106 protein-coding genes and 3 tRNA genes (2 of these 109 running past the window's edge) are annotated in these 113,116 nt (G+C 63.8%); 51 read left to right on the top strand and 58 right to left on the bottom strand.

The features are described from left to right. Positions 1–747, bottom strand: partial view of a Fic family protein gene (locus tag SLT36_RS24480; RefSeq protein WP_006329252.1) — the 5' portion only. 441 nt of this gene lie to the left of the window's left edge; the window shows 747 of its 1,188 coding nt (coding positions 1–747); it begins with the start codon at positions 745–747; its stop codon lies beyond the left edge, outside the window. A gap of 254 nt (positions 748–1,001) precedes the next feature. Further along, complete coding sequence (locus SLT36_RS24475; protein WP_143977238.1) at positions 1,002–1,253, bottom strand: hypothetical protein; 252 nt, start codon at positions 1,251–1,253, stop codon at positions 1,002–1,004. Between the two features lie 354 nt (positions 1,254–1,607). Here SLT36_RS24475 and SLT36_RS24470 point away from each other — a divergent pair, with 354 nt between their 5' ends. Then, entirely contained in the window at positions 1,608–2,054 is a 447-nt protein-coding gene (locus tag SLT36_RS24470; RefSeq protein ID WP_143977237.1) for a DUF2971 domain-containing protein, read from the top strand. Between the two features lie 262 nt (positions 2,055–2,316). On the opposite strand, the gene SLT36_RS24465 is transcribed toward SLT36_RS24470, so the two are convergent. After that, positions 2,317–4,905, bottom strand: coding sequence for a DEAD/DEAH box helicase (locus SLT36_RS24465; protein WP_109670585.1), 2,589 nt, complete (start codon positions 4,903–4,905; stop codon positions 2,317–2,319). 426 nt (positions 4,906–5,331) lie between these two features. Here SLT36_RS24465 and SLT36_RS24460 point away from each other — a divergent pair, with 426 nt between their 5' ends. Then, positions 5,332–8,064 carry an SIR2 family protein gene (locus tag SLT36_RS24460; protein ID WP_208760332.1) on the top strand — a complete coding sequence of 911 codons (2,733 nt, stop codon included), beginning with the start codon at positions 5,332–5,334 and terminating at the stop codon, positions 8,062–8,064. After that, a complete protein-coding gene (locus SLT36_RS24455) occupies positions 8,054–9,553 on the top strand; it encodes a hypothetical protein (RefSeq protein WP_143972627.1) in 1,500 nt (499 codons plus the stop codon). Before SLT36_RS24460 ends, SLT36_RS24455 begins: the two co-directional genes overlap by 11 nt. Before the next feature lie 302 nt (positions 9,554–9,855). Here the strand turns inward: SLT36_RS24455 and SLT36_RS24450 are convergent, their stop codons facing one another. The 11 genes from SLT36_RS24450 to SLT36_RS24400 form a co-directional block, all read right to left on the bottom strand. Then, entirely contained in the window at positions 9,856–11,166 is a 1,311-nt protein-coding gene (locus SLT36_RS24450; RefSeq protein ID WP_143972626.1) for a tyrosine-type recombinase/integrase, read from the bottom strand. A gap of 212 nt (positions 11,167–11,378) precedes the next feature. Then, positions 11,379–11,454, bottom strand: a tRNA-Phe gene (locus SLT36_RS24445). Positions 11,455–11,624: 170 nt separating this feature from the next. Continuing rightward, positions 11,625–11,834 carry a DNA gyrase inhibitor YacG gene (gene yacG / locus SLT36_RS24440; protein WP_182574837.1) on the bottom strand — a complete coding sequence of 70 codons (210 nt, stop codon included), beginning with the start codon at positions 11,832–11,834 and terminating at the stop codon, positions 11,625–11,627. Next, positions 11,831–12,460, bottom strand: coding sequence for a Maf-like protein (locus tag SLT36_RS24435; protein ID WP_192318358.1), 630 nt, complete (start codon positions 12,458–12,460; stop codon positions 11,831–11,833). Before SLT36_RS24435 ends, yacG begins: the two co-directional genes overlap by 4 nt. 49 nt (positions 12,461–12,509) lie before the next feature. Further along, positions 12,510–12,728: a translation initiation factor IF-1 gene (gene infA / locus SLT36_RS24430; RefSeq protein ID WP_006200926.1), complete on the bottom strand. Its 219-nt coding sequence runs from the start codon at positions 12,726–12,728 to the stop codon at positions 12,510–12,512. A gap of 87 nt (positions 12,729–12,815) precedes the next feature. Further along, positions 12,816–13,274, bottom strand: coding sequence for a low molecular weight phosphatase family protein (locus SLT36_RS24425; RefSeq protein WP_432284814.1), 459 nt, complete (start codon positions 13,272–13,274; stop codon positions 12,816–12,818). 2 nt (positions 13,275–13,276) lie between these two features. Next, entirely contained in the window at positions 13,277–13,762 is a 486-nt protein-coding gene (locus tag SLT36_RS24420) for a UPF0262 family protein (protein WP_067965312.1), read from the bottom strand. Positions 13,763–13,768: 6 nt separating this feature from the next. Further along, on the bottom strand, positions 13,769–15,061 hold the full coding sequence (gene hisD, locus SLT36_RS24415) for a histidinol dehydrogenase (RefSeq protein ID WP_432284813.1): 1,293 nt from the start codon (positions 15,059–15,061) through the stop codon (positions 13,769–13,771). A 13-nt stretch (positions 15,062–15,074) separates the two neighbouring features. Further along, a complete protein-coding gene (locus tag SLT36_RS24410) occupies positions 15,075–15,509 on the bottom strand; it encodes a DUF2948 family protein (protein WP_432284812.1) in 435 nt (144 codons plus the stop codon). A 174-nt stretch (positions 15,510–15,683) separates the two neighbouring features. Further along, entirely contained in the window at positions 15,684–16,976 is a 1,293-nt protein-coding gene (gene murA, locus SLT36_RS24405; RefSeq protein ID WP_432284811.1) for a UDP-N-acetylglucosamine 1-carboxyvinyltransferase, read from the bottom strand. Between the two features lie 131 nt (positions 16,977–17,107). After that, on the bottom strand, positions 17,108–17,296 hold the full coding sequence (locus SLT36_RS24400) for a hypothetical protein (protein ID WP_067965304.1): 189 nt from the start codon (positions 17,294–17,296) through the stop codon (positions 17,108–17,110). A 159-nt stretch (positions 17,297–17,455) separates the two neighbouring features. On the opposite strand from SLT36_RS24400, the gene SLT36_RS24395 reads away from it, so the two are divergent. The 3 genes from SLT36_RS24395 to SLT36_RS24385 all read left to right on the top strand — a co-directional run bounded on the left by SLT36_RS24395 (position 17,456) and on the right by SLT36_RS24385 (position 19,364). Next, positions 17,456–17,530: transfer RNA gene (locus tag SLT36_RS24395), tRNA-Thr, on the top strand. 455 nt (positions 17,531–17,985) lie between these two features. After that, positions 17,986–18,744 carry a hypothetical protein gene (locus SLT36_RS24390; RefSeq protein ID WP_432284810.1) on the top strand — a complete coding sequence of 253 codons (759 nt, stop codon included), beginning with the start codon at positions 17,986–17,988 and terminating at the stop codon, positions 18,742–18,744. A 143-nt stretch (positions 18,745–18,887) separates the two neighbouring features. Further along, entirely contained in the window at positions 18,888–19,364 is a 477-nt protein-coding gene (locus SLT36_RS24385) for a hypothetical protein (RefSeq protein WP_432284809.1), read from the top strand. Here the strand turns inward: SLT36_RS24385 and SLT36_RS24380 are convergent. Together SLT36_RS24380 and SLT36_RS24375 are read right to left on the bottom strand one after the other, a co-directional pair. Next, positions 19,322–20,266 (bottom strand): DUF535 family protein, encoded by a 945-nt coding sequence (locus tag SLT36_RS24380; RefSeq protein WP_432288465.1) that lies wholly within the window; start codon positions 20,264–20,266, stop codon positions 19,322–19,324. The genes SLT36_RS24385 and SLT36_RS24380 overlap by 43 nt on opposite strands. 329 nt (positions 20,267–20,595) lie before the next feature. Continuing rightward, positions 20,596–22,146, bottom strand: coding sequence for a phospholipase D family protein (locus SLT36_RS24375; RefSeq protein WP_432284808.1), 1,551 nt, complete (start codon positions 22,144–22,146; stop codon positions 20,596–20,598). A 172-nt stretch (positions 22,147–22,318) separates the two neighbouring features. Here SLT36_RS24375 and SLT36_RS24370 point away from each other — a divergent pair, with 172 nt between their 5' ends. The 3 genes from SLT36_RS24370 (at position 22,319) to SLT36_RS24360 (ending at position 25,048) form a co-directional block, all read left to right on the top strand. After that, positions 22,319–23,155 (top strand): endonuclease/exonuclease/phosphatase family protein, encoded by an 837-nt coding sequence (locus SLT36_RS24370; RefSeq protein ID WP_432284807.1) that lies wholly within the window; start codon positions 22,319–22,321, stop codon positions 23,153–23,155. 226 nt (positions 23,156–23,381) lie between these two features. Further along, positions 23,382–24,239, top strand: coding sequence for a CoA transferase subunit A (locus SLT36_RS24365; protein WP_432284806.1), 858 nt, complete (start codon positions 23,382–23,384; stop codon positions 24,237–24,239). Continuing rightward, positions 24,236–25,048 (top strand): CoA-transferase subunit beta, encoded by an 813-nt coding sequence (locus SLT36_RS24360; RefSeq protein WP_432284805.1) that lies wholly within the window; start codon positions 24,236–24,238, stop codon positions 25,046–25,048. The genes SLT36_RS24365 and SLT36_RS24360 overlap by 4 nt, the downstream gene beginning before the upstream one ends. Before the next feature lie 55 nt (positions 25,049–25,103). On the opposite strand, the gene SLT36_RS24355 is transcribed toward SLT36_RS24360, so the two are convergent. Continuing rightward, complete coding sequence (locus SLT36_RS24355) at positions 25,104–25,955, bottom strand: sulfite exporter TauE/SafE family protein (protein WP_432284804.1); 852 nt, start codon at positions 25,953–25,955, stop codon at positions 25,104–25,106. A gap of 279 nt (positions 25,956–26,234) precedes the next feature. On the opposite strand from SLT36_RS24355, the gene modA reads away from it, so the two are divergent. From modA to SLT36_RS24335, 4 genes are all read left to right on the top strand, one after another. After that, complete coding sequence (gene modA / locus SLT36_RS24350) at positions 26,235–27,035, top strand: molybdate ABC transporter substrate-binding protein (protein WP_432284803.1); 801 nt, start codon at positions 26,235–26,237, stop codon at positions 27,033–27,035. 99 nt (positions 27,036–27,134) lie between these two features. Then, the gene (gene modB, locus SLT36_RS24345) at positions 27,135–27,830 is read left to right on the top strand and encodes a molybdate ABC transporter permease subunit (RefSeq protein WP_192318308.1); all 696 of its coding nucleotides are present in this window, start codon (positions 27,135–27,137) and stop codon (positions 27,828–27,830) included. Beyond that, positions 27,830–28,942, top strand: a complete 1,113-nt coding sequence (modC, locus tag SLT36_RS24340; RefSeq protein ID WP_432284802.1) for a molybdenum ABC transporter ATP-binding protein — start codon at positions 27,830–27,832, stop codon at positions 28,940–28,942. Before modB ends, modC begins: the two co-directional genes overlap by 1 nt. A gap of 13 nt (positions 28,943–28,955) precedes the next feature. Beyond that, positions 28,956–29,297, top strand: coding sequence for a winged helix-turn-helix domain-containing protein (locus SLT36_RS24335; protein ID WP_310327870.1), 342 nt, complete (start codon positions 28,956–28,958; stop codon positions 29,295–29,297). Here SLT36_RS24335 and proC read toward each other — a convergent pair whose 3' ends face one another. The 4 genes from proC to SLT36_RS24315 all read right to left on the bottom strand — a co-directional run bounded on the left by proC (position 29,298) and on the right by SLT36_RS24315 (position 33,619). Next, positions 29,298–30,113, bottom strand: a complete 816-nt coding sequence (gene proC, locus SLT36_RS24330; RefSeq protein ID WP_432284801.1) for a pyrroline-5-carboxylate reductase — start codon at positions 30,111–30,113, stop codon at positions 29,298–29,300. Between the two features lie 65 nt (positions 30,114–30,178). Continuing rightward, positions 30,179–31,267 (bottom strand): metallophosphoesterase, encoded by a 1,089-nt coding sequence (locus tag SLT36_RS24325; protein ID WP_432284800.1) that lies wholly within the window; start codon positions 31,265–31,267, stop codon positions 30,179–30,181. 71 nt (positions 31,268–31,338) lie between these two features. Next, positions 31,339–32,652 (bottom strand): O-antigen ligase family protein, encoded by a 1,314-nt coding sequence (locus SLT36_RS24320; RefSeq protein WP_432284799.1) that lies wholly within the window; start codon positions 32,650–32,652, stop codon positions 31,339–31,341. Then, positions 32,621–33,619 carry a glycosyltransferase family 2 protein gene (locus tag SLT36_RS24315; protein ID WP_432284798.1) on the bottom strand — a complete coding sequence of 333 codons (999 nt, stop codon included), beginning with the start codon at positions 33,617–33,619 and terminating at the stop codon, positions 32,621–32,623. Before SLT36_RS24315 ends, SLT36_RS24320 begins: the two co-directional genes overlap by 32 nt. Positions 33,620–33,786: 167 nt before the next feature. Here SLT36_RS24315 and SLT36_RS24310 point away from each other — a divergent pair, with 167 nt between their 5' ends. The 3 genes from SLT36_RS24310 to SLT36_RS24300 are packed head-to-tail and all read left to right on the top strand — an operon-like array spanning position 33,787 to position 36,616. Beyond that, positions 33,787–34,962, top strand: a complete 1,176-nt coding sequence (locus SLT36_RS24310; protein WP_432284797.1) for a glycosyltransferase — start codon at positions 33,787–33,789, stop codon at positions 34,960–34,962. A gap of 2 nt (positions 34,963–34,964) precedes the next feature. Continuing rightward, positions 34,965–35,729, top strand: a complete 765-nt coding sequence (locus SLT36_RS24305) for a WecB/TagA/CpsF family glycosyltransferase (protein WP_432284796.1) — start codon at positions 34,965–34,967, stop codon at positions 35,727–35,729. Between the two features lie 11 nt (positions 35,730–35,740). Beyond that, entirely contained in the window at positions 35,741–36,616 is an 876-nt protein-coding gene (locus SLT36_RS24300; protein ID WP_432288463.1) for a DUF6492 family protein, read from the top strand. Positions 36,617–36,833: 217 nt separating this feature from the next. Here the strand turns inward: SLT36_RS24300 and SLT36_RS24295 are convergent, their stop codons facing one another. Continuing rightward, a complete protein-coding gene (locus SLT36_RS24295) occupies positions 36,834–38,129 on the bottom strand; it encodes a lipopolysaccharide biosynthesis protein (RefSeq protein WP_432284795.1) in 1,296 nt (431 codons plus the stop codon). A 161-nt stretch (positions 38,130–38,290) separates the two neighbouring features. Between SLT36_RS24295 and SLT36_RS24290 the strand changes: the two genes are divergently transcribed. The 6 genes from SLT36_RS24290 (at position 38,291) to SLT36_RS24265 (ending at position 46,784) form a co-directional block, all read left to right on the top strand. Next, the gene (locus SLT36_RS24290) at positions 38,291–40,591 is read left to right on the top strand and encodes a GNVR domain-containing protein (RefSeq protein WP_432284794.1); all 2,301 of its coding nucleotides are present in this window, start codon (positions 38,291–38,293) and stop codon (positions 40,589–40,591) included. A 112-nt stretch (positions 40,592–40,703) separates the two neighbouring features. Beyond that, positions 40,704–41,600, top strand: coding sequence for a bifunctional methylenetetrahydrofolate dehydrogenase/methenyltetrahydrofolate cyclohydrolase FolD (folD, locus tag SLT36_RS24285; protein WP_432284793.1), 897 nt, complete (start codon positions 40,704–40,706; stop codon positions 41,598–41,600). Positions 41,601–41,671: 71 nt separating this feature from the next. Next, positions 41,672–42,634, top strand: a complete 963-nt coding sequence (locus tag SLT36_RS24280) for a GlxA family transcriptional regulator (protein ID WP_067967057.1) — start codon at positions 41,672–41,674, stop codon at positions 42,632–42,634. Positions 42,635–42,709: 75 nt separating this feature from the next. After that, positions 42,710–44,359 carry a vWA domain-containing protein gene (locus tag SLT36_RS24275; RefSeq protein WP_432284792.1) on the top strand — a complete coding sequence of 550 codons (1,650 nt, stop codon included), beginning with the start codon at positions 42,710–42,712 and terminating at the stop codon, positions 44,357–44,359. 455 nt (positions 44,360–44,814) lie between these two features. Beyond that, positions 44,815–46,344 (top strand): ABC-F family ATP-binding cassette domain-containing protein, encoded by a 1,530-nt coding sequence (locus SLT36_RS24270; RefSeq protein ID WP_432284791.1) that lies wholly within the window; start codon positions 44,815–44,817, stop codon positions 46,342–46,344. An 89-nt stretch (positions 46,345–46,433) separates the two neighbouring features. Next, positions 46,434–46,784 (top strand): MliC family protein, encoded by a 351-nt coding sequence (locus tag SLT36_RS24265; protein ID WP_432284790.1) that lies wholly within the window; start codon positions 46,434–46,436, stop codon positions 46,782–46,784. Between the two features lie 6 nt (positions 46,785–46,790). On the opposite strand, the gene SLT36_RS24260 is transcribed toward SLT36_RS24265, so the two are convergent. The 6 genes from SLT36_RS24260 to SLT36_RS24235 form a co-directional block, all read right to left on the bottom strand. After that, entirely contained in the window at positions 46,791–47,144 is a 354-nt protein-coding gene (locus SLT36_RS24260) for a type II toxin-antitoxin system VapC family toxin (RefSeq protein ID WP_432284789.1), read from the bottom strand. A gap of 41 nt (positions 47,145–47,185) precedes the next feature. After that, positions 47,186–47,437, bottom strand: coding sequence for an AbrB/MazE/SpoVT family DNA-binding domain-containing protein (locus SLT36_RS24255; RefSeq protein ID WP_432284788.1), 252 nt, complete (start codon positions 47,435–47,437; stop codon positions 47,186–47,188). A 54-nt stretch (positions 47,438–47,491) separates the two neighbouring features. Beyond that, positions 47,492–49,315, bottom strand: coding sequence for a phosphogluconate dehydratase (gene edd, locus SLT36_RS24250; protein WP_432284787.1), 1,824 nt, complete (start codon positions 49,313–49,315; stop codon positions 47,492–47,494). A 153-nt stretch (positions 49,316–49,468) separates the two neighbouring features. Continuing rightward, complete coding sequence (gene pgl / locus SLT36_RS24245; RefSeq protein WP_432288462.1) at positions 49,469–50,164, bottom strand: 6-phosphogluconolactonase; 696 nt, start codon at positions 50,162–50,164, stop codon at positions 49,469–49,471. A gap of 5 nt (positions 50,165–50,169) precedes the next feature. Beyond that, positions 50,170–51,639 carry a glucose-6-phosphate dehydrogenase gene (gene zwf / locus SLT36_RS24240; protein WP_432284786.1) on the bottom strand — a complete coding sequence of 490 codons (1,470 nt, stop codon included), beginning with the start codon at positions 51,637–51,639 and terminating at the stop codon, positions 50,170–50,172. Positions 51,640–51,883: 244 nt separating this feature from the next. Further along, the gene (locus SLT36_RS24235; protein ID WP_432284785.1) at positions 51,884–53,230 is read right to left on the bottom strand and encodes a hypothetical protein; all 1,347 of its coding nucleotides are present in this window, start codon (positions 53,228–53,230) and stop codon (positions 51,884–51,886) included. 159 nt (positions 53,231–53,389) lie between these two features. Between SLT36_RS24235 and SLT36_RS24230 the strand changes: the two genes are divergently transcribed. Further along, entirely contained in the window at positions 53,390–54,142 is a 753-nt protein-coding gene (locus SLT36_RS24230) for an SDR family oxidoreductase (RefSeq protein WP_432284784.1), read from the top strand. Between the two features lie 109 nt (positions 54,143–54,251). Continuing rightward, the gene (locus SLT36_RS24225) at positions 54,252–55,376 is read left to right on the top strand and encodes a beta-ketoacyl-ACP synthase III (protein WP_432284783.1); all 1,125 of its coding nucleotides are present in this window, start codon (positions 54,252–54,254) and stop codon (positions 55,374–55,376) included. On the opposite strand, the gene SLT36_RS24220 is transcribed toward SLT36_RS24225, so the two are convergent. The 4 genes from SLT36_RS24220 to SLT36_RS24205 all read right to left on the bottom strand — a co-directional run bounded on the left by SLT36_RS24220 (position 55,373) and on the right by SLT36_RS24205 (position 57,886). After that, on the bottom strand, positions 55,373–56,074 hold the full coding sequence (locus tag SLT36_RS24220; protein WP_432284782.1) for an RNA polymerase sigma factor: 702 nt from the start codon (positions 56,072–56,074) through the stop codon (positions 55,373–55,375). The two genes, SLT36_RS24225 and SLT36_RS24220, sit on opposite strands and share 4 nt — an antisense overlap. Before the next feature lie 29 nt (positions 56,075–56,103). Then, entirely contained in the window at positions 56,104–56,634 is a 531-nt protein-coding gene (locus SLT36_RS24215) for a plastocyanin/azurin family copper-binding protein (RefSeq protein ID WP_432284781.1), read from the bottom strand. Next, the gene (locus SLT36_RS24210; protein ID WP_432284780.1) at positions 56,631–57,053 is read right to left on the bottom strand and encodes a DUF5602 domain-containing protein; all 423 of its coding nucleotides are present in this window, start codon (positions 57,051–57,053) and stop codon (positions 56,631–56,633) included. Before SLT36_RS24210 ends, SLT36_RS24215 begins: the two co-directional genes overlap by 4 nt. 128 nt (positions 57,054–57,181) lie before the next feature. Continuing rightward, positions 57,182–57,886 (bottom strand): TonB-dependent receptor domain-containing protein, encoded by a 705-nt coding sequence (locus SLT36_RS24205; RefSeq protein ID WP_432284779.1) that lies wholly within the window; start codon positions 57,884–57,886, stop codon positions 57,182–57,184. A gap of 146 nt (positions 57,887–58,032) precedes the next feature. Between SLT36_RS24205 and SLT36_RS24200 the strand changes: the two genes are divergently transcribed. From SLT36_RS24200 to SLT36_RS24190, 3 genes are all read left to right on the top strand, one after another. After that, positions 58,033–58,416 (top strand): hypothetical protein, encoded by a 384-nt coding sequence (locus SLT36_RS24200; RefSeq protein ID WP_432284778.1) that lies wholly within the window; start codon positions 58,033–58,035, stop codon positions 58,414–58,416. Positions 58,417–58,502: 86 nt separating this feature from the next. After that, positions 58,503–59,177: a response regulator gene (locus tag SLT36_RS24195; protein ID WP_432284777.1), complete on the top strand. Its 675-nt coding sequence runs from the start codon at positions 58,503–58,505 to the stop codon at positions 59,175–59,177. Next, positions 59,174–60,649, top strand: coding sequence for a sensor histidine kinase (locus SLT36_RS24190; protein ID WP_432284776.1), 1,476 nt, complete (start codon positions 59,174–59,176; stop codon positions 60,647–60,649). Before SLT36_RS24195 ends, SLT36_RS24190 begins: the two co-directional genes overlap by 4 nt. Here the strand turns inward: SLT36_RS24190 and SLT36_RS24185 are convergent. The 3 genes from SLT36_RS24185 to SLT36_RS24175 form a co-directional block, all read right to left on the bottom strand. Next, positions 60,642–60,860: a hypothetical protein gene (locus SLT36_RS24185; RefSeq protein ID WP_432284775.1), complete on the bottom strand. Its 219-nt coding sequence runs from the start codon at positions 60,858–60,860 to the stop codon at positions 60,642–60,644. The genes SLT36_RS24190 and SLT36_RS24185 overlap by 8 nt on opposite strands. 3 nt (positions 60,861–60,863) lie before the next feature. After that, positions 60,864–62,150 carry an NAD(P)/FAD-dependent oxidoreductase gene (locus SLT36_RS24180; RefSeq protein ID WP_432284774.1) on the bottom strand — a complete coding sequence of 429 codons (1,287 nt, stop codon included), beginning with the start codon at positions 62,148–62,150 and terminating at the stop codon, positions 60,864–60,866. A gap of 117 nt (positions 62,151–62,267) precedes the next feature. Beyond that, positions 62,268–63,704, bottom strand: a complete 1,437-nt coding sequence (locus SLT36_RS24175) for a glutamine synthetase family protein (RefSeq protein ID WP_067965234.1) — start codon at positions 63,702–63,704, stop codon at positions 62,268–62,270. Positions 63,705–63,841: 137 nt separating this feature from the next. On the opposite strand from SLT36_RS24175, the gene SLT36_RS24170 reads away from it, so the two are divergent. Next, positions 63,842–64,552 (top strand): HAD family hydrolase, encoded by a 711-nt coding sequence (locus tag SLT36_RS24170; protein ID WP_432284773.1) that lies wholly within the window; start codon positions 63,842–63,844, stop codon positions 64,550–64,552. A 3-nt stretch (positions 64,553–64,555) separates the two neighbouring features. Here SLT36_RS24170 and SLT36_RS24165 read toward each other — a convergent pair whose 3' ends face one another. The 3 genes from SLT36_RS24165 to aceA form a co-directional block, all read right to left on the bottom strand. Then, the gene (locus SLT36_RS24165; protein ID WP_432284772.1) at positions 64,556–65,002 is read right to left on the bottom strand and encodes a response regulator; all 447 of its coding nucleotides are present in this window, start codon (positions 65,000–65,002) and stop codon (positions 64,556–64,558) included. 231 nt (positions 65,003–65,233) lie between these two features. Beyond that, positions 65,234–65,476 (bottom strand): SMc00767 family acetate metabolism repressor, encoded by a 243-nt coding sequence (locus SLT36_RS24160; protein WP_067965227.1) that lies wholly within the window; start codon positions 65,474–65,476, stop codon positions 65,234–65,236. A 93-nt stretch (positions 65,477–65,569) separates the two neighbouring features. Further along, positions 65,570–66,859, bottom strand: a complete 1,290-nt coding sequence (gene aceA, locus SLT36_RS24155; RefSeq protein ID WP_067965225.1) for an isocitrate lyase — start codon at positions 66,857–66,859, stop codon at positions 65,570–65,572. A 245-nt stretch (positions 66,860–67,104) separates the two neighbouring features. Between aceA and SLT36_RS24150 the strand changes: the two genes are divergently transcribed. After that, positions 67,105–68,547 (top strand): helix-turn-helix domain-containing protein, encoded by a 1,443-nt coding sequence (locus tag SLT36_RS24150; protein ID WP_154385328.1) that lies wholly within the window; start codon positions 67,105–67,107, stop codon positions 68,545–68,547. Between the two features lie 8 nt (positions 68,548–68,555). Here the strand turns inward: SLT36_RS24150 and SLT36_RS24145 are convergent, their stop codons facing one another. After that, on the bottom strand, positions 68,556–70,607 hold the full coding sequence (locus SLT36_RS24145; protein WP_432284771.1) for a putative bifunctional diguanylate cyclase/phosphodiesterase: 2,052 nt from the start codon (positions 70,605–70,607) through the stop codon (positions 68,556–68,558). Positions 70,608–70,828: 221 nt separating this feature from the next. On the opposite strand from SLT36_RS24145, the gene SLT36_RS24140 reads away from it, so the two are divergent. Next, a complete protein-coding gene (locus SLT36_RS24140) occupies positions 70,829–72,265 on the top strand; it encodes a hypothetical protein (RefSeq protein ID WP_432284770.1) in 1,437 nt (478 codons plus the stop codon). Between the two features lie 19 nt (positions 72,266–72,284). Here the strand turns inward: SLT36_RS24140 and SLT36_RS24135 are convergent, their stop codons facing one another. Continuing rightward, positions 72,285–73,526: an MFS transporter gene (locus SLT36_RS24135; protein ID WP_432284769.1), complete on the bottom strand. Its 1,242-nt coding sequence runs from the start codon at positions 73,524–73,526 to the stop codon at positions 72,285–72,287. After that, a complete protein-coding gene (locus tag SLT36_RS24130) occupies positions 73,523–74,071 on the bottom strand; it encodes an NADPH-dependent FMN reductase (RefSeq protein ID WP_154385332.1) in 549 nt (182 codons plus the stop codon). Before SLT36_RS24130 ends, SLT36_RS24135 begins: the two co-directional genes overlap by 4 nt. Positions 74,072–74,331: 260 nt before the next feature. Between SLT36_RS24130 and SLT36_RS24125 the strand changes: the two genes are divergently transcribed. From SLT36_RS24125 to SLT36_RS24100, 6 genes are all read left to right on the top strand, one after another. Beyond that, positions 74,332–75,288: a DMT family transporter gene (locus SLT36_RS24125; RefSeq protein WP_067967053.1), complete on the top strand. Its 957-nt coding sequence runs from the start codon at positions 74,332–74,334 to the stop codon at positions 75,286–75,288. A 241-nt stretch (positions 75,289–75,529) separates the two neighbouring features. After that, complete coding sequence (locus SLT36_RS24120) at positions 75,530–76,630, top strand: polyamine ABC transporter substrate-binding protein (RefSeq protein ID WP_432284768.1); 1,101 nt, start codon at positions 75,530–75,532, stop codon at positions 76,628–76,630. Positions 76,631–76,695: 65 nt separating this feature from the next. Next, positions 76,696–77,835 (top strand): ABC transporter ATP-binding protein, encoded by a 1,140-nt coding sequence (locus SLT36_RS24115; protein ID WP_432284767.1) that lies wholly within the window; start codon positions 76,696–76,698, stop codon positions 77,833–77,835. 8 nt (positions 77,836–77,843) lie between these two features. Next, positions 77,844–78,755: an ABC transporter permease subunit gene (locus SLT36_RS24110; protein WP_432284766.1), complete on the top strand. Its 912-nt coding sequence runs from the start codon at positions 77,844–77,846 to the stop codon at positions 78,753–78,755. A gap of 1 nt (position 78,756) precedes the next feature. Continuing rightward, complete coding sequence (locus SLT36_RS24105) at positions 78,757–79,575, top strand: ABC transporter permease (protein WP_310327764.1); 819 nt, start codon at positions 78,757–78,759, stop codon at positions 79,573–79,575. A 166-nt stretch (positions 79,576–79,741) separates the two neighbouring features. Beyond that, positions 79,742–80,053, top strand: a complete 312-nt coding sequence (locus tag SLT36_RS24100; RefSeq protein ID WP_067965203.1) for a hypothetical protein — start codon at positions 79,742–79,744, stop codon at positions 80,051–80,053. 135 nt (positions 80,054–80,188) lie between these two features. Here the strand turns inward: SLT36_RS24100 and SLT36_RS24095 are convergent, their stop codons facing one another. The 4 genes from SLT36_RS24095 to SLT36_RS24080 all read right to left on the bottom strand — a co-directional run bounded on the left by SLT36_RS24095 (position 80,189) and on the right by SLT36_RS24080 (position 81,711). Continuing rightward, on the bottom strand, positions 80,189–80,479 hold the full coding sequence (locus SLT36_RS24095; RefSeq protein ID WP_432284765.1) for a hypothetical protein: 291 nt from the start codon (positions 80,477–80,479) through the stop codon (positions 80,189–80,191). Positions 80,480–80,507: 28 nt separating this feature from the next. Beyond that, entirely contained in the window at positions 80,508–80,801 is a 294-nt protein-coding gene (locus SLT36_RS24090) for an I78 family peptidase inhibitor (protein WP_432284764.1), read from the bottom strand. Between the two features lie 114 nt (positions 80,802–80,915). Next, positions 80,916–80,992 (bottom strand) — tRNA-His (locus tag SLT36_RS24085). A gap of 260 nt (positions 80,993–81,252) precedes the next feature. Further along, positions 81,253–81,711, bottom strand: coding sequence for a phasin (locus SLT36_RS24080; RefSeq protein ID WP_432284763.1), 459 nt, complete (start codon positions 81,709–81,711; stop codon positions 81,253–81,255). A 241-nt stretch (positions 81,712–81,952) separates the two neighbouring features. Between SLT36_RS24080 and SLT36_RS24075 the strand changes: the two genes are divergently transcribed. From SLT36_RS24075 to SLT36_RS24065, 3 genes are all read left to right on the top strand, one after another. Next, positions 81,953–85,813, top strand: coding sequence for a PAS domain S-box protein (locus SLT36_RS24075; protein ID WP_432284762.1), 3,861 nt, complete (start codon positions 81,953–81,955; stop codon positions 85,811–85,813). A 248-nt stretch (positions 85,814–86,061) separates the two neighbouring features. After that, positions 86,062–87,108: a Fe(3+) ABC transporter substrate-binding protein gene (locus SLT36_RS24070; protein ID WP_432284761.1), complete on the top strand. Its 1,047-nt coding sequence runs from the start codon at positions 86,062–86,064 to the stop codon at positions 87,106–87,108. A gap of 418 nt (positions 87,109–87,526) precedes the next feature. Beyond that, on the top strand, positions 87,527–88,999 hold the full coding sequence (locus tag SLT36_RS24065; RefSeq protein WP_432288460.1) for an ABC transporter permease: 1,473 nt from the start codon (positions 87,527–87,529) through the stop codon (positions 88,997–88,999). A 256-nt stretch (positions 89,000–89,255) separates the two neighbouring features. Here SLT36_RS24065 and SLT36_RS24060 read toward each other — a convergent pair whose 3' ends face one another. After that, entirely contained in the window at positions 89,256–91,214 is a 1,959-nt protein-coding gene (locus SLT36_RS24060; protein WP_432284760.1) for an acetoacetate--CoA ligase, read from the bottom strand. 182 nt (positions 91,215–91,396) lie between these two features. On the opposite strand from SLT36_RS24060, the gene SLT36_RS24055 reads away from it, so the two are divergent. Continuing rightward, complete coding sequence (locus SLT36_RS24055) at positions 91,397–93,274, top strand: AsmA family protein (RefSeq protein WP_432284759.1); 1,878 nt, start codon at positions 91,397–91,399, stop codon at positions 93,272–93,274. A gap of 11 nt (positions 93,275–93,285) precedes the next feature. Here SLT36_RS24055 and xseA read toward each other — a convergent pair whose 3' ends face one another. Further along, entirely contained in the window at positions 93,286–94,872 is a 1,587-nt protein-coding gene (gene xseA, locus SLT36_RS24050) for an exodeoxyribonuclease VII large subunit (RefSeq protein ID WP_432284758.1), read from the bottom strand. Between the two features lie 56 nt (positions 94,873–94,928). Next, on the bottom strand, positions 94,929–95,885 hold the full coding sequence (locus SLT36_RS24045) for a LysR substrate-binding domain-containing protein (protein WP_067967050.1): 957 nt from the start codon (positions 95,883–95,885) through the stop codon (positions 94,929–94,931). 178 nt (positions 95,886–96,063) lie between these two features. On the opposite strand from SLT36_RS24045, the gene SLT36_RS24040 reads away from it, so the two are divergent. Then, complete coding sequence (locus SLT36_RS24040; RefSeq protein WP_432284757.1) at positions 96,064–96,354, top strand: DUF1127 domain-containing protein; 291 nt, start codon at positions 96,064–96,066, stop codon at positions 96,352–96,354. 137 nt (positions 96,355–96,491) lie between these two features. Here the strand turns inward: SLT36_RS24040 and SLT36_RS24035 are convergent, their stop codons facing one another. From SLT36_RS24035 to SLT36_RS24010, 6 genes are all read right to left on the bottom strand, one after another. Then, complete coding sequence (locus SLT36_RS24035; RefSeq protein WP_432284756.1) at positions 96,492–96,851, bottom strand: DoxX family protein; 360 nt, start codon at positions 96,849–96,851, stop codon at positions 96,492–96,494. 1 nt (position 96,852) lies between these two features. Next, positions 96,853–97,206 (bottom strand): VOC family protein, encoded by a 354-nt coding sequence (locus tag SLT36_RS24030; protein WP_432284755.1) that lies wholly within the window; start codon positions 97,204–97,206, stop codon positions 96,853–96,855. An 85-nt stretch (positions 97,207–97,291) separates the two neighbouring features. Continuing rightward, a complete protein-coding gene (locus tag SLT36_RS24025) occupies positions 97,292–98,014 on the bottom strand; it encodes a DUF6597 domain-containing transcriptional factor (protein WP_432284754.1) in 723 nt (240 codons plus the stop codon). 120 nt (positions 98,015–98,134) lie between these two features. Further along, the gene (locus SLT36_RS24020) at positions 98,135–99,043 is read right to left on the bottom strand and encodes a DUF937 domain-containing protein (protein ID WP_432284753.1); all 909 of its coding nucleotides are present in this window, start codon (positions 99,041–99,043) and stop codon (positions 98,135–98,137) included. A 77-nt stretch (positions 99,044–99,120) separates the two neighbouring features. Then, entirely contained in the window at positions 99,121–100,494 is a 1,374-nt protein-coding gene (locus tag SLT36_RS24015) for a glutamate--cysteine ligase (protein WP_432284752.1), read from the bottom strand. Positions 100,495–100,663: 169 nt separating this feature from the next. Then, positions 100,664–101,260, bottom strand: a complete 597-nt coding sequence (locus tag SLT36_RS24010; RefSeq protein ID WP_432288458.1) for a TetR/AcrR family transcriptional regulator — start codon at positions 101,258–101,260, stop codon at positions 100,664–100,666. Between the two features lie 78 nt (positions 101,261–101,338). Between SLT36_RS24010 and SLT36_RS24005 the strand changes: the two genes are divergently transcribed. After that, entirely contained in the window at positions 101,339–102,247 is a 909-nt protein-coding gene (locus tag SLT36_RS24005) for an alpha/beta hydrolase family protein (protein ID WP_432284751.1), read from the top strand. A gap of 3 nt (positions 102,248–102,250) precedes the next feature. On the opposite strand, the gene SLT36_RS24000 is transcribed toward SLT36_RS24005, so the two are convergent. Together SLT36_RS24000 and SLT36_RS23995 are read right to left on the bottom strand one after the other, a co-directional pair. Then, the gene (locus tag SLT36_RS24000; RefSeq protein ID WP_432284750.1) at positions 102,251–102,982 is read right to left on the bottom strand and encodes a 16S rRNA (uracil(1498)-N(3))-methyltransferase; all 732 of its coding nucleotides are present in this window, start codon (positions 102,980–102,982) and stop codon (positions 102,251–102,253) included. Between the two features lie 31 nt (positions 102,983–103,013). Further along, a complete protein-coding gene (locus SLT36_RS23995; protein WP_432284749.1) occupies positions 103,014–103,682 on the bottom strand; it encodes a hypothetical protein in 669 nt (222 codons plus the stop codon). A gap of 75 nt (positions 103,683–103,757) precedes the next feature. On the opposite strand from SLT36_RS23995, the gene SLT36_RS23990 reads away from it, so the two are divergent. Both SLT36_RS23990 and SLT36_RS23985 read left to right on the top strand, forming a co-directional pair. Beyond that, positions 103,758–104,456, top strand: a complete 699-nt coding sequence (locus tag SLT36_RS23990) for a type 1 glutamine amidotransferase (protein ID WP_432284748.1) — start codon at positions 103,758–103,760, stop codon at positions 104,454–104,456. Positions 104,457–104,731: 275 nt separating this feature from the next. After that, the gene (locus SLT36_RS23985; RefSeq protein ID WP_165915765.1) at positions 104,732–104,872 is read left to right on the top strand and encodes a hypothetical protein; all 141 of its coding nucleotides are present in this window, start codon (positions 104,732–104,734) and stop codon (positions 104,870–104,872) included. A 1-nt stretch (position 104,873) separates the two neighbouring features. Here SLT36_RS23985 and SLT36_RS23980 read toward each other — a convergent pair whose 3' ends face one another. Together SLT36_RS23980 and SLT36_RS23975 are read right to left on the bottom strand one after the other, a co-directional pair. Continuing rightward, the gene (locus SLT36_RS23980) at positions 104,874–105,614 is read right to left on the bottom strand and encodes a metallophosphoesterase family protein (RefSeq protein WP_432284747.1); all 741 of its coding nucleotides are present in this window, start codon (positions 105,612–105,614) and stop codon (positions 104,874–104,876) included. Continuing rightward, positions 105,611–106,405 (bottom strand): FCD domain-containing protein, encoded by a 795-nt coding sequence (locus SLT36_RS23975; protein ID WP_432284746.1) that lies wholly within the window; start codon positions 106,403–106,405, stop codon positions 105,611–105,613. The genes SLT36_RS23980 and SLT36_RS23975 overlap by 4 nt, the downstream gene beginning before the upstream one ends. Before the next feature lie 195 nt (positions 106,406–106,600). On the opposite strand from SLT36_RS23975, the gene SLT36_RS23970 reads away from it, so the two are divergent. The 7 genes from SLT36_RS23970 to glcF form a co-directional block, all read left to right on the top strand. Then, on the top strand, positions 106,601–107,923 hold the full coding sequence (locus SLT36_RS23970; RefSeq protein ID WP_067965160.1) for a DUF3422 family protein: 1,323 nt from the start codon (positions 106,601–106,603) through the stop codon (positions 107,921–107,923). A gap of 169 nt (positions 107,924–108,092) precedes the next feature. Then, the gene (locus SLT36_RS23965) at positions 108,093–109,589 is read left to right on the top strand and encodes an FAD-linked oxidase C-terminal domain-containing protein (RefSeq protein WP_432284745.1); all 1,497 of its coding nucleotides are present in this window, start codon (positions 108,093–108,095) and stop codon (positions 109,587–109,589) included. Next, positions 109,589–110,167: an ASCH domain-containing protein gene (locus SLT36_RS23960; RefSeq protein WP_432284744.1), complete on the top strand. Its 579-nt coding sequence runs from the start codon at positions 109,589–109,591 to the stop codon at positions 110,165–110,167. Before SLT36_RS23965 ends, SLT36_RS23960 begins: the two co-directional genes overlap by 1 nt. Beyond that, the gene (locus tag SLT36_RS23955) at positions 110,167–110,691 is read left to right on the top strand and encodes an endonuclease domain-containing protein (RefSeq protein WP_432284743.1); all 525 of its coding nucleotides are present in this window, start codon (positions 110,167–110,169) and stop codon (positions 110,689–110,691) included. The genes SLT36_RS23960 and SLT36_RS23955 overlap by 1 nt, the downstream gene beginning before the upstream one ends. A gap of 82 nt (positions 110,692–110,773) precedes the next feature. Continuing rightward, entirely contained in the window at positions 110,774–112,027 is a 1,254-nt protein-coding gene (glcE, locus tag SLT36_RS23950; RefSeq protein ID WP_432284742.1) for a glycolate oxidase subunit GlcE, read from the top strand. Next, positions 112,024–112,401, top strand: a complete 378-nt coding sequence (locus tag SLT36_RS23945; RefSeq protein WP_432284741.1) for a DUF4870 family protein — start codon at positions 112,024–112,026, stop codon at positions 112,399–112,401. Before glcE ends, SLT36_RS23945 begins: the two co-directional genes overlap by 4 nt. Before the next feature lie 25 nt (positions 112,402–112,426). Further along, positions 112,427–113,116: the 5' portion of a glycolate oxidase subunit GlcF gene (glcF, locus tag SLT36_RS23940; RefSeq protein WP_432284740.1), read on the top strand. Its footprint extends 636 nt past the window's final position; 690 of the gene's 1,326 nt are visible here — the first part of the coding sequence; the start codon lies at positions 112,427–112,429; its stop codon lies beyond the right edge, outside the window.

Raw genomic sequence — 113,116 nt, 5'->3', positions numbered from 1 at the left:
TTCCAGACCCCGCGCCAGGCCTCGGGAAATCGACCACAGCCCGTGCGCGGCGATTCCTGCCTCATGGGCCATGGCGTGACTCATCAAGCGACTGACGCGTCCATTGCCGTCTGGGAAGGGATGAATGTAATTGAACCGATGATGCGCGGCCGGAATCGCCAATATCCTAGCCGCTTTGCCCGTACGTTGGAAGCGGTACCGGCTAGCGAAATGCTCCATGAACGCTTCGACGCGATCGCTTGACGGCGGCTGGTGGCGGCCGACAGTAACATCATGTTCGGGCTGTGATCGCCACCGACCCGGAACCATCAAGAATTCTCTGTCTGCGCCGCGAATGCGCAACATCGCCTCATCGGCGTCACGGTAGAATTCCGCATGCAGCCAGCGCAAAAAATCAAGCGAAGCCGGTTCTGGGAGCTGACCCTCCGCTGCCAGGCGATCGATTTCCCCCTGCAGTCGAACATGGGCCGCGGCTTCCACCTGCAGGTTGCGTCGTTCCTGGTCTTTGTCGAATTCGCCGGCGAGGGCGCGTTCGATGTCGCGGGGGCGCGTGTTGTGGCCCTCGATCAGGTTGCTGTAATAGGTGTTCATGATGCGCACGAGATCCGCCAGGTTCGCAGCCGTGCGCGGATGCAGCTTGGCGCCGAGAACCGCCGAGCTTGCTGACAGCTCAGCCAGCGCGTCGGAGATAGGCTCCGCAACGTCTTCCAGGCGCGCCGGCTCGATGCGCTGTACGGTCTCTTCCATGATTGGCCGATGTTAGATCGCGCTAAGTACGTATATGTCAACAGAAATTTTAGCTGAGCGCCCATAACTGGCCGATCATTTGGCCGATGTTAGCCGCTACCTCAGCTTCACCGAGACGGTTGATCGACGACGCCAATGCCGATGCCGATGATGGCCGATATTCGCTATGCTTAGCGCATTGATAGTATGTACAAATTTGCGATCGGTAGGTCGATTTGGCCGATCGCTTGGCCGAACTTCGCCGGTCGCGCTGACTAGGGACATATGACCAGGAAAATACAGGCGACTCCAAATGATTCTCCAGAGACTGCGGAAGCAGGCGACGCTGCGACCAGGCTGCGCGAGGACTCGAACGACCCGACAAGAGCAAATACACCTGTAAGCAACGTCTGCCAGTCATAGAGCGCGCCGATGAACGGATTGTGGAATTTCGGTAGCGACTCCGCGCAGCGCTCGAAGAAGCTCTTGGCAAGCGCGTTTTCGCAAATAATGTTCGGCAGATTCACGCTCTGTCTTCTGCTCAGGTGATGCAGTTAGGCAGCGTGGGCAGTTCAGTCAACAATTCTGCGAGGCGTCAGACATGCGGCGGCTCGCCGGCAATATATTCACCGGCGTTGGATGCCGGCAGTTGTAGCTCCGTTGCGTCCTGAAGGCCCGGTACGCGGTCGCTGCCATCAAGAAGCGGTGCCTACGGATCTCCCGCATCGAAGACCTCAATGACGCCTTCGAATTCATAGGCATCGTGCTCGACGACAAGCGCGACCGCATCCACCTGTCCTCGTACCGCCGCCGGCTAGACCAGGAGCAGGGCCTCATCTGTATGAGCGAAACGTGGTCGAAGCCGCAGATGTGGGGGCACTATGGCGAAATTTCGCGGGATGGTGCTTGGGTTTGACGTTTCGGAAGGGGACTTCTTCAAGGTCCGTTACCGCAAAACGAGGCCGCGCCTGGTCGACCTCGGACTGTCGTCGTATGCCGAAATAGGGCCTGAGCACCTTAAAGAGTTGGCGCGGATAAAGTCTGACGGTTGGGCGTATGAAGACGAGTGGCGCTGGCTACTGCCACTGGTGAACCCCGAGGTCATCCAAGGCCAGACGCACTACTTCCAGCCATTCGGGCCTGACCTGCGGTTGAAGAAAATCATTGCAGGTCCGAAGTTCCGCGAGCGTTCCTACGAGCAGATGCGGGAGATGGTGAAGGGGATGGGCGTCGAGGTGATGCTGGCACGGGTCGACTTCGCCAAGTTCGAGGTCACCCGTCAACGCAAGCTCAGTTTGTGGCCGCCTGTTCGTCCGCAGACTCCCTAACGGCGGCAAGGCGGTGGCAGTTCGGCTGGTGAGAGTGAAAAGAAGGCAGGCTGCCCGCCCGGGACGTACCTCAACGTCTGATATCACCGCGGTGGCCGGAATGTCATTCTGCATGCTACCCCATTGTGTCTGTCTGAAACGCGCCTCATGTCGGCCGTTGCTATGTGATCGTTGGTTCCTTAGAAGCGGACGTTGCACCTGCCTGAGGCCCGCTCGGGCAACCTATAGTCCAATTTCGCGGTGAGTGGGTATTCTCCCATTCTTATGGGATACTCTGTAAGATACCGCTCGCGATACGTCCTTTCAGCCACTTGTAGATCTGGTCGGCACCCATCCCGTCTTGTTCGAAGCGCTCAGCAGCTTCCGCACGCCAGACTAGGTCACCGGCCTGACTAAAGGTACGTCTCAGTTGCCGCAATGTCCGCAACGCCTGACCTGCCCATTCCCGAAACTCGTCGATTTCCCATAGCGACACGGTGTGGAGATGCGGAACCGCCCCCGACTTCGCCTTGGTCACCGGCGTGACCAGTACCGGCAGGATAATGGCATTATCGGGCAAAGCAACGTGGTCGCGAATCCAGTTGGGATGCGAGAAGGCCTGTCGCGCCTTGGTAGCGTCCAGCACATCGTTTGTTGCTCCGGCATGATCTTCGAACACGAAACACAGATCATCCGCCGCCCACCAGGGATCCGGCGACGCGTCGACTTCGCGTTTCCCCGCGTGGAAGCCGAGAATCTCGCCTAGGCGTACCTGCGCCTGCTCAAAACCGTTCTTCGAGGCGAGACCTTCCAGAATCTCCCGCTCGCGCTTGTTGAACTCCCGGTCGGTCACGGTGCCGAGCCGCTCCAGCACGCCCTCAACGCGCTCGATCTGTCGCAGCAGACGGGGACTGCGGCCAAGAGGAGCTTCCATGTCCGCGTGATAGCGGGCCAGCTTGACCAACCAAGGCAGATCGGTGGCGGCGCGCTTTGCATGATTAAAATGGCCGCGCGCCTTGACGTCCAGCGAGGCGATGCCGGCGCGTCCTCCATACCAAGCGGCTGAGCCGGCGAGGTAGTGCCACAGCGCTCGATAACCTCGGAGGTCCGGGTCGGTGAGTCCACCCAGCACTCCCTCCGCTGCTTCCACAGCGCCTTCGAAATCGCTCTGCCAGAGCCTGCTCTGAAATTCGATCTCCTGGCCGACAATCGCCTGCAACTCGCCCAGCGCTGGGAAGGGCTGTTGCACTGCCGCCGCCCGCTTGCGAAGGATATCGTTGTTCACCGCATCCCAGCGGGCGTCGTTCGCTAGGAATATCTCGAAATTCTCGATGATGTCGGCCATCGTCGTGCCGACCGACTGCTCGTTGCCGAATTCGAGTTCGGCCTGCAATTCCGGGTGAAGGTGAACGCGTCGCCGCCTGTCGGCGAGATAGTCAGGCAGCTCCTCGCCGGAGACTATCACCGCGGAATAGTCCTGCAGCGACCGCGTGCAGCGGCCGATCGCTTGCAGCACGCGCGTCTGCACCCGATCGTTGAACAGTTGCGACGCCCCCATTCGAAGCATGATGAACCGCTCTTGGAGGTTGGCAGCGCGAGGCAAGCCTTCGATGAACAGCAGACGGCAATCATTGCCCGGAAAGTCGATGCCGTCATAGCGGTTAGCTATCACAGCCACCGCCTGGGGCGTGGTAACGAACGGCTGCTTCGACTCCTCGATGGCCTCTGCGCCGAAGGTCGCGAAGCCAAGATTGGCCTTGACATCCTCTCGGACCGACTCAGCCTGTTGATCGCTGGGCACGAGGACCAGGCTCCGCCCGGCGCGTTGCATCAGCTGGTGGCGCAGCGTCACTACGTCATGGACCTCGAGCGAGCTGTCAGGAAAGATAAAGAACCTGCGCCCAATCCCTTGGCGATCCCAGCCGTCGGGCACTTGGAGGCGCTTGATCCTGCGGCGGCCTGTGAGGCGCTCCAGGTCGCCGCCCGCCCCGAGTGTGGCCGACATAAAGATGCGCTGCCGCGCATTCTGATACGGCGGATGCTGCCATGTCGGTGCCAACAAGGGGCGGATGAGAATTTCGGTCGCCGAAATGTAGAGGTGGCACGCAACGAGATGGCTTCGGATCATCGACCACGCCCACCGAATGTCCAGTTCTTCGGCATGGGCGTCGATCACCGCCGTGAGCTCGTCCTTAATCTCAGCGAAGACGGGCGTGGGCAGCTTATCGACCCAGCGTCGGTCCTCCGGATTGCTGTCCCAACGGCCCGTAAGTCGCGAAAAATCGTGGGCGTCCAGGTGCGGCTGCAGCACTCCACTCAGTGCTTCGAACAGCGCTCGGTGCTGCTGCTTGGTCCGCTGGATGCGGACAGTCCACATCTCACCGATATAGTTCTCGGCGGCATGGGCATCATCTATGATGACGACGTCCGGGTTCGAGAAAAACGGATTGGTGTTGAAAAGCGAGTTGTAGGTCGTCACAGCCACCCGGTCGGCGTTCTGATACTCGGCGCGGGCCTGTGGGTCGTAATCCCGATTGCTTCCCGTAAAGCCGTTCACCGTCAGCCCGTACTGTGTCCGGGCCTGTTCCACTGCCTGGTTCACCAGCTGCTTGGTGGGGCAGAGATAGACTACCCGCTCTTCGAACTTGCGGCGGCGCCACTCGGCAATCATGAGCCCGACCAGAGTTTTTCCGCTCCCCGTTGGAAGCTGCAATGCTACATCCGAGTCAGAGACTGCCTGAGCGGCGTAGCTCCGCATAATCTCGCCCTGATGCAGCAGGACGCCCGGGATCGTACGGCGCGGAAGCGTGAGAAGAATTTCCTCCGGGCTTGTTGGAACAATCTCTGTCGGTGTCGCGCTTTTGAATGCCATTGTTTCCACTCCTACCAATCTGGCCCTTATCTGCTCTTCCGATCGGCCGCCAGAGACAAGGGCGATTCTCCACACACAGAGGAACTACCAGCCCGATGAAAGACCCCCGGCTGGTACCCGATAGATAGTTTATGTCCGATAACCCGCGCTGGGTCGCTGTACGCGTCACCGAGAGAGGCCATGTTACTGCAGCCGGGATTATCCCGATGCTGGTTGATAAACGGACGGCCTCACTTCGAATTCACGTTCCGTTCTGCTAATTGATAAGACTCGAGCGAATCTTGAGGTTGTACCGCACTTGTCGGCGGTTGGCAGAGAGATGGCGATGACTAGGGCTGATGAATGACCCAGGCGGGAGTACTCAGCATTGATAGTTCGACGTTCGCCATGCGGACGTCTTCGCCTGGACGATTGAGATCGCTCCTGATGGACAACTCCGAGCCGGTTCTTCTCTTGGGCGCCGGCGCCTCGATTACCTCCGGGATCCCTGCAGCGGCCAAAACGGTTGAGAAGGCCGCACGGTGGGCATGGTGCAAGGAGAACGGCCGTCACCCGGACGACTTCACCATTCGCCGGTCTGATTATTGGCCCTGGTTGGCCGCCCAGCCTTGGTACAAAACAGAGCTCTCCGCCGCCGATCTCTACCCCGAAGCAATCGACAACCTGCTAGGGGTGAAGAGCGATCGACGCGAGTTCTTTGAAAAGCTCATCAACCCGCCTGAGGTACCGCCCTCGCGCGGCTACGTTGCCTTGACGCAAATCCTGCACCAGGGATGGATATCCACCGTCCTGACAACCAACTTCGATCAATGCCTTGAACGGGCGGCGATTCAGCAGAACCGACCCCACCGACTGGTCAGCATCAGCACGCCGGCTGACTACGTGATGTTCAGCTCCGCGCCGCACGATCCGCAATTGGTCTTCCTGCATGGGTCAGTGAAGCACTACACCGATAGGAACTTGGCCGACGAGGTTCAATCCCTCGACCCATCGCTGGCCGAACGCCTGCGACCTCTGTTTCGCGACCATCCGGTTATCGCGGTCGGTTATCGGGGTGCCGAAGCGTCCGTGATGAAAGACCTTTTCTTGGCACAAGCCATGTCCGGCGGCTTCCTCCACGGCGTCTACTGGTGCGTCTTAGAGGACGATCTGGTCGGCCCTCATTCGCCTTGGGTCGAGCAGTTGGCGGGCGCAATTGGCTCCAACTTCCAGCTCGTACCAATTCGAGGGTTCGACGACCTCTTCGAGAAGGATCTACTGGCCAGCATGATCGCTGCAGGAGCACGGCCAACGCGCCGGCCTTCCGGCTACAGCGTCGGCGGCATGCCCGCAGACATGCGCCCGCTCAATGAGCTTGATGTCTCCGGCTTCGAACAGCCGCTTCTGCAAGCCCGCCTGCGGCAATATGCGGACCGAACCGACCTCTGGAGACCGGGAGACGTTGATGCCGCCTGGGTCGAGGAGATGACCGACCGGCTCGATCTGGTGCGGCCGGTCGGCGGGAGCGTCTGTCCGACGCTCGCGGGTTGGCTACTGTTCTCGCGTAATCCTTCTGTCGAATTCCCTCAAGCCCGGGTCGAGTTCCGTGCGACAGGACCCGGCCACTGGCTGCGGGGCCGCTTCGGCGAGGACATCGAACTTGAGCCGACTTCTCGTGAAGGCGAGTTCACGGTCCGGCGTACGATCACCGGCAATCTTTGGAGCCAACTAGACGATCTTATCGACCTTCTTGCCCTTGTGAACTTCCAGTTCCGGCTGAAGGCCGAGGTTTCGCGTACGGTCAATGCGTACAATGCAATCGCCATCAAGGAGATGCTCGTCAATGCGATCGTGCACCGCGACTACGATCGAGACGAGGCCGTCCAAGTCATCGTTGAGCCAAAATCGATTGCTGTCACGAGCCCTGGCGGCCTTATCGAGGAAATCGCCGTTCTAGTCGGCGGGCAGTCGTTCCAAGACGCGATCGCGGAACGAACCAGCCCGATCAAGGGTTACCGGAATCCCGCCATATCGGACCTTTTCTACGGCGGCGGCCAGATGGACCGGCGGGGATCAGGCCTCTCCGACATGGTCCTCGCCACCGTGAACAACAATGGGTCGGTGTCATTCGGGCCTTCTGCCGACAACGCTCAGTTCACGGTCATGATCGAGGCGCGGCCGGAAGCCGTCGACGAGATCACCAACACCGCATTGCCAATCGCTGAGGAGACCGTCCGCTACTCGTCCAACCTCGTCCCAATCGAGATCATGCCGGCGAAGGTCTGGCACGCCGCCACCAGCGCTGGTTCTAACCGAACCTTCTATCGCGACGCGGAGGGTCTCGCAGTCCCACCGGGCCATGTGAGCGACGGCCGCTTCTATTCTCTCTATGACCTGGAGGGGCTCGCCGAGTCGATGGTCACGCCGTTCGACCCAGGGGAGATCGAGGCCTTGGACTTCGACGAACTCATCCGATTGCCGGGAGGTGAATCGATCGCGCTGAAGCTGCTTCATGAGCTGCTGTTCGAGCACCTGAAGGCCAAGGATCTCCAGATCGAGTATGATCGACGGCGCGCCTACTTCGCGCGCGGCGACGAGCCTGAGCTTAAGGTTAGCTATCAAGGCCGCCTTCGCAAGGCTACCCGAACCGTGGTTAAGGCGCGCACCAAGCGCGAATCCGCCGACATCGTCTACTTCGAGCACAAGGCGGTCAGCTTCTCCGTTCTGCGCTTCGGTAGCGACTGGGCGGTTGTTCTGACCCCCGGGTACGCATTCACCCGGGACGGCGTGCGTAACCCAATCAGTCGGGAGCGAACGAACGCCCTCTCTACACGGCGCGCGGCGCGTGATTTCAATCCGAGCGTTCTGCAGGACGTCTCTTTCTGGCTCGCGGTCCTGTCCGGCGAAACTGAGGGCCTGTTCGCACTTGAGCAACGCCGGGATAACGACCTCACGCGGTTCGCTCCTTCCGTGCTCCTATCCCATCGCACGCCGACGATTTCGTTCAACGTGTCGGCGTTCGACGAGTTGGCCCAGCGCGACTCTGAGATCGACGAGGATCTCCAGAAGTTGGACGCCGAACTGGAAGCGCTTGCGCTTGAGCCTGACGACGAGGACAGAGATGGGTCCCGCCGCGACGCGGATGATCTAGGCCCAAGCGAGCCCGACGATGTCGATTGAGCTAGCCATCGTCGAGTTGTCCCCGCCGCGACTTCAGTTCGGCGGCGCGAGCACACATACCGATCCCAAAGTCGGGCTCCTGTCTGCGGGTCCTTTTGACCTTCGGTTCGGGTCGGCTCGGAAGGACAATATTCATGTCGGGGTCATTGGCCCGGCCCAGCAGGTAGCGGCGGCGCGGCGGTGGCTGGAGCGATGCAGTGGGGAAATCCCGATTCTGGGCGAGCCAAGCCTGCTCAAGAAGGCCTTTCCCGGCTTTAAGGAGGCGTTTCATAAACGATTGGTCGCCCCGGACGCGTCCTCGATCGCACTCAGCTCGGATAGCCACGACGAGCTTGCTCGTGCGTTGCAGGGCGACGCCTACCAGGCGTTCCAGCGCGTGGTCGACTTGTACGCTGACGCGCATTTGCGACTCGCGTCCCGTGACCTAAACCGTCCCGACATCGTCCTGATGTGTATCCCCGACGACATCTTCAACAAGGTTAGCTCAGTCGAGCGCAAAGCGACCGAAAGTGAACGCAAGCGCGCCAAGGAGATCCGGCGCGCCCGCCCGAGCAATCAGCTGGACCTGTTCGACACCCTCGATGAGGTCGAGCAGACACCCGAGGATTTCTTGAGACGGGACCTCAGGCTGGCCCTGAAGGCGCGGGCTCTACGGAGCCGATTGCCGATCCAGCTGGTCACAGAAGTCCTGCTCAGCGACACGGCGAGAAACCAAGACCCAGCCACCCGCGCCTGGAATTTTGCCGTCGGCCTCTATTACAAGGCCGGCGGCGTCCCTTGGCGATTACCGCCCACGGGGCCAGAAACCTGCTTCGTCGGCATCAGTTTTCACCACTTTCGCACGACGCGGCGCGCGATTGTCCGGTCCAGCCTTGCTCAGGCCTTCTCGAGTGATGGTGAAGGGTTCGCGATCCGCGGGGAAGGCGTTCCCGTCGAGCCCGAACAGGGTCGGAACGTTCACCTCTCCGAACAGCAGGCGTTCGAGCTGACGCAGAACGTCCTTGCCGAATATGAGCTGCGCACTGGGGGAGCGCCGCTCCGAGTCGTGCTTCACAAGACGTCCTATTTCGATCCCGCCGAACAGACGGGCTTCGCTGCTGCGCTCAAGAACACGCCCATCGTATCGATGGTCACCCTTGTTCCCAGCCTCTTCCGGCTGCTCCGGTACGGCGCCTATCCTCCGAAAGTCGGAACGGTCTGCACAGTCAATAACGACCGATCGTTCCTATTCACTTCCGGGTTCATGCCGGAGCTCGGCACCTACCCAGGACCGCATGTGCCCCAGCCATTCGAAGTTCGCTGTCTTGGCGCCGAGAACGCTGTCGCCGCCGCGCAGGACGTTCTCAACCTCACCCGGATGAACTGGAACACAGCCGACATCAGGGGAAAATGGCCGGTGTCCTTGTCTTTCGCCCGCCGTGTAGGCGGCATTCTGGACGAGTACGGCGACGATGATCTTGCCGAAACCTCGTTCCGCTACTTCGTTTAGACACTACGGGGTTGCACCGTCCGAGTGTCCGCGTTCGCATTTTGGATGTCTGAAGCGACCGGTCCGGTGTCGGCCCAAACCAGCCACGTTCGTCACGGGTTAATCGACCCTTCTTGTGGGACGACGAGACACCGCGGAGGGAATACTAATTTAGTCCTCCTCCTGGTCCTTAGGTTCGCCAGACCATACGAGAGAATACGAAGGAAATGCGTGGCCAACATAACGTATTGATTTCCTGTGGAAAACGATGACCCTCCGGGCCTGCAACATTGGTTGCCCAGTTTCGGTGTTTTCGACGGGGTTCAGTGTGATTTTCGGAGGTTGGAGGTTCGTCTCGTCGTTTGGCGAACCGTCGCTGTTGGCTTCCAAACTAGACCCTCGCGAGGATGTATGGACAGCAGGCTTGCCTCGCGTCCCCCGATTGAGATCACCCGCGAGTTTTTGCTCTCGAGTTCATCCAGATAGTCGGCCCACCATTGCATCATCCTGACGCGCTCTTCCCAGTGCTCTGCCCGGGCGTAGGCGCGCCGAACGTCGTTGTTCTCAATGTGGGCCAGCTGCCGCTCTACGGCGTCCGGGTGCCACTTGCCGCATTCGTTTAGCAAAGTTGATGCCGTTGCTCGAAAGCCGTGCGCGGTAGCTTCTTCTTTGCCATAGCCCATACGGCGAAGGGCGGCGTTAAGCGTGTTGTCGGAAATCGGACGCGAACCCGATCTAACACTAGGAAACGACAGCGATCCACCACCAGAGATTTCTCTAAGTGAGGTCAGGACGCTGACGGCCTGCCTGGAAAGAGGTACGCGGTGCGGCCGTCGCATCTTCATGCGTCCTTCAGGGATGCTCCACACGGAGCTCTCGAAATCGAACTCGTCCCATCCGGCCGCGCGCAGCTCGCCGGGGCGGGGGAACAGCAGGGCCATCAGCCTCAGAGCGGCTCGGGTTGTCGGCTGTCCGTCAAATGCATTAATCGCCCTCAGCAAGCCTCCCAAGGCCTTAGGATCGGTAACCGCGGCACGCGGCGTGACCGTCGGACCGACGAGTGCGCCCCTCAGGGCGATCGTCGGATCTACATCGGCGCGTGCGGTTGCGATTGCATATCGAAACACGCTGCCGATGGTGGAGCGCATTCGCCTTGCCGACTCGTATCGACCGCGAACCTCCACGCTGCGGAGAGCGGCAAGAATTGTGGCCGGATCGATCTCCCGAACGCTTTTGTCCCCAAACGTTGGATAGGCAAAGTCGAGCAACCATTTGACCTTGGTGATGGTCCGGTCGGCACGTCCCTCCTTCTTCAGCTTGTCGACATAGTCCTCCGCGATTGAGCGAAAGGTGTCCTCCGCCGAAGTCTTTTGCGACTTACGCTCCTGTGCGGGGTCGATGCCACGTAGGAGGAGACGTTTGGCGGTATCGCGCGCCTCTCGTGCCTCAGCGAGGGAGATGAGGGGATAGCTGCCCAACGCCAGAAGCTTCTGCTTGCCGCCAAAACGATAGGCGAGGCGCCATAGGCGAGATCCGGTAGGCTGCACCCAAAGCTGGAGCCCGCCACCGTCAGACAATTTTACGAGCTTAGAAATGGGTCGGGCATTTCGGCATTTTACGTCGGAAAGGGCCATTTTCGGGACCTCCATTTGGCTGCATCGATACCATCAGGATCTCCAATACCAGCGAAAATACCAGCCCCCCGCCTCGTTGGACCAACTGCGCCGAAATTCCACAAAACCCGACCATCCGCGCTTTGCGCGCCGAAATCAGTAAGGATTTCAGCTAGTTGACGAGATGGAAGCGTAGAGGCTTCGGCGAAAGAGACTGTCGGGAGAAGAGGGGATGGTGCCCAGACGCGGATTCGAACCACGGACACGCGGATTTTCAATCCGCTGCTCTACCAACTGAGCTATCTGGGCCTAGTTCCAGGATCGGGCGAGAGCCTTGATCCGGATGCCTTGAGTGGTGCGCTGCACCCTGAAAGCGGGTGGGTTATAACACGAGATTTGCCGCTGTCCAGCGCCTGCGAGATGTTTTTCTGGAAGAAATCACAGGCCGTTGCGTAAGCTGCAAATGCGGCTCGGCGTTGTCAGCCGGCTTCGCTGTTTCCGTCCGAATCCTCGTCTTCGTCGTCACGGACCGGAATGGCGTAGCTGCCCGAAAGCCAGCGGTTGAGATCGACCGCCTTGCAGCGCGGCGAGCAGAACGGATAGGTCTCGCGCGCCGACGGCTTGCTGCATTCCGGGCAGGAGATCTTGGCACGCAGCGGCGTGACGACGGCGGCTGGCTTGTCGGTCATACGCGCGCGCCGGCCTGCCAGTTGAGCTGGACCTGATAACCTTCGCCCGACAGCAGCGACGTGGTCTCGTAGAGCGGCAGGCCGACCACATTGGTATAGGAGCCGACGAGCTTGACCACGAAGGTGCCGGCGAGGCCCTGGATGCCATAGCCGCCTGCCTTGCCGCGCCATTCGCCCGAGGCGAGGTAGTTTTCCATGTCCTGCTTCGACAGGCGCTTGAAGCGCACGCGCGTCTCGACCAGCCGCTGGCGCAGCTTGCCCGCAGGCGTCACCAGCGCGAGGCCGGTATAGACCCGGTGCGAGCGGCCCGACAGCAACTGCAGGCAATGCAGCGCCTCATCAGAGCTCTCGGCCTTGGGCAGGATACGCCGTCCCACGGCAACGACCGTGTCGGCAGCAAGAATGAAGCCGGAAGCGGGTTCCGCTTCCTTGGAAAGGACGTCATGCGCCTTCTGCGCCTTGGTCACCGACAGGCGCTTGGCCAGCGAGCGCGGATGCTCGGCGCGCATCGGACGTTCGTCGACATCTGCCGGGAACAGGCGGTCAGGCTCGATGCCGGCCTGCTGCAACAGCTCGACACGGCGGGGCGAACCCGAGGCAAGCACAAGCTTTTGCAGATCGCTCAATCGTTGATCCTGTAGGCTGAGACCGGCCGGCGTGCTTGCAGCAGGCGGCTTACTTGAAGCGGTAGGTGATACGGCCCTTGGTCAGGTCGTAAGGCGTCATTTCGACGAGGACCTTGTCGCCGGTGAGGACGCGGATGCGGTTCTTGCGCATGCGGCCAGCGGTATGGGCGATGATTTCGTGTTCGTTTTCGAGCTTGACCCGGAACATCGCATTCGGCAACAATTCCGTAACAACGCCCGGGAACTCGAGGACTTCTTCCTTCGGCATTCGGTACCTTTGGTTTGGATGACTTTCCGGCGACCCGGCCGGAATTTGGGCGGAACCTATATGATAATCCACGCTTTGTGAACACGCTTAATCGGCGTCGTTTCCTTGAGCCTCGGCGGCAAATCGATTGGCCATTCTGTGCTTCAGCCGTTCGCGCACGTCGCGGTAGGCGTGCATGATCTGGTCGCGCGTGCCGGTGACGGCGGTCGGATCGGGCGTCGGCCAGTATTCGACGTCCACAGCCATCGAGCGGGTGAATTCGAGCGCGGCGTGATGCGCCTCGGGCGCGAGTGTGACGATGAGGTCGAAATAGTCGTCCTCGAGATCATCGACGGTGCGTGGCTGGTGTTCGTCGAGCCTCATGCCTTCTTCGGCCAGCACGGCATCGACGAACGGGTCGCGATCGCCGGCGCGCACGCCGGCCGACGTCACGAACACCGATGCCGGCAGATGGTGGCGGGCGATCGCCTCGGCCATTGGCGAGCGGACCGAATTCATCCGGCACATGAACAGGATAGAGCGTGGAGAGCTGCCGTTTGCCGCCATCCTTATCCGCGCCAGTGCAATACGCAGATCAGCGTGAACAGGCGGCGCGCGGTGTCGAAATCGATCTCGATCTTGCCGGAGAGCCGGTCGAGCAGGGTTTGCGAACCCTCATTGTGCAGGCCGCGCCTGCCCATGTCGATCGCCTCGATCTGGCTCGGCGTCGATGAGCGGATCGCCTCGTAGTAGCTTTCGCAGATCATGAAGTAGTCCTTCACGATCCTGCGGAACGGCGTCAGCGACAGGATGTGGGTGACGACCGCTTCGCCGTGTTCACGCGAGATGGCGAAGACCAGCCGCGCATCGACAAGCGACAGCTTGAGCCGGTAGGGGCCGTGGCCGTCGTCATTGATCGGGTGGAAGCTGTTTTCCTCGATCAGGTCGAAGATCGCGACCGCCCGTTCGTGCTCGACGTCGGGCGTCGAACGGCCGATCGATTCGTCGAGTTCGACGTCGACCAGGCGGGAGCGTGCGTGGCCTTTGTCGGACATCGCCGCCTACATGTTCAATCTGATGGCGACGGAGCGCGCATGCGCGTCGAGACCCTCGGCCTTGGCCAGCGCGATCGCCGCGGGAGCAAGCTCGCGCAACTGGTCGGGGCCAAGCTTCAGGATCGAGCTGCGCTTGACGAAGTCGAGCACCGTCAGGCCAGAGGAGAAACGCGCCGAGCGTGCCGTCGGCAGCACGTGGTTGGAGCCGCCGACATAGTCGCCGATGACTTCGGGCGTGTGCTTGCCGACGAATATCGCACCCGCATTGCGGATGCGGCCGAGCAGGGTCTCGGCATCGGCGACGGCGAGTTCGAGATGCTCGGCGGCGATGCGGTCGATCAGCGGGACGGCCACGTCGAAGTCGTCGACGACGATGACCGCGCCAAAGTCGCGCCAGCTTGCGGCGGCGGTCTCCGTGCGCGGCAGGAGCTTGATCTGGCGTTCGACCGCTGCTTCAACCGACTTGCCGAAGGCGGCGTCATTGGTGACCAGGATCGACTGTGCGGAGACGTCATGCTCCGCCTGGGCCAGCAGGTCGGCGGCAAGCCAGTCGGGGTCGTTGTCGCTGTCGGCGACGATCAGCACCTCGGAGGGACCGGCGATCATGTCGATGCCGACCGTGCCGAACACCTGGCGCTTGGCGGCCGCGACATAGGCGTTTCCGGGGCCGACGATCTTGGCGACGGGACGGATGGTCGCGGTGCCATAGGCAAGGGCGGCGACTGCCTGGGCGCCGCCGACGCGGTAGATTTCCGACACGCCGGCGATGTCGGCTGCGACCAGCACCAGCGGATTGATGACGCCGCCTGTTGCCGGCACCACGATGACGATGCGCTCGACGCCGGCAACCTTGGCCGGCACGGCATTCATCAGCACCGAGCTGGGATAGCTCGCCGTGCCGCCTGGAACATAGAGCCCGACCGCCTCGACGGCGGTCCAGCGCGAGCCGAGCTCGACGCCGATCGGATCGACATAGCGGTCGTCCCTGGGCATCTGCCGGGCATGGTGCGAATGGATGCGGTCGCGGGCAAAGCGCAGCGCCTCGACGGTCGCCGGATCGGCATCCCTGTAGGCCTGGTCGATGTCGGCGCGGCTCACCGCGATGCCGAGTGTGCCGAGGTCGGCGCGGTCGAATTTCCTGCTGTAGTCGATCAGTGCCGCATCGCCGCGGCTGCGCACGTCGTCGATGATCGCGCGCACCGTCGCATCGACGTCGGGCGAAATCTCGCGCTTCGTGGTCAGGAAGGCGGCGAAGCGCTTCTCGAAGTCTGCGTCGGATTGGCGAAGCGTGATGGCCATTGTCTGGAAATGCTCAGGTATTGTGGATGGGGCGGGAAGAGGCCTGCCATGCAGCGCCGGTGTCGGTCAGCCGTGCCTCGATGACTTCGACATCGAGGCGGATGGCGGCGTCGCCGGCAAACAGAAGCTCGATCGTGCCGGTCGGACCTTCCTCCTGCGCGAAGCCGATCGCCAGAAGCTCCAGCACGTCTTCGGTCTTGGCGCGCGAAATGCCGTGCAGTTGCGCCGACAGCACGCGGTCGAAATGCAGGATCGACCTGCGCCGCTCATATTTCGGTCGGAAGAAACCTTTCCTGGTTTCCCAGGCGAAGCGGTTCATCGCCAGCGCAAAGCGCTTCGCCGGCGCATCGAAGGCGATGTCGCCGACCCTGATCACCGCATCCTGCACATGCGCCGAAACGATCTCCAGATCTTCTTCGTCGAGGGCGACTAGTTTGAGCAGGTTCATGTTCGGTCGGCTGCCTGTACGGAACGGTAATGCTTCCGGCTTTGTTAGGCGGTCTTGATGCAGCGCGCACCGCGGGGGAAGGGAATAGGGAGTGGGGGAGTAGGGGAGTAGGGGAGTAGGGGAGTAGGGGAGGTTCCTGTTCCCTTACTCCCTTATTCCCCTACTCCCCTCCCTTCATCCGCTGATGCGCTCGATCACCGCGCCGCAACGCGACAGTTTTTCTTCCAGGCGCTCAAAGCCGCGGTCGAGATGGTAGACGCGGTTGACCACCGTCTCGCCTTCGGCGGCGAGGCCGGCGATGACCAGCGACACCGAAGCGCGCAGGTCGGTCGCCATGACGGGCGCGCCCTTGAGCTTGGAGACGCCCTCGACGATCGCCGTCTGGCCCGACAGCGTGATGTGGGCGCCGAGGCGGGCAAGTTCCTGCACATGCATGAAGCGGTTTTCGAAGATCGTCTCGGTGATCTTCGATTTGCCTTTCGACATGGTCATCAGGCCCATGAACTGCGCCTGCAGATCGGTCGGGAAGCCGGGGAAGGGCTCGGTGACGACATCGACCGGGGTGATGCCCGAGCCGTTGCGCAGGACTCGGATGCCGGAATTGGTCGGGATGATCTCGGCGCCGGTGCGCGACAACACGTCGAGCGCGCCCTGCAACAGGTCGGCGCGCGCGCCTTCGAGCAGCACGTCGCCGCCGGTCATGGCGACCGCCATGGCATAGGTACCGGTCTCGATGCGGTCGGGAATGACGCGGTGACGTGCACCCGACAGCGAATCGACGCCTTCGATGGTGATGGTCGAGGTGCCCTGGCCGGTGATCCTGGCGCCCATGGCGTTGAGGCACTCGGCGAGGTTGACGACCTCAGGCTCGCGGGCGGCGTTTTCGAGCACCGTCTCGCCGCGAGCGAGCGTCGCCGCCATCATCAGCACGTGGGTGGCGCCGACGGAAATCTTCGGGAACACATAACGGTTGCCCGTGAGGCGCTTGTTCCTGGCCTTGGCCACGGCATAGCCGTTCTCGACGTCGATGTCGGCGCCCAGCGCCTGCAGGCCGTCGATGAACAGGTCGACAGGTCGCGTGCCGATGGCGCAGCCGCCCGGCAGCGACACCTTGGCTTCGCCCATGCGGGCGAGCAGCGGGCCGATGACCCAGAAGCTGGCGCGCATCTTGGAGACGAGCTCATAAGGGGCTGTCGTGTCGACGATGTTGCGTGCGGTGAAAGAGATGGTGCGCGAATAGCCTTCGCCCTGGCGCTCGCGGCGGCCCGAGACGGAATAGTCGACGCCGTGATTGCCGAGGATGCGGATCAGCTGCTCGACGTCGGCCAGGTGCGGCACGTTTTCCAGCGTCAGCGTATCGTCTGTCAGCAGCGAGGCGATCATCAGGGGAAGGGCTGCGTTCTTCGCGCCCGAGATCGGGATGGTTCCGGTCAGCTCGTTGCCGCCGACAATTCTGATGCGATCCATTGGCCGTCGTTTCTCCGGGCGATCCCGGTTCTGGCGAGAAATTTTCTTGCCGCCCGTCTAGACCATCGCGCTTTCCGGTTCAAGAAAGGCGCATTTTGCGGTCTTTGGCGCCAAGCGCCTGCCGTCGCCGGTCAGGCTTTCTCAGGTTTCTCCGTCTCCCCCTCCGCTGCCGCCAGGCCTTCCGGCCTGGTGTCGGCCTCGCCTGTGCGGCGCGAGCGCGCCTGCGCCTTGCGTTTCATCAGGTTGGCGCGCAGCTCGGCCGCCAGCCGCGCCTGACGCTGTTCGGCACCGCTTGAGGGCGTTTTCTTGGTCGACGACATGTGGTGGTCCCCGCTTGCCGATCCTTCATAGCGGCTTGGCAACCGAAATGGCCAGTATTGTGGCGTAAGCGGGCCTGTGGAAAATGATACACGATTTCGGGCAATTGATAACTTGCGCTCCCGGGAATCATGTGGCACAAGCCGCCCCGTTCACGGAATGCTGCCGTAGCTCAGTGGTAGAGCACTCCCTTGGTAAGGGAGAGGTCGAGAGTTCAATCCTCTCTGGCAGCACCATTTCTTTTTCCATTGAAATCGTTGAAGCTCTTGGCCTGCAAGGCTTGCTGTCCATCCTGACATTTTGCGGATGCGAACGGCGAGCCCGCTCATTCTTCCCGATGGCTGGAAAAACGAGGGACAGACCCTGCGCGCAGTTCATCGAAAATCGGCGCGAGCATCAATGAGATCGCGAGCATTTCGGCGGGTGCCGCGCAGGCTCTTCCAGGTCGACCGCTCGACGTGGAGCAGTGCCTTGGTGCCGATTTCGGGAAGTTTCGGAGCGTCTACCTTCGGATCGGCAGAGACAGGTTCGATGACGCAATGCGGAAGGCAGCATAGGGCGTCTGATCCGCCGTGACCTGCTAAGGTCGCCGCTCACAGCGGCGGCAATCTTCTGGAAGAATGCTGTGAACACGAGCGTATGAACTCTGCTCGGACATTGCAGATTGAGGATCAGCAGTTATCTATCAGCTATGAACGTCTTCGACTTCATCACAGAAGATGAATTGAACGACTTGCCTGAGGATGGCGAGCAAGCTTTTTCCGTTTTTGTGAAGCATGCGCAGCGCCGACTTCGGGAAGCGACGGCCTCACTTAACGATGATGATGAAGGGAATTGGCGTCTAATTCAGGATGCACGACACGGCTTTACTAACGTCGTCCTGGCCGCTGCCAAGCGCTTCCAAATCGATGCCTTCAAGTCGATCGATGTGCCTCGCGTCAACAGGTTCGACAGTGACGATTATCGTCAGCTTGTTGCTGACCTCGACCACTACATGACGCAATTGGCAATCGATCACAGCATTCGCAGCAAGCAGGATTCCACACGTATTCCGGAGAAGTCGAAGGACCGCATAAAGACACACCTTCACCATCTAAGGCAGGCAATCAGCGAGGCGAACCTTACTGATGCAAAAAAAGAAACTCTGCTTAAGAAGGTGGGAGACTTTGAAACCGCCCTTGAGAAAAATCGAGTCAACCTACTAGCCGTCGCCCGACTCACTATTGAAATTCTCGCGATTCCGGGTGCCCTGTGGGGATCGGCAGAGGTGGTCAGTAAACTCATCCACAACATCAATCAGACTGTCGCTGAGGCGAAAGCAGAAGAAGACGAACAGCGTAAGCTTCCGGCTGCTCCAGAACGATTTGCCCTCATTCCTCCACGTGCTCCGGAAGTCGACTATTCCGATAAGAAAGGCAGTCGAGCGCTGGACGACGAAATTCCTTTTTAGATGGAGCTTGTCCGGCCTTGGCAGTTCATGAGCCTTTGCTTGCGCGCGGTTCGGTATTCCAGTCGTTGCGACCGCTCTCGCACCTATCCATTGGCCGGGTTGACCCATGCGCAAGACATGCGAATCTCTGACGGTGGGGGGGCATGATGGACACGCCTATTGCTCAAAACGGAACCTTAGAGGCCGCCATATTTGCGCGTGTGAAAGGCAGGACGCCAGACGCAGATAATTTCAAGATCGTTTCCGTGCAAAGTAAATTCTTGAAGGGTAGCTTATATACAATCTCTTTTACGTCTGTGGGAGCCGCTGGCGTTGAGGGTTCTTTTATCAATAGGGTCTATGTTCATGGGAGAAGTATTGATGTGTACGGCTTTGATGAGCAGTTGCTTGCAATTGTCGGAGCAACGCACGATATAGGAGTTTTCGACAAGATTGTCGAACCAAAGACTGTCGCGGCAATAATAGCTATCGGAATTACTTTGCTTCTGATTGGGCTGTCGATCGCAAACTTGGTGAGAGGCACTCCGCAAGTGTTCCCGGAGTTTCTAACAAGCGGATTCTTGCTCATTCTTGGCTTCTATTTTGGGAAGAGCGTTGGGCAATCGGGCGCGGACAAATAAGTGGACTTGTCCGCAGATACCCGCCGACGGCACATCAAATTATACTCGGTTCTCCCATTTCTACCTGGCAGCCGACAAAATCCACTGCCCAAATCCCAGAACGCCCGTTTGCTCTGCTCCCTGCGATTTGGGCTGTCGATTTGAGGCGCCGGCGGCGCGGGCAGCCGGAAGCCGAATGGTCCGGCCGGCAGGCCACCGCGTTCGCTCCAGTAACCGTCGAGGTCGGCCTGCATCAGCTTCCTTCGCTTGCGGCGGCGCTGGTTGATGACATGGGTGGTATTGGACACCGCCAAAATATCAGGGGCGGACACCAGTCCGTGCAGGGCGAGCAGCATGGCGTCCTTGGGGCGCAGGCCGCCGAGGCAGCGGGTGGCTGATATGACGGCGCGTTTGGCGTCGGTGCCTTTCGGCCCCTGCATGCCGCCGATCGCCAGGCTTGGTCTGCCGTCCTCGCCGCGGACGAAGACAAAGCTGGCCGTCCACAATGTGTAGTCGTCGCTCGCCCGCGACAGCTTGATGGCAAAGACGCCCTCGTGGCGGCAGCCGCAGTGGTCGGCCAAAAGCATCTGCATATTGTAGGTTTCATGGCGACCGAAAACAGCGCCCATGTCGAGGCGTTCGCCGCGCCAGAGGGCGGCGAGGTCGTCATGGCGCAACAATTCGGCAGCTACCTGGAAATGCGTCTTCATCAGGCCGAGGCGAACAGGACTCGAAATACCGGTGACGAAAAAGACGTCGAGCGACTTGCGCAAAAGGTCGTCATGCGGCCGGCCCAGCGCCTGTTTCAGGGAAAAATCGCCGAGAAAGCTGACCCAGCCGAAGGTGCTGACCGGCCGACAGGCGAACCGCAAGCAGAACACCGCCGAGCGCTTGAGCGAGATGCGGGCGCCGAGGCTGAGCATCTGCAGGAAAACCGATGATCGGCGGCTTTCGCACCTCGTCGGCGACCGGGCGGGCAGCAGGCTGCGCTGGTCCAGTTCCGGTTTCCATTCGTGTCGCACGTGACAGCTCCTTCAGACTGCGTCTGCCGGCCCGGAACAGTGGGCTGGCGGAGCGATCTAAGGGGCGCTGCGCATTGCGCCTGCATTGCAAGACAGGCGTGTGCCGGCCGCGCTGATTCGAAATCTTCGCGGGAAACGGCCGGAAACGTCAGGAATTGTAGGTGAGTAGTAGGGTTCTGTTGCAGGATTGACGGAAAGCCGTCGAAATCGCGGACCGCTTGGCGTCCAGCCTAAAGCTGTGATTCGATCGGCAGGTAGCTGATCACCTTGGCCACCAGGCGCCGCCGCAGGCTGGCCTGCGGTTCGTGCCTGAGTTCGCGCGGCCCGCTGTCGGCGCTGTCGGTCCAGACCAGCCTGTCGCCGTGCAGGGACAGGCGGAAGGCGCTGCGCGGCGATGTCTGCGCCGAGATCACCGCCTCGACCTCGCGCGCCAGTTCCTCCTGCCTGAACAGCACGCCCATCTCGGTGTTGAGCGCGGCCGAGCGTGGGTCGAAATTGAAAGAACCGACGAAACCGGCCTCGCCGTCCGATATGAATGCCTTGGTGTGCAGGCTGGCACCCTTGGAGCCGAACAGCGACATGTCGGTGCGGTCCTCGTCGGGCTTCAGTTCGTAGATGCCGACGCCGTTCTCCAGCAGCGGCTTGCGGTAGCGGACATAGGCGCCGTGGACGGCGGCGACATCGGTTGCGGCCAGTGAATTGGTCAGCACCGTGACCTCGACACCTTTGCGGGCCAGCGCCGTCAGCTCGCGGGTGCCGGTCTCGCCGGGAATGAAATAGGGCGAGACGATGCGCAGTTGCCGCCGGGCCGAGGTCAGGATCGGCCGGATTGCCGTCATCAGCCAGCTGTCCTGGCCGGCACCCGATGCCTTTTCCGGCGGATCGGAGGCAACCGTCGCCTCGCTGGTCCAGCGCAGCCTGCCCATGCCTGACGACGACCATTCCCGGCTCTCCTCGGCAACGCGATGGATGTAGGGCTCCGCCAGGCCGGTCGTTGCCGTGCGCTCCAGCCGCTTGCGCAGGGCGGGAAGGTCGCCCCTTGCCATGCCGGTGACGTGACGGATCGGCAGCACCGCCTCGCTGTTCCAGAAGCGGTCGAAGATGGCCTCCGTCTGGTCGACAACAGGACCAGCGAGCAAAAGGTCCATGTCGCGGAAATTGGCGTCTTCCGAGGCATCGAAATAGGCGTCGCCGACATTGCGCCCGCCGACGATCGCCAGCCTGCCGTCGGCGACCCAGGCCTTGTTGTGCATACGCCTTGTGCTGCGCATGACGCGCAGCACAAGCTCCAGCCCGCGCTGCAGGCCAAAGGCGCGTGCCCAGCTCGGGTTGAACAGGCGAACCTCGATGTTGGCGTGGCTGTCGAGGGCGAGATAGTTCGGGTCGTAGCCCTTGGCGTTGATGTCGTCGAGGATCAGCCGCACGCGCACGCCGCGGTCGGCGGCAGCGAGGACCTCGCGGGCGAGCAGGCTGCCGGTCAGGTCGTCCTTCCAGTAGTAATATTGCAGGTCGAGGCTGCGCTGGGCGTGGCGCGCGGTGTAGGCCCTGATGGCGAAGGCATGCAGGTTGGACGACAAAAGCGCCAGTCCGCTCTGGCCGGGATGGTCGGCAAGCAGCGGGGTGATCAGCCGGTCGAACGGGGTGTCGCTGTCAGCCGTCGGCGATGCGCGGGAAGAAATGCCCTGGGCGCGCTTGGCGAAGCGGCCATAGGCATAGACCGCCAGCAGCGAGGCAATGACCAGGAGCCCGACAACTGCTATGACGACGGCGACGAGTTTCATGTGTCAGGCGGCCCAAGACCTTTCGATGGGAACCTTGTGCCGACGACAGCATTTCGGTGGAAGGCCATCGTGACGCATGTGGTAAACCTCGAATAGCTCGACCATATAGGTTACTGTTGGCGAAACGCCTGTCGCAACTGAACACGAATTTCCCAGAGATTCCAGACGAGTGATGGCTAGCAGACCAGGCTTTGAGATTTCAGCAGAAGCAGGTGCCGCGCACCGGTCCTCGACGCTGGAGCAGGGCGATACGTCGTTGCCGCCTGAGGCCGGCGCGCACAGCGAGATCGTCGTCGCCTCCTACAACGTCCACAAATGTGTTGGCCTCGACCGCCGTTTCGATCCGCAGCGCACGATGCAGGTCATTTCCGAGATCGGCGCCGACGTCATCGCCTTGCAGGAAGCCGACCAGCGCTTTGGCGACCGGGCAGGCCTGCTCGACCTGGAAGCGGTCGAGCGCGAGACCGGGCTTGTTCCGGTGCCGCTGGCCGGCCGGCGCAAGAGCCATGGCTGGCACGGCAACGTGGTCATGTTTCGCAAAGGTTCAGTCAGTTCGGCGCGGCAGATCGTGTTGCCCGGTGCGGAGCCACGCGGTGCCGTGGTCGTCGATCTCGAGCTCGAAGCCGGGCCGCTCCGGATCATCGCGGCGCATTTCGGCCTGTTGCGCCATTCGCGCAAGCTGCAGGCCGGAACGCTTCTGACCGCAGCCGAACTGCACAGCGACAAACCGACGGTTCTTGTCGGTGACCTCAACGAATGGCGGTTGGGCAAGCGCTCGTCGCTGCGCAGCCTGCAACCGGCTTTCGGGCCGATGCATGCCATCGTTCCGAGCTTTCCCTCGCGTTTCCCGGTGCTGGCGCTGGACCGCGTCATGGCGCGGCCGCACAGCCTGCTCACCGAGCTCGAAGCGCATGACACGGCACTGGCGCGCATCGCCTCGGATCACCTGCCGATCAAGGCGGTCATTCGGCTAAACGCCAAGGGCAACGGCCTCGCCGAGGCCGCCTGATCACTGCCCGACGAAGCAATCGCTGATCCGCGCCGCCTGTTGTCGACCTGCTCCGGGCGATCGTCCTTTGCCTTGACGTTGCCTGTCGGCAGCCCCTGACGGCAGCGCCGGCACAAGCCGGCAAGACCTGCTGTCGACGCCGATGATGCGCGACCGGGACGCGTGCGCTACATGATGTAGGGACAGATGCCTGCAAAATGAAGTTTCGACGTCAGGGACGAAGCGCATGGCCCAATTCCTGCCCCTGTCGCGGGCGGTCGCCGACAATCTCAACAGTGGCGACACCGTGGCCTTTGAAGGGTTCACGCATCTCATTCCCACCGCCGCCGCACATGAGGCGATCCGCCAGGGCTTCAAGGACCTGACGCTGGTGCGCATGACGCCCGACTTGATCTACGACCAGATGATCGGCATGGGCATGGCGAAGAAGGCCATCTTCTCCTACGCCGGCAATCCCGGCGTCGGCCTGCTGCGCCGCCTGCGTGACGCTGTCGAGAACGGTTTTCCGCATGCGCTCGAGATCGAGGAGCACAGCCACGCCGCCATGGCCAATGCCTATGAGGCGGGCGCCGCCGGCCTGCCTTGCGCCATCTTCCGCGGTTATCGCGGTGCCGAGCTCACCAAGGTCAATCCGAACATCAGGTCGGTGACCTGCCCGTTTTCAGGCGAGGTGCTGGCGGCGGTTCCGTCGGTTCGGCCCGACGTCACCTTCATCCACGCCCAGAAGGCCAACCGGCGCGGCGACGTGCTGGTCGAGGGCATCATCGGCATCCAGAAGGAAGCGGCCCTTGCCGCCAGGCGCGCTGTGGTGACCGTCGAGGAGGTGGTCGACAATTTCGACGACCTGCACCCCAACCTGACAGTACTGCCCAGCTGGTCGGTGACGGCGATCTCGGTCGTGCCGGGTGGGGCGCACCCGTCCTACGCGCATGGCTATTATGTCAGGGACAACGCGTCTTATCTGGAATGGGACGAGATCTCAGCCGACCGCGACCGTTTCCGCGAGTGGATGCAGACGAACGTCATCGAAAAGACCAGCGACGATTTCGCGGCCCGCGTCGAACATCTGAGGATCGTCGCATGAGCGTGACAGGCTTCAGCCCCAACGAAATGATGACAATTGCCGCGTCGCGTGCGCTCAAGGGCGACGATGTCTGCTTCGTCGGCATCGGCGCGCCCTCGGCGGCCTGCAATGTCGCCAGGCTGACCCATGCACCCGACATCACGCTGATTTACGAATCCGGCACCATCGGCACGGCACCCCACGTGCTGCCGCTGTCGATCGGCGACGGCGAATTGTGCGACACCGCCGTCACCACAGTCTCGGTGCCGGAAATGTTCCGCTACTGGCTGCAGGGCGGGCGCATCTCGATCGGCTTCCTGGGTGCAGCCCAGCTCGACAAGTTCGGCAACATCAACACGACGGTCATCGGCGATTACGCTCATCCGAAAACCCGCCTGCCCGGCGGCGGCGGTGCCCCCGAGATCGCGACGTCGTCGAAGGAAATCTACATCACCATGGCCCAGTCCAGGCGCGCCATGGTCGAGAAGATCGACTTCTACACCTCGTTCGGCCACGGCGACGGCGGCGACCACCGTCAACGCCTGGGCATCGACACCAAGGGGCCGACGTTGCTGATCACCGACCTGGCGATCTGGAAACCAGACCCCGTCACCAAAGAATTCACCGTCGTTTCGCTGCATCCGGGCGTCACCCGCAACAAGGTGCAGGAGACCTGCGGCTGGACGGTCAAGTTTGCCGACACGCTCGAGCAAACGCCCGAACCGACCGAACTGGAATTGACGACGTTGCGTGACCTCAAGGCCCGCAGCAGCGGCGCCGCCCACAAGGGCGCGGCTGTCGGCGCGAGGCAAGGATCGAAGGATGGCTGAGGCCTGCGTCCGCCGCCTATGAAAACGCCCGGCATTGCCGGGCATTTTTGTTTGCTTAGCCAATCAGGCTGAACAGGAATCGCAGGCTGATCAGCAACAGGAAGATGCCGAAGGCGACCTCCAGCTTCCGCTTTGACAGGGCATGGGCGAGCTTGGCTCCCAAAGGCGCGGTCAGCACGCTGGTCGGCACGAACAGGATCAGCCCGACGAGCGAGACATAGCCGAGCGACAGCGGGAACTGCAGCGCCGCGACATCGGGATATTCGGCGGCCCGCGGCCAGCCGGCATAGATGTAGCCGATCGCGCCGGGGATCGAGATCAGCACGCCGAGGCCTGAAGAGGTGGCGACCGCCTGGTGGATCGGCCGGCCATAGAAGGTCATGAACAGGTTGGAGAGCTGGCCGCCGCCGATGCCCATCAGGCTCGACAGCACGCCGATGACCCAGCCATAGATGTTCATGACGATCTTGCCCGGCATGTCGAGCCCGAGGCGCCACGAATCCTTGCCGAACAGCAGTCGGATCGCCGAAATGCCTGCAACCACCACGAACACCGCCTTGAACAGGTCGGCCGGCGCGTAGCGGGCGATCACGCTGCCCATGACGACGCCGACAATGACGGGAACAGCCCACTGCTTCAGGATCGCCATGTCGACCGCGCCCTTCGCGCGATGCGCGTTGAACGAGCGGATCGAGGTCGGGATGATGATCGCAAGCGAGGTGCCGACGCAGAGCGGCATGCGCACCTCTTCCGGCACGCCGACGGTCTGGAACAATTCGTACAGCACCGGCACGATGACGGTGCCTCCGCCGACGCCGAAGACGCCCGCGAGCAGGCCGGTGATGGCTCCGGCGCCGAGCAGGGCTACGGCGAGCCAGATGATTTCAAACGTCGATATGCCGGCCATGTAGGGGATCTCTTGGCAAGTGCGGAAGGTGCGAGGAGGGGCCTCGGCATGAACTGCCCCGGCTCCCCTCGCGAATGACGTTGCGACATATGACATGAAGAGCCGGACCAGTCTCCCCCTGAAAACAGGGCCAGCGGCTGGGCCGATCTCGGGCGAAATGACGGAACTGTTTCGCGCAAAACCACCTGGATGGGTAGTTGCCTGCCAAGTGTTGTATCCGTATGAATATAACGAATCGGTGGCCCGCGACGGGCTGGGCTAGTGGTGGAGGAAATTCTGATGTTCACGCGTAGGAGTTTTGGGGTGCGGCTTGCCGCGATGGCCGGTGGTCTCGCCGCCATACTGGCGCTTGGCCTACCGGCGGCGCGCGCCGATGGCGACGTCGTGGTGTTTGCGGCCGCCAGCCTCAAGAACGCGCTCGACGCCGTCGACACGGCCTGGAAGGCCGAGGGCGGCAAGACTGCCACCGCGTCTTATGCCGCGAGCTCGGCGCTGGCCAAGCAGATCGAAGAGGGTGCGCCGGCCGATGTGTTCATCTCGGCCGACCTCGACTGGATGAAGTATCTCGCCGACAAGAAGCTCATCAAGGACGGCTCCGAGGTGAAGCTGCTCGGCAACCGCATCGTGCTGGTGGCGCCGAAGGATTCGGCTGCCAAGGCTGACATCGCGGCGAATTTCGACCTCGCCGGCCTGCTCGGCGAAGGCCGCCTCGCCATGGGCGACGTCAAGGCAGTTCCTGCCGGCAAGTATGGCAAGGCAGCGCTCGAGAAGCTCGGCGTCTGGGGCTCGGTCGAAGGCAAGATCGCCCAGGCCGAGAACGTGCGCGCCGCCCTCAAGCTGGTGTCGACCGGCGAAGCCCCGCTCGGCATCGTCTACCAGACCGACGCCACCGCCGAGCCGGGCGTCAAGATCGTCGGCCTTTTCCCGGAAGAGACGCATCCTCCCATCGTCTATCCGGTTGGCGTGACGGCGGGCTCGAAGAACGCAGACGCCGAGGCGTATGTGAAATATCTTCAGTCCGCCAAGGCCAAGGAGCTGTTCGAGGCCCAGGGCTTCACCGTGCTGGCGCCGGTCCAATAGCGACTGGTTTACCCCTGTCGGTTAGGCTCTATCTTGTGACTGACGTCCCATTCCGCATCGCGGGGTGGGACGGATTTTTTGAGGGGATGCGAGCGGGGAATGCTGGACCTCACGCCTGACGAATGGAACGCGGTCCACTTGTCGATCAAGGTCGGGCTGTGGGCGATGGCTGCCAGCCTGCCATTCGGCATCGGCATCGCGCTGTTGCTGGCGCGCGGCAATTTCTGGGGCAAGTCGCTGCTCAACGGCGTCGTCCATCTGCCGCTGGTTCTGCCCCCCGTCGTCACCGGCTATCTGCTGCTGCTGAGCTTCGGGCGCCGGGGGCCGATCGGCTCCTTGCTCGACCAGTATTTCGGCATCGTCTTTTCGTTCCGCTGGACCGGTGCCGCACTTGCCTGCGCGATCATGGGCTTCCCCTTGATGGTGCGGGCCATCCGCCTGTCCATCGAAGCCGTCGACCGTCGTCTAGAATCGGCTGCCGGCACGCTGGGCGCCAGCCCGCTCTGGGTGTTTGCGACTGTGACGCTGCCGCTGATCCTGCCCGGGGTCGTTGCAGGCATGATCCTGTCCTTTGCCAAGGCGATGGGCGAGTTCGGCGCCACCATCACCTTCGTTTCCAACATCCCCGGCGAGACCCAGACGCTGCCCTCGGCGATCTACACCTTTACCCAGGTTCCCGGCGGCGATGCAGGGGCGATGCGGCTGACGCTGATCTCGATCGCCATTTCGATGATCGCGCTGGTCGTCTCCGAAATTTTCGCCCGCCGCATCGGGCAACGCGTGGATGCCGGCTGATGCTGTTCGTCGACATCCACCATCGCCTCGGCGCGTTCGACCTCGAGGCAAGCTTCCAAAGCGCCGGCCGCCTGACTGCTCTGTTCGGGCCGTCAGGCTCGGGCAAGACCTCGATCATCAACATCATCGCCGGGCTGATCCGCCCGGACAGCGGGCGCATCGTCATCGACGGAAAGACGCTGGTCGACACCGCGCAGCGCAGCTTCGTGCCCGTTTACAAGCGCCGCGTCGGCTTCGTCTTCCAGGACGCAAGGCTGTTTCCGCATCTCAGCGTGCGCTCGAACCTGCTCTATGGCCGCTGGTTCACGCCGGCTGCCGGGCGTTACGCCGAGTTCGACCGGGTCGTCGAGATGCTCGGCATCGGCCACCTCCTGGCGCGGCGTCCGGCGCTGCTGTCGGGCGGTGAAAAGCAGCGCGTCGCCATTGGCCGTGCGCTGCTGGCAAGCCCGAAGCTGCTGCTCATGGATGAGCCACTGGCTTCGCTCGATGACGCACGCAAGTCTGAGATCATGCCTTATCTCGAACGGCTGCGCGACGAGACGAAGATTCCGATCGTCTATGTCAGCCATTCCATCGCCGAGGTGGCGCGGCTTGCCACCGACATCGTCGTAATGGCCAACGGCAAGCTGGCAGCCAGCGGCCCGACCGGCGAGATCATGCGAAGGCTCGACCTGTTGCCGCCGGAAGAGGTGGGCGAGGGCGGCGCCGTGCTCGACATGAAAGTGCTCGGCCACGACGAAGCCTTCGGCATGACAGTGCTCGGCACCAGTGCCGGCGAAATGCGCGTGCCGCGCATCGACAGGCCGCTTGGTGCCGCCGTGCGTGTCCGCATCCGCGCCCGCGACGTGATGATCGGAACCGAACGGCCGCAGGGTCTCAGCGCGCTCAACATCCTGCCGGGGCGTATCGCCGAGATCAGCCAGGTCGATGGTACCCAGGTCGACCTCAAGCTCGACTGCCATGGCGACATCCTGGTGTCGCGCATCACCCGCCAGTCCTTCGAGGCGCTGCATCTTGCCGTCGGGCGCGAGGTGTACGCCGTCATCAAGACAGTTGCTTTCGACCGCGCCAATCTTTCTCCAGGGGCGCCGCTTGTGCTAACCAGCGACTGACTGGAGCGAGCCGATGCCATCTCTGACCTTGCGACTTTATCTCGACCCGACGGGACGTCTCGGTCCGGGCAAGGTCGAACTGCTCGAGCAGATCGCCGCTACCGGCTCGATCTCGGCTGCAGCGCGCGCGATGGAGATGTCCTACAAGCGCGCCTGGGACCTGGTCGAAGAGATGAAGGACATGTTCGGCAAGCCGCTGGTGGCTGCCAAGACCGGCGGCAAGCATGGCGGTGGAGCCGAGCTGACACCTGTCGGCGAAGACGTCGTGCGCCGGTTCCGCGACATGGAGCGCGCGGTCCACGCGGCGGCAGCGCCTTACGTCGAGGCGCTGCAGGCCGAAGCCGATACGAAGTAGCTACTTGCCGAGTTCGATCGAGCGCAGCCGGGCCGCTTCGACGGCTTCGATGAGCAGGGTCTTGAGGCGATCGTCACCCATCAGCACGCCAAGGGCTGCCGCCGTCGTGCCGTTCGGGCTGGTCACCTGGCGGCGCAGCACGGCCGGATCCTCGCGGCTTTCGGCGGCCAGGTTCGCCGCGCCATAGACGGTCTGCATGGCCAGAAGCGCTGCCGTCTTCGGTGGCAGGCCGGCATTTTCAGCCGCTGCCGTCAGGCACTCGATGAAATGGAAGATATAGGCCGGGCCCGAACCTGAGACGGCGGTGACCGCATCCATCAGGCCCTCGTCGGCGATGGTGGCGACTTCGCCGCTGGCCGACAGAAGGTCGCCGACAACCTCCTTGGCCGCTTCCGAGACGTGCTCGTTGGAATAGACAACCATCATGCCCTTGCCGATGGCTGCCGGCGTATTTGGCATGCAGCGCGCGATCGGCGTATGGCTGCCGAGGATGTCGGCGAAGGTGGCGACCGGTGTACCCGCGGCGACCGAGACGAAGGTCGCCTTGCCGTTGCCGAAGCGGCGATAGCCCGAGATGACCTCGCGGATGACCTGCGGCTTGACAGCGATGACGACGATCTCGGGGTCTGCATCGGCCGGGATGCCGCCGACTTCCGAGGCGACACGGCTGCCGAGATCGGCGGCACGGGCGCGCAGCTCCGCGTTGGGCTCGACAACGAAAGTTTCCTCGGGCGCGAGCTTACCCGAGTTGAGCCAGCCCGTGAGCATGGCGTAGCCCATGTTGCCGCAGCCGGCGAGGATCAGTCTGATGGTCATGCAAAGCCTCCGAACACAACTGACATAGACCGTCTTGGAGCCATGCGGAAGGGTGCAACGCCACTTCAGCGTGTGTGGTCCAGCACCCTGGTGAAGGCATTGGTGAAGGTGACGCCGCCATGCGGGCCGGCTTCGGCGAGGGCCACGTCCATGAAGGCGTCGGTGACGCGCGCAAGTGCGAAGCCGCCCATGTAGGCGGCCTTCGGCTTGAACAGGTCGAGCCCGTCGCGCTTGTAGATCATCGGCGTCTCGTGCTGGTGGCCGTGGAAGACGCCGATCACGTTGTGGCCGGCGATCGCCGAGCGCAGCGCGCGGCGGTCGTCGTCGCTCCACCAGTGCGGCTTGCCGCTGCCGGTGTCGTCGAATGTATGGGCGTCCGCGTCCCAGCGCTCGGTCGAGAACGCATCCCAGCCATAGTGCTGGAACAGGATCACCGGCCGCCCGTCGCCGGCGTTGTCGTCCAGGTCCCGCTTCAGCCAGTCGAGCGCACTGACGGCGCCCTTGGCGATGTCGCCGGCGAAGCGGTGCGTCTGCACCAGGTGCAGGCCGCCCCAATCCCAGGAGTAGCAGTCGGACAGCATGTCGTAGTTGGCCGCCGGCACCGGCGGCTTGAAGAACACGCTGGGCCGATGGTTGATCTCGACATAGTCGCGCATCTCGCGCCGGTACCAGTCGACATGCGGCGGCGGGCCGTCCTGGTCGAGGTCGTGGTTGCCGAGGCCGACATAGACGGGCACATGCACGCGGTCCGGTCCGGCGCCCTCCTGGTAGCGCTGGCTGAACTGGAGCAGTTGCGTGCCTTCATGCGGCTGGGTCACCTGGCCGCCGCCATCGTCGGTCATGTCGCCGCCGACGACGAGGCCGAGCGGTCGCCCGATCTTTTGCCCCGCACTTGCCAGACTGCTCGCCACGCCGCCGATCTGGCGCGGCCAGACGAACGCACTGATCTCGTTCAACGCCGCGATATGCCGGCGCAGGTTCTGGTCGGTCTTGCCTTCGGTCTGGCAATTCGGACTGAGACCGCTGGCCATGCGGCAAGCGTGGATGTCGGCAGCAAACAGGAATGTCGCATCGGTTCGCGGCCGACTGGCGCTGCGCCCCGCAGACGTTCCGAGCAGCGAAGCCAAGCCGAAACCCAGCGTCTGGGCGAGCATCCGGCGTCGTGAAACCAGGGTGGCCATGCCCGAGAATGGCGCGGCCGCCGGGGCGGAGCAAGCGCGTTCTGTCAGCCGATGCTCTTGTGGATGACCATGCGCGAGACCATCCGCAGCCCCAGGACACCGAAGACGAAGAACATCCAGACCGGGTCGATGCGGCGGAAGAAGAAGCTTTCGAGGAAGGCATTGAGCGCGGTGAACAGCACCACCATCATGAAGAAGTCGCCGAGGAAGACGTTCTCCTTGTAGAGCGGGATGCGCATGTAGTCGCGCAGCGGCGCGATCAGGAAGACATAGACGGCGACGGCAAGTGCCGGCAGGCCCATGGTCACCGCGATGTCGATATAGCCGTTGTGGCCGTGCACGATGAAGCGGATGTCCCAGCCCTGGTCGTAGGCATGGCCGATTCCGGTCACCAGCGGCGTGCGCCAGAAGCTTTCATAGCCATATCCGAACCACGGTTTCTTGGCGATCATCTCGCCAGCGAAGGCCCAGACCGTCGTGCGCCCGGTGTAGGTGAGTTCGGGAAAATGGTGCGCGGCAAGCTGCTGCAGCGGTTCGATGAAGACGATGCCGAGCGTTGCGAATGCCGTGCCGACGACGGCCAGCGCAAACAGCAGCGGCGTGCCGAGCCGCATGCCGATCATTCCGGGCAGAAGCACGAGCATGATCGACAGCGGCACCAGCCCGGCTGTCGTCTTCGATCCGGTGTGCACCATGAAGAACATCGACATGGCCAAAAGCATGTAGCCCGACCAGCGCCAATGCCTTCGGATCAGGTAGATGCCGGCGAAGCTGAAGCAGGCCATGACGGGCGCTGCAATGTTCTTGTGGCTGAAGGCGCCGCGCCACAAGCCGGAATGCTCGGGCTCGAAGCCGTCGGCGCCGTGGATCGCCACGCTGGGATAAAGGATGACGCCGGCGTAGCTCAGCCCGACGATGAGGAAGCCGGCGACAACCAGCACGGTCGAGAAGGAATCGCCATCGCGCGGCAAGGCAAGCACGGTTGCCATGGCGGTGATGCCGATGAGAGTGAAACTTGCCGCCCGGAACGCCGCATTTGGGTCGGCGGCTTCACCGACCGATATCAGGAAGAAGCACAGCAGGACGACCCAAGGCAGCCCGACAATGGCGCGCAACCGGGACGGATTGGCCATGGTCACCAACGCAAACATGGCGAAGGCGCCGAGCGATCCGAAGCCCAACTGGTTGACGATGTCGCCGCCTTCGATCGCACCAGCGCCCGCCGGCTGGAACGGCCTGAACGAAACGATGACGATGGTCAGCACCGTCGTCGCGATCGCGGTGGCGACGCCCGATGCCGTGAACGCCGCCGTCAGCGGCGGCGCATCAGTTCTTCTCGGGCTGACGATACTGCTCATTGGCATAACCAAATTCGGCCATCACACGGCCAAGCGCCACATGGATCGGGTACACGGCGACCGATGGCGATCCGGTCTCGATAAGGCGCTTCATTGCACGTAATGGCGAGGCGCCAAGCAGCGCCAGGCTTTTCAGGAAGACGCGTGTGTTGGCGAACGGCGTGCCGGCATATTTCTTCTTGGCGACGAGCGTCGAGATGACGCCGTTGCGCAGGCCGCGTGCCCGGATCCAGTCGGCCTCGGTGCGCCGTGCCGGAACCGTCTCGAACAGCTTCGCTTCCGCGCACCAGCCGAGCTTGAAACCCTTCTGTGACGAGCGGCTCAGGAAATCCGAGTCGCCGCCGCCCATGAAGTTGAAGCGCAGGTCGAGATGGGGCGGGCCCATGGCCAGAAGCACGTTGCGGCTGACCAGCAGGTTTCCCGAGGAGTAGAGCGCGCCGACCTCAGCGGTGACGGAATAGGGCGGGGCAAACACCGGATGTCTCGCCCAGACCTGATGCCCGGGATCTGAAAAGACTGGCACCTGCGGCCCACCGACGATGTCGACGCCGAGGCGTTCGGCAGCCAGGCACATGGTTTCGAGCCACATCGGATCGGCCAGCTCGTCGTCGTCAATGACCAGCAGCCGCGAGAAATTCGGAAAGCGCAGCAAGGCGGTGTGCCAGCCGGCATTGTAGGCGCTGCAATTGCCGCGTTCATGCGCGACGATGACCAGCCCGGGCATCGCCCCGCTTTCAAACAGCGGCAAGGCCGCGTGCATGCCTTCGTTGCCTTCGTCGTCATTCTCCATGACGATGACGGCGAACCGGCGCGTGGTCTTTTGCCGGGCCAGCGAATCGAGCGTTGCCAGCACTTGCTGTGGCCGGCGAAAGGTTGGCAGCGTGACCACCACCTCGACGTCGTCCACTGCCAGTGCAGGCGAAGTGCCGGCAATGGTCACGGACTTGAGTGGAGGTATAGCATTCATGACAAGCTGCCGGTTATTGATGCCTCTTCGCTATCATGGGCGCCATAACGGTCAGTTAAACACGCCGGAAGCAAACTGCGGATTGCCGGGCAGGTTCCACAAGCGGCTGAAATTGCTTAATGAAGACTTCACCGCGCTTTGTTAGGGCATAGGCAGGAACTGTCGTGATGCATCTGCTGTTTGCCACATCCATCGTGCCTGACGGAGCACTCTCATCGGGCTACGAGATCGCCAACCAGGCGATCATCGATGCGCTGCGCCGGGCCGGCGTGCGTGTAACCGTGCTTGGCTTCGGCTGGCCGGGCAAACCGCCGTCAGACCCCGAAAACACGATCTTGCTCGGCGCGCTCGACGTGCGCACCGATGCCGCCCCCTTGCAGCGCAAGCTGGGCTGGCTGGCGAATGCGGTTGCCTCCGGGCTGACTTTCGCTTCGGCCAAGCTGCGCATCGTTTCGGACGAAACGGTGCGCCAGGCGATCGCGTCGGCAGGCCCGTTCGACGGCTACATCCTCAATTCGGTCCAGATGGCGGCGGCGTTCGAAAGCCTGTTTCGGGACCGGCCTTCGATCTTCGTCGCGCACAATGTCGAATTCCGCTCCGCCGCCGAGAACGCGCGTGCCGCCAACGGCGCCTTCCAGCGCCTGTTGTTCCGCCGCGAGGCAAGGCTGCTCGAAGTCATTGAAAGGCGTCTGTGTCGCAATGCGCGCTTCGTCTTCACACTCGCCGAAGAGGATCGCGCCGAATTGGGCGTTGCCTCCGACACACGCTCGGTGGCGCTGCCGCTGGTCACCCGGTCACAGCTTCCGGCACACCAGGGCAAGCGCGACATCGACTGCGATGCAGCACTCATCGGTACCTGGACCTGGGAGCCGAATCGCATCGGCCTCGACTGGTTCCTCGGCAAGGTCGTGCCGCACCTGCGCAACGATTTCCGCATCCGTATCGCCGGCAGTGTTCCCGCAGGGGTGTCCACGCCACATCCCGGCGTCACATTTGTCGGCCGCGTGCCGGATGCCCAGGCCTTTGTGCGCAGCGCCGCCGTCATCCCGCTCATCAGCACCTCGGGCAGCGGCGTCCAGCTCAAGACGATTGAGACGTTCGAACTCGGCCTGCCGTCGGTGGCAACCGCGCATTCGCTGCGCGGCATCGCCTACAAGCCAGCCAATTGCACCATGACCGACGATCCCGTAGCCTTCGCCAGGGCGCTTGAACGAACCGTCGATCAGAAGGTCGCTGAAGTCGACGGTTCGGACTTCCATCGCCGGCAGATCGCCGCTCTCGACCTGGCTGTGGCACGTGGCCTCGCCAGCTTCGGCACAGGCGTACACGAGGTGGCGGCGTGAGCATGACGATTTCGAAAGCGGCCGCATCCTACCGCAGCATTCTTGGTATCCGGGTTGCCAGCTTGCGGCGCGACGAGGCGATCTCGCTGCTGATTGAGAAGATCAGGGGCAGGAGCTTCACCAAGGTCAGCTTCCTCAATGCCCACAACGCCAATATCGCCTGTTCCGACAAGGATTTCGCCGCCGTCCTGAACGATTTTCTCGTGCTGGCCGACGGCATCGGTGTCGACATCGCCGCGCGCTGGCTCTATGGCGCGCCGTTCCCTGACAATCTCAACGGCACGGATTTCGTCCCCGACCTCTTGAAGGCGAGCGACAAGCCGCTGACCGTGGCACTCCTGGGCGCCAAGCGTGCCAATGCCGAGCGGGCGGCGGCGCGGCTGGGCCAGATCGCCCCGCATCACAAGATCGTCGTCGTCCATGACGGCTTCTTCACGCCTCAGGAAGAGCCTGGGATCGTCGCTGCCATCGGCAGCCTTCGCCCTGACATCCTGCTTGTTGCCATGGGGGTGCCGCGCCAGGAAATGTGGATCGCGCGGCACATGCGCCCTGAACATTGCACATTGCCGATTGCCGTCGGCGCGCTGCTGGATTTCCTCAGTGGCTCGGTTCCGCGCGCGCCGGCCTGGATGCGCCGGCTCCGCCTGGAGTGGCTGTTCCGCCTGCTCATCGAACCGGGCCGGCTGTGGCGGCGCTATGTCGTCGGCAACCCGCTGTTCCTGTTTCGCGTGCTGCGCCAGAAGATCCGTGGGGGAGGGCAGTCTTGAACGCCAAGGCCATGTCTCCAGCCCCGGACGCTGCACTGATCACGGCGAGCTACGCCGCCGATTTTGAACGCTGCCGCCTGCTGTGCGAGACCGTCGATCGCCATGTCACCGGCGCCTCGCATCACTATCTCCTGGTCGAGCACCGCGACGTCGCGCTGTTCCAGCAGCTCGAGGGCAAGCGCCGCACGGTCATCGACGAGCGGGAGCTCTTGCCGTCCTGGCTGCGCGACATTCCCGATCCGACGAGCCTGTTCAAGCGCCGCATCTGGCTCAGCCTCAAGGCGCCGCCGCTGCGTGGCTGGCATGTGCAGCAGCTCAGGCGCATGGCGATCGCTGAAAGCATCGAGCAGGAAACCCTCGTTTACGTCGATTCCGACGTGGCTTTCCTCAGGCCTTTCGATTGCGCCCGGTTCTGGCTGGGCGGCAAGCTCAGGCTGTTCCGGCGCGATGGCGTGCTGCTGAAACCCGGTCATGACAACCATCGCGTCTGGTCGGCCAACGCTGCCGCTGTGCTCGGCATCGCCGCGCCCGAGATTTCGCCGCATGACTACATCTCGACGCTGATCGCCTGGCGCCGGTCGTCGGTGCGCGACATGCTGGCCCGCATCGAACAGGTCAGCGGACGGCATTGGGTCGAGGCGGTGAGCGCGCGGCGCAAGTTCTCCGAATGCATGATCTATGGCCGCTTCGTCGACGAGGTCGCCGATGGCGCCGGACATTATGTCGGTGCGGAAGAGTTCTGCCGTGTCCACTGGACAGGCACGCCGCTGACCGATGTGCAGTTCGAGGCCTTCGTCGCCGCCATGTCGCCGGAGCAGGTGGCGATCGGCATGCAGTCATTCATCGGCACCGATCTCGGCCGTATCCGCAGGCTTGTTGCTGCCTGAGGCCCAAAGCAATTCCAGGAAAAGTGCGCAGCGGTTTTCCGTCCGGAATTGCGTAAAGCAAGAAGCAATTCCAGGAAAAGTGCGCAGCGGTTTTCCGTCCGGAATTGCGTAAAGCAAGAAGCAATTCCAGGAAAAGTGCGCAGCGGTTTTCCGTCCGGAATTGCGTAGACGCAGAGAGAAGGAGAGACACCGCGATTCGAAGATGCGCGGTGCCTCCCTAGATCGCCTTGGCCCGCCGCCGCAGCGCCGTGTAGGTGACGGCGGCCGACGCCAGGTAAAGCAGCGAGAACATGCCGTTCAGCATCCACACCAGCGTTTCGGTGTCGGCGACACGCATCAGCAACAGCGACAGCAACGCTGCCTTGAGGCCTGCCAGCATGGCGAGATTGGCGGCGCGGATCAGCGTCTGGCCGCGCGCGAACAGAAGCTCGGCGTGATACTCGACGAGATTGCGCAGGGCCGGCACGAACAGCGCCAGTCCGACCAGCGGGGCCGCCTCGGCGACGTTGCGGCCGAGGAAGTTGGGATAAAAGTACAGTACCACGGCGAGGAACAGCAGGGCCGAGGTCGAGACGATCAAAATGCCCGCCTCGATGCCAATCTTGACCTTCAGCCTGGCAAGCATTTCGGGCATGCGCATCATGCGCTGGACCAGCATCATCGAGAAAGTGCGGATCGGGATGGCGGTCAGGTCGACCAGCCGCATGACGATGGCATAGATCCCGGCGAGATGCGGGCCGCCCATGGCCAGCACCAGCAGCTTGTCGAACTCCATCTGCAGGTAGAACAGCACTTCGGCACCGGCGACATAGATCGAATCCGACAGCCGACGCCAGTAAAGGTCAGGTGTCAGCCTGAGCCGCTGGCGCGGATAGAAGAAGCCGAAGGCGAGCGCGAGGGAGACAAGGTTCGAGCCGATGTAGAACCCGGCCCAGGCGCCGACCGTATGGCTTGGCCAGAAGATGAACAGGGCAGCAGCGGCCGCCTTGATCGCGGCGGTCAGGATCGCCAGGACAGCCGCCCGGCCGAAGCGGCCGAGGCCGTTGTTGACGATCATCGCCACTTCGACCGGTCTCCACAACAGCGCCTCGGCAAAGATGACGGCGGCAAAGATGGCGGCCGGCATGGATGTCGAAAAGAACAGGAACCATGTCAGCGCCGAGGCGGCCACCAGCACCGGCAGCGACAGCGCGGCGAGCATCAGGAAACCGGCGGTGTAGCTGCCGATCAGGCGGGGCCTTATCGTTGCCGTGCGGTAGAGCGCCGAGATGAAACCGAAGGCCAGCGTTCGCGACAGCATGACGCCAGCGGCGGAGGCGGTAGCAAACAGGCCGAAATCGGCGATCGACAGCGTGTTGGCGAGCGCGATGAAATAGATCAGCGAAAACACCAGCCGGCCCATCGAGCCGCTGATCGCCGAGAAGTAGTCGCGCAGGACCGCCTGCCGCTGCACGACGAAACTGCCGATCCGCTGGCGCAGCGTCGTGCGCGATATGTCGTTCGCCTTGGTCATGATCCAGTTGAACGATAAAAGCCAAAGCTTAATGTGCCGTTCTGCGATGAAGCTCTATATACTGCCGCAAAGCAGGAATTAACGTTTTGTTACCCATGTCTGTTTAGCGTGGCTTAACGACCGGACAGGTGATCCGGAATAGACTTTTGGAAGTTGCCCGCATGGCCGAATCTGGAAACCGCGAGGACTGGAGGCGCAAGCGCTCGTTGCTTGCGCTGGACCGGGACGACGCCGATCCGAAGCCGCGAGGCTCGTCGCTGCTGTCGATGTCAGCGGAAGACGACATTGGCCAGGAAGATTTCCAGGATCCCGCGACCCGCCATCGCATGGCGCGTTTCCGGCGCGAGGCCGAACGTGCTGCCCGCGAGCAACTGGCCGAAAAGCCGGCCGCACCGGAGGCACAGCCGGTTGCCGCACAGCCGATGGAAGCTGTGTCCGCATTCGCAAGCGACAAGCCTGCACCGACACAGTCTTCGATGATCGGCACCTGGCGCGACAGGGCGATCGGCTCAGTCGCTCCGGCGCCGCTTGCTGCCATGCCTCAGCCCTCTGTCGAGCCATCCGCACAGCATGGCGATCACGACGACGTCCGCTGGCAACCGCTGATCGACCCGATGGCGGTGATCGGCGGCATCACCCGTTCGAAACTGCTGATCGCCTCGACGACGCTCGCCGGCGCGCTGCTGGGTGTCGCACTCGCTCTGTCGACGCCCAAGAAATACGAAGCGTGGACCGAGATGATCGTCGATCCGCGCAACCTCAGGCTTTCGGACAAGGAACTGACGGTCGGCGACTTGCCATCGGACGCGACGCTGGCGGTGGTCGAAACCCAGGTGCGCCGGCTGACCTCCGGCTCCGTTCTGGTCAAGGTTGTCGACAAGCTCAATCTGGCCGAGGACCCGGAATTCAACGGCAAGGCTGGCGGCGGCTTCAGCATTCGCGGTTTTGTGAGTTCGCTGATCTCTTCCAACCAGCAGACGGGCGACGACCCCGGGCGGCGGCATGCGCTGGCCGCCGAACATCTCTATGAAGCGTTGTCCATCCAGCGTGACACCAACACCTTCGTCATCTCGGTCGGGGCAAAGACGCAAGATCCCGAGAAGTCGGCGCTGATCGCCAACACGATGACGGATGTCTTCATCCAGACTTTCGGCGAGTTGCAGGCCGGAACGGCCGGACGCGCGACCGACGAGCTGACCCGCCGCCTCGACGACCTGCGCAAGTCGGTTGAGACAGCCGAGCGCAAGGTCGAGGCGTTCAAGGCCGAGAACGAACTCATCAATCCGCAAGGGCGCCTGATCACCGACGATGAGATCCAGCGCGTCAACGACCAGCTGACCGCGGCACGAGCCCGCACGCTCGAACTCAACGCGCGCGCCTCCTCGACCCGCGACCTCGGTGTCGATTCGGTGCTTGCAGGCGCGTTGCCCGAAGCGATCGGCTCGCCGGCAATTACCGAATTGCGCGCGCAATATGCGGCGCTGACCCAGGAAGCGGACCGGGCCGCCGTCAGGCTTGGCCCGCGCCATCCCGAGCGTTTGGCTGTCGATGCACAGCTCAGCGGGGCACGCGAGCGTATCGCCAACGAACTGCGCCGGGTCGCCGGCTCCATCCAGGTCGACCTCAAGCGCGCTGTCCAGACGGAACAGGAGCTCGCGGCCCGCCTTGCCCAGCTCAAGGTGCGCCAGAGCGATGTCGGCGGCGAAATGGTCACGCTGCGCGAGCTCGATCGCGACGTTGCCGCCAAGCGCGCCGTCTACGAGGCAACGCTGCTGCGGGCACGCGAGACCGGCGAGCAGAGGGACATCAATTCGGGCAATGTGACAATCATATCGCCGGCATCGCCGCCGCTGCAGTCGACCGGTCCGTCGCGGGCGATGATTGCGCTGGGCGGCATGCTGCTCGGTTTTGCCTCCGGCATAGGCTTCGGTGCCATGCGCGGGGCGCTGCAGAGCCTGCGCACCACGGCGAGGCGACGCAACCGGGCGAAGCCCGAAATGCGCCACGAACCGGCAGCCGCGAACAACCAGCCGGACAACCGCGTCGAGGCGACCGCCGCAAGGGTCGATGCGACCCCGGTGATGCCGTCGGCGACCGGTCCTGTCGCCGCCGCAGATCCGATCGTCGACAACCGGCAGCCGCCGCAGTCGTGGCAGGCGCAGCCGATGCAGCAGCAGCCCGGGTACCAGGCGCCGCAGGGCGATCTTGACCCATCCTATGTGCCGCAACCGCGGCCTGGTTATTACGAACAGCCACAGCAGCAACCGGACTACGCCGCTGCTCAGCAGTACCGCCCGTCCTATCGGCAGCGGCCGCCGGAACATTACTCCACGCCGCCGGCAGCGCCCCGAGCCGATGCGCCCGCGCCGCAGAGCCAGATCGACGAGATCAGCGAAAGCCTGCGCGAGGTTCGCAAGGAATTGAACCTTCTCAGGGAGCGGCGCTCGCGCCGCTACTTCTGAAATTCTTCCATGCGGTTTCGAGTTTACGGCACCGGACGCCGCAATGGCGAGGTTGCGGGTCGAAAATTTGATGACAATGCCGCCCGAAGCATGCCGCAGACGGAGTAAAGCCATGGCTGAGATCATTGACGGAAAGAGTGTCGCAGCCGAGGTCGTCGAAGGCGTCAAGAAGTCAGCGGCCACGCTTGCCGCGCATGGCGTGAAGCCGGGACTGGCGGTGGTCATTGTCGGCGAGGATCCGGCGAGCCAGGTCTATGTCGCCAACAAGTCGCGCACATCAAAGGAATGCGGCTTCCATTCGGTCCAGCACACGCTTGCCGCCGAGACCTCCGAAGCCGATCTCGTCGCCCTCGTCGAGAAGCTCAACGCCGACCCCGCGATCCACGGCATCCTCGTCCAACTGCCGCTGCCCGGCCATATCGACGCCGGCAAGATCATCCAGACGATCGCGCCCGACAAGGACGTCGACGGCTTCCACTTCATCAATGTCGGCAAGCTCGCCACAGGTGAGCTCGACACAGCACTGGTGCCCTGCACGCCGTTCGGCTCGATGCTGTTGATCGAACGCAAGCACGGCAAGGATCTGTCCGGGCTCAGCGCCGTCGTCGTCGGACGGTCCAACATCGTCGGCAAGCCGATGGCCAATCTGCTGCTCGCGGCCAACGCCACCGTGACGATCGCCCACAGCCGCACCAAGGATCTGCCGGCTCTGTGCCGCACTGCCGACATTCTCGTCGCTGCCGTCGGCCGGCCCGAGATGGTCAAGGGCGACTGGGTCAAGCCGGGCGCCACCGTCATCGACGTCGGCATCAACCGCATTCCCGCACCCGACAAGGGCGAAGGCAAGTCCAGGCTGGTCGGCGACGTCGAGTTCGCCTCGGCGGAAAAGAGCGCGGGCGCCATCACGCCGGTTCCCGGGGGCGTCGGTCCGATGACCATCGCCATGCTGATGGCCAACACGCTGGTGTCGGCCTATCGCCACGCCGGCCTCGAACAACCGGGCTTCTGAATGATCGCGGCGTTGTTGAAACCGGCGCCGCTTCCTTGCTCAACCCGGCGCGTTCTGTAGATTTGGTCGCGATGTCAGAGCCCCACCCCGAAGGCCGCCAGTTCGCTTTCCTGCTGGTCGACAAGTTCTCGATGTTCTCGCTGGTTGCCGCCATCGACACATGTCGGTCGGCCAATCGTCTGCTTGGCCGCGACGTCTATGGCTGGACCACGGTGTCGGCCGACGGCGAGGCGGTGATCGCCTCCAATGGCCTGCCGCTCAAGGTCGACTATTCCGTCGCTGACGTGCCGGCGGTCGACATCATGTTCGTCTGCGTCGGCGTCGCCACCGAATTTCCTGGCAAGAGCAAGGTGCTCGGCGCGCTTCGTTCCTGGGGCCGGCGCGGCGCTGCTCTGGGCGCGCTGTCGGTCGGCTCCTATCTGTTGGCCGAAGCCGGCCAGCTCGACGGCTACCGCTGCACCATCCACTGGGAAAACCGCGCCGGTTTCATGGAGAAGTTCCCTGACATCGAGTGCACCAACAACGTCTTCGAGATCGACCGCAAGCGCTACACCTGTGCCGGCGTCACCACCTCGATCGACCTGATGCTCGAGATCATCAAGCGCGATTTCGGCGCCAACCTCGCCAACGAGGTTGCCAACCAGTTCCAGCACGAGCGCATCCGTTCGGCCGGCGACCGCCAGCGCGTTGGCCCCGAACGTGACCTCACCGGCAAGTCGGACAAGCTCAAGCGCATCGTCGAACTGATGGCCGACCATCTCGACGAGCCCCTGTCGGCGGTGCAACTGGCAAAGACGGCCGGGCTGTCGGTTCGCCAGGTCGAGCGCCTGTTCCTGCGCCATCTCAATGTGACGCCTGGCCGTTATTACATGCGGCTCAGGCTCGAGCGCGCGCGCGAATTGCTGCGCCAGACCAACATGCCGATCCTCGACGTGGCGATCGCCACCGGCTTCACCTCGCACTCCTATTTCGCGCAAAGCTATCGGTTGCAGTTCGGCCGTCCGCCGAGCGAAGAACGCCGCACCACCTATTGATCAGCCTCAGGGTTGTCAGCCCAATGGCCGTTGTTTAGCTTCGCGGCATTCAAAACTGAATCGGCGAGGGGCAGCATGAAGGCGTTTACACGAGGCATCCTGGCGTCTGTCCTCATGCTGTCGGGACTGGCAAGTGCCAATGCCGCCGACCGCGCCATCATCGTACTCGATGCCTCCGGCTCGATGTGGGGCCAGATCGACGGCAAGCCGAAGCTGGAAATCGCCCGCGAGGCGCTGCGTTCGGTGCTGACCACCATTCCGGCCGATACCGAACTCGGGCTGATGGCCTATGGCCATCGCGAAAAGGGCAGCTGCACCGACATCGAACTGGTGGTGCCGCCGGCATCCGGCTCGGCATCGGCGATCACCGCTGCCGCAGACAGCATGAAGTTCCTCGGCAAGACGCCATTGTCCGCCGCCGTCAAACAGGCTGCCGAAGACCTCAAATACACCGAGGACAAGGCGACGGTGATCCTGATCACCGACGGGCTCGAAACCTGCAACGCCGACCCTTGCGCTTTGGGCAAGGAGCTGGAACAGTCGGGTGTCGATTTCACCGCCCATGTCGTCGGCTTCGGCCTGACGGCGGAAGAGGGCAGGCAGGTCGCCTGCCTCGCCGAAAACACCGGCGGCAAATACATCCAGGCAACCGACGCCAAGGGTCTGGAAGATGCGCTTGTGCAGACCGTTGCCGCGCCGGCAGCGGCCCCGGAACCTGCGCCTGCGCCGGAACCGGCCAAGCCGGAGTTCAACTTCGTTCCCGAACTGACGCTGGCCGAAGGCGGAGCGCCGCTGAAGGACGCCGGCAACGCCTGGGAAATCTACAAGGCCAATGCCGACGGGTCCAAGGGCGAACGCCTCACCACCGAATACAACAACTACAAGGGATCGCTTGAAGCCGGTGACTACGTCATCCGTGCGACGCTGGGCGAGGCGGCGGTCGAACAGCCGCTGAAGGTCGAGGCCGGCCAGGCCTACAAGCCGCTTTTCGTGCTCAATGCCGGCACGCTCGTCGTCAGGCCACGCCCCAGCGAAGGCGCCGACATCGTCGACGGTGCCGCCGTCGTGCTCGACTTCCCTGGTGGTGACCACCCGGCGACCTATTACGGCCAGACCAAGGTGGTGCTGCCTGCCGGCGAAACCAAGCTGAAGGTCACAATCGGCCAGGGCGAGGCCAATGAGACGATCCAGCTTGCTGCCGGCCAGACCGTCGAAAAGGACATCATCGTCGGCGTCGGCCATGTCGTGGTCAATGCGATCTATGCCGAGGGCGCCGACAAGGTCGACGCCGGAGGTCTCGACGTCAGGGTCTACAAGGCGAAGAAAAAGATCGACGGCACGCGCGACCAGGTCACCTATGGCTACGGTCCGGACAACAAGTTCGACCTGCCCGCCGGCGACTATGTCCTGGTCGCTCGCATGGACCAGGCCGAGGCCGAACAGCCCTTCAATGTCCGGGTCGGCGAGCAAGGCCAGGTGACCGCCGTGCTCGGCGCCGGCGTGCTGGCGATCGATGCGCCCGGCGCCAAGGAAATCCGCGTCTTTGCGGCCAAGAAGGACATCCAGGGCAATCGCCAGGGTTTTGGCTACGCCTACGACCAGAAGCACCAGACGACCTTGCCGGCTGGCGACTATGTCGTCGAGGTCGATCGCGGCGATGCCGGCAAGAAGGAAGGTTCGGCGACCGTCAAGGCCGGCGAGCGCAGCGAGCTGACAATCCAATAGGCCGGAGCGCAGCGAGCTGACAATCCAATAGGCCGGAGCGCAGCGAGCTGACGATCCAATAAGCTGGAGCGCAGCGAGCTGACGATCCAGCAGGCTTGCAACCGGGCGAGGTCGCGGCTATTTAGAGCGCGCAACTCGAACAACAAAGGAGGGCTGCGTGCACACGTTTTTTCGTCACCACCGTCAGCGCGGCCCTGTCCACGCCCTGCAGATGCGTTTGCAGGGCTGACCTCGGACGACGCGCCAACAGCATCGACCCCAACGATCAGTTACGATTTTTGGACAGTATGATGCGGCATTCGATGTTGCGTATCTCTCTCCCGGTCTGCCCTCAGTGGTGATGCGGCCTCGAGCCTTGGGCTCGTCCGCATCTGGACAATCACCGGCCCCGGTTTCCCAAAAGCATCTCGCATGATCGGATGCGGGCGAAGGTCCGGCCAGACCAGAGAACTGATATGGCTTTGATCAATCTGAGGTCGCTCGGCGTCACGCTCGGTGCACCGCTCTTCTCCAATCTCAACCTGTCCGTCGAACCGGGTGACCGGCTTGGCATCGTCGCCGCCAATGGTCGCGGCAAGTCCACGCTGCTGCGCGCGATTACGGGCGCCTTCGAGCCGACATCAGGCGACATTACCCGTTCACGCGGCCTGCGGGTCGGCCATGTCGAGCAGGACGTGCCGGCAAGCCTGGTCGACATGGCATTCCATGACGCCGTCCTTGCAGCGCTTCCCGCCGATCAGGCTGAGAGCGAGAGCTGGCGCGTCGACATCGTACTCGACGATCTCGACGTGCCCGAGGAGATGCGGCAGCGGCCCTTGTCGAAGCTGAGTGGCGGCTGGCAGCGGTTGGCCCTGCTTGCCCGCGTCTGGGTGACCGAGCCCGACTTGCTGCTGCTCGACGAGCCCACCAACCATCTCGACCTGGCGCGCATCGCCCAGCTTGAGACCTGGCTGAACGCGCTGCCGCGCGATGTGCCGGTGGTGATCTGCAGCCACGATCGCGCCTTCCTCGACGCCGTCACCAACCGGACGCTGTTCCTCAGACCGGAGAACTCGCAGGTCTTCTCTCTGCCCTATTCCAGGGCGCGCGAAGCGCTCGACGAGATCGACGCCTCGGAAGCGCGCCGCTTCGAGAAGGACATGAAGACGGCGCAGCAATTGCGCCGCCAGGCGGCCAAGCTCAACAACATCGGCATCAACTCGGGCAGTGACCTTCTGGTGGTGAAGACCAAGCAGCTGAAGGAGCGCGCAGAGCGGCTGGAGGATGCAGCGCGACCGGCCCATCAGGAGCGTTCGGCTGGCGCCATCAGGCTCGCCAATCGTGGCACGCACGCCAAGGTGCTGGTCACCTTCGACGACGCGCCCGTCACCACGCCAGATGGAACGCTGCTGTTCCGTACCGGCAAGCTGTGGCTTCGCCAGGGCGACCGCGTCGTCCTGTTGGGCCGCAACGGCACCGGCAAGACACGGCTGGTCAATATGGTCAGGCAGGCCATCGGCGCGCCGGAAAACGCCAAGGACGTGGTCAAGGCGACGCCGTCGCTGGTGCTGGGGTATGGCGACCAGGGCCTGTCCGATCTCAGGGACAAGGACGCGCCGCTGCCGATGCTGACGCGTCGCTTCGAGCTCGGCGAGCAGCGTGCCCGAACCTTGCTCGCCGGCGCCGGCCTGACCGTCGAGATGCAGGGCAATCCGATCGGCCGCCTGTCCGGCGGCCAGAAGGCGCGGCTCGGCATGCTGGTGCTCAGGCTGACAAACCCGAACTTCTACCTGCTCGACGAGCCGACCAACCATCTCGACATCGATGGGCAGGAGGCGCTCGAGGATGAGCTGTTGAAGCACGAGGCGAGCTGCCTGCTCGTCTCGCACGACCGCAGCTTCGTCCGCGCCACAGGCAACCGTTTCTGGCTGATCGAGAAGAAGCGGCTGGTCGAAGTGGAGAGCCCGGAAGGTTTCTTTGCCGATGTGGCGAAAAACGGCGCCTAGCCTCTGATGTGAACAGACCTGCCGGGGCCTCGGCTTCGGCAGGCCTGTTCGCCGTGCTATCGTCTGCATGAGCGATTCAGGAGGCCGTCATGCGCTTGTACCTCACCGCCATCATCCTTGCTGCCGCAACCACTGCGGCGGCGGCTTCGACCGTGACGCTGGAGCTGCCGGGGGATGCAAAGGTCGAGCGCAACGCGGTCGACTATGGATGCGGCGACCAGACGGTGAAGGCCGAATACGTCAATGCCGGCGACAATTCGATCGCCGTGCTCACGCTCGGTGACCGGACGGTCGTGGCCGTCACCGTGCTGAGCGCCAGCGGTGCCAAATATGCCGGCCAGAACTATGTCTGGTGGACCAAGGGCAGCAACGCCGATCTCTACGACCTGACCAAGGGCGAGGATGCACCGGCGGTGATGTCGTGCGAGGTGGTGAAGTAGTGGCGTTCAGGCAAGAAGCTCTGCTTCGACACCGATCTTTCTAACCAGGTTCGCCGCCTTCTTGTCAAACGTCAGGAACGTTGAGCCGCCAGTCTGCGCACCCTCGAAGGCAATGACGCCATCGGCAAAATCGCCGCCGGCGAGCAACACCGCAATGCCGGCGTCTGCGGCAGGCCGGTTCGTTTCGACGATGCTGGAGGCAAGGAGTTGCCGCAGCGAAGCGGCGACTTCCGCCGCTGGGCGCTTGTAGCCCTGCCTCAGAACCCAAACGAATTCGCAGAGTGTGGGCAGCGGCACGACAATGCCTTCGGCCCTTTCCAGAGCCTGCAATGCAGCTGCGGTCTGGATCTCGTCATCCATCACCGCGATCCGCAGGAGCACGTTCGTGTCGGGCGTGATCCTCACCGCTTGCCGGCCCAGCCGTCACGGATAGCCTTGTCTATTTCTTCCAGGGACAAGGCGGGCTCGCCGGGCCGGTGCAAGCTGCCGATGAACCCCTTGAGCGCATCCTTTGGCTTGACTGCGCTGAGGCTCGCCTTGCCGTCGGGCAAAACGTCGACGGCAATCTTGTCTCCAGGCTTGACGCCCAGATGCAGTAGCACGTCCTTGCGGAGCGTGACTTGGCCCTTGGCCGTGACGGTCAGAATGGTCATGGCATACCTCTGCTGCAAAAAGTAAGGCAGATTTGCCTTACTTTCAAGCCGAAGTCAGGCCGTGCCGAAGGCACTCGCGCCGTGGTCGGCGCGACCGGCCATCTGGCGGAAGCCGGCGAACAGCTCGCGGCCCATGCCGTGCTCATTGCCTGAGAGGTCGCAGACCGGTTCAGGACGCAGCGCCAGATCGCCGGCGGGAACCAGCACCTCGAGCGTGCCGGCCTCGGCGTCGAGCCTGACGATGTCGCCGTCATGGACGCGGCCGATCGGCCCGCCTTCGAGCGCTTCCGGCGTAACATGGATCGCTGCCGGAACCTTGCCCGAGGCACCCGACATGCGGCCGTCGGTGACCAGCGCCACCTTGTGGCCGCGGTCCTGCAGGATGCCGAGCACGGTGGTCAGCTTGTGCAGTTCCGGCATGCCGTTGGCCTTGGGGCCCTGGAAACGGATGACGGCGATGAAGTCGCGGTCGAGCAGGCCGGCCTTGAAGGCGTCGTTCAGCCCCTGCTGGCTGTCGAAGACCAGTGCCGGCGCCTCGACGATGCGGCGTTCCGGCTTCACGGCCGAGGTCTTGATGATGGCATGGCCGAGATTGCCGCCGAGCACCTTGAGGCCGCCGCTCGGCTGGAATGCCTTGGCGGCGGGCGCCAGCACCTTCTCGTCGCCGCTGACCTTGGGTGCCGCCTCGCGGACGACGGCGCCGTCGGCGCCGAGCTTGGCTTCGACGGCATACGGGCGCAGGCCTTCGCCCCACACAGTCTGTACGTCCTCATGCAGCAGGCCGGCGTCGAGCAGTTCGCGGATCAGGAAGCCCATGCCACCGGCTGCCTGGAAGTGGTTCACGTCGGACAGGCCGTTCGGGTAGACGCGGGCAAGCAGCGGCACCGCATCCGACAGGTCGGAGATGTCCTGCCAGGTCAGGCGGATGCCGGCAGCGGCGGCCATGGCGATCAGGTGGATGGTGTGGTTGGTCGATCCGCCCGTGGCGTGCAGGCCGACGACACCGTTGACCACCGAGCGTTCGTCGATCATGCGGCCGACCGGTGTATAGGCGTTGCCGAGATGGGTGATGGCGAGTGCCCGCCTTGTCGCCTCGCGTGTCAACGCATCGCGCAGCGGCGTTCCAGGATTGACGAAGGAGGCGCCCGGCGTGTGCAGGCCCATGATTTCCATCAGCATCTGGTTGGAGTTGGCGGTGCCGTAGAAGGTGCAGGTGCCCGGTCCATGATAGGACTTGGACTCGGCTTCGAGCAGCTCGGCGCGGCCGACCTTGCCTTCGGCATAGAGCTGGCGAACCTTGGCCTTCTCATCGTTCGGCAAGCCTGACGTCATCGGTCCGGCCGGCACGAACACTGCCGGCAGGTGGCCGAAGGTCAGCGCCGCGATCACCAGGCCCGGCACGATCTTGTCGCAGACGCCGAGATAGACGGCGGCGTCGAACATGTTGTGGCTGAGGCCGATTGCGGCCGACATGGCGATGACATCGCGCGAAAACAGCGACAGCTCCATGCCGGGCTGCCCTTGCGTGACGCCGTCGCACATCGCCGGAACGCCGCCGGCCACCTGGGCGATGCCGCCGGCTTCGCGCGCCGCGTCCTTGATCAGCTGCGGATAGGTCTCGAACGGCTGATGCGCCGACAGCATGTCGTTGTAGGAGGTGATGATGCCGAGATTGGCGACCTTGTCGCCGCCGAGCGCGACCTTCTCCGAAGGGCTGCAGACGGCAAAGCCGTGGGCGAGGTTGCCGCAGGAGAGCACGCCGCGATTGGCGGTTTTTCCGGCTGCCGCGTCGACACGGTCGAGATAGATTTCGCGGCCGACCTTCGAACGTTCGCGGATGCGCTCGGTGATGGCTTGGATGTCGTTCCTGGCTGTCATGGCCTCAGTCCTTTCAACGCGGGGCCCGAACCGGGAGGAGTTTCGGGCTGGCATGGACCGGCAGACGGCGCAGCCGATTGCGCCGGACCATGCTCGATTTCGGCATTCGCGGCGCCGCGGCCCCTGGAGGAGCTCGGCGCGGCCGGGTCCCGATCAGGGGGCCCAGTAGATCTCGGCGGCGCGCGGCGCCCGGTCGATCACGGTGCGGATCGGCAAGGCCTTGTCGGTGGCCAGTGCCGCCTCGATGACGTTGCGCTTTTCCGCGCCCTCGATATGGACGACGACCAGCCCGGCATTGACCAGAGCAGGGAGCGTCAGCGTCAGCCTTGGCTCGCCAGCGGTCTCTGCATGCACAGGCATGACGAATCGGGTCGAAGCCGGGTCGAGCAGGGCGTCGAGCCCGGCGGCGTCGGGGAAGAAGGAGGCCGTATGGCCATCGCCGCCCATGCCGAGCACGGACACGTCGAGCGGCCAGGGCAGGGCGCGCAGCTTGGAGTCGGCGAGCTCGGCACCTTGTTCGACGGTGGCAGCCTCATGGAACAGCGGTGCGAAAGCGGCGGCCGACGCCTCGTTCTGCAGCAGGCTGGCCTTGGCCAGTGCTGCGTTCGAGCGCGGCGAGCTTTCCGGCACGAAACGCTCGTCGACCAGCGTCACCGTCACCTTGCTCCACTCCAGGGCTTCCCGCGACAGCGCAGCGAAAAAGCGGCCGGGCGTGGTGCCGCCCGAGACGGCGAGGAAGGCCACGCCTCGGCGGGTGATGGCCGCCTTCAGCGCGTCAGCCACCCTGGCGGCAAGGGTTGCCGCCAGTACGTCCCGTGTCTCGAACGCGTTCCAGCGCGGGGATGCCATGGCGCTCAATTGCTCTCATGCCAGGTGCGGCCGTCACGCTCGATCAGCGCGATCGACGCCGACGGACCCCAGGTGCCGGCGGTATAGCCCTGGGCTTCCTGGCGGCTGCCTTCCCACGCGTGCTGGATCGGGTCGATCCACTTCCATGCCGCCTCGACCTCGTCGCGGCGCATGAACAGCGTCTGGTTGCCGCGCACCACGTCCATGATCAGGCGCTCATAGGCATCCGGCGCGCGCCCGTCGAAGGACTGGGCGAAGCTCATGTCGAGCGGGATCTGGCGCAGGCGCATGCCGCCCGGGCCCGGGTCCTTGATCATGATGAACTGCTTGACGCCCTCGTCGGGCTGCAGGCGGATGACCAGCTGGTTGTTGAAGATCGGCCCGGCGCTTTCGCCGAAGATCGAGTGCGGGATCGGTTTGAACTCGATCACGATCTCAGAAACGCGCGAGGCCAACCTTTTGCCGGTGCGCAGGTAGAACGGCACGCCGGCCCAGCGCCAGTTGGCGATCTCGGCCTTGATGGCGACGAAGGTCTCGGTGTTGCTCTCCGCACCCAGCTCCTCGATGTAGCCCTTGACCGGGCCGCCGGCCGATGCGCCGGCGCGGTACTGGCCGCGCACCGTCTGCTTCGGCGCCTCGTTGCCGTTGACGCGCTTCAGCGCGTTGAGGACCTTGAGCTTTTCGTCGCGGACCGCATTGGCCTCCATCGAGGCCGGCGCCTCCATGGCGACAAGGCAGAGCAGCTGCAGCATGTGGTTCTGCACCATGTCGCGCAACGCGCCCGCCTTGTCGTAATAGGTGACGCGGTCTTCCAGGCCGACGGTCTCGGCGACGGTGATCTGCACGTGGTCGATATGGGCCGAATTCCACAGCGGCTCGTAGAGCGCGTTGGCAAAACGCAGCGCCATCAGGTTCTGCACCGTCTCCTTGCCGAGATAGTGGTCGATGCGGAAAATCTGGTGTTCGCCGAAGTCGTCGCCGATGATGTCGTTCAGCGCCATGGCCGATTCAAGGTCGCGGCCGATCGGCTTTTCCACGACGATGCGAGAATCCGGTGTGACCAGCTTGTGCGCCTTGAGATGGTCGGAGATGTCGCCGAACAGGCTCGGCGCCACCGCGAGATAGAAGACGCGGATGCGCTTGCTGTCGGCAAGCGACTTCTTGAGTTCGGCAAAACCGTCGCCCGACTTGGCATCGACGGTGACGTAGCTCAGCCGGTCGAGGAAGGTCGCGAGTTCCTTTTCCTCGATATATTCGGGCTTCACGTGATCCGAGATCGCCTTCTTGGCGAAGGCGCGGAATTCCTTGTCGTCCATCTTTGTGCGCGACGCCCCGATGATGCGGGTCGGCTCGGAAAACTGGTGGTCGCGCTGGCGGTGATAGAGCGCCGGCAACAGCTTGCGTTCCGACAGGTCGCCGGTGCCCCCGAAAATGATGAAGTCGAAAGGATCGACGGGGATGATCTGGCTGGTCATGATCGTTCCAATTTCAAGACGGTCGTCGCGTCGTCGCCTGATATAATCTAATCGATTTAAAATCGCCAGCCCAAAAGCCGGCGCCACTGTGTCACACGCGAAGATTTGATAGTGGTCCAGACGAAGCCGTGGCGCCAGCCGGATATCGGCAGTTTTGCCGCAGCAGGGCGAGAGCGCCCCTGGGGATGGCGACATGCATCCCCAGCCGGCCGCGTATGGCCATGAAGTCCGATCCCTTGCAACTCTACCTGATCGGCTCCAAAAGCGCGTCGATCGTGTCGTCCCGATCGGCAAGCGCCGGCCCGGCCGTCAGGCTTTCCGGGCCGCCCGCCACCACGGCCGGCGGTGTCGGGCAAACTGGCGGGACCGGGACCGTGCCGTCATTGAACGGCGCCTCGCGTGCGGTGACCGTGGCGCACATGCGTTCGATGCCGACCTGCAACTGCAGCGAATAGTCGAGCGGCCGCGCCAGGACAGCTGTCTGCGTGCCGAAGTAACGCGACTCGCCGTCGAACACGCCGCCGGCGAAGATGTCGCGGAAATACTCCAAGAGCCGGCGCTGGTAATCGACGGGCGTCGCCGGCTGCCGCGGCAGGTTGCCGAAATCGTCGCTGCGCGGATATTGCGCCGAGCCGTGGCACGACACGCAGGAGCTGATCTGGTTGTCGGCCGGGCCGTTGACGCGGCCGCCCCAGCCGAGCTCCTTGCGCGCGGCCCAGCCATAGATCTTGCCCTCGAGTGTGTCGTTGAGCACGTTCTGGCGCAATTGTCCGGGCGGCGGCACGAAGCGGTCGTTGCCCCAGCTCAGCCCGACCGGCACCAGCTTTTTCCACGGATCGCTGCCGGGCTCGCTGCCCTGGTAGACGAAGGTGCCGAACACCCATCCGGTTTGCAGCGAGCGCGGATCACGCACGGCAATGTCGATCTGGTAGAGATGCAGCTTGCCGATGCGGTTGGGCGCGCGGCCGATGTCGCCCTCCCATTCCGGTGCGCCGGCGAGATAGGGGATGTCGGCTGCAGTTGCGGTGGTGAACAGCAGCTTGAACGAAGTCGTGCCCACCGGAAAATAGACGTCGTCGATCTTGGGGCTGCACGGATCGCTCCACACCTTGGCGAAGGTGGTGGCGCCGAGCGCGTTGTAGAAGCCGACCGCCCATGTGTCGAAGGACTTGGTCACGCCCTCGGCGAGCTGTTCCGGGTCGGTGGCGCGTTCCTTGGTCAAGCCGTGCAGGAATTCCCGTCCCGAATTGCCGGGATGCATCCACAATGCATGGTACCAGTTGCGGGTGTTGTTGTTTTCGACCTTGAAGTCGACCGAGATGTTGCCTTCGAACGAATAGTCGAGAACCGCCTGGATATAGGCGCGCCAGTCCTGGGTGAAGTCGATCGACAGGAAGGCCGGAAGTGGTTCACTGGTGCTTGCGGGGAAGTCGAAGCGGCCCTTGAAGCCCTGCGCCTCGGTGAAGCCGGGCGGTATGCCGCGCTTCTGGTTGTAGCTCGGCACCATGCAGGCGGCATTCGCTGCTTGCTGGAAGCCGATGAACAGACCTGCACTTGCTGAAAACAATGCAAATAAGAAACGAAGTGTCATGCTTGCGTCCCCCACCCAGAGGCAGACTTTTACTTTAGAATTGTTTGAAGTGTGCCGCAAGCCGCGCGCCATCAGCCAGTCGCTTGTCTGTTGCTGACCGAAGCGTTTTCGTTTTCGATGACGGGCTGGTGACAGGGTTCGATTCGAAAGGGGCGTAACGTGGCGGATAGGCTGAAGGACAAGGTCGCGATCATCACCGGCGGTGCCGCCGGTTTTGGCGAAGGCATGGCCAGGCGTTTTGCCGAGGAGGGCGCAAAGGTCGTCGTCGCCGATCTGAATGCCAAGGCGGCCGAGCGCGTCGCCGCCGAGATCGGCAATGGCGCGATCGCAATCACAACCGACGTGTCGCAGCGCTCCGAATTCGACGAGCTGGTCTACGCCACCAAAAGTGCCTTCGGCCGCATCGACATCATGGTCAACAACGCCGGCTACACCCACCGCAATGGCGACCTCGTCAATGTCGAGGAAGACGTCTTCGACCTGATCACCGCAGTCAACATGAAGGCGATCTACCATGCCGCGCGCGCGGTCGTGCCGATCATGGAGCGCCAGGGCGGGGGTTCGATCCTGACCACTGCCTCGACCGCAGGCCTGAGACCGCGCCCGGGCCTGACCTGGTACAATGCCTCCAAGGGCTGGGCAATCACCGCCACCAAGTCGATGGCGGTCGAGCTCGCGCCCAGGAACATCCGCGTCAACTGCCTCTGCCCGGTCGCTGGCGAGACAGGCATGCTGGAAAAGTTCATGGGCAAGGACACGCCCGAGATCCGCGAAAAGTTCAAGGCGTCGATCCCACTCGGCCGTTTCTCGACCCCGCTCGACATTGCCAACGCCGCCCTGTTCCTGGTCTCCGACGAGGCGTCGCTGATAACAGGCGTGGCCATGGAAGTGGATGGCGGGCGCTGCATTTGAGCATTTCTGCCGCGAGGTAACCGCGCTTTCGACCTGAAATCGTGGGTGCAAAGCTTGACCGCTGCTGCCTGAACCCTATTCCAATGGCTCAAAACCAATGGGAAACGCCATGCACAGGGTTGCGATCAGCGGTACCGGCATCTTCACGCCGGAGGAAGTCATCACCAATGCCGAGTTGGTGGCCTCCTACAATGAATATGCCCACCGCCAGAACAGACTGCACGCCGATGCCATCGAGGCCGGCGAGCGCGAGCCGATGGCGATGTCCTCGGAAGAGTTCATCGTCAAGGCGTCGGGTATCGAGCGCCGCCATGTCATCTCAAAATTCGGCATTCTCGATCCCGGCATCATGCATCCGGTGCTGCCCGAGCGCGCCGAGGACGAGCTGTCGCTGATGGCCGAGATTTCGGTCAAGGCAGCCGACAAGGCGATGAAGAAGGCGGGCCTGACCGCAGCCGACGTCGACGCCGTCATATGCGCCGCCTCCAACCACGAGCGCGCCTATCCCGCCATCGCCATCGAGGTGCAGCAGGCCCTCGGCATCAAGGGGTTCGCCTTCGACATGAACGTCGCCTGTTCGTCGGCGACCTTCGGCATCCAGCTTGCATCAGACATGATCCGCACCGGCTCGGCCCGGGCGATCCTGATGGTCAATCCGGAGATCACTTCCGGCCATCAGGAATGGCGCGACCGCGATTGCCACTTCATCTTCGGCGATGTCTGCACGGCCGTGGTGCTGCAGCGCGCCGACGAGGTGAAGGCGGACAGCGCCTATGAGGTGCTGGCCACGCGCTGCCTCACCGAATTCTCCAACAACATCCGCAACAACAATGGCTTCCTGCGCCGCACCCGCGAAGGCCAAATGGTCGACCGACGCGACATGCAGTTCCACCAGGAAGGCCGCAAGGTGTTCAAGCAGGTGGTGCCGATGGTGGCGGAGCTGATGCTTGCTCATCTCGCCGAGCAGGGCATCGAGCCGCAAAACCTGTCGCGGCTGTGGCTGCACCAGGCAAACAAGGGCATGAACGACCTGATCGGCTCGAAGGTGCTGGGCCGCGAGCCGAGCCGCGAGGAGCAGCCCAACGTGCTGCAGGACTACGCCAACACCTCGTCCGCCGGCTCGATCATCGCGTTCTCGAAATTCTCCGACGACCTGCCTGCGGGCAGCCTCGGCGTCATCTGCTCTTTCGGCGCCGGCTATTCCGCCGGCAGCGTCATCGTCAGGAAGCTTTAAGCCTCGCCGCGCAGCCGCTCGACCACCCGGTCGGCCATGCGTTCGCAGCGCCAGCCGTTGAACGGGAACAACTCGGCAAAGCCGCTCGACAGGCGCTTTTCGATTGCCGCCCGCATCAGCTTGCGGGCGCGGAACAGCCGCGTCTTGACCGTCTCCGGCTTGAGCCCCAGCTGTGCTGCGGTCTCGTCGATGCTCATCTCCTCGACGTCGCGCAAGATGAAGACGATGCGAAAGGCCGCCGGCAATTCGTCGATCGCCTGTTCGAGCAGAGCGCGTACCTGCCCGCGACCAAGCTCGGCATCCGCCCCCGGCGGTGTCAGCGATGTCGGGAACATGATCACCTGGCCTCCATTGCCCGCAGCAGCATTGTCCAGTTCGTCCAACTCGGCGGAAGGCCGTCGCTTGCGGATACGCGTGATCGCCTCGTTGAGCGCGATCTTCGTGAGCCATGTCGAAAACAGCGCCTCGCCCTTGAAGCTGTCGAGCCGGGTGAAGGCCCTGACATAGGCCTCCTGCACCACGTCCTCCGCCTCTGCGTCGTCGCGCGTGACGGCACGGGCAATGCGGAAAAGCCGCTGGTTGTTGCGTTTGATGAGCGCGCGGATGGCGTTCTCGGCGCCCTGGCGCGCGAGTGCCACCAGTTCCTCGTCGCGGTGTCCGTCGAGATCGACCTGTTGCGGCAAGATTGCCAGTTGCATGTCGACGCCTCCACTTTTAGGCCCACTGTTCACGCCTTGCGGACGACGCCCTTGGCGACGATCTCGTCCACCGGCGGAAACCCGCGCACCGCAATGTCAGGCAGCTGCGTCAAGGTTTGGTCCGGCTTTGCCACCGTCTCGACCGACGCAGGCGGCGAGCCGACCACGATCCGCCCGACCATGCCGGCATGCTCGTGCGGCACGCAATAATAGTCATATACCCCAGGCATGGTCAGCGTCACCGAGAAGCTCTGGCCCGGCATCAGATAGTCGGAATCCCAAGGCTTGGCGTTTGCGGGAATGCGCAGCGGCCGGTCGAGGATATCGGGGTGATAGGCCGTCACGGTATGCGAATTGCCGGGGTCGCGGTTGGTCCAGCGGATGGTCTGGCCGGGCTCGACATGGATGCCGATCGGGTCGAACCAGACATGTGCGCCATCGTCCCTGCCATGCATCTCGATATCGACGACGGCGCCGGCCGGCAGCGCCGGCCTGGTGAGAAGCGCGGCGAGGAAAAATCCCCCGCCGGCTTCGATCATGCGCCTGCGCGTGACGATCATTTCGCCACCCGTGCCTCGTCGGCCTTGGCCACATGCCACAGCACGACATGGGCATGCGGCTCTTCCACCCCGGGATGGCCGGCATTGTAGTAGACGCTGACATGGTCGACATTACCGCCCGGTGCGGCGAGGTCGTCGAAGCGCTTGTCGGGGTTGAGATCCTTGATCGGCAGCATGTAGATCGTGCTGACCAGCTTGCCGTCATGGTCATAGGCGAGGAAAGGCCCCGCCGGCAGCGACGCGGGATCGACGAACAGTTGGCCCATGCCGGGGAGGAAGTCGGGCAGCTTGACCAGGCTGCTCACCGCCTTGAAGGCGCCGGCAGGCGGCGACTTGGCGACGTCGGCGGGAATGTCATGGGCGAGCGCGGGAAGCGCGCTGGCGAGCACGATGGTAAGTGCGGCGGAAACCAGTTTCATGGGGCATCTCCTGCTGGGCCACCGCACGCTACGGTGGCTTCAGTCATTGGATGCCGGCGCTCGAAAAAGGTTCCCGTTGAATTGCGGCCGCCTGCCCAGCCCCCGCCGGCAGGCGGCCCGCCCCCCGCTTAGAAGCTGGCCGTCAGCGAGCCATAGAAGGTACGGCCGGGTCCCGGCTGCACCACCAGGCTGAGCGGTTCGACATAATAGGTGTCGGTCAGGTTCTGGACGGTGCCGGTCAGCCTGTCGTTGAACTTGTACTCGGCGAACACGTCGACAAGCGTGTAGGGCGTCCAGTTGACCAGCGCGATGAACTGCGATGCGCCCTGCGCGGTGACGTCGCCATGGCCGATGGCGCGCCGCCCGACATGCGAGACCCTGCCGCCAATGGTCAGCGCGTCGTCCATCAGCTTCTGCGTCAGCGTCAGGTCGACCGAGTAGCGCGGCGGCACCTGGTTGGTGGCGTAGTCGGCATAAAGCGACTTGTTCTCGCAACTCGCCGCCGTGCGGCAGAACTCGACATCGGTGTAGTAATTCGCAGCCAGTTCCGCCGCGAAGCCGCCGACCTCGTAGCGACCCGAAATTTCGAGGCCGGCGAAATGCGCGCTGTCGATGTTGTGGATGCGCATGCCGGACCACCCCTGAGGCGTCGTGCCCCACTCGCGCGCGATGTAGTCCTTCACCGACCAGTCGAAATAGCCGAACTTAAGCATCGCGCTGTCGTCGTCGGTCAACAGATTGTCCCGGCGCAGGTTGGTGCCGATCTCCCAGTTGCTCGCGCGCTCCGGCCTGACATTGGAGTTGACGTTCATGGTGAAGGCAGAAGTCGTCATCGATGATGCTCGGGGAACGCATCGCGTAAAATTCCAAGGACAAGGGAGATTCCCGATCCCGGCCGCGATCGCCCGGGCTCCTGCAATGTAGATGCAATCTTTGCGGCGTAGCTGCCCGGGAACATCATCCAGATCCGGGATCAGACATGTCTCTCAGCATTGCCCGCCGCGCTGTCGGCGCACTTGCAGTCGCCGCCGCCATCTTCCTGGCCGGCTGCCAGTCGGACGTCATGAAGGGCTATATCGGTCAGCCGCTCGAGTCGGTCCTCGTCGACTATGGTCCGCCCACGGCGGTGATCGAGCTCGGCCGTGGCCAGCGCGCCTATCAATGGAGCAAGATCACGACAAATGCCGTTGCGGGTTCGACCAGCGGCGAGTACCGGGAAACCAGGCGCGGCACGCGTTATGAGGAGATGACGACGCCGGGCTATGTCGAGGAGCAGGAGTGCTTCTACACATTCTACGCCACCAGGTCCGAAGGTCGTTGGTACATCACCAACTTCCGCAAGCCGAAGCTGGAATGCGAGTAACTGCTTGAGGTCTTGCCGTACCGGTGGAGGACCAATGCCGCCGCCGGTTCCGGCCTGGCCCGATGATTGACTGAAGGAAGACGTGCATGCGCATTTTGCTGCTCGAGGACGAGCCGGAGATGGCCTCGGTGCTGAAATCGGCGCTGGCACGCCGCAACGTCATCGTCGATCACGTCGCCACCCTTGCGGACGCCGAGGCGGCGGCTGAGTTCGGCCCTTACGATGCCATCGTGCTCGATCGCCGCGTGCCGGATGGCGAAGGTCTCGACCTGATCCCCAGGTTGCGCGCGCTGCGTGTCGATGCGCCGATCCTGATGCTGACGGCGCTCGGCGGCCTCAACGATCGTGTCGCCGGCCTCGATGCCGGCGCCGACGACTATCTGGTCAAGCCGTTTGCCATGGAAGAACTGATGGCGCGGCTGCGCGCGCTGCACCGCCGTCCCGTCGCGCTGCGGTCCGAGCAGACGGTGGTCGGCCGCCTGACCTATGATTTCCATCATCGCGAGGCGAGCGTCGGCAACACGCCGCTGGAGCTGTTGCGGCGCGAGCAACTGGCGCTTGAAGCGCTGCTCCGCCGGCCTGGCCGCACGGTGCTGCGCGCGACGCTCGAAGAGTCGGTTTACGCCATGGACGACGAGATCGGTTCCAACGCGCTCGATTCCCACCTCTCGCGCCTGCGCCGCAAGCTCGACGATGTCTCGGCCGGGGTCGAGATCAGGGCGATCCGCAATCTCGGCTACCTGCTGCGCGCCGTGGCATGAAGAAGCTGCGTCCCATTTCGCTGCAATGGCAGCTCGTGCGCCGGCTGATCCTGCTCCAGGCCGCGACCCTGTTCACCTTCGTCGGTCTGATCTGGCTGGTGCTGTTCCTGCTCGAGCCACGGCTGCTTAGCGACAACGAAACCGCCGTTGATGCAGTATCGGGCGCTGTCGGCAGGGATGCCGGCGGCAACCTCGTCTTGCGCGACACCGAGGAGATGCTCGCGGCGCGAAAGAACTATCCCAACCTCTGGCTGGTCGTTCGTGACGAGGCGGGCAAGACCTTACGGCTGGGCCAGGTACCGGACGCCTATGTCGGGGAAGAGCTGAGAATCCCATGGGGCATCGAATACGCGTTCCTGCGCTTCCCGGTCTATGACATCAGGCCGGATTCGATCCTGGCTAACCGGCAGACCGCGGCCGGCGCGGTGCAGATTTTGACCTCGACAATTCTGTCCCGCACCGAGACCAACGGCGTCGACGTTACATTCCAGCTCAGTCTCGACGGAACCCGCAATCCCGACGGCGAGATCGAGTGGATGAAGATCGGCCCGACGGTTGCGCTGATCATCGTCGCGTTTCTGGCGCCCTTCTTTGTCGTCATGGGCGGCACGACCCTCGTCGTCACGCCGACGGTCGTACGCCGGGCGCTCGCCGGCCTCGTCGCCACCGCAAGGCAGGCCGGGCGCATCGACATCGACAATCGCGGCGTGCAACTGCCGACCGCCAACGTGCCGACCGAGATCGAGCCGATGGTGCAGGCCTTCAACAATGCCTTGTTGCGCCTCGGCCAGGGGTACGACCAGCGCAACCGCTTCCTGACCGATGCGGCGCACGAGCTGCGCACGCCGATCGCCATCCTGCGCACCCGCGCCGAACTCTTGCGCGAAGACCCCGAAAGCGCGCGGCTGCTGAAGGACATCGAACGCCTGTCGCATCTGGCGCAGCAACTGCTCGACCGCCAGGTGCTCGACCAGACCGCAGGCGCCCGCGAGGTCGTCGACCTCGTCGGGTTCGCCCGTCATCTCGCCGCCGATTTCGCGCCGCTGGCGCTTTCGGCCGGCTATGACTTTTCCTTCGAGCCGGCGGCGTCGAGCGTGCTGGTCAACATCCAGCCGTCGCAAATCCAGCAGGCCGTCACCAATCTCTTGCGCAATGCCATCGACCATGGCGGCGGCGAGGGCATCATTTCGGTGGTGGTGGACGCCAAAGGCGGGCTTGAGATCCACGACGAAGGTCCGGGCATTCCCGACGACGAACATGAGCGCGTGTTCCAGCCGTTCTATCGCCTGCGCCCCCGCAACAGCGGCGCCGGCCTCGGGCTCAATCTTGTCCGCGAGATCGCCCGGCTGCATGGTGGCGGCGTTGAAATCCTGGTTGGCCCGTGGCGCGGCGCCCGCATCAGGCTGCAGCTGCCGCTGTGGCAGGCGACGGCATCAGGGCTGAAACCGGATGCCGCAAGGCAGGTCAGCTAAGCTGTTCGGCAGTCGCCCTGTGACACCGAAGAGGCTCACGATTTGGACTTTGCCTAGACCTCAACGGTTTGCGGTGGCGGTTCTCGCCGTCGAACATCAGCATGCCGCCGGAAGCCGGGCCGGAGGCGGCGATCATCGCCTCAAGCGCCGACGACCAGACTTCCGGGACGAAGGCCGCTTCGTAGATGCGATCGACCAGTTCGTCCGCCATGCGCTATATCCTGTCCCTCAGTGCGAACCAATTGAGGGCGAGGAACAGAAGCGGCGTGCGGAAACGCCGGCCACCGGGAAAGGGCGGTATCTTCAGCTCCTCAATCAACTTCAGCCGGTCGCGATTGCCGGCCACCGTTTCAGCATAAAGCTTGCCGAAGAAATTCGACAGCATGACGCCGTGGCCGGAATAGCCGCCCATCGAGATGACATTCGGCATCACCTCGCGCACGAACGGCTTGCGCGGCACGGTGATGCCGACATAGCCGCCCCAGCCATGGGTGATCTCGACATCCTTCAGTGCTGGGTAAATCTCGGTGATCTGCTTGCGGATGTGGATGTGGATGTCCTTGGGGTCGTTGACGCCGTAGATCTCGCGCCCGCCGAACAGCAGCCGCCCGTCCCGCGACTTGCGGAAGTAACGCACGACGAAGCGGGAATCGTCGACCGACTCGCCGCCGGGGATGACCTTCGAATCCGCGCCCAGCGGCACCGTGGCGCCGATGAACGAGCCGATCGGCATGATATGGGCGGCACTCACCGGCTCCAGCTTGCCGCCATAGGCGTTGACCGCGATCAGGCATTTCTGTGCCGTGATCGTGCCGCGCGGCGTCGTCACCCTGACCTTGCCGCCCTGTGAGGTGATGCCGGTCGATGGCGTGTTTTCGAAGAGGTGGGCGCCGGCGGCGGCCGCGGCGCGCCCCGTGCCGATCACCAGCTTGAGCGGATGAATGTGGCCGGTGCCGGTGTCGCGCGTGCCGCCATAGTAGTGCGTCGAGCCAAGCCGCTCGGCGGTTTCGCTCGCGTCCATGAAGCTGACATGCGCATAGTTGAAGCGGCTGGCCATGATCTCGGCATGGGCCTTGTAGTCGTCGACATAACGCGGCTTGTGCGCCACCGACATCTGGCCCGGCATATAGTCGATGTCGATGCCGTTGGCGGCGGTGAAATCGAGCAGGTGCGCCTTGGCCTCCTCGGCCAGGTCGAACAGCGCCTTGGCCCGGGTGAAGCCAAGCTCACTTTCGAGCTCCTCGGCCCAGGCGCGCTGGCCGGTGCCGAGCTGGCCGCCATTGCGCCCCGAGGCGCCGTCGCCGAAGCGATGCGCCTCGATCAGAGCGACATTGGCGCCCGCCTTGGCAAGATGCGTCGCTGCCGAAAGCCCGGTGAAGCCGCCGCCGATAATGACGACATCTGCCAGCCTGTCACCGTCGAGGGCAGGGTATTCAGGTCGCGGCCCGGCGGTATCTTCGTACCAGGACAGGCCGGGAGAGATGGGGGAGTTGTAGGTCATGATGCGGAGAGGGCTCCGGAAATTTCAGGGAGCGAACAACGAGGAGCGATAGCGAGTAGCGAGTAGTGAAAGGGGCGGAGCCCCTCTCTGTTCGCTAAGCGCTATTCGTTTGCTTCTTCAGACGTTCAGCAACAGATATTCCCGCTCCCACGGGCTGATCACTTCCATGAAGGTTTCGAACTCGGCGCGCTTGATCGCTGCGTAGGTCGAGGCGAAGGACTTGCCGAGCATCGTTGCCAGTTCGTCATCGCTTTCGAACAGGTCGACGGCTTCGAGCAGGCCGCGCGGCAGATCGATCTCATCCTCGTTGGCAGTGGTCAGGATCGGCGGCTCGGCCACAAGCTTGTTGTTCATGCCGATCAGGCCGCAAGCGAGCGACGCCGCAAGCGCCAGATAGGGGTTGGCGTCCGAGGACGGGATGCGGTTTTCGACACGCCGCCCAGCCGGGTCGGAGCGCGGCACGCGGAAGGCCGTGGTGCGGTTGTCGTAGCCCCACTTGTTGTTGACCGGCGCCGAGGCCGCCTGCGTCAGGCGGCGATACGAGTTCACGTAAGGCGCCAGCATCACCAGCGCGTTCGGCACATGCTGCTGCATGCCGCCGATGAAGTGGAAAAACGCATCGGTTTCCGCGCCATCCTCGCCGGTGAAGATGTTCTTGCCGGACTTCCTGTCGACGATCGACTGGTGGATGTGCATCGCCGAACCCGGCTGGCCCTGGATCGGCTTGGCCATGAAGGTGGCGTAGGTGTCGTGCTTCAGCGCCGCCTCGCGGATCGTGCGCTTGAACAGGAACACCTGGTCGGCGAGCTCGATCGGGTCGCCATGACGCAGGTTGATCTCAAGCTGGCCGGCACCTTCCTCGTGGATCAGCGTGTCGATCTCCAGGCCCTGCGCCTCGGAGAAATGGTAGATGTCGTCGATGAGTTCGTCGAACTCGTTGACGCCGGCGATCGAATAGCCGGCACCGCCGCCGATCGGGCGGCCGGAGCGTCCGACGGGCGGGGTCAGCGGGTAATCCGGATCGGGGTTCTTGCGGACGAGGTAGAATTCGATTTCGGGCGCGACAACCGGCCTGAGGCCGACCTTTTCGTAGGCCGCCACCACGCGCTTCAGCACGTTGCGCGGCGTGAATTCGACGGGGCGGCCGTCCTGGTGGACGAGATCGCAGATCACCTGGGCGGTCGGATCGTCTTCCCACGGCACCACTGAAAGCGTCGAGAGATCTGGCACCAGCTTCAGGTCGCCGTCATCCTCCGGATATTCGAAGCCGTTGCCATCTTCGGGATAGACGCCCGAGATCGTCATCATGAACGGTGCCGACGGCAAGGCCAGCGAGGTGTTGGAGGTGAACTTGCTGGACGGCATCATCTTGCCGCGAGCAACACCGGCCTGGTCAGGCGTGATGCACTCTATGTCCTCGATACCGCGCCATTCGAGCCATTCGGAGGCTTCCTTCCAGTTCTTCACACCACGCTTGTTTTTCACAAATGCGGGCGTGCGGGCGCGAGCCCCCCGAGTGGTCGGACGGACTTCCTTCTTTGCAGGCGGCATCATTCACCAGATTGTCGTTGCAGATTGCCGAGTATAGCCGGGCGCCATGAAATAAGAAAAGGGGGGCAATCAGGCGATTCTGCTTGGGTTCGAACTGAAATCAGCTGGTTTCGGTCCGATTTTCGGCCTAGAGAGCCGCCATGACATCTGCTTTGCCCTCCCTCACCACCATCGGATTCGATGCCGATGACACGCTCTGGCAGAACGAACAGTTCTTCCGCATGACGGAAGAACACTTCGCCGAATTGCTCGCCGAGCATGGCGAGGCAGAGCAGTTGAAGTCACGCCTGCTGGAGGCCGAAAAGCGCAACCTCGGCACCTATGGCTTCGGCATCAAGGGTTTTACCCTGTCGATGATCGAGACCGCGATCGAGGTGACGGAAGGCCGGGTTCCGGCTTCTGTGATCGAGAAGATCCTGGCCGCCGGCCGCGAGATGCTCAGCCATCCTGTCGAGACGCTGCCGCATGTCCATGACACGCTCGAGGCGCTGGCCGGCCGCTACCGGCTGGTGCTGATCACCAAGGGCGACCTGTTCGACCAGGAGCGCAAGCTGGCGCAGTCGGGCCTCGGCGATTTCTTCAATGCCGTCGAGATCGTCAGTGACAAGTCGCGGCCGACCTACGAGCGCATTTTCAGCAGCCACGGCGACGGCCCGGCGCATAGCATGATGATCGGCAATTCGCTCAAGTCCGACGTCGTGCCGGCGATCGAGGCCGGCAGCTGGGGCGTCTACATCCCCCACGACCTGACCTGGGCCTACGAGCATGTCGACGAACCGACAGCAGCCGCACGTTTCCGCAAGCTGCAGCATCTCGGCGAGCTGTCGAAGCTGTTGAAAAACCTCGACTGAGATTCAGCAGCGGCCGAGCAGCTTTTCGACGACGGGCTGCAGCCGCTCCGGGGTGATCGGTTTGGCGACGACCATGTCGACGGCGCTCGACAGCGACAGGCTTTCCGCCGTGCCGGCCCGATTTGACAACAGGATCACCGACGGCAGCTTGCTGCCCGAAGCCAGCCTGAGCGACAGGATCGACTGCATCAGCCCGTCGCAATCCCGGTTGTCGCTGCCGCCGTCGAGGATGATCGTGCCCGGAGCCAGCGCGTGCAGCATCTCAGCTGCCGTCTCAGGCGCTTCCGAGATCGTCTTCAGCCCGGAGCGTTCGACGATCTTGGCAACGACGACGCGGTTGATCGGGGAGCGTCCGACGACGAGCACCTTGCTCAGGTCTGCGACACAGCCTCCAAGGGTGCGCGCACTATCATCCGGGCTGCCGCCCGAATCTGGGTCATTCCATTTCATTGGCTTAGCCGACAGCTGAGGGCGTCTGTTCAATCGGGTTGCGTTCGGTCCCTTACGTTCGCGTCAACTGCGGGAAGTGTCAAGTAATACGCTGGAAACGACATTCGACTTTAGTCGCAGGCAATAGAAACTCGACAGATGGGTCGTAGTCAAATGAGCCGTGGCTAAAAGACAAATCCCGCCCGCAGCAGGGGCTGCGGACGGGATCCGTGGGGGCAGAGGGAACGCTTGTCAGCCGTGTGGCTGCTGGGTGACGATGACGGGTATCAGCAGGTCACCCCAGTTTCCGTCGCCGCCATGGTGACGGGCCGAGCGGACCAGTTCCACCGACACGCCGGCCTCGACTGCCTTCATGACCGACTGGTTCAGGCGGTGCAGGTCGTTGGCGACGATGCGGATCACGGCCTGCTGGTCGGCGCTCATGGTGGTCGCCTGTTCTTCGGCTCGTTCCTTGACACGGGTACGCGGTGCCATTGTGGTTCTCCTCGGTGGTTGCCTTTGCCCTTGCGGGCGTTGCCTCGGGCGGTGCCCGGAGGCCTTGTGCCTCCGGGGTAGCTGGAGCCAGGCCTATTCGGCGGCCGGGCGGAACTGTTCGTGTTCGGTCGATTCGTGCATCGCGGTCGTCGACGACTTGCCGCCGGTGATCGCCATCGAGACGGCGTCGAAGTAGCCGGTGCCGACTTCGCGCTGGTGCTTGGTCGCGGTGTAGCCGTTCACTTCGGCTGCGAATTCCGCTTCCTGCAGCTCCGAATAGGCCGCCATCTGGCGATCCTTGTAGCCGCGGGCCAGCTCGAACATACCGAAGTTGAGCTGGTGGAAACCAGCCAGCGTGATGAACTGGAACTTGTAGCCCATCGCGCCCAGCTCGCGCTGGAACTTGGCGATCGTCGCGTCGTCGAGGTTCTTCTTCCAGTTGAACGACGGCGAGCAGTTGTAGGCCAGCTTCTTGCCCGGATGCGCCTTGTGCACGGCCTCGGCGAACTTCCTCGCCTGCTCGAGGTCCGGCTTGCCGGTTTCCATCCAGATCAGGTCGCAGAACGGAGCGTAGGCGATGGCACGGGCAATGCAGGGCTCGATGCCGTTGCGCACCTGGTAGAAGCCTTCCACGGTCCGGCCGGCGTCGTAGTCGACGAAGGGCTGGTCACGCTCGTCGATGTCGGAGGTCAGCAGCTTGGCGGCTTCGGCGTCGGTGCGGGCGACGATCAGCGTCGAAGTGCCCATTACGTCGGCGGCGAGACGCGCGGCGTTGAGGTTGCGGATGTGCGCCGCAGTCGGGATCAGCACCTTGCCGCCGAGGTGGCCGCACTTCTTTTCCGAAGCCAGCTGGTCCTCGAAGTGGACGCCGGCAGCACCTGCCTCGATGAAGGCCTTCATGATCTCGAAGGCGTTGAGCGGGCCGCCGAAGCCGGCTTCCGCGTCAGCCACGATCGGGGCGAACCAGGTGTCGACCGAAAGACCCTTGCCTTCCGAGGTCTCGATCTGGTCGGCGCGCTGCAGCGTGCGGTTGATGCGCTTGACCAGTTCGGGCGCAGCGTTGGCCGGGTAGAGCGACTGGTCGGGATACATTGCCGAAGCAGTGTTGGCGTCGGCGGCGACCTGCCAGCCCGAGAGGTAAATCGCCTTCAGGCCGGCGCGGACCTGCTGCATCGCCTGGTTGCCGGACATGGCGCCGAGCGCGTTGACGAAGTTCTCCTCGTGGATCAGCTTCCACAAGCGGTTGGCGCCCATTTCGGCCAGGGTCTGCTTGATCTGGACGGAGCCGCGCAGCCGCTTCACGTCCTCCGGCGAGTAGGGGCGCTCGATGCCGTCGAAACGGCCTTCCGGGGCTGAAGGGACGAGGTTGTAAAAATCGGTCATTGTCGACTCCGTCTGGTCACTTAGGTCTGGGGGCGGCCACCGCGTCTTGGGTTTGTTTGCGGCGATTTCTATGTGACTTGTTTGACATTGCAGCGCCGAAGCAGCCAGAAAATTCAACGAAATGCAGCAAATAATAGGGAAAACCTGTGTTGTGTTTGACAGAACGCCGCTGTAAATTTGTAAAGAATGTAAAAGGTCGGGTAGGCTAATCCCCCTACTTTCGTTGTAAATTCGGTGTAAAAGCCATGGCCGAGCAGAAAATCTTCGCCGGACCGCGCATCCGGCGCATCCGTAACCAGAAGGGCCTGACCCAGACGGCGATGGCCGAGGGCCTAGGCATCTCGCCGTCCTATCTCAATCTCATCGAGCGCAATCAGCGCCCGCTGACGGTGCAGCTCATCCTCAAGCTGGCCTCGGTCTACAAGGTCGATCCGGATGAGCTGCAGGGTGAGGCGAGGGGCTCGATCGCAGCACTTCGAGAGGTTTTCGCCGACCCGCTTCTGTCGGGCGAATTGCCCGGCGACCAGGAACTGGTCGAGATCGCCGAGGCCGCACCCAACGCTGCTGCGGCGGTGATCAAGCTGTTCCGCGCCTATCGCGAGCAGGCCGAGCGCCTGTCCGACCTGACCGAGCTCTTGGCGCGCGAGGGGCACACCACGGCCCTGTCGGGTGCCCGGCTGCCGATCGACGAAGTGCACGAGGTGTTCGAGCGCCGACCCAACCACTTCACTTCGCTGGAAGAAGAAGCTGAAGCGTTCACCTCGCTGCTCGATCCCGGCGACGACCTGTTGGGCGCGCTGAAGGGCTGGTTGCGGCGTGAGCATGGCATCGTCGTCAAGGTGCTGCCGGTCGCCACCATGCCCAACTGGCGCCGTCGCTACGACCGCCATTCGCAGCGCCTGTTCCTGTCCGAGCGCCTGTCGCCCTTCGACCAGCTGCGCGAGGTGGCGATGGAGGCGAGCCTGATCCGCATGCAGGTCGCCGTCGCCGCCGAAATCCAGGCGCTGAAACTCTCCTCCGACGAAGCCAAGCGTCTCGCCCGCTTCGAGCTCGGCCGCTACGCCGCCCATGCGCTGATGATGCCTTATCAGGCGTTTCATTCGGCCGCCCAGCGGGCGCGCTACGACGTTGACGTTCTGCGCTCGCGCTTCGGCGTGTCGTTCGAACAGGCGGCGAACCGTCTGACCATGCTGCAGCGCTCAGGCAGTGCTGCGGTTCCGTTCTTCATGCTCGAGGTCGACAATGCCGGCAACCGCTTCCGTAAGGCAGGCGCACAAGGTTTTCCGCAGAGCCGTTTCGGCGGCGGCTGCCCCAAACTTCCGGTCCATGCCGCCTTCACTCAGCCGGGGCAGATCTTCGTCGAGGCGGTGGAAATGCCCGATGGCGCCGAGTTCCTCTGCGTCGCGCGCACCCTCGAAGGGCCACAAGGCGCCTTCAGTGAACGCCCCCGGCGCACGGCGATCCTTCTCGGCTGCGACATCGCCTTCCGTGACGAGATCGTCTATGGCGCCGCCCTTCCAGCACTTGCCGTTGGCGCCAAGCCCGGCCTGGTGGCCGCGACCCCAGTCGGCCCGGCCTGCCGGCTTTGCGAGCGGTCCGGCTGCCTGTCGCGCGCCGAGCCGCCGATCACCCGGCCGCTCGGTCTCGACGAGATGGTGACTGGCCTGTCAGCCTTCGATTTCCAGTAAGCGCTGGATCAGGCGCTCAGCTTGCCGGCGTTTTCGTCCTGCCATGTGCCCGACTGGGCGAGCGCATGTGCGGTGGAGGAATCCACCGGCCGGCCGTAGAGAAAACCTTGCGCCTCGTCGCAGCGCCGGTCCTTCAGGAAGGCGGCCTGGAAGTCGGTCTCGACGCCCTCGGCGAGGACCGGGATCGACAGCTTGTGGCCGAGCTCGATGACCGTTTCGATGACACTGGTCGCCTGGGCCTGGCGGCCGAGCGCGTTGAGGAAGCTGCGGTCGACCTTGATCTTGTCGAAGGGGAAGGAAAACAGCGTCGACAGCGACGAATAGCCGGTGCCGAAATCGTCCATGGCGACGCGGACACCAAGAGCCTTGATCTTGCGCAGCACAAGCAGCGCCTGGCCCGGATTGTCGATCAGCATGGTCTCGGTGATCTCGATCTCGAGCCGCGTCGGCTCCAGGCCAGTCTCGGTTAGGATCTCGGTCAGCCGCTCGGCGAAGTTGGGACGCATCAGCTGCACCGGCGACACGTTGACCGCAACGCCCATGGGTGTTGGCCACAACGTCGCCTCGCGGCAGGCCTGCATCAGCACCCAGTCGCCGATCTCGACGATGATGCCGGTCTGCTCGGCAACCGGAATGAAGTCGGCAGGCGAGACCTCGCCAAGCTGCGGGCTGGACCAGCGCAGCAGCGCCTCGAAGCCGAGCAGTTGGCGTTTCTTCATCGAGATCTGCGGCTGGAACACGAGACGCAGTGCGTTGTCGGCGATGGCGCTGCGCAGGCCGATGGCGATCTGGCCGCGGCGGCGGCCGTCCTCGTCGGCGTCGGCATCATACCAGCACCAACTGCCGTCCTGCAGCTTCTTGGACCGGTACATGGCAAGGTCGGCGCGAGTCGTCAGTTCGTCGACGCTGTCGCCGTCCTTGGGACAGACCGAAATGCCGATACTGGCGCTGATCGAGAAGCGGCCCTTGCCCAGTTCGTTGGGGCGCGAGAAGGCGTCGCTGATGCGGGCGGCGAACTCCTCCACCTCGTTCTCGCGGGTGAACGGCTTGACTGCGATGAACTCGTCGCCGCCGATCCGGGCAAAAAACTCGCCCTCGATCAGCGCTGCACGCATCCTTGCCGTGGTCTGGACCAGCACTGCGTCGCCGGCGGCATGGCCGTAGACGTCATTGATTTCCTTGAAGCGGTTGAGGTCGACGGCAATGATCGCCAACGAGGTGCCCGCTGCCTGCTTCAGCCGCATCGGCAGCTCGTCGCGAACCGCGGCGCGGTTGGGCAGGCCGGTCAGCGGATCGTGCATGGCCAGGTGCCGGAAATGCGCGACGGCGTCCTGCTGACCCTGCTCTTCGGCCAGGTGGGTCACCGCGCCGAGCATCACCACAAGTACGGTCACCAGGACGACCAGGATCGCCAGCACGCTGTCGGACATCAGCTGGCTGGGGACTGCGACGCGTGGGTCGGGCGTGATCTGCACCGCGCCCATGGCGGTGAAGTGCATGATGCCGATGCCCAGGATCAGGGCTGCCATGCCGGCATAGTGGCTGGTGCGGGTGGTGCCGCGTGCCACACGGTTGGTGGCGAGCACGCCGAGCGCCGCACCGGCTGCAATGGAAAAGGCAACGAAGGACGGATCGTAGCTGATCGTGCCGGCGACGACGAAACCGCGCATTCCGGTGAAATGCATCAGCGCGATGCCGGCGCCGATCACGCCGCCACCGGCCTCGATCATCCAGTCACGTTCGCGGCTGGCGGCGATCATGAAGCCAGCCATCGAGGTGGCGATGGCAAAGGCCAACGACAGCACGGTGAAATTGGGCTCGAAGCCGTGCTCGACATTGGGAATGAAGCCGAGCATCGCCAGGAAATGCGTCGTCCAGATCGTCATGCCGCCGGCCAGGCCGGCCATGACGACGAAGGCCACGTGCTTGGCGCGCCGGACGTTGCGGGCACGGGAGAACAAGCGCATCGACACCACGCAGCCGAGCGCGCAGATGGCCAGGGCAGCGGCAACAAAACGATAGTCGTGGGCGGTGACGAGGCAGTTGAGTACGGTCAGCATGAACGGTTCCTTGCGCGTCGGCCGAAACTCGGGACGTTTTCGGAAAGCGCGACGCGCAGTTCCAGAGTTTGGCCGGCTTTATCCGAGACAAACCTTGCCGATCCGTTTCACCCCATTGGGCCACGGCACGTGGTTGACTTGGCAGGTAATTGAAGGTCGCGTGCGCCGCACCCATGTGCTGTCCGAACCAGGGCGGTGACCCAGTATTTGGAGACGTTCACATGAGTAGTTCTGATGTCCGACCCAAGTCGAGGCGGTGGCCGAAGCGTGTGGCGCTTGCTGTTCTGGCATTGCTGATCGTCGTTGTGCTGTCGCTCGGCGTCATCTTGTATCCGGTATTCAAGTCCTATCCGGCCGCGGCTTCATCTGCCGGCAGTTCGCAGGCTGACGAGAACGCTCAGGATTTGGCTCATCTTCGCAACATGCAGCTGGTCGAGCGCAGCTTGACGGCTGAAACCAGTGCCGCATTTGTTAAGGAAGTCGATGAACTGACGGCCCGCGCCTCAGAACTCGACCGGCCTGCGCTGGCGATGGGCGCGGCCAAGGCGGTCGCCCTTGCCCATAACGGCCACACCAACGTTCTCGGTCTTGCCGGCGGGCAGGGCTTCAACGCCATCCCGCTGCGGCTGGGCTGGTTTGCCGACGGGCTTTTCGTTGTTCGCGCCACAGTGGAGCATCGCGATCTTCTCGGGGCGCAAGTGCTCATGGCGAACGGAAGGACCCCGGACGAACTGGTCGCGGCATTGCGGCCCTATGTCGGCGGCACCGAAACATACGTGCGCGAGCTGTCGCCGAATTTCATGATTTCGCCGGAGCTGCTCCACGCGGCCCAACTGGCCGCCAAAGCGGACGAGAGCGCGTTTCGTTTCCGCAAGGCCGACGGTTCCGAGATCGTGCGCACGCTTGGCGTCGGGCCGGAGAAAGGCGAGCCTTCGACGAGAACCGTCTGGCCGAAGCGCGACCTCAGTCCGGTTGCGCCTGACAAGGGTGGCGCCGGTTGGGTCCATGTTCTGGATGGCGTCACGCCGCCCTATCTTTCGCGTCCCGATCAGAACGCGTGGCACAGCTATCTCGAAGAAGATGGTATCCTCTACGTCCAGATCAACCGCTTCCGCGATGCGGACGGGGCGCCGATGGCCGACTATCTGGCTGGCGTGCTGGAGGAGGCCGGCAAACGCGACGTCAGGCATGCCGTCGTCGACCTCAGGTTCAGCCCGGGCGGCAACTACATGCTCGGCACCGACTTCTCGCGCCTGCTGCCGGAGGCCGTGCCCAATGGCCGCATCTTCATCCTGACCAGCGGCAACACGTTTTCGGCGGCGATCAGCATCGCGTCACGGCTGAAATATTATGCCGGCGAGCGTGCTGCGCTGGTCGGCGAGGAGATGGGTGACGCCGGCCAGATGTGGGGCGAGGGCGGCACGACGATCATGCCCAATTCCAAAATCGCGTTTCGCTACACCACCGCCTATCACGACTGGGAGAACGGCTGCCGGCTGTCGCAGCTGACCACCTGTTTCCTGCCGAACTATGTCTACGGCACCGCCGCGGGTTCCCTGCGGCCCACGGTCCCCGTCGCCCAGACCTTCGCCAGCTACGTTTCCGGCGACGACGCCGTCCTGTCGGAAGTGCGGAAGCTGGCGAAACAGGCCAAATAAGAAGCCGAGCAGGCTTCCGTTAGCTGCGGTGGCCTGCTCTGTTAGTCCGGTCGGTGCTTGCGCGGAAGGCGGCCGCTGCTGCGGCAAGCATGGCGACGCCGCCGACAACGAGCCCGGTGTAGAGGTAGGTGTCGGCGAAGCCGAAGGCCGCGATCATCGGTTGGCTGGCGAAGGGCGAGATGAAGTGTCCCGCGAAGATGCTGGCGGTCATGCCGCCGGCAACGCGTCCCCGCATTTCGGGTGCCGCCGCCGCCATCGCCGCCGCTGCGATGTTGGGCATCATCATGCCAAGGCCCAGGCCGACAACTATTGCGGCCAGCAGGACCATGACAAGCGCACTGGCAAACCCCAGCAGGACGTAGCCTGTACCCATCAGGCCGAAGGCGAGACTGAACACGCCGACCACGCCGAATCTGGCGCGCAGGCGCGCATAGGCCAAAGCGGCAACCGCTCCGATCAGGCTGCTGAGCCCGATGGCGAGGCCGGCCAGTGTCGGTGAGCCGATGCCCATGGCGTTGAGATGGAAAGGCAGCTGGACCGGCAACAGGTAGAAGGCGACGCTGTTGAGCGCCGCCGCGCTGTAGACGGCGAAGACCGCGAGCCATGCCGTGCCGGCAGCGGCTTGGGCGGCAACGGTCGCCGACGCAATACGGTTGCGGACCGGTTCGTCGATGAACGCAATGACAGCCGGGATCAGCAGCAGCGACAGGCCGTAGACAGCGAAGGGTGCACGCCAGTGCATTTCGGCAAGCATGCCGCCGCCGGTTAGGAAGATCAGCCCGCCAAAGCCGACAAATGCCGATTGATAGCCCATGAAACGATCACGCGCCGGGCCGCTGAAGTAGTCGCCGACAAGGGCCGTTGCCGTCGTCATCACGCCGGCAACGGCGACGCCGAGCAGCGCGCGTCCGACCAGAAGCGCGGGCAAGCTATCGGCCAGCAGCCCCGACATGCCACCGAGCCCATAGAGCAGGGCCGCGGCGATCAGCAGCGGCCGGCGACCGAAGCGGTCGGCCAGTCCGCCGGCGAATGGGGCGCAGATGACGATGGACAGCGCCGGCAGCGTCAGCACCAGCCTCGTCAGGATCTCGACGTTGGGACTGCCGACGAAATGACTTTCAATGGCCGGCAGCGACGGCGAAATGGTCGCGCCCGACATGATCGTCAATGTGCTGATCAAAAGCAGTGTCAAGTTGCGACCGGCATGCCGGTCGGGCAGGTCCGCCGCTTCCGCGACCCGAACCGGTTGCAGCGCGCTCATGCGGCCACCTCGAGATAGGGCGTGTTGGCACGTGCCTCGCGCAGGTTGATTGCCCACCATTGCAGGCGGGCGAGCAGCGCCGACATCGCCTTGCGCGCATCGCGCGGGTCCATCAGCGTGCCGTTGCGGTCGAACTTGCTCCAGGCGCTGGCAAAACTCACCGTGTCGCGGATTGCCACGACATGCAGTTCGGCAAACACCAGGCGCAACTGTTCGATCGCCCGCAACCCGCCCGAAATGCCGCCATAGGAGACGAAGGCCAGCGGCTTTGCCTGCCACTGGATGCTGTGGGCGTCGATCAGTGCCTTGAGGTCGGCGGTGTAGCCGTGATTGTACTCCGGCGTCACCACCAGGAAGGCATCGGCATCGCCAAGGCGGCGGGCGACATCGGCACGGTTTCGGCCGAGGTCGCGCGGGTCGATAAAATCGATGGCAAACTGCTGGTGGCCCGCAATTTCGGCGGCAACCCAGTTGACCACGGTATCGCAGAAACGGCCCTCACGGGCGCTGCCATAGATGATGGCGAGCTTTATTTTCTGGGGCATTTCAGGGGGCTCCATTTCGGTATCGGTGTTGGAGCCGCTTCTGTAAAACCTCAACTAATATTTAGGTCAAGAAGAAAATTGAGCGCCGTCGGATTGTTCGCTTCGACATCGCTGGGGGATTGTTCGAATGCAGCGCGGTTTGCCACAACCATCGTCATGGACTGGACCACGCAGTAGCTTGAGCGATGAGGTAGCGAATTGGACCGTTTCAAGTCGTTTTGAGCATATCCAGCCACCCCAACGTCATCGATACTGAGGCCATGACAGACCCGGCAGTTCCGCTATCCGACGCAACTGCGCCGCAGGTTTCGCGGCGCGACGAGCGCTTGGGCATCGCCCTGGTGTTCCTGTCGGCGCTGATGTGGAGCCTGGGTGGCGCCATCGGCCGCTTCATCGAGATCGACGACATCTGGACCGTGGTGTTCTGGCGCTCGTTCTGGGCGGCAGCCTTTCTGCTGGCATTCATGGTTTGGCGTGACGGCTTCCGCGGAACGCTGCAATTGTTCCGCGGCATGGGGCTGCCCGGTCTGCTGGTGGCAATCTGCTTTGCCACCGCCTCGACGTCTTTCGTCATCGCCCTTGCCTACACCACCGTCGCCAATGTCCTTTTGATGCAGGCTGGCGTGCCGTTGCTTGCGGCGCTGTTTGCCTGGGTGCTGTTTCGCGAGCGGGTGGCGCTGGCGACATGGGCGGCGATTCTGGCGGTGATCGTCGGCGTGGCGATCATGGTTTCGGAGTCTCTCACCGGCAAGGTTTCGCCGATCGGTGACGGCCTCGCCTTGCTGATAGCAGTGGTGTTTTCGATCGCTACCGTCATCACCCGCCGCTTCTCCCATGTTCGCATGACGCCGGCCACCTGCCTCGGCACCATGATCGCGGCGGCTTTTGCCGCCTCGCAAGCCTCGGCCTTTGCCGTCTCGCCGCGCGAGATGGGTTTTCTGTTTGCCTTCGGCGTCGTCAATCTCGGTCTGGGCCTCGCCTTCTTCGCCACCGGGGCACGGTTGATCCCGGCGGCCGTCGCCGCGCTGATCGGCACCTTCGAGCCGATGCTCGGGCCGATCTGGGTCTGGCTCGTCCATTCCGAAGTGCCGTCGCTCCGCACCATATCAGGCGGCGCGGTGATTTTTGTCGCCTTGCTCGTGCATCTCGGGCTCGAGTTCAGGCGCCAGGCGCAACCGCAAAGACCCGGTGTCACCGGCATGCCGATGCCCGATTGATCAATTGGTCGTTTACCATTGACAATACTACCGTCGGGCGGGCAGGCTGAGCGTCGAGGGTAACAACAACACAGGCGTATCTTGCCAGGTTCCACTGCCGGGGCTTCGGTGTCCGCAGATGTAAATCGCCGTAACGTTTGCGCCGGGCCGCGAGCCGGCGGGAGCGCGCTACCTTCGTCACTCGATTTTTGTACAGGATCAGGATGCGCCGGGACGGGTGCGTCCACAACGGGAGACTGCCATGAACCGTAGAGCGCTTTGGCTGACCGCCGCGTCAGCCCTTATCGCCGCTTTCACGATGCCCGCCAACGCCCAGGAGCGCGTCGTCAACGTCTACAACTGGTCTGACTACATCGATTCGACGATCATCGAGGACTTCACCAGGGAGACCGGCATCAAGGTCGTCTATGACGTCTACGATTCGAACGAGATCCTCGAGACCAAGCTGCTTGCCGGCGGCAGCGGCTACGATGTCGTCGTGCCGACTGCCAGCCCCTTCCTGGCGCGCCAGATCCAGGCCGGCGTCTACCAGAAGCTCGACAAGTCCAAGCTGCCCAACCTGACGAATGTCTGGGATGTGGTGAGCTCGCGTACCGCCGCCTACGACCCTGATAACGAATACTCGGTCAACTACATGTGGGGCACGGTGGGCATCGGCTACAATCAGAAGAAGATCAAGGAAGCGCTCGGCATCGACAAGATCGACAGCTGGGACGTCGTCTTCAAGCCGGAACAATTGGCCAAGCTTGCCGATTGCGGCGTCTACGTTCTGGATTCGCCAACCGACATCTTCCCGACCACGCTGAACTATCTCGGTCTCAAGCCGCAGTCGACCGAACTCGGCGACCTGTCCAAGGCGGAAGAGACGTTGCTCGCGGTGCGGCCGTCGATCCGCAAGTTCCATTCGTCGGAATACATCAACGCGCTCGCCAATGGCGACATCTGCCTGGCCGTCGGCTGGTCGGGTGACGTCTTCCAGGCGCGCGACCGCGCCGCGGAGGCGGATCAGGGCGTCGTCGTCGACTACGTCATCCCCAAGGAAGGCGCGGAGATGTGGTTCGACCAGATGGCGATCCCGGCCGATGCCCAGCATGTCGCCGAGGCGCACGAATTCATCAACTACATGCTGAAGCCGGAAGTCGCGGCCAAGGCCTCGAACTACATCTTCTACGCCAACGGCAACAAGGCATCGCAGCAGTTCATCGACAAGGAGATCACTAGCGATCCGGCGATCTATCCTGACGAAGCGACGCTCGCCAAGCTCTTCACCGTGCCGCCTTACGATCCCAAGACCCAGCGCGCGGTGACCCGCAGCTGGACCAAGATCGTCACCGGACAATAATTCAGCCATACGAGCCCGGCGCCATCGGCGCCGGGCTTCGCATCAGGGGCAGGTGGGAGAGGGAAATGAAATCGCTCGGCAATATCCGCAGGGAATTTGCGCCCTGGAACAAGCCAGACGCCAAGCCCTACATTCAATTCAAGGACGTCACCAAGCGGTTCGGCGACTTCACCGCCGTCAACAACCTGTCTCTGTCGATCTACGAGCGCGAGTTCTTCGCGCTGCTCGGCGCCTCGGGCTGCGGAAAGTCGACGCTGCTGCGCATGCTGGCCGGCTTCGAAGAACCGACCTCCGGCCAGATCATGCTCGATGGTCAGGACCTGCGCGGCATCCCGCCCTACCGGCGGCCGGTCAACATGATGTTCCAGTCCTACGCGCTGTTCCCGCACATGACGGTCGAGCAGAACATCGCCTTCGGCCTCAAGCAGGACGGCATGCCCAAAGCCGATATCGACACCCGCGTTGCCGAGATGCTCAAGCTGGTCAAGCTCAGCCAGTTCGCCAAACGCAAGCCGCACCAGCTTTCAGGCGGCCAGCGCCAGCGCGTCGCACTGGCCCGCGCAGTGGCCAAGCGGCCCAAGGTTCTGCTGCTGGACGAGCCCCTCGGTGCGCTCGACAAGAAGCTGCGCGAGGAAACCCAGTTCGAGCTGATGGACCTGCAGCAGACGCTGGGCCTGACATTTGTCGTCGTCACCCATGATCAGGAAGAGGCCATGACCATGGCCGACCGCATCGCCATCCTCGACAAGGGCGAGGTGATGCAGGTGGCGACGCCCGCCGAGGTCTATGAAGCACCGGGCTCGCGTTTCGTCGCCGACTTCGTCGGCAACATCAACATGTTCGAAGGCAAGGTCGCCGACCGCGACGGCGCCGGCGCGACAATCGCCAGCGCCAATGGCGTCACCATCCGCACGGCCAATGCCGGCGACGCCGCCGCAGGCAGCGAAGTCGCCTTCGCCATCCGGCCGGAAAAGATCAAGGTTTCGTCGAAGAAGCCGGAAGGCGGCGACAATGTCATGGAGGGCGAAATCTATGACATCGCCTATCTCGGCGACATGACCATCTTCCACGTCCAGCTCGGCAACGGCCAGGTGGTCAAGGCGAGCTCGCTCAACGCGACGCGCGCCACCGAGGACCCGCTGAGCTGGGACGACAAGGCCTGGATCTCATTCCGAAACGACGCCGGCGTCGTTCTGACGCGATAGGTGGGGAGATGAAACATCCGCTCTCCGCCATCACCGACCGCCTCGTCATCCTCATCCCCTATCTCTGGCTGCTGTTCTTCTTCCTCATTCCGTTCTTCATCGTCTTCAAGATCTCCCTGTCGACGACGGCGATCGCCATGCCGCCCTATACGCCCGTGCTCGGGCTTTCGGACGGCGTGTCCGGCCTGATGTCGCAGATTGGCGAGTTCAGCTTCGACAACTACCTCTGGCTGACGCAGGACGCACTCTACTTCAACGCCTATGTCTCAAGCGTCATCATCGCCGGGATTTCGACGTTTCTCGCGCTGCTTGTCGGCTATCCCATCGCTTATGGCATGGCGCGCGCGCCGGCGACGATCCGTCCGACGCTGCTGATGCTGGTGATCCTGCCGTTCTGGACCAGCTTCCTGATCCGCGTCTACGCCTGGATCGGCATCCTCAAGCCCGAGGGCCTGCTCAACCAACTGCTGCTTGCCACCGGCGTCATCGACCAGCCGCTGGTGATCCTCAACACGCATACGGCGATCTTCATCGGCATCGTCTATTCCTACCTGCCGTTCATGATCCTGCCGCTCTATTCGGCGCTGGAGAAGATGGACTATTCGCTGATCGAGGCGGCGCAGGACCTCGGCTGCCCGCCAGCCACCGCGTTCTGGAAGATCACCTTCCCGCTGTCGCTGCCTGGCGTCATCGCCGGTTGCCTGCTGGTGTTCATCCCTGCCGTCGGCGAGTTCGTCATCCCCGACCTGCTCGGTGGTTCGCAGACGCTGATGATCGGCAAGACGCTGTGGAACGAGTTCTTCGCCAACCGCGACTGGCCGGTTTCCTCTGCAGTGGCGGTGATCCTGCTTCTGCTGCTTGTCGTACCGATCATGTTCTTCCAGCAGGCGCAGGCACGCGCCCAGGAACAGGGGCGCTGAGATGAACGCGAGCTGGAGCCGCTTCAACATCACGGCCATCGTACTGGGCTTTGCCTTCCTCTATCTGCCCATCGTGCTTTTGGTCGTCTTCTCCTTCAACGAGTCCAAGCTCGTCACTGTCTGGGGCGGGTTCTCGACCAAATGGTACGTCTCCTTGTTCCACAATCAGGGCCTGATGGACGCGGCGTGGGTGACCATCCGCGTCGGCCTGATCTCGGCGACGATGGCCACAGTTCTCGGGACGCTCGCAGCACTTGCGCTGACCCGCTACACCAGATTCCGGGGCAGGGTGCTGTTTTCGGGCATGGTGTTTGCGCCGCTGGTCATGCCCGAGGTAATCACCGGCCTGTCGCTGCTGCTGCTGTTCGTCGCCGTCGGGCTCGATCGCGGCTTCTTCACCCTGACGCTCGCCCACATCACCTTCTCGATGTGCTTCGTGGCCGTCGTGGTGCAGTCGCGGCTTGTCACCTTCGACCGCTCGCTCGAGGAAGCGGCGATGGATCTCGGCGCTCCGCCTGTCAAAACCTTCTTCCAGATCACCTTGCCGGTCATCCTGCCGGCGATCATTTCCGGCTGGATGCTGGCCTTCACGCTGTCGATCGACGACCTGGTGATTTCGAGCTTCACCTCGGGGCCGGGTGCGACGACGCTGCCGATGAAGATCTACAGCCAGGTGCGCCTCGGCGTGACACCCGAGATCAATGCCGCCTGTACAATCCTGATTGGCATCGTCGCCTGCGGCGTCATTGCCGCTTCGCTGGTCAACAAGCGGCGCGAGGTCCAGCGCCTGCGCGACGAGCAGGCAGCACAGCGAGGGTGATCTGGCGTCCCGTGTCGTTGCCGGCAACTGCCACAACGGGATCTATGGGGCACCAGGAAAGCGGGCTTGGAGCGGCCGAAAAGGCGAGAGTTTCCAAGGGTATGCCACTGGATAAGCAAAAGTCGCCATGATAGCGTCTTGGCGATTGTTTCAAGGAGTAGGGTTGATGACGCGTTTTCTAGCCACAGCAGCAGCTTTGTCTTTCGTCGCATTGGCCGCTACGGCCTGTAACACCCCGCAGGAGCGCGCGGTCGGCGGCGGCGCCGTCGGTGCCGTGGGCGGTGCCCTCGTTGGCCAGGCCATCGGCGGCAACACCGGCGCAACCGTCGCGGGCGCTGTCATCGGCGGCCTTGCCGGCGCGATGATCGGCGCGGGGACGGCGCCCGGCGAATGCCGCTACCACCAGTACGACAACCGTGGCCGGCCGATGTACGACCGCTACGGCAAGCCGGTGACCTATCTGGCGCCCTGCCAGTAAGCACCTCCGCCATCGCGGTACATTTTCGTCCTTCAGGGACATCGAAAACGGCGCGCTTCATCCGAAGCGCGCCGTTCTGCGTTTTCCACCGAGTGTCGTTTGGCCAAGGTCTGCTTGCGCCGTGCAATGGTTTTTCTATTCGTGCAGGTAGTCCGCAATGGCCTTTGCCGTTGCCTCGGCAGTGTCACGCGAAACCTGCGGCAGCCCCATGTGGTCGCTGGCAATCGACAGCAGATAATCCCTGGCCTTTTCCACCGACCAGCCCTCCCCAAGCCCGGACGCTGCCTCGATCAGGTAGCTGTCATATTCATCCGTGAAGGGCTGGTCGCGCCAGTCGGCACCGGGCTCACGCAGGCCGATAGGGTCCCAGGTTGACCAGCCGATGGCGCGCAGCCAAGAAAGATCCAGGGGCTTCGGATCGGGCATGGTCGGCCGCCTGCGTCCGGGATCGAGATCAGCCGCAGAACGCGCGGACGATCTTGCCGGTCGTGGGATCGGTTTCGACCGTGACGCGCTCCTGGCGGAAATCCATCGTCGCCGGATCGCCCGGCTTGTGCTGGCGAACGATGGTTGCACCGGTCAGCCGCTTGACCTCGTCGTCGGCGATCCGGTCCTTGCCGGCGAGTGATTCTGCCGCACCGCGATCGCAGATCCCCGACGTCGGCTGTGCTGCCACAGGCTCTTTCTGGCATCCGGCGAGGATGATCATCGTCGTGGCAATGCCGGCGGCAACACGCAGGTCGATCATGGCCATGTTCCTTTGATTCGCAGTTTCAGCAGACGATCGGGCCGGAATGCGGCTGCACTATGCAAGGCCACGCTGCCTGTCATCGATGCTAGAAGCTGTCTTGGGGGAGGAAAATGGTACGGTTGGGTGGGCTCGAACCACCGACCTCCGGATCCACAATCCGGCGCTCTAACCAACTGAGCTACAACCGCGTACCTGTTGGTGCGGCGTCAATACGGACTCTTCGGACGCATTTCAAGAGCTTTGCGCATATTCCACTGCGGCGATTTGCGCTGCCTGTGGGAAGTCGTTGAAATCAGGCCTTCCGGCGCCTGCAAAAAAAGAAAAAGGCCGGCGGGAGGAGGTGCCGGCCTTTTCCTTTATGTGACCAGCGGGAGGAGGAGGTGCTGGCCGCTTCGCCCGGCAGGCAGAGGGAGGAGGAACCGCCCGCCGGGTGTCTTGTTGGTCGCTATCAGGCGGCCTTGAGGTCTTTCAGCGCCTTTTCGAAAGCGGTCTTGACCGGCTTCGAGACGTCTTCGGCGGCCTTCGAGGCAACGGCCTGGAATTCCTTGGCCTGCTCGACGGTCTGCTCGACGCGGCTGCGCAGATAAGAGGTCTGCAGCTCGACGATCTCCGACAGCGTCTTGGCGGCGGCGAGAGCTTCGAGATGCGAGAAGCCGGCCTCGGCATTGGTGCGGAGCGCGGCAATCGCCTTGAGCGACAGCTCGTTGGTCACGCTGCGGGCGGTCTCGTAGCTCGACTCGATGGTCTTCTGGGCTTCTTCGGCACCGGTCTTGAGCTTGGTGTAAGCGTCCTTGGACTGCTCGACGCCCTTTTCTGCGAAGGCGCGGAACTGGTCGGAGGCCTTGGAAACGTCGAAGCTCGGCAGTTCAACGGTATCTGCGAATTCTGCGGTCTTGGTCTTGGACATTGTCTCACCCTGTGGACTGGACGGGGTGGTGTCACCCGTCTCGTTTATTCGCAACTCTCATATAGGGCATTTTATTGTGCATTGCAATATCTATGTTGCAGTGCACCATTCGGCTTGGCGCAGGTTAACCACGTGACGAGAATAATCTCGCTCCATGACAGCTGTTTGCTAGACCTTGGCGATGACGGCTTTTATTAACAAAGCGTTAATTGTGAGAATGCGCGCCTTGCGGGATATGTGAATGCCGTCAGCAGCCTATTCCTTTATCGACGTCGCGGTCGTTGATCGTGTCAGGCAGCGTTTTGCTGCCGGCGATGCCATCGTCGTGCTGTCGGTCGATCTCGAGGACGTGCTCTGGGCCAATGGTCCGGGCGCCGCCGTGCTCGGCTATGACGACATCGATGCGGTGATCGGCGCGCCGTCGCGCCTGGGGCCGATCGCCCGCCGCCAGATCGCTGCAACGTCGGGCTTTCCCGACATCGGCCGCGACCGCTCCATCATGGTGCGCGTGGCGTCGGGCCTGACGAGCACCGCGGTTGCCTTCGTCGCGAGTTCCGTCCGGCTGCCTGGTGGCGCGGCCGCCATCATGCTCGCCGTTCCCGCCAGCGCGCGGGGCGCCAAAGCCATCGCCGCCAACGCCATCAGCGGTTTCACCGAGCAGGGACATTTCCTGGCTTTCCTCGACGCCCAAGGGGAGGTCGAGGCCGCAACCGACGGTTTTGCCAGGCTCGGCATCGCGCCATCGACGCTGGCCGGGCTGGTGTCGGCGGTTGGCCGTGAGCGCGACCGCATCATCAAGCGTGCCATTCCCTCGACCGGAGGCTATCTGCCGGCCGGCCTGGCACGTCTGACCGACGAGCCGGCGCGTCACCTGCTGGTCGTTGTCGACGAGCGCCTGGAGGTCATGGAAGACGCCGAAGCCGGCGAGCAACAGGACGCAACCCCGGCCGGCGCCGCGCGCGTCGAGGCACTGCATGGTGGGCCGACAGGTGATCCGGCGCCTGCGCCAGTTTCTGCACCGGCGACGGCGCAGTCGCAGGACCATGCCGATCACGACCACTGGTATTTCAGCCCCGAGGAACGCGAGAGCCGGGCCGGCGCCACCGTTCGGGCGGCAATGGCCGACAGGGCGGTTGCGGCGCCTGTCGTTGCCGAAGTCACCGAGGCGGCTGTCAGCGGGCCTGCCGCAGGTGACGTTCCAACCAACGAGCCGGTCTCAGCGCCGGAGCCGGTCGCCTGGTCGGCCGCGCCGTCAGAGCGGACCGCCCAGCCGGCGTCCGCGCCGGAGCATGTTGCCGGATCGGCTGACGTTTCGCAGCCTCTGGAAGAGCCTGTCGACGCGGCAGAGCCCGCTATGGCCGCTCAGCCCGCGCCGTCGCAGGTGGCGCCACCCAGGCCGGTACTGGATCGCTCGGCTGCTCCCGTCCGCTTCGTCTGGCGCACTGACGCCGACGGCCGTTTCAGCGCCATCTCACCGGAATTCGCCGCGGTTGTCGGCGACCATGCGGCCGATGTCGTCGGCCGCCGTTTCCAGGATGTCTCGACCACCTTCGAACTCGACCCGTCGGGCGAGATCGCGGGTCTGCTGCAGCGCCGCGACACCTGGTCCGGTCGCTCGGTGCTCTGGCCGGTCGCCGGCACCGACAGGCGTATTCCGGTCGATCTCGCCGCATTGCCGGTCTATGGCCGCGATCGCAGCTTTGAAGGCTTTCGCGGTTTCGGCGTTGCGCGCCCCGGCGAGGCTGTCGTCGACCACGAGCGCATCGGACTGGCGCTGGTTCCCAACGGCAAGCATCCGGAACAGGCCGAGCCACAGCCGGGCGCAGGCGAAGTGCAGCCTACAGCCGAAGCCATCGCCGTTGAATCGGCGAATCCCGTAGCTGTCGAGCCTGCTGTACTGGCGCCGGAAGCCAGTCCGACCGAAGCCAGGCAGCTGGCACCGGAGGTTGCTGAAACACCTTCCGTTGAACCCCGGCAAGCCGCCGAGCCGAACAACGCTGATGACCCTTTCGCCGGCGAAGTTCCGGCTCTCGAGATCGATCGCAAGCATGATCGGCGCTATTCCGACAAGGTGATCCGCCTGGCCGAGCACCGGCCGACGGCGGCTGAAGAACCCGCCAATGGCAAGGGCCTCTCCAGTACCGAGCGCAGCGCATTCCGCGAGATCGGCGAGAAGCTGAAGCGCGCACACGAGATCGTCGCGACAAGACAGCAGGCGACAGCCACTGAGGCGGTCGAGATTCCAACAGCTGAGAAGCCTGAGGCGACGTCCGCGGCGGAAAAGCCAGTTTCGGAAAAGAACGGCGAAGCCGCCTCGGCCGAGATCGCGGCCTATGCTGAAGCCGCGGCTGCTGAAACGGCCGGGCATCAGCTGGTGGCCGATGAATCCCCCGAGCATGCTGTCGGCGAAAAGCCGGAGCCAAATGGAGCGGCGGATGCCGAGGAGCCTGCGACTTCCGACGCGGCTCTGCCCGCACCCGTCGAACAGCCTGCCGTCGAGAGTGCGGAAATCGTCTCGCTGGCTTCGGTGCGGCCGGTCGAGCCTGTCATCGAAGCCGTCGATGTCACGCGCGATGAGCCGGAAAAGCCGCCGCTGCGCGCCGAAGAAATCATCCCGTCCCTGGCCGCTGGGCGCGACACACCCGTCGATGCACCTATCCTCGAGCAACTGCCGGTGCCGGTGCTGATCCATGCCGGTGACGTGCTGCACTACGCCAATGCCGAGTTCCTCGACCTGACCGGCTACGGCTCGGTCGACGAACTGGCGCGGGCAGGCGGTCTCGATGCCCTGTTCGCCGAGAGCTACGGCGACCAGCCCGGTTCCGACCACGACCTGAAACTGAAGACCCGCGACGGCGACGAGTTCCCAATCGAAGCTGTGTTGCGCTCGGTGCCGTGGCAGGACGGCAAGGCGCTGATGCTGGTCGTCCGCCGCATCAGTGCCGACGACGAGGTCGAGGATGCCGTCGAACAGGTCGCCGAACTCGAAGAGCGTCTTGCCGAGATGCGCACGATCATCGACACCGCCACGGACGGCGTTGTGCTGATCGACCGCGACGGTGCCATCCGCTCGATCAGCCGTCCGGCCGAGGCCCTGTTCGGTTTCGACAGCGACGAGGTTACCGGCAAGCCGTTCTATTCGCTGTTCGCCATCGAGAGCCAGCGCGCCGCGCGCGACTATCTCGTCGGGCTGTCCGAACATGGCGTGGCAAGCGTGCTGAACGATGGCCGCGAGGTCATCGGCCGCGAGGCGCAAGGTCGGTTCATCCCGTTGTTCATGACCATCGGACGCCTGCCCAACGACAGCGGCTTCTGCGCCGTGGTCCGCGACATCACCCAGTGGAAGCGCGCCGAGGAGGAACTGACCCAGGCGCGCGCCGTGGCCGAGCGGTCGTCGTCCCAGAAGACCGATTTTCTCGCCCGCATCAGCCACGAGATCCGCACGCCGCTCAACGCCATCATCGGTTTTTCCGAACTGATGGTCGACGAGAAGTTCGGCCCGGTCGCCAATGACCGCTATCGCGACTATCTCCGCGACATCAACCGCTCCGGCAACCATGTGCTGTCGCTGGTCAACGACCTGCTCGACATTTCCAAGATCGAGGCCGGCCAGCAGGAGATGGATTACGAGGCGGTGTCGCTCAACGACACCCTTGCCGAGACCGTGGCGATGATGCAGCCGCAGGCCAATCGCGAGCGCGTCATCATCCGCTCCAGCTTTGCCTCGCGCCTGCCCGAGATCGTCGCCGACCGACGCTCGATCCGCCAGATCGCGCTCAATGTGCTGTCCAACGCCGTGCGCTATACCCAGGCCGGCGGTCAGGTCATCGTCTCGACCTCCTATGAGACCTCGGGCGACATCGTCATGCGGGTGCGCGACACCGGCATCGGCATGAGCCAGGCCGAGATCGAGCAGGCGCTGAAGCCGTTCAAGCAGATCAACTCGCTGAAGCGATCGCGCGGCGACGGAACGGGCCTCGGACTGCCGCTGACCAAGGCGATGGTCGAGGCCAATCGCGCCCGGTTTGCCATCGCATCGACGCCCGGCGAGGGCACGCTTGTCGAGGTGACGTTCCCCTCGACGCGGGTGCTTGCCGAGTAGTGGCTTGTTAGTGAGGTGCGACATTTTCGCACATTTTCGTGAACAAGCCATGCGCTTGTTAGAAATTGTCGAACAAGTCCTTGAATCCGGTATGAAATGCTCCAGTTTAGAATTCTTCTAAACTATTGATATGGCTGACCTTTAAACTTGACCGGAAGAGTCACGATGACCATAGGGGAAGCAGTCTCGAAATCGAGGCTGCCATATGTTCCCTGAGGGAATTTGCCCCCTTTGGCCAGGAGAGAAAAATGAAGATTGGAAACGCCAGGTCGGCCGTCGCAGGCGGCGCGCTTGCCATTGCCGCACTCTTCACCACGTCGGCGCTCGCCGATGGCGTCGTGAACATCTACACCTATCGCCAGCCCGATCTGATCAAGCCGGTTCTCGAGGCCTTCACGGCCGAGACGGGCATCAAGACCGAAGTGCTGTTCCTCGACAAGGGTCTTGAGGAACGCGTCCTGGCAGAGGGCGCCAACTCGCCCGCCGACGTCATCATGACCGTCGACATCGCCCGTCTCACCTCGGCCAAGGAAAAAGGTGTCACCCAGCCGCTGGTCGACGAGGAAGTCAACAAGCTGCTGCCGGCCGAGTATCGCGATCCGGATGGCAACTGGTTCGGCGTCACCAAGCGCGCCCGCGTCATCTACGCCTCGAAGGAGCGCGTCAAGGACACGGCGATCACCTATGCCGAGCTTGCCGATCCCAAGTGGAAGGGCAAGATCTGCATGCGTTCGGGCCAGCACGACTACAACCTCGCTTTGTTCTCGGCCGCCATCGCCCATTGGGGGCCGGAAAAGACCGAAGAGTGGATGAAGGGCCTCAAGGCCAACCTCGCCAAGAAGCCTGACGGCGGCGACCGTCCGCAGGCCGGCGCGATTGCTGCCGGCGAGTGCGACATCGCCATCGGCAACACCTATTATGTCGGCCTGATGCGCAACAACGAGAAGGACCCGAAGGAAAAGGAATGGGGCAACGGCATCAACGTGCTGTTCCCGACCTTCGAGAACGGCCTGACCCACGTCAACATCTCGGGCGCAGCGCTCGCCAAGAACGCGCCGAACCGTGACAACGCGGTCAAGCTGATCCGCTTCCTGGCCAGCCACAAGGCCCAGCAGGTCTACGCCGAGAAGAACTACGAATATCCGGTCGAGCCGGGCCTCGAGCCGTCCGAGACGGTCAAGGCGTTCGGCACGCTCAATGCCGACACCTTGCCGCTGGTCGACGTGGCCAAGGGCCGCAAGGCCGCGTCCGAGATGGTCGATCGCGTCGGCCTCGACGACGGCCCGAGCAGCTGATAGGCAGCGACATGAACTGAGGAAAAGCCGGGCCGGGCGATGATCGGTCCGGCTTTTCTGCATTGGCGCAGCGCCCCGAAAACGGCATCGATTGCGGGATCGAAGCGCAGATTCGACGGAGCGTCATCGTGTCCATCCGGGCGCGCGACGCCGCAGAGAGGATTGATCTTTGCCGACGACAGGCGGAGCAGAGGCGGGAGCATCAGGCGTGGCGTCGGCCGCGAACGCCCGACCCTTGCCCGTCAGGCGTCCGCGCCATCCGCTGATCGGCACGCTGGCGCTGGCCCTCGGCATCGTCGTCATCCTGCCGGTTCTGTCGCTCGCCTTCGTCGCGCTTTCCGGTACGGGCGAGGACTGGCCGCATCTGATCGCCAATGTGCTGCCAGGAGCCACGCGCACGACGCTGGCGCTGCTGGCGATGGTGGCGGCACTTACATCGATTGCCGGTGTCGCCTGCGCCTGGGCGGTCGTCGCTTATGATTTTCCATTCCGCCGCATCCTGTCCTGGGCGCTGGTGCTGCCGCTGGCCGTGCCGCCCTATCTCGCGGCCTACGCCTTTGGCGAGTTCTTCCATTACCAGGGGCCGATGCAGAGCCTGGTCCGCGCAACTTTCGGTTTCGAGACGATCCGCGACTACTGGTTTCCCGATATCCGCTCGACCTGGGGCACGGCCTTCGTACTCGCCTCGGTGCTTTACCCCTATGTCTACCTCACCACCCGCATCGTCTTCCTGATGCAGGGCCGCAACATCGCCGACGTTGCGCGCACGCTCGGCGCGTCGCCGGCGCGCGTGTTCTGGCGGGTGCTTCTGCCCGTCGCGCGGCCAGCCATCGTTGCCGGTGTCGCCCTGGTGCTGATGGAGACGATCAACGACATCGGTGCCGCCGAATATTTCGGCGTCCGCACGCTGACGGTCGCCGTCTACACTACCTGGCTCAACCGCGGCAGCCTGGAGGGCGGCGCGCAGATCGCCATCCTGATGCTGGTGCTTGTGCTGCTCCTGCTCGTCGCCGAGCAATGGGCGCGCCGGCGTCAGCGCTTCCATTCCGGGCGCGGCACCCATCTCAAGGTTCATCCGCCTCGCACAGCCCTCAAGGGCTGGAGGCGCTTTGCCCTGCCTGCCGCCGTGTCGTTGCCGATCCTCAGCGGCTTCGGCGTGCCGATCACCATCTTCGGCCAATATGCCTCGCGCCGGCTCGAGCAGTTCGTCTCGCCCGACGTGGCCAGCGCCTTCGTCAACAGCCTTATGACGGCGTCGCTGACGGCCATCTTCACCGTCGTCATTGCGCTGTTCCTGCTCAATGCCCAGCGCCTGTCGAAAGGCCGGGCCATGGCCGCCACCGTGCGTCTCGCCTCGGTCGGCTACGCCCTTCCAGGAGGCATCCTCGGGCTCGGCCTACTGTTCGTGCTGGCACGTTTCGACAATTCGCTCGATGCCTTTGCGCGCGCCTGGCTCGGCGCCTCGACCGGGCTGCTGCTCACCGGCTCGGCCGCTGCGGTGATCATTGCCTGCACCATCCGCTTCGTTGCCCTGGCCGAGGGCGCGGTCCGCTCCGGCATGGAGAAGCTGCCTGGCAGCCTCGACGAAGCTGCGCGCAGCCTCGGCAAGACGCCGGCGCAAAGTGCTGCCAGCGTGCTTCTGCCATTGCTCAAGCCGGCGATCCTGACAGCTGCGGTTCTCGTCTTCGTCGACACCGTCAAGGAACTGTCGGCGACCATCCTGCTCAGGCCCTTCGGCTTCAGCACGCTGGCGACGCATGTCTATGAAAACGCCTCACGCGGCGTCCCGGAAGAAGGGGCGGTGGCGGCAATCGTCATCATCATTACCGCCATGGTACCGGTGGTGTTGCTTTCGGGCGCGCTGGTGCGCGACGCCGAGGCATCGCTCTAAGTTCTCCTTTAGATCAGGCTAAAGAAAAAGGCGCCTCTGTGGCGCCTTGAAGGTAGATGCTGTTTCAACGGGGACTTGAGCTGAACTGGCTATCCTCAGGGACGAGGAATGGGATTTCTCCCTCAAGTTGACGACGACTATCGCGGTCGAACCTTAACAGCACCTTACTCAGGTGATGAAAAATTTACGAATGTGTACCACTCCTGAAGTCTAGGTAAATTTGGCGGTTACCTCTTGTTAAGCATGCCGCTCCGGCTCAGCTCCTGAGCTGCTCGATGTCGCTGTAGAGATCGAGCGCCTCGGGGTTGGCGAGCGCCTCCTTGTTCTTGACGGGGCGGCCATGGACGATGTCGCGGACGGCGAGTTCGGTGATCTTGCCCGACTTGGTGCGCGGGATATCGGTGACCGCCACGATTTTGGCCGGCACGTGGCGCGGGCTGGCGCCGGTGCGGATCTTGGTCCGAATGCGCTTCTCCAGGTTCTCGTCGAGGGTGACCCCGGGCGCGAGGCGAACGAACAGCACGACGCGCACGTCGCCGTCCCAGTCCTGTCCGATGCAGATCGCCTCGGCGATCTCCGGCATCTGCTCGACCTGGTTGTAGATCTCGGCGGTGCCGATGCGCACGCCGCCGGGGTTCAGCGTCGCGTCCGAGCGGCCATGGATGATCATGCCGCCATGCGCTGTCCATTCGGCGAAGTCGCCATGGCACCAGACATTGTCGAAACGCTCGAAATAGGCGGCGTGGTACTTCTTGCCGTCGGCATCGTTCCAGAAGCCGATCGGCATCGCCGGAAACGACTTGGCACAGACCAGTTCGCCTTTTTCCTGGCGCACCGGCTTGCCGTCATCGTTCCAGACGTCGACCGCGAGGCCGAGGCCGGCGCCCTGGATCTCGCCGGTCCAGACCGGTTCGGTCGGCACGCCGAGCACGAAGCACGACACGATGTCGGTGCCGCCCGAGATCGAGGCGAGGTGGATGTCCTTCTTGATGCCGTCATAGACGAAATCAAAGCCCTCCGGCGACAGCGGCGAGCCGGTCGACGAGATGGTGCGCACGCTGCCGAGGTCGTGGCTGTCGATGGGCCTGAGACCGGCCTTGCGCACGGAATCGATGAATTTCGCCGATGTGCCGAAATAGGTCATCTTCTCGGCATCGGTGAAATCGAACAGCACATTGCCGTCGGGATGGAACGGTGAGCCGTCATAGAGCAGCAGCGTCGCTTCCGCAGCGAGGCCCGAGACCAGCCAGTTCCACATCATCCAGCCGCAGGTAGTGAAGTAGAAGAAGCGGTCGCCCGGCTTGAGCCCGGCATGCAGGCGCAGTTCCTTGACGTGCTGGATCAGCGTGCCGCCGGCCGAGTGCACGATGCATTTCGGGATGCCCGTCGTGCCCGAAGAGAACAGGATATAGAGCGGATGCGAAAAGGGCAGGGGCTCGAACGTCACAGCCTTTGCCGCGAATGGCGCCAGCGCATCGTCGAGTGCGGCGGCCTTGCCGATGGTCGCGGCAACGTCTGTCGCAGTGCCGAGATAGTCGACGACCAGCACCTTGGTCACACTCCCGAGCTTGCCGGCGACGGCTGCGATCTTCGATCCGACCTCGATATGCTTGCCGGCATACCAGTAGCCGTCGGGTGCGATGAACAGCTTTGGCTCGATCTGGCCGAAGCGGTCGAGCACGCCCTGTTCGCCGAAGTCGGGCGAGCATGACGACCAGACGGCGCCCAGCGAGGCGGTTGCCAGCATTGCGGCCACCGTCTCCGGCATGTTCGGCATCATCGCGGCGATGCGGTCGCCCTTGGCAACGCCAAGCGACACGAACAACTGCTGCAGCCTCGATACCAGTGCCGCAAGCTCGCCCCAGGTGAGCCGGCGCTCGACCTTGTCCTCGCCACGGAAGATGATCGCCTCGTCATTGCCCGAGCCACGCAGGAGGTTCTGCGCGAAATTCAGGCTGGCATCGGGGAAGAACTGTGCCCCCGGCATCTTGTCGCCGTCGACGAGCACACGTTCGCCCTTGTCACCAATGACGCCGCAGAAGTCCCAGACCAGGTCCCAGAACGCCTCGCGCTCGCTGATCGACCAGGCATGCAGTTCGGCGTAACTCGCGAATGACTGGCCGGCGCGTTCGCCTGCCACGGTCATGAACGCCGTGAGGGGCGCTTCCGCCACCTGCGTTGACGAGGGCGTCCAAAGTGGCTTTTCGACAGTCATCAGCATCTCTCCCAGAACGCGCATGGTTATGCATGTCGCACTGCAGCAGATCAAGGAAATGTCGATTAGCGCCATTGCGCTGTGCGCAAACGTCATCGCATGGCCACAAAGACTTGAAATGCCGCGTTACTCGGTTACACCCGTTAGCCACAACGGCGCAGCACGGGCGGCACAAGGGCAACATGCCATCACCACTGTTCAGGCGCAGCATCTGGGCGATCACAGGACTCATCATCCTGATCGCCGCCACCGTTGCCGCCGTGCCGTTCATCGCTTCCACCCAGATCGTCAAGGACCGCATCGCCTTCGAGATGAGCGCGTGGAGCGGCTTCCGCGTGTCGATCGAAGGCACGCCCGACATCGAGATCTGGCCGGTGTTCCGCGCAACCCTGACCGACGTCACCCTGACCGACTGGGATGACGAGAAGGGTTCGCCGGTCATCGAGGCCGAACGCGTTGAAATCGAGCTGTCGGCGCTTTCGGCGCTCAGCGGCAATGTCGATTTCTCCGACGCGCATTTCATCCGGCCGACTTTGCGCCTGAAGCGGCTTGCCGACGGCGGCGTGGAGATGCCGCATTCGACCGGCGGGCGCCTCAGCCGCGCCATCGAGCGTGCCCGCGCCACCGTCGCGTCGAACCCTGCCGAACCTGACCTCAGTGCGCTGCCTGATGACGAATTCGGCGCCGTCGAGTTCATCGATGGCCGTGTCGTGGCCGTTTCCGACGAGGGCGAGGACGAACTCCTGAGCGACCTCACCGGCAAGGCCAGCCTGCCGGCGCTGAACAAAGCCGGGAAGCTCACGGCAACCGGTGTCTGGCATGGCGAGCAGGTGGCGATCGAATTGTCGTCGCCGCGTCCGCTGATGCTGTTTGCCGGTGGTGAGGCACCGATTGTTGCTTCGCTGAAATCGGCGCCTGTCGAAGCCTCGTTCGACGGCACCATCGACATGGGCCCCGATGCGCATGTCGACGGCCAGGCCAAGATCGTATCGCCGTCCTTCCGGCGCATGCTGGAATGGTCCAAGCCGGGCATCCTGCCGGGAAGCCCTGTCGGATCGATTTCGCTCGCCTCCAAGATTACGGGCGATCTGTCCCGCCTCAAGATCGAGAACGCGCAAGTCACGCTCGACGGCAATCCCGGCATGGGCATCCTCGATCTGTCGCTCGATGGGCCCGTGCCGGCGCTTTCGGGCACACTGGCTTTCGACACGCTCGACCTGATGACGTTTGCCTCGTCCTTCGCGCCCATGACCCCGGCAAACGGGCCCACGACGGCCGAGATCGACACCAGCTTTTCCGACCGCATCAATCTCGATCTCAGGCTGTCGGCGACGAAGGCGACGGCTGGTTCCATCGCGCTCGCCGAGGTCGCGGCAACGGCACAGGTCAAGGGTGGGCTGGCGGCATTCGACATTTCCGATGCGGAAGCCTTTGGCGGCAATGTCCAGGCCAGCATCCGCTTCGACCGTAAGCCGGCCGGCACACAGGCGGAGATGCGGTTGCTTGCGTCCGACATCGACGGCGGCGCCTTCGGCACCGCGGCGGGCATGAGCCACATCGTGCCGATCGGCCGCGGCACCGTGTCGGTTATCCTCCAGGGCCCGGGTCTGAACTGGAACACGCTGCTGGAGAATGCCAACGGCTCGATCGCCGCCACCTTCGGCGTCGGCGCGATTGCCGGGCTCGACATGCCGGCCTTCCTCAAGCGTACCGCCGATCGCGGTTTCTTCTCGCTCGACGAAGTCTCGGGCGGTACGCTGCCGGTCGATGGTGTCGAGCTCAAGGCGACCATCTCCAACGGTGTTGCCAAGATCGACAAGGCGGAGGCACGCACGCCGACGAGCCGCATCTGGCTGACCGGCATCGTGCCTTATGTCGGTCGTGGGCTCGCGCTCTCGGGTGCGATCGAGGCCAAGGAGATCACCGCCTCCACCTCGACGACGACAACCCCTGTTGCACCGGCGGCGCGGCCAACGGCATTCTTCGTCGGCGGCTCGTGGAGCGCACCGTTCATTTCGCCGCTGGTGGCGCCCGTTATCTCGTCGCCTACGGGCGACTGACCCCTGTCGCTTTAGAACAGGCTGCCCTGATTGCCAGGTTCCTGGACCTTGGCTGCTGGTCTGGCCACCGGCTTTGGCTTGGCCTCGCCGCTTGCCGCAATCGCGCTGCCATTGGTGGCGATCGCATTGGTTGTGCCGTCGGCGAATTCGATCGACAGCGCCGCACCCGCGGCCACTTCGGCGGCGCGCTTGAGCACCGTGCCGTCGGCATTGCGAACAAGCGCGAAGCCGCGTGCCAGCACCGCCTTGTGCGACAGCGTCGCCATCAGCCGGTCCGCCTGTGACAGGTTCGTCCGCGCGCGTTCGAGCCTACGCCCGACCGCAAGCACGGCGCGGCGTTCCAGCGCCGTGAGCTGCTGGCCAAATGCCTCCTGGCGGCGGACCAGTGGTTCCGGCGACAGCCGGCCTTTGGTGCGATCGAACCGGATGCGCCTTTCGCGCACCATCGCCCGCAACGCTGCATCGGCGCGCAGCATGTCACGGTCGAGATGGCGGCGCGTTTCGCTGATGCGGCGCGCCAACGTCGCCGGCGACAGGCGCACCGCCGACAGCCGGGCGCGCTTGCGCTCGGTGGTGACGGTCAGCGCCCGGCCGAGCCGGCTTGTCGCCTCGTCGAAGCGGCGGCGGGGTAGCGCCAGCAACTGGTCCGGAGTGGGCAAGGCGCGTGCGGCTGCGCGAACAGCCTGGCTGCGCCGGTCGATCATGCGCGATACCGCGCCGCGCAGCCGTGCGCCGAGATTGGCGAGCACGGCCTCGAGTTCGGCTTTGACAGGCACGGCAAGCTCGGCGGCACCCGTCGGCGTCGGCGCCCGCCTGTCGGCGGCGAGGTCGATCAGCGTCCAGTCGGTTTCGTGGCCGACGGCCGAGATGACCGGGATGTGCGAAGCGGCAACGGCGCGGACAAGCCCTTCGTCGTTGAAGCCCCAGAGGTCTTCGAGGCTGCCGCCGCCGCGCGCCACGATCAAAAGGTCGGGGCGCCTGATCGCGCCGAGTTCGGACAGTTCGTTGAAGCCGTTGACCGCGGCGGCCACTTCCGCCCCCGACGTCTCGCCCTGAACCCGCACCGGCCAGACCAGAACATGCAGCGGGAAGCGGTCCTTGATGCGGTGGATGATGTCGCGGATGACCGCACCGGTCGGCGAGGTGACGACGCCGATCACCAGCGGCATGAACGGCAACAGCTGCTTGCGACTGTCGTCGAACAGGCCCTCGGCGGCCAGCCTGCGCTTGCGCTCTTCCAGCAGCGCCATCAGCGCGCCGGCGCCGGCGGGCTCGAGATTGTCGATGACGATCTGGTATTTCGACGAGCCGGGATAGGTGGTCAGCTTGCCGGTGGCGATCACCTCCATCCCTTCCTCGGGACGGAATTTCAGCCGGCTCATCGTGCCTTTCCACACCACCGCCTCGATGCGTGAACGATCGTCCTTCAGCGAGAAATAGGCATGGCCCGACGAATGCGGGCCGCGATAACCCGAGATTTCGCCGCGCACGCGCACATTGCCGAAGGCGTCCTCGACGGTGCGCTTCAGCGCGCCGGAAATCTCGCTGACGGTGTATTCGGCAGCATTGGTGCGTGATTCGGTAGCAAGTTCGTTCATCGCGCGATTGAGGGCCGCGTGGCCCTCCTCGTCAAGCTTTGCCGGTCAATCGCAGCCTACCATCCCGGCATGATGTGGCTCGGCTTGAGCCGCCGGCCACGCGCGGCGGCAAGGGCAGCGAAATCGAACGTGCCGCTCTCCTCGGTCAGCGGCACAGAGATGTTGTCGAGGCTCTCCGAGATGTGCCGCGCAAGCGCATCGACGATCTCCGGCCGGCTGGAGTGGCCGCGCAGGATGCCGATCTTGCAGTCGGGCAGGGCGCCGAAGCCGTCGGCTTCGCCAAGCACGCGCATGCCCGGCCTGAGCGCGCATTCGGGCAGCACTGATACGGCGAGGCCAGCCAGCACGGCGGCGGTGATGACATTGGCCGACCAACTGGTGAACAGCACGCGGTACTCGCGGCCGCTGGCCTGGAGCAGGTCCGTCGCCATCTGCCGCCACTGGCAGGTCGGGCGGCCGAAAGCCATCGGCAGGATCGTCTCCTCATGCACCATATGGCTGGCCGACGAGACCCACAGCAGCGGTTCGTTGCGCACGATCTCGCTCGGTCGGGTGTCCACGCACTCGGTCACAAGTGCGATGTCGAGATTGCCGCGGCGAATCTGGTCGGCGAGATTGACGGTGGGCTCGCACAGCACCGACAGTTCGACGCGCGGGTTGGAGCGCGAGAAGCGCGCCATGATCTCGGGCAGGAAACGGTCGGCATAATCGTCCGGCACACCGATGCGGACCGTGCCCTCCAGCGCCTTGTCGTCGAAGGCAGCGAGCGTCTCGCGGTTGAGGTGCAGCAGCCGCCTGGCATAGGTGAGCAGGCGCTCGCCTTCCTCGGTCAGCTTGTTCATGCGCCCTTCCTTTTCGAAGAGCGCCTTGCCGATGCGGTCCTCGAGACGGCGCATCTGCATCGACACAGCTGACTGCGTGCGATGCACTTCGTCGGCGGCGCGCGTGAAGCTGCCGGTGTCGACGATGGAGATGAAGGTGTGGAGCTGGTCAAGATCGAGAGGAGCGGCCATCGACGTTTCCATCATGAACATTGATGGTAAAGATTAGAAACATTCGTTGGATTAATCAATACGGCGATGGCAATCTCGCATCGTCCACATGAGGCATGTGAATCGGAACCGGGGCGGCGGCTGAAGGAGCGTCGACCGGAACGGGACCCGTTTGTCCCTGATCTGAGAGGAGATCGTCATGACCACGCTCGACCATTCCACTGAGACGACGCATTCCGCGGCGCGGCCGGTGAATGCGATGCGTATCGTCAACTACACCGCCGATCTCTTCCGTGCCTGGAAAAATCGCCGCGCCTTCTATCGCCTCGGCGAATTGAGCGACACCGAGCTTGCCGATGTCGGCCTGACCCGCGGCGACCTGTGCGTGGCTGTCGACCTGCCATTCGCCACCGACCCGACCGTGCGTCTTCGCTCGATCAGGCAGGCGCGCAGCGAAAATATCGAAGTGATGGCGCGTCGCGTCGCATAGCCGAAATCTGCTTTTGCAGGCTCCCCACTCCCAGCCGGTCCCCGCCGGCCTCGCCTGCACGCTGCCCGGTCCTCCCAAGGACCGGGCTTTTTCGTATTTGGCGACAGCTTCCGCATCCGATGCGCCGTGCTGCGCCGCTAGGCTGTCGCGGCGAGGAGGAGACCGCCGACGACGGCGAAATTGATGATGAAAGCTGAGCGCATCCCTTGTCTCTCCGCACCCGAATAACGCCAGAAGTCGAGCGCCATCAGTGACGCGGCGATGGTGAACAGGATCAGCGCTGTCGCCGCGTAAGGACGCATGACACCGAACGCCAGGCACAGGCCGGCGACGATCTCGACGATCGCGCCCAGGGCAAGCAGAACTGCCGCGACGGGCAGACCCCTGTCGGTCAGGTAACCGCTAACCTTGCGGAAATTCCAGAAATGCTCGGTGCCGGCCCAGACGAAGACGCCGCCCAGCAGGATGAAGCCGAGGCTTGCGGCCATCGTCGCCATGTCAGTTCGCCGACCACACCGCCAGTTCGTAGCCGTCGGGATCGGCAAAGTGGAAACGCCGTCCGCCGGGGAATTCGAAGACCGGCTTGACGATCCTGGCGCCGGCGGCTTCCAGCCGGCTCTGGGTTGCGGCGAGGTCGTCGGCATACAGGATGACCAGCGGCCCGCCTGGTCTGATCGGACCGCCTGTCGTCAGTCCCCCGGTCAGGCGGCCGTCGGTGAACTCGCAATAGGTCGGACCGTAGTCGGTGAAGCTCCAGCCGAAGGCCTTGCCGTAGAACTCACGCGACCGCGCAATGTCACTGACGTTGAATTCGATGTTGTCGATCCGGCGATCGTTTCCGCTCCTACCCATGGCAATTCTCCTGCGTTTCGTGGGATAGCCGCCGATAGCTGACGGGGCGGCGGGAATCTTGAACGAAACGGCCAGTCGGCCCCAGTCAACCAGTGATCTGGCGCACGAAGCTTCCGGCGGTCATGCCACACAAGGCCTGGATTTCGCGGCCGAGATGCGCCTGGTCGGCATAACCGGCCTCGTAGGCCAGGCCGGCCATGCGCTGCTTGCCCTGCGACCGCACCAGGGACAGGAAATTCTGGAAACGCAGGATGCGGTCCAGCGTCTTGGGTCCATAGCCGAAATAGTCGTGGCTGCGCCGCCGGAGCGTGCGCTCGCTGATCTCGAGCCGGTCCACCAGCGAGGCAACCCGGCTGCCGATTTCATCGGATCCCGACGCCATCGCGGCGAAGATCGCGCCGGCGTCCGGCGCCGGGCGCTCCAGTGCCGGAAGCCGCCTGAGCAACTGTTGCTGCAGCACGGTAGCCCGAAGTTCGACGGATGGTGTTTCTGCGATCCGCTGGCAAAGCTCGTCGACAGTGGCGGGATCCCAGATGTCGGCGAGGTCGACCGACTGGCCGACCATTGCACTCAACGGCGTGCGCAGCCAGCGCAGCGCCGCGCCTGGCCGGAAGCGGATGCCGAGCACCGTCGTTCCGCCATGCAACTCGGGACTGGCGGCAACGATGTCGGGCCCGACCACCATCAGCCGTCCGTCTTTCCACAACAGGTCGACGCAGCCGTCCGGAACGACCGCGACCGGGCCGACATGATCGTCAGGGATGGCGTTGGTCCATACGCATTGGAAATGCGCGTCGAGGTCCGGCATCGGAGCCTGCTCGTTATAATGCCCGAGGCAATTGGCAAGCACCGGCGCCGCCGACTTGTTCGCGCTGCCACCTGCTGCCGTTTCAGGCGAGGTCCGCATGCACATCGAGCCCTTGTCGTGTCAGCGATACCTGTCCATGCCGCGCGAGAACTGCTCGAAGATCGACTCGACGCCCTTCTGGTAGTCGTCGCGCTGCTGGCTGCCGGTTTCGAACATCTTGCCGAACAGGTCGTCATAGGGATTGCGCGGCCGGCCGCTCGGATTGGCCTGCGGCTGCGGCTGTCGCGCCTGTGGTTGCGGGTCCGGCTGGGCGCGGCCTCCGCCCAGCATCTCCTCGAAGATCTTGCCGAGCGGGTTGTCGCCATAGGGGCTCTGCTGCGGCGCCTGCTGGCGCGGCGATGGTTGCGGCTGTGCCTGGCCGCCACCGAACATGTCTTTCAGCACCTTGCCGAATGGGTTGTCGAAGGGATCGGGCGCCTGGGTCTGCTGCGGTGCCTGGCGAGGCTGCTGCCCGCCGCCCATCATGCCCCCACCCTGCCTCATCATCTGCTCGATGATCTCGCCGAGCGGGTTGTTGCTGCCGCCCATGCCGCTCGCCGCCTGCATCTGCCCGGTCGACTGCTTGAACAGTCCGCCCATGATCATCGAGGCGATGACAGGCAGCATCTGCTTGAGCACCTCCTGGCCGATTCCCGTCGCCTGCGCCGCCTGGCCGGCGACCGCGCGCGACAGCTCCTTGGAGCCGAACAGGTGACCGAGGATGCCGTTGCCTTCATCGACGCCCTGGGGCGAGAAGGCGCGGGATGCGTCCTCGAAATATTTGGCATGCTGGCCGCTCGCCATCGCCTGCAGGAAGGAACCCAAGCCATAGGGATCGGAGGCATTGCGCTTCAGCCCCTGGCTGAATGCCGGCATCAGCGCTTCGATCGCCGATTGTGTCTGCTGCTGGCTCAGCCCGAACTGGCGCGACAGCGCCTCCATGCCGTTGCCGTTCTGGGCATTGGCCAACATCTCGAACAGTGGCAGCATTTCTTCCTCCTCAGGAGCTTGAGCCGAGGAGAAACGTAGAGCGTTTCCAGCGTCTATTGAAGGGGTTATCGGAACCCCTAGTAGGCATACTCCAGGAACGCCGGTTCGATCGAACCGCCCCAGCGGGTGTTGTAGGCGTTGAGCATTTCCTCGGCACTCGTCGTGCCACGCGCGATCACCTCGTCGAGCGTGTTGATGAAGCCGGATTCGTCGACGCCTTCGCGGTTCTTGCGGCCGCGATTGACCAGCCCCTGGCGCGACAGCGCCAATACCTCACGGCCGATCTCGCGCAGCGTGGCATTGCGGAACGGTGCGCCGATGCCCTGCTCAGGCACGGCGTCGCGCATCGCCAAGACTTCGGCGTAGGTCCAGTTGCGGGTGAGTTCTTCGGCGGCATCGAGCGTTGCCGGATCGTAGAGCAGCCCGACCCAGAAAGCGGGAAGGGCGCAGATGCGGCGCCACGGGCCGCCATCGGCGCCGCGCATTTCGAGGAAGCGCTTGAGGCGTACATCAGGGAACAGCGTCGACAGGTGGTTGGCCCAGTCGCCCATCGTCGGCATCCCCTGGGGGATCTCGTTGCGCGCCGCGCCATTCATGAACTGGCGGAAGGTGATGTGGGTCATGTCGCGGTACTGCTCGTCGCGGATGACGAAATACATCGGCACGTCGAGCGCCCATTCGACATAGTCGGCAAAGCCGAACTCGGGCGAGAAGCAGAATTCGAGCAGGCCGGAGCGCTGATTGTCGGTGTCGCGCCAGATGTCGCCGCGCCAGCTCTGCATGCCATTGGGACGGCCGTCGGTGAAGGGCGAGTTGGCGAACAGCGCCGTCGACAGCGGCTGCAGCTTGAGCGAGACCTGCATCTTGCGGCGCATGTCGGCTTCGCTCTCGAAATCGAGATTCACCTGGATGGTGCAGGTCCGGTACATCATGTCGAGGCCCTTGGTGCCGACCTTGGGCATGTAGGCGGTCATGATGTCGTAGCGCGATTTCGGCATGCGCGGCGTATCGGTCAGCGTCCATTTCGGGCTGCCGCCGAGGCCGAGGAAGCGGATGCCGAGCGGCTCGGCGATTTCGCGCAATTGCGCCAGATGGGCGTTGCCCTCGCGACAGGTCTGGTGGATCGTCTCCAGCGGCGCGCCGGAAAGCTCGAACTGTCCGCCCGGCTCGAGCGAGATCGCGCCCTGGCCGGTCGGCTCGACGAGGCCGATGATGCGCCCGGCATCGATGATCGGATCCCAGCCGAGCGTCTTCTGCATACCTTCGAGCAGCGCGCGGATGCCGCGGTCGCCGCCATAGGGAACAGGTGCGTTGCCGTCGACATAGAACGGGAATTTTTCGTGCTCGGTGCCGATCCGCCATTTGTCGCGCGGCTTGTTGCCGGCTGCGAGATAGTCGACGAGTTCGTCCATCCCCTCGATAGGCCGGAAATCGGTGGTGTCGCGCGCCATGTATGCTTCTCCTGAAGGCGGAAGGACCGCGGGCGCTTGATGGACGATCCAGCGCTCGCCGATCAAGCGAAAAATCCTGAGCCTTCGTCAACAGGAATTGATCGTTTCGGGTGGCGATAGTGAAATGTTGATGCTTGGAATTGTCCCGTTGCGGACCGCACGTCCCAAATCAGCGGTTTTCGCGACCGGTTTGGGCTAGCTCTGATATCACCAGCGTCGCCGCTGCCTCCCCGGCTGTTTCCATATAGGAGGCGTCGCGGTTGAGCAGGACGACGGCAAAACAGCCGTCCAGCAACAGAATGATCTGGCGCGCCAAAAGCCCCGGCGAGCGGACGCCCTCGGCGGCGAAGGCGCTGGCCAGCCAGGCCTCGACGCGCTTCTTGTGCGCGATCCCGGTCTGGATCGCCGGGTGTCCGGGCATGTCGGCCAGTTCTGCCGCCGTGCGCAGATAGCCGCAGCCCTTCCATCTGGGATGCCGCGCGGCCTTGGCGAGGTTTTGGAAGATCGCCCGAATTTTCTGATCGATCCCGCCCTCGGCCTCGCCGAACCAGCGCTGGAACAGCGCCAGATTGGGCTGGTCGCGGCCGTCGAGATAAGCAGCGATCAACTCGTCCTTGCTCTGGAAGTGATAATAGAGCGTGCGCTTGGTGAGGCCCGCCTTCTCGGCCACGGCATCGACGCTGACGGCACGGATGCCCTCGCCATAAAACAGCTTCGATGCCGCATCGACGATGCGCTCGCGCGTTGGCTTCCCTGAGGTTTTCATCATGGATGTATACCGACTAGTGAGTGTAATTGGAAAGACGAATTCGCTAGCGCTGAAGGGCGGAAAGCGAGGTCCACCATGTCGATTGCGGTTTTGGTGAGTGAGCCCAGGACGATCGAGGTCGTCTGCGCCGATGGCGTCGTGCTGCGCGGCCACATCTGGCCGCACGCGCGAGGCGACAAGGCCGGGACCGTCATCGTCAATCCAGCGACCGGCGTGCTTGCCAGCTACTATCATCGTTATGCCATGTTTCTCGCCGGTCGCGGCTTCGACGTCGTCACCTATGACTATCGCGGCATCGGTGCTTCGCGCATGACGCGCCTGCGCGGCTGCGGCCATCTCTGGCGCGACTGGGGCGAACGCGATTTCGAAGCGGTGCTGCGTCTGGCCAGGCGCCTCGATCCCGCCGCGCCTCTGATGGTGGTGGGACACAGCATCGGCGGCGTCCTGCCCGGTCTGGCCAAGTCCGTGTCCGGCGTGACGCGCATGCTCACCGTCGGTGCGCAATATGCCTATTGGCGCGACTACGCCGCGGACCGTCGCCTGCGGCTGTTTCTCAAATGGCACGCGGCCATGCCCGTCATCACTGCCCTCTGCGGTTACTTCCCTGGCAAGCGGCTCGGCTGGCTGGAGGATCTGCCCAAAGGGGTCGCCAACGAGTGGAGCTTTCGTGGTGCGCGCATCGAGCTGAGCCACCCCGAGGCGGAACGAGGCGATGTCCTCCGTCGCTTTGCTTCGGTTACCGCGCCCATCCTGGCCGTTGGCCTTACCGACGACGAGATAGGCACGCCGCAGGCCATCAGACGTGCCCTCGGCTATTACACCGGGGCGAAGCCGACCCAGCTACTGCTGTCGCCTGGAGATTTCGATCGACCGGCGATCGGCCATTTCGGCCTGTTCCATAGCCGCCACGCGCCTGATTTCTGGCTCGACACGCTTTTGTGGCTGCGCGACGGCATCAACCCATGGCCGGGCAAGGTTCTGTGACGACTACCAGTCGCCGATCGTTGCCTGGATGACGGCAAGGGCCGCCACCGCCGCCGTGTCGGCGCGCAGGATGCGCGGCCCCAGCGGAATGGCCGTGACAAAGGGCAAAGCGCGCAGCATGCGGCGCTCGTCGTCGGAGAAGCCGCCCTCCGGCCCGACCAGCAGGGCGAGCTTGCGCTCTTCGATGCCCCGCAGCGCAGCCATGGGGTTGTTGGTCGAAGCGTCCTCGTCGCAGAAGATCAGCCGCCGTTCCTTGTCCCAGCCTGAGAGCAGCTGCTCCAGCTTCACCGCCTCGCGCACCTCGGGAATGGCCAGGATGCCACATTGTTCGGCGGCTTCCACGGCGTTCGCCCGCAGGCGGTCGATGCCTGGCTTCATCTGCGTGTGCTGGGTGATGACGGGCACCATCGTGCCGGCGCCCATCTCGACGGCCTTCTGCACGAGATAGTCGAGCCGTCCGACCTTGAGCGGCGCAAAGCAGTAGACCAGGTCGGGATGCACTGGCTGCGGCCGCTGTATCTCGAGAACCTCGAGCCGCACCGCCTTCTTGGTCTTGCCGGCTATCCTTGCCGACCACTCGCCGTCGCGGCCATTGAACAGCAACACCTCAGCGCCTTCGCCGAGGCGAAGTACATGGGCAAGATAGTGGCTCTGCTGAGGATCGGCGTCGAAGGCCGCGCCGGAAGCGAGGTCATCAGCCACGAACAGCCGTTGCATCTTGTAGTTTGCGCGCATGGCCGAGCAATGCGGCAGGCGGCGGCAACGGTCAAGGGACAGCTTCTGCCGAAAGCTGTTCGGCGCTCGGGTGCCATTCCGGGGCATAGCCCTGGCGCAGCACCTCCAGCGTCGTCGCCGGCGTGACGATGCACATGTCGGTGTCGGCAATCTCGTCGAAGCCGAGTGCGGCATCGTAGCCGCCAAAGCTCCAGCGCAGCGCCTTGCCGCCGCGCACGGCGTAGTCGGAGGCGCCGTCCGAAAACATCGCCCCTTCGGGCAACAGGTGCAGCCCGTGCCGGTCCAGCTCGACCGGCTGGCCACCCGAAGCCAGCCGCTCCCGGTGAAGTCGCCCATCCATCTCGCCGACCTTCGGATCGTCGGTGCCAAAGGCGCTGGAATAGGCTGCGGCAAAGGCCTTGGCGCGCTGGCGCCGGCAATAGAAGCAGGGCCGGTGCCCGGCGGCCAGCGCCGTCACTTCGTCGAGAAAGAACAGTTCGGTCCAGCCGGTCTTGCCGCCGGGACGGTTGCGCCCCATCGGCACGCGTCGAACATTCTTGAAGTCGAGCGCGCAGGTGAGCCACGCCTTGGTCGCCCAGCGCCGGCTGAGCAAGCTCCTCGTATCGGGGTCGTGAATGATGCCGCGATTGCCGGTGAACATGCCGCGCTCTGGTGTGGCGTGAATTTCGCCGAAAGGGTCGACCCGGTTCTGCAGTGGCATAGCCGATCCTTCTTGGCTGCGTGGCAAGCCGCATGATAGGGCTCGCCGCAACTTTGTCACCGCCGGAAACCCGAGATGCGCGTCCTCGTCGTCCAGAATTATGCAGGCACCGGCCTCGGCCAGCTTGGCGATGCCCTTGCCGAAGTCGAGGCCAAGATCGATCAGTGCAACGCCCATCTCGGCGATGCCTTGCCGGCAAACGCCGACGGCCATGATGCGATAATCATGCTTGGTGGCGGCCAGAATGCCCGCGACGATGCGCATTCACCCTACTTTCCCCAATTGCTCGAACTGGCGCGCGACTTCGTCGAACGGGACAAGGCGGTGCTCGGCATCTGCCTCGGCGGCCAGTTGCTGGCGCGCGCCTATGGCGGTCACAACCGGATCGGCGGCTCTACCGAGTTCGGCTGGCACGGCATTACCTTGACCGATGAGGCCCAGGACGATCTCGTGTTCAGCGAACTGCCGCAGCGCTTCCCGATCTTCCAGTGGCACGACGACACCTTCACGCTACCCGAGGATGCGGTGCGCCTCGCCGGCAGTTCGGTCACCGGCAATCAGGCTTTCCGCGTCGGCCGCGCCGGTTATGGCATTCAGTTCCATTTCGAGGCCGACCGGTCGCTGGTGCGCCAGTGGAACGAGGCCTTTGCCGAGACCATAGCCCGGCGCCATCCTGACTGGAGCGAGCGGCACGAAGTCGAAGCCGCCCGCGACGGCCCCGAAGCCGATGCGGTTGGCCTGGCACTGGCTCGCGCCTGGGTCGCCGCCATCTGACCAAATTCAGTGACATTTTTGGCACGTCGGACAAAATCCGCTGTGCATAGTCATATGCCGGCTGGATTGTGCCCGGAAGCCTTTCTAAAGACAGCCCGGCGCCAGCTGGCGATGGTATCGCGAATGAACCATCTCCGAGTGCAGCGCGACACAAGCCCGATACAGAACCACCCTAGAAGCACGGCCGTGATGCTGCGCGACTGCGGTGAAGCATAAACTTTTCGGAAACTTATTCGTAACTCCGTTCGTGCAGGATGCAGGAAGCTCAACCTGAGATGACTCCCTTGAAAGCAGCGCTTCTGTCCTTCGCCATGCTGTCGGCAATCGTGCTCGGCGGCTTCGGGATTTATGCCGCGGATGCCGCGGCCGACCATCATGCGGTCGACGGCTACGGCGTCACCGCAGCCGCCCGCTAAGTCAGGCCATTCGCAGCGATATCAGTCGTTTTTCCGCGCCGTCGATGACGAGCGCGGTCAACACGCCTGAGTGGAACACGCCGGTGTCGACATTGACACGGTTGGCCAGCACTTCGGGCTCGGCCTGCGGTGTGTGCCCGTGCACGACGACCTTCGGGTGCAGCCCGGGATGACGCAGGAATTCGTTGCGGATCCAGATGAGGTCTTCCGGATCCTGCCGATCCAAGGCGACACCAGGGCGAATGCCGGCGTGGCAGAAGAAGAAATCGCCGAACGACGCCGACCGCGGCAGGGCGCGCAGGAAGCGTTGGTGGCCGTCCGGCACGGCCGCCGCCAGTTCGCGATGGCCGCGCGCGAGTGAGGAGGCGTCGTCGACATGCAGATCCACGCCATATGACCGGGCGGTGTCGCGACCACCATGGCAGGCGAACAGGCCGGCCGGATCCGGCTCGGTGAGGAAATCGAGGAAGCCGACGTCGTGATTTCCTGCCAGCACGATGTTGCGCGGGTCGCGCTCAACAGCTGCCATCAGGAACCCGATCACGCCAGCGCTGTCTGGCCCACGGTCAACGAGGTCACCGAGATGGACGATGCGCCAGTCCGCCGGCTTGTCGCGCGCGATCTCGCCGGCAATGCGCTCATGCATGTCGCGCAGCAGGTCGAGATGGCCGTGAATGTCACCGATGGCGTAGATGCGGATACCGTCCGGGCCGCGGGCGTCGAGGTAATGTATTCCAGTCACGACTTTCTGCTCGTTTCGATGCTGTCGGTGCGCTGCCGGAGCCTGAGCCGTGAGATGCGCTGCCAGTCCCCGCTGCGCTCGGCCTCGGCCATTGCACGCTCCAGATAGGTGATGTGGTCCATCGCCGCCTTGCGCGCCGCAGCGGGATCGCCAGCGACGACGGCGCGATGGATCGCCTTGTGCTGCTCGAGCAGCACGTCGCGCGTGCCGCTGACGGTGAACACCACGAGGCGGTTGGTGAACACGCCATCCGACAGCAGCCTGTAGCACGAGCGCAATGTGTGCAGCAGGATGATGTTGTGGGCGCATTCGCCGACAGCATGATGGAACTCGACGTCGATCGCGCCTTCTTCCGCCGGGTCGGCGCGCATATGCGCCGCCTCCATCCGCGCCACGATGCCGTCGAGCAAGGCGAGGTCCTCCGCCGTCGCCCGCTGCGCCGCATATTCGGCGGCCAGCCCCTCGATCTCGCGGCGATATTCGAGATAGTCGGCTGCTGCCTTGCGGTGGTTGACGATCAGTTCCATGACAGGCTTGGAAAACACTTCGCCGATCACGTCGGCGACATAGGTGCCGCCGCCATGACGCGTCACCATCAGCCCGCGCGCTTCGAGCGTCTTCAGCGCATCGCGCAGGATCGGCCTGGAGACGTCGAACTGCTTGGCCATCTCGCGCTCGCCCGGCAGCCTGTCTCCGGCGCGCAGGACACCTTCGAGGATCAGGCTTTCGATCTGCTGCACCACCTCGTCGGCCGTGCGCGAATGCTCGATCCTGGAAAAAATGTCGCTCAATGCTGCTGTCCGGAAGCTCTGTCCTGTCCGCAAGGATAGGAGCGCGCCCCCCGACTGGTCAAATTATTTATCCAGTCCAGCGGTTCCCAGCTTGGTGCCCTGTGAGGCACAGTATCAGCTACCCCTGAAGTTGGCGTTTGCCACTGGCGGCAAACTTACCTAGAGGCAGGAGGTCTGGCATCAAGGGAGCCTGAAGTGACAGCCGAGCCGTCATCACTGGAGTTCCTGCCGCGTTCGACCGGCAGCGTCCTGGGCTTTCCGGCCCATGAGGGGCGTCCCGGTGCGCTTGGCGAGGTCCATTCGCGGCCGCATCCACTTGTCGAAAGCCCGCGCGTGCTGGTCCAGCTGTCCTTCATGACCGAGGGCGGATCCGCTGTCGACCATGCCGTGCTGTCTGAACTGTCCCGGCGCCTCGGCATCGCCGCACCCGACCGCCAGGCTCGCCACCACGCCATGAAGTGGGGGCAGGGCACGTTGCGCTGGGAGCGCCACACCGAGTTCTCGACCTATCTGTGGGAAGGTCCGCTGGACGAAGGCGACCGCTCACACGAAGAGTCGCCCTTCGGCAACGGTTTCAGCCCGCCCGGCACGGTCATCTCGGGCATCCGGCTGGAGATCCGCAAGTGGACGCCGGCCAACGGAAAGCTGATCGCCACCTTCGATCCGACCAGCCTGTGCTACTCGCTTGTCGAAGGAGGCGCCGCCGGCATCGTTACCGATTTCCGCCAGGACGGCGACGGCATGACCCGCATCCTCATCCTTGACCGTGGCCTGACGCCGGCGCGGACCGGTGCGCTGTCGCAGCGCCTGATCGACATCGAGACCTACCGCACGCTGGCGATGCTCGGCCTGCCGATGGCGCTGTCGCTGTCCGGCCGCGTCCGTCGCATCGAGGACCGGCTTGCCCAGGCGACCCGCGAAATGAAGGCGACCGAGACGCGCGACAGCCAGGCGCTGCTAGCCGACCTCACCGAACTCGCCGCCGAGCTCGAGGCGGATGCCGCTTCGAGCCTCTACCGCTTCGGCGCCAGCAAGGCCTATGACGGCATCGTCCGCGAGCGCCTCGAAGCGCTCGAGGAGGAGGTCGTCACCGGCTACGACACCTGGGCCGGTTTCCTCAAGCGCCGCGTCGCACCCGCCATGCGCACCTGCCGTTCGGTCGAGGAGCGCCAGGCCAACCTGTCGCGTAAGCTCACCCGCGCCACCACACTCTTGCGCACCTGGGTCGACGTCGAGGTCGAGAAGCAGAATCGCGACCTGCTGGCGTCGATGAACAATCGCGCCCGCCTGCAACTGCGCCTGCAGCAGACGGTCGAGGGCCTTTCGGTCGCCGCCGTCTCCTATTATGTCGTCGGCCTCGTCGGCTATATCGCCAAGGGCGCCTCCGCCATCGACCACGCCTTTGCGCCGGAAATCGTTACGGCCGCCGCGGTGCCGCTCGCCGTGCTGCTGGTCTGGTGGGGTGTCCGCCGTGTCCGCCGCGCCCACAGCGAATCCAAGCTGCACGCCGGCGAGTAGCCGCGCCCGGCGGCAAGCGCCTAGAGCCACAGCGGAAGGTAAGGCCAGCGGCAGATTGACGCTGCGAACGCTGCGCGCTCGTGCCTCCCGGCTAACGACTTTCGTTCGATTTGCATGCATCGGCACCAACTGGTAAAAGCTTTTTACCAGTTGTCGACCGAGGTGACCGATGTCCGGCATTTTGATGCCCAAGCCCGATGCGGCAACGCTTGCCCGCCGCGCCGAGATCGTCGCCGACATGCGCATCATCGTGCCGGGCGAGGGTGTGGTCGAGACGATCAACGAGATGCGCGCCTTCGAAAGCGACGGGCTGACCGCCTATCGCCAATTGCCGCTGGTCGTGGTCCTGCCCGAAACGGTCGCCCAGGTGTCGCGCCTGCTCAAATACTGCAACGATCGCAACATCCGCGTCGTGCCGCGCGGTTCCGGCACCTCGCTGTCGGGCGGCGCGCTGCCGCTGGAAGATGCGGTTCTGCTGGTGATGAGCCGCTTCAACCGCATCCTCGAGATCGACTATCCCAACCGCACCGTCACCGCCCAGCCCGGCGTCACCAATCTCGGCATCACCACGGCAGTGGAACTGGACGGTTTCTATTACGCGCCCGATCCTTCCTCGCAGATTGCCTGCTCCATCGGCGGCAATGTCGCCGAAAATTCCGGCGGCGTGCACTGCCTGAAATACGGGCTGACCGCCAACAATGTGCTCGGCATCGAGATGGTGCTGATGAACGGCGAGGTCGTGCGCCTCGGCGGCAAGCATCTTGACGCCGAGGGCTACGACCTGCTCGGCGTCATGACCGGGTCCGAAGGCCTGCTCGGCGTCGTCACCGAGGTCACAGTCCGCATCCTCAAGAAGCCCGAGACGGCGCGCGCCCTGCTGATCGGCTTTCCCTCAAGCGAAGAGGGCGGCCAGTGTGTCGCCGACATCATCGGCGCCGGCATCATTCCCGGCGGCATGGAGATGATGGATGGTCCCGCGATCCGCGCCGCCGAAGATTTTGTCCATGCCGGCTATCCGCTCGAATCCGAGGCGCTGCTGATCGTCGAACTCGATGGACCCGCCGTCGAGGTCGACCACCTGATCGGCCTCGTCGAGGCGATCGCCAACCGCAATGGCGCCACCACTTGCCGCATCTCGCAGTCGGAGCAGGAGCGGCTGACCTTCTGGGCCGGTCGCAAGGCGGCATTCCCCGCCGTCGGCCGCATTTCGCCCGACTATTACTGCATGGACGGTACCATCCCGCGCAAGGAACTGCCGCGCGTGCTGGCCGGCATGCGCGAGCTGTCGGAGCACTATGGCCTCGGCGTCGCCAACGTCTTTCACGCCGGCGACGGCAATCTGCACCCGCTTATTCTCTACGATGCCAACAAGCCGGGCGAGCTCGAAAAGGCCGAGGCCTTCGGCGCCGACATCCTGCGCCTCTGCGTCAAGGTCGGCGGCGTACTGACCGGCGAGCATGGCGTCGGTGTCGAAAAGCGCGACCTGATGCCGGAGATGTTCAACGACATCGACCTCGACCAGCAGATGCGGGTCAAATGCGCCTTCGATCCCAACCACCTGCTCAACCCGGGAAAGGTGTTCCCGCAACTGCGCCGCTGCGCCGAGCTTGGCCGCATGCATGTCCACCGCGGGCAGGTGGCGTTTCCCGACATTCCGAGGTTCTGATGCTTCTGAAGCAGGCGACCCTCGAAGGCATCCGGCGCGGCGACGTCACGCTCGCCTTCCGCCGCTGGCAGCGGCCGACGGTCAAGGCCGGCACCGGCCTGCGCACGGCCATCGGCGTCGTCCGTATCGGCGCGGTCGAGCCTGTCGATGAAGCGACCATCTCCGACGGTCACGCCCGCGCCGCCGGCTACGCCGATCGTGCCGCATTGATCGACGACCTGCGCAGCGACGGCACCCTCTACCGCATCGCCTTCGATGGCATCGAGCCGGACAACAGGCTGGCGCTGCGCGCGGCGGCCGACCTCAGCGATGGCGACTGGCACGCGCTCGCCGCCCGCTTCGCCAAATGGGACAGCACTTTACCAGGCTATTTCCCCTCGATCCTCCGCCTCATCGGCCAATGCCCCGAGGTGGCAGCCGCCACTCTTGCCGAACGCCTCGGCGTCGAGAAGCTGAAATTCAAGCAGGACGTTCGCAAGCTCAAGGAACTCGGCCTGACCGAAAGCCTCGACATCGGCTACCGCCTGTCCCCGCGCGGCGCGGCAGCCCTCGAAAAGCTGCGGGAGCATCGGTTGTGATGGGTCGTTTGCAGGACTTGGGTTCCTCGCCCCCGCAAGGCGGGGGAGAGGTGGCTCGGGCAAAGCCCGAGACGGAGAGGGGGGCCTCACTTTCCTCCATTCCATCCCGCCGTTCGCCGAGCCACATCGCCAGGGCGCGTCAACTGCGCCACGGCGACAACATCGCCGAAGCTACCCTTTGGAACGAACTGAAGGCCAAGAAGCTCGGTGGTCACAAGTTCAGCAGGCAGGTGCCGCTCGGTCCCTATTACGCGGACTTCGTCTGCCGGCAGGCGAAGTTGGTCGTGGAGCTCGACGGCAGCCAACATGCCGATAGTAGCTACGATCGCCGCCGCGATGACTACTTGCGCGCCAATGGATATTCGGTCCTGCGATTCTGGAGCGCTGATGCACTGAAGGAGATCGGTGCGGTGTGCGAGACGGTTCTCGCAGCACTCGACGGTCGGCTTGCCGAGAGCGTGGACGCGTCCGAGATGAAGTTTGTCTTTGCGCCGGCAAGGCGATCAGGCGAGGCAGGCGAATGATCGCATTCCCCCTCTCCGCCTCGCTGCGCTCGGCACCTCTCCCCCGCTTTGCGGGGGCGAGGAACCCAAGGTTTGGCAGGTCATGACCACCTTCACCCCCACCACGCCAGCCGACGTCCTTGCCGCCGTCCAATGGGCCGCCGCCGAAGAGGCGCCGCTCGAAATCGTTGGCCATGGCTCCAAGCGGGCCGTCGGCAGGCCGCAGCAGGCCGAGCACACTTTGGATCTCTCGAAGCTTACCGGCGTCACGCTTTACGAGCCGGCCGAACTGGTGCTGTCGGCCCGGGCGGGCACGCCGCTGGCCGAGATCGAGAAGCTGCTCGCCGACAATGGCCAGCGCTTCGATTTCGAGCCCATGGATTATGGCCCGCTGCTGGGCCAGGTGCCGGGTCGGGGCACCATCGGCGGCGTGCTGGCGGCCAACCTCGCGGGACCGCGCCGGCTCAAGGCGGGGGCTGCCCGCGACCACATCCTCGGCATCCACGCCGTCTCAGGACGCGGCGAGGCTTTCAAGTCGGGCGGGCGCGTGGTCAAGAACGTCACCGGCTACGACCTGTCCAAGGCCATGGCCGGTTCCTGGGGCACGCTGGCGGTGGCGACCGACGTCACCTTCAAGGTGTTGCCCGCGGCCGAGACCGAGACCACGCTGATCATCCGCGGCCTGCTCGACGACAACGCCGCTGCCGCCATGTCGATCGCCATGGGCTCCAGTGCCGAGGTTTCGTCCGCGGCGCACTTGCCCGAGCGCATGGCGGCACGCGTGCTTGACGGCAAGCTCGGCGGCGACCCGGCAACCTTGTTGCGGGTCGAGGGTTTCGGCCCTTCGGTTGCCTATCGCTTGGGACAGCTCAGGCAGATGCTCGGCAATGCCGGCCCATTGGAGGAGGTCGCAGAGGATGCCTCGCGCGCACTCTGGCGTGATGTCCGCGATGTCAGGCCCTTCGTCGACGGCAGCGACAAACCTGTCTGGCGCGTCTCGATGCCGCCCGCCAATGCCCACCACATGGTACTGGCGCTGCGCATGCAGGCGGCGTGTGATGCCTTCTATGACTGGCAGGGCGGCCTCGTCTGGCTCAGCATGGAAGGCGAGCCGGAGGCGGATCTGCTGCGCGGCCTGATCAGGCAGTTCGGCGGCGGTCATGCCACTTTGGTCCGTGCCACGCCCGCCTGGCGCGCCTCCGTGCCCGTCTTCGAGCCGCAACCGGCCGCACTTGCGGCACTTTCGGCGCGGCTCAAGGCCGAGTTCGACCCGAAGGCGATCCTCAATCCGGGCCGCATGGTGCATTCCCCAGACTCTGCTAGCTTGGCGGCTGCCACAGAGGGAGCCGCACAATGAGCGAAACACCGCCCAACTTCACCCCGCGCCAGACCGACCGCTGGCTCGATCCGGGCCAGACCAATGCCCAGATCATCTACATTCTCTATCTCGCCGGCCTGGTGATCGGCATCAGCGGCATCGTCGGCATCGTGCTCGCCTACATGAACCGCGGCAAGGCAGGCGGTTTTGTCGAGAGCCACTACACCTGGCTGATCCGCACCTTCTGGATCGGCCTTTGCTATGCGCTCGTATCCTTCGTGCTGATGATGGTCTTCATCGGCTTCATCCTGATGTTTGCGGTTGCCGTCTGGTTCATCGTCCGCTGCATCATGGGCCTGCAGGCGCTGGGACGCGGCGAGCCGATCAAGAACCCCGAAAGCTGGCTGATCTAGCCAATCGAAAGAGTGCGATAACGCCGTGCAGACCAATTTCACCACAGCCCAGCTTGCCGATCCGCATGTCCAGGAATCGGAGAAGATCCTGCGCAAATGCGTGCATTGCGGTTTCTGCACGGCGACCTGCCCGACCTATGTCACCTTGGGCAACGAGTTGGACAGCCCGCGGGGAAGAATCTACCTGATCAAGGATATGCTGGAGAACGGCCGTCCGGCGGACAAGGAGATCGTCACCCATATCGACCGCTGCCTGTCCTGCCTTGCCTGCATGACCACATGCCCCTCCGGCGTGAACTACATGCATCTGGTCGATCATGCCCGTGCCCATATCGAGAAGACTTACAGGCGTCCGCTGGCCAACCGGCTGACGCGCGCACTGCTGGCATTCGTGCTGCCTCATCGCGGCCGCTTCCGCGCAGCACTCAGGCTGGCGAAGCTCGGCCGGCCCTTTGCAGGTGCCTTCGACAAGGTGGTGGCGCTGAAACCTGTGGCCGCGATGCTTCGCCTGGCGCCTGCTTCGGTGCCGGCGACCTCGCCACTGGAAAAGCCGGGCGTGCACACACCGATGGCCGTCCGGCGCGGACGTGTCGCCATCCTCACCGGCTGCGCCCAGCCGGTGCTCGAACCCGGCATCAACGAGGCGACGGTGTCGCTGCTCAACCGGCTCGGCATCGAGGTGGTGGTGCCCAGGGGCGAGGGCTGCTGCGGCGCG

Origin of the sequence: Aminobacter sp. BA135 (assembly GCF_050859125.1) — a bacterium.
In the GTDB taxonomy this organism is placed as follows: Bacteria; Pseudomonadota; Alphaproteobacteria; order Rhizobiales; family Rhizobiaceae; genus Aminobacter; species Aminobacter ciceronei.
The sequence above is the reverse complement of the archived record's forward strand: the minus strand, read 5'-3'. Positions and strand labels throughout refer to the sequence as shown.

Bases quoted from the DNA above. Each gene is read 5' to 3' on its own strand.
- SLT36_RS24025 (WP_432284754.1), bottom strand. From the start codon at position 98,014: ATGCCGGACCTCGACGCGCATTTCCAATGCGTATGGACCAACGCCATC.
- edd (WP_432284787.1), bottom strand. From the start codon at position 49,315: ATGACAGCCAGGAACGACATCCAAGCCATCACCGAGCGCATCCGCGAA.
- SLT36_RS24260 (WP_432284789.1), bottom strand. From the start codon at position 47,144: ATGGATGACGAGATCCAGACCGCAGCTGCATTGCAGGCTCTGGAAAGG.
- SLT36_RS24380 (WP_432288465.1), bottom strand. From the start codon at position 20,266: ATGCTCAGCCTCGGCGCCCGCATCTCGCTCAAGCGCTCGGCGGTGTTC.
- SLT36_RS23990 (WP_432284748.1), top strand. From the start codon at position 103,758: ATGCGCGTCCTCGTCGTCCAGAATTATGCAGGCACCGGCCTCGGCCAG.
- aceA (WP_067965225.1), bottom strand. From the start codon at position 66,859: ATGACCGATTTTTACAACCTCGTCCCTTCAGCCCCGGAAGGCCGTTTC.
- SLT36_RS24080 (WP_432284763.1), bottom strand. From the start codon at position 81,711: ATGTCCAAGACCAAGACCGCAGAATTCGCAGATACCGTTGAACTGCCG.
- SLT36_RS24170 (WP_432284773.1), top strand. From the start codon at position 63,842: ATGACATCTGCTTTGCCCTCCCTCACCACCATCGGATTCGATGCCGAT.
- SLT36_RS24185 (WP_432284775.1), bottom strand. From the start codon at position 60,860: ATGGCGGACGAACTGGTCGATCGCATCTACGAAGCGGCCTTCGTCCCG.
- SLT36_RS24225 (WP_432284783.1), top strand. From the start codon at position 54,252: ATGCACAGGGTTGCGATCAGCGGTACCGGCATCTTCACGCCGGAGGAA.
- SLT36_RS23945 (WP_432284741.1), top strand. From the start codon at position 112,024: ATGAGCGAAACACCGCCCAACTTCACCCCGCGCCAGACCGACCGCTGG.
- SLT36_RS24400 (WP_067965304.1), bottom strand. From the start codon at position 17,296: ATGTCGTCGACCAAGAAAACGCCCTCAAGCGGTGCCGAACAGCGTCAG.
- SLT36_RS24110 (WP_432284766.1), top strand. From the start codon at position 77,844: ATGAAACATCCGCTCTCCGCCATCACCGACCGCCTCGTCATCCTCATC.
- SLT36_RS24210 (WP_432284780.1), bottom strand. From the start codon at position 57,053: ATGAAACTGGTTTCCGCCGCACTTACCATCGTGCTCGCCAGCGCGCTT.
- SLT36_RS24425 (WP_432284814.1), bottom strand. From the start codon at position 13,274: ATGGCGGCAAACGGCAGCTCTCCACGCTCTATCCTGTTCATGTGCCGG.
- SLT36_RS24040 (WP_432284757.1), top strand. From the start codon at position 96,064: ATGACCACGCTCGACCATTCCACTGAGACGACGCATTCCGCGGCGCGG.
- SLT36_RS24465 (WP_109670585.1), bottom strand. From the start codon at position 4,905: ATGGCATTCAAAAGCGCGACACCGACAGAGATTGTTCCAACAAGCCCG.
- SLT36_RS24270 (WP_432284791.1), top strand. From the start codon at position 44,815: ATGGCTTTGATCAATCTGAGGTCGCTCGGCGTCACGCTCGGTGCACCG.
- SLT36_RS24290 (WP_432284794.1), top strand. From the start codon at position 38,291: ATGGCCGAATCTGGAAACCGCGAGGACTGGAGGCGCAAGCGCTCGTTG.
- SLT36_RS24370 (WP_432284807.1), top strand. From the start codon at position 22,319: ATGGCTAGCAGACCAGGCTTTGAGATTTCAGCAGAAGCAGGTGCCGCG.
- yacG (WP_182574837.1), bottom strand. From the start codon at position 11,834: ATGACCGACAAGCCAGCCGCCGTCGTCACGCCGCTGCGTGCCAAGATC.
- SLT36_RS24255 (WP_432284788.1), bottom strand. From the start codon at position 47,437: ATGACCATTCTGACCGTCACGGCCAAGGGCCAAGTCACGCTCCGCAAG.
- SLT36_RS24160 (WP_067965227.1), bottom strand. From the start codon at position 65,476: ATGGCACCGCGTACCCGTGTCAAGGAACGAGCCGAAGAACAGGCGACC.
- zwf (WP_432284786.1), bottom strand. From the start codon at position 51,639: ATGACCAGCCAGATCATCCCCGTCGATCCTTTCGACTTCATCATTTTC.
- hisD (WP_432284813.1), bottom strand. From the start codon at position 15,061: ATGGCCATCACGCTTCGCCAATCCGACGCAGACTTCGAGAAGCGCTTC.
- SLT36_RS24005 (WP_432284751.1), top strand. From the start codon at position 101,339: ATGTCGATTGCGGTTTTGGTGAGTGAGCCCAGGACGATCGAGGTCGTC.
- SLT36_RS24020 (WP_432284753.1), bottom strand. From the start codon at position 99,043: ATGCTGCCACTGTTCGAGATGTTGGCCAATGCCCAGAACGGCAACGGC.
- xseA (WP_432284758.1), bottom strand. From the start codon at position 94,872: ATGAACGAACTTGCTACCGAATCACGCACCAATGCTGCCGAATACACC.
- folD (WP_432284793.1), top strand. From the start codon at position 40,704: ATGGCTGAGATCATTGACGGAAAGAGTGTCGCAGCCGAGGTCGTCGAA.
- SLT36_RS24310 (WP_432284797.1), top strand. From the start codon at position 33,787: ATGCATCTGCTGTTTGCCACATCCATCGTGCCTGACGGAGCACTCTCA.
- SLT36_RS24075 (WP_432284762.1), top strand. From the start codon at position 81,953: ATGCCGTCAGCAGCCTATTCCTTTATCGACGTCGCGGTCGTTGATCGT.
- SLT36_RS24065 (WP_432288460.1), top strand. From the start codon at position 87,527: ATGGTGGCGGCACTTACATCGATTGCCGGTGTCGCCTGCGCCTGGGCG.
- SLT36_RS24105 (WP_310327764.1), top strand. From the start codon at position 78,757: ATGAACGCGAGCTGGAGCCGCTTCAACATCACGGCCATCGTACTGGGC.
- SLT36_RS24235 (WP_432284785.1), bottom strand. From the start codon at position 53,230: ATGACACTTCGTTTCTTATTTGCATTGTTTTCAGCAAGTGCAGGTCTG.
- SLT36_RS23965 (WP_432284745.1), top strand. From the start codon at position 108,093: ATGTCCGGCATTTTGATGCCCAAGCCCGATGCGGCAACGCTTGCCCGC.
- SLT36_RS24090 (WP_432284764.1), bottom strand. From the start codon at position 80,801: ATGATCGACCTGCGTGTTGCCGCCGGCATTGCCACGACGATGATCATC.
- SLT36_RS24365 (WP_432284806.1), top strand. From the start codon at position 23,382: ATGGCCCAATTCCTGCCCCTGTCGCGGGCGGTCGCCGACAATCTCAAC.
- SLT36_RS24190 (WP_432284776.1), top strand. From the start codon at position 59,174: ATGAAGAAGCTGCGTCCCATTTCGCTGCAATGGCAGCTCGTGCGCCGG.
- SLT36_RS24460 (WP_208760332.1), top strand. From the start codon at position 5,332: ATGGACAACTCCGAGCCGGTTCTTCTCTTGGGCGCCGGCGCCTCGATT.
- SLT36_RS24295 (WP_432284795.1), bottom strand. From the start codon at position 38,129: ATGACCAAGGCGAACGACATATCGCGCACGACGCTGCGCCAGCGGATC.
- SLT36_RS24390 (WP_432284810.1), top strand. From the start codon at position 17,986: ATGAACGTCTTCGACTTCATCACAGAAGATGAATTGAACGACTTGCCT.
- SLT36_RS24220 (WP_432284782.1), bottom strand. From the start codon at position 56,074: ATGCAACTGGCAATCTTGCCGCAACAGGTCGATCTCGACGGACACCGC.
- SLT36_RS24280 (WP_067967057.1), top strand. From the start codon at position 41,672: ATGTCAGAGCCCCACCCCGAAGGCCGCCAGTTCGCTTTCCTGCTGGTC.
- SLT36_RS24355 (WP_432284804.1), bottom strand. From the start codon at position 25,955: ATGGCCGGCATATCGACGTTTGAAATCATCTGGCTCGCCGTAGCCCTG.
- modA (WP_432284803.1), top strand. From the start codon at position 26,235: ATGTTCACGCGTAGGAGTTTTGGGGTGCGGCTTGCCGCGATGGCCGGT.
- SLT36_RS24150 (WP_154385328.1), top strand. From the start codon at position 67,105: ATGGCCGAGCAGAAAATCTTCGCCGGACCGCGCATCCGGCGCATCCGT.
- SLT36_RS24325 (WP_432284800.1), bottom strand. From the start codon at position 31,267: ATGCTCGCCCAGACGCTGGGTTTCGGCTTGGCTTCGCTGCTCGGAACG.
- SLT36_RS24305 (WP_432284796.1), top strand. From the start codon at position 34,965: ATGACGATTTCGAAAGCGGCCGCATCCTACCGCAGCATTCTTGGTATC.
- SLT36_RS24205 (WP_432284779.1), bottom strand. From the start codon at position 57,886: ATGACGACTTCTGCCTTCACCATGAACGTCAACTCCAATGTCAGGCCG.
- SLT36_RS24320 (WP_432284799.1), bottom strand. From the start codon at position 32,652: ATGAGCAGTATCGTCAGCCCGAGAAGAACTGATGCGCCGCCGCTGACG.
- SLT36_RS24140 (WP_432284770.1), top strand. From the start codon at position 70,829: ATGAGTAGTTCTGATGTCCGACCCAAGTCGAGGCGGTGGCCGAAGCGT.
- SLT36_RS24135 (WP_432284769.1), bottom strand. From the start codon at position 73,526: ATGAGCGCGCTGCAACCGGTTCGGGTCGCGGAAGCGGCGGACCTGCCC.
- SLT36_RS24420 (WP_067965312.1), bottom strand. From the start codon at position 13,762: ATGTCCGACAAAGGCCACGCACGCTCCCGCCTGGTCGACGTCGAACTC.
- SLT36_RS24300 (WP_432288463.1), top strand. From the start codon at position 35,741: ATGTCTCCAGCCCCGGACGCTGCACTGATCACGGCGAGCTACGCCGCC.
- SLT36_RS24275 (WP_432284792.1), top strand. From the start codon at position 42,710: ATGAAGGCGTTTACACGAGGCATCCTGGCGTCTGTCCTCATGCTGTCG.
- SLT36_RS24315 (WP_432284798.1), bottom strand. From the start codon at position 33,619: ATGAATGCTATACCTCCACTCAAGTCCGTGACCATTGCCGGCACTTCG.
- SLT36_RS24060 (WP_432284760.1), bottom strand. From the start codon at position 91,214: ATGACTGTCGAAAAGCCACTTTGGACGCCCTCGTCAACGCAGGTGGCG.
- SLT36_RS23955 (WP_432284743.1), top strand. From the start codon at position 110,167: ATGGGTCGTTTGCAGGACTTGGGTTCCTCGCCCCCGCAAGGCGGGGGA.
- SLT36_RS24100 (WP_067965203.1), top strand. From the start codon at position 79,742: ATGACGCGTTTTCTAGCCACAGCAGCAGCTTTGTCTTTCGTCGCATTG.
- proC (WP_432284801.1), bottom strand. From the start codon at position 30,113: ATGACCATCAGACTGATCCTCGCCGGCTGCGGCAACATGGGCTACGCC.
- SLT36_RS24145 (WP_432284771.1), bottom strand. From the start codon at position 70,607: ATGCTGACCGTACTCAACTGCCTCGTCACCGCCCACGACTATCGTTTT.
- modB (WP_192318308.1), top strand. From the start codon at position 27,135: ATGCTGGACCTCACGCCTGACGAATGGAACGCGGTCCACTTGTCGATC.
- SLT36_RS24410 (WP_432284812.1), bottom strand. From the start codon at position 15,509: ATGAACCTGCTCAAACTAGTCGCCCTCGACGAAGAAGATCTGGAGATC.
- pgl (WP_432288462.1), bottom strand. From the start codon at position 50,164: ATGGCATCCCCGCGCTGGAACGCGTTCGAGACACGGGACGTACTGGCG.
- SLT36_RS24095 (WP_432284765.1), bottom strand. From the start codon at position 80,479: ATGCCCGATCCGAAGCCCCTGGATCTTTCTTGGCTGCGCGCCATCGGC.
- SLT36_RS24455 (WP_143972627.1), top strand. From the start codon at position 8,054: ATGTCGATTGAGCTAGCCATCGTCGAGTTGTCCCCGCCGCGACTTCAG.
- SLT36_RS24015 (WP_432284752.1), bottom strand. From the start codon at position 100,494: ATGGCGCGCGACACCACCGATTTCCGGCCTATCGAGGGGATGGACGAA.
- SLT36_RS24000 (WP_432284750.1), bottom strand. From the start codon at position 102,982: ATGCGCGCAAACTACAAGATGCAACGGCTGTTCGTGGCTGATGACCTC.
- SLT36_RS24375 (WP_432284808.1), bottom strand. From the start codon at position 22,146: ATGAAACTCGTCGCCGTCGTCATAGCAGTTGTCGGGCTCCTGGTCATT.
- SLT36_RS24215 (WP_432284781.1), bottom strand. From the start codon at position 56,634: ATGATCGTCACGCGCAGGCGCATGATCGAAGCCGGCGGGGGATTTTTC.
- SLT36_RS24055 (WP_432284759.1), top strand. From the start codon at position 91,397: ATGCCATCACCACTGTTCAGGCGCAGCATCTGGGCGATCACAGGACTC.
- SLT36_RS24115 (WP_432284767.1), top strand. From the start codon at position 76,696: ATGAAATCGCTCGGCAATATCCGCAGGGAATTTGCGCCCTGGAACAAG.
- SLT36_RS24470 (WP_143977237.1), top strand. From the start codon at position 1,608: ATGGCGAAATTTCGCGGGATGGTGCTTGGGTTTGACGTTTCGGAAGGG.
- SLT36_RS24265 (WP_432284790.1), top strand. From the start codon at position 46,434: ATGCGCTTGTACCTCACCGCCATCATCCTTGCTGCCGCAACCACTGCG.
- SLT36_RS24385 (WP_432284809.1), top strand. From the start codon at position 18,888: ATGATGGACACGCCTATTGCTCAAAACGGAACCTTAGAGGCCGCCATA.
- SLT36_RS24165 (WP_432284772.1), bottom strand. From the start codon at position 65,002: ATGAAATGGAATGACCCAGATTCGGGCGGCAGCCCGGATGATAGTGCG.
- SLT36_RS23985 (WP_165915765.1), top strand. From the start codon at position 104,732: ATGACTCCCTTGAAAGCAGCGCTTCTGTCCTTCGCCATGCTGTCGGCA.
- SLT36_RS24030 (WP_432284755.1), bottom strand. From the start codon at position 97,206: ATGGGTAGGAGCGGAAACGATCGCCGGATCGACAACATCGAATTCAAC.
- SLT36_RS24125 (WP_067967053.1), top strand. From the start codon at position 74,332: ATGACAGACCCGGCAGTTCCGCTATCCGACGCAACTGCGCCGCAGGTT.
- SLT36_RS24450 (WP_143972626.1), bottom strand. From the start codon at position 11,166: ATGGCCCTTTCCGACGTAAAATGCCGAAATGCCCGACCCATTTCTAAG.
- SLT36_RS24195 (WP_432284777.1), top strand. From the start codon at position 58,503: ATGCGCATTTTGCTGCTCGAGGACGAGCCGGAGATGGCCTCGGTGCTG.
- SLT36_RS24120 (WP_432284768.1), top strand. From the start codon at position 75,530: ATGAACCGTAGAGCGCTTTGGCTGACCGCCGCGTCAGCCCTTATCGCC.
- SLT36_RS23995 (WP_432284749.1), bottom strand. From the start codon at position 103,682: ATGCCACTGCAGAACCGGGTCGACCCTTTCGGCGAAATTCACGCCACA.
- SLT36_RS24200 (WP_432284778.1), top strand. From the start codon at position 58,033: ATGTCTCTCAGCATTGCCCGCCGCGCTGTCGGCGCACTTGCAGTCGCC.
- murA (WP_432284811.1), bottom strand. From the start codon at position 16,976: ATGGATCGCATCAGAATTGTCGGCGGCAACGAGCTGACCGGAACCATC.
- SLT36_RS24070 (WP_432284761.1), top strand. From the start codon at position 86,062: ATGAAGATTGGAAACGCCAGGTCGGCCGTCGCAGGCGGCGCGCTTGCC.
- infA (WP_006200926.1), bottom strand. From the start codon at position 12,728: ATGCCGAAGGAAGAAGTCCTCGAGTTCCCGGGCGTTGTTACGGAATTG.
- SLT36_RS24045 (WP_067967050.1), bottom strand. From the start codon at position 95,885: ATGGCCGCTCCTCTCGATCTTGACCAGCTCCACACCTTCATCTCCATC.
- SLT36_RS24180 (WP_432284774.1), bottom strand. From the start codon at position 62,150: ATGACCTACAACTCCCCCATCTCTCCCGGCCTGTCCTGGTACGAAGAT.
- SLT36_RS24035 (WP_432284756.1), bottom strand. From the start codon at position 96,851: ATGGCGACGATGGCCGCAAGCCTCGGCTTCATCCTGCTGGGCGGCGTC.
- SLT36_RS24175 (WP_067965234.1), bottom strand. From the start codon at position 63,704: ATGATGCCGCCTGCAAAGAAGGAAGTCCGTCCGACCACTCGGGGGGCT.
- SLT36_RS23960 (WP_432284744.1), top strand. From the start codon at position 109,589: ATGCTTCTGAAGCAGGCGACCCTCGAAGGCATCCGGCGCGGCGACGTC.
- SLT36_RS24010 (WP_432288458.1), bottom strand. From the start codon at position 101,260: ATGAAAACCTCAGGGAAGCCAACGCGCGAGCGCATCGTCGATGCGGCA.
- glcE (WP_432284742.1), top strand. From the start codon at position 110,774: ATGACCACCTTCACCCCCACCACGCCAGCCGACGTCCTTGCCGCCGTC.
- modC (WP_432284802.1), top strand. From the start codon at position 27,830: ATGCTGTTCGTCGACATCCACCATCGCCTCGGCGCGTTCGACCTCGAG.
- SLT36_RS24335 (WP_310327870.1), top strand. From the start codon at position 28,956: ATGCCATCTCTGACCTTGCGACTTTATCTCGACCCGACGGGACGTCTC.
- SLT36_RS24360 (WP_432284805.1), top strand. From the start codon at position 24,236: ATGAGCGTGACAGGCTTCAGCCCCAACGAAATGATGACAATTGCCGCG.
- SLT36_RS24130 (WP_154385332.1), bottom strand. From the start codon at position 74,071: ATGCCCCAGAAAATAAAGCTCGCCATCATCTATGGCAGCGCCCGTGAG.